Below are 115343 nucleotides of genomic sequence, written 5' to 3' on the forward strand. Positions count from 1 at the left end.
AAATGACCTTGACACTGACCTCTAAATAGCCGATGATATTTAACGGATTTGGCGCTTCCACAGCCAGGCCAACGTTAAGCCCAAGGCTGATCTTAACGAAGAGCACTTTGAGGTAAGCGGACCCACCCATTTCTATATAGCCACCTACCTGGAAGGGCCGGAAACTCAGCTGGCCGCCCAGGTTTACATGGGCTTCAAAGCCCCCGCTTACCGGACCAGCACCCAGCCTGAAAGAGAAACCTGCCCCTGCCCCTGCGCGGATGCCTTGCGAAGATATCATCAGGTAGGCATAACCCTGTAGTATCGATAGTATTTTGGCCTGGATACGAGCACTGTCCGGCTGATCTTTTCCGAGGTTGACATACCACCCGGAGGCATTGTTAAAGAAAAATGCGATATCAAGCTCTCCTTTTAAGGAAAAGATAAAGCCGTCGTCTGGTATTTTATAATCTACCCCGAGGTTGGCGGTAAAGGATTGATCGCCAATGGCGATCAGCGCGCTGAACGGCGGGTCTTTTTCATCATCCAGGTTCAGCCGCGAACGCAGGATACCCGCCTGCCCCTGCAACAGGAAAACATCCGGTAAACCCAGCATAATGAACAGCTTGCTGGAGAATACAAAACCATCATCAAAAGTGGTTGCGATGGTGGCTCCCGCACCTACCGCGAAGCCGGGCTGGTCTGCAAACTTATTGATCTGTACACCTTTCTTGCCTGTTAAAGGATCTGGTGCCTTGTAATAATCCCACCAGGTAGCATCATCGCCCAGGCCTGCAGCCTTTTTAGAGGGCACATAATGCTGCCCGATTAAACCGCGGATACCATAAACACCAAGGCCGCCAAATAGTGGCGCCGGTGAAGGCAGTTCAAGCCCGATATCGACCAGGAAAGACGGTATAGCCGGGTTAAGACGCATACCCGCGCTGCCCGATAGATGAAGTTTAGGCATACTGAAAGACACGGCACCTGCATATTCGGTGCCGGCAACAGACCCGTTTTTGGTTGGCTGCTGTACATTGAGCAAGCCATGCAGAATGAATTGCGCTTTTTCTTTGGGTACATTGCCAGGGATAGTCATATCAATGACGATGCCATCTATACTAAAGAATTGGTCAAAGGGACCGTCATCTACAGAAAAGTAATATTTGATACCATTACCGGCTGCATTAACACCCGCGCGGCCCGTATTCAGCATGCCGTCAAAACCTACGCAAATGTAATCCCGGTCTACGCCGTTATGAATACGCTGGTAAGGAGATAGCGTAAGGTGGTCTACTTCCAGTTTTACAGGCCCTACTTTCAGACTAAAGGATTTTGGCACCTGCAATACACCGCCAACAAATTCAAGGTGGCCGTTTTCCCATATGCGGAGCTTGGTGATCTCGATATTCTTGGGCAGAAAATCTCCCAAAAACTCGTTTACTGCTATAAAACTAAGTAAACCCGACACTTCGAAATAAAACAGGTCATTTTCTTCGCCAAATTTCAGGCTGCGGATCTGTAGCTCGAATACCTGCGGCCAAATGATCTTGGCAAAATCGCCGGCAGGACGTGCGGTAATTGAAAAATCGCCATTATCTTTAATGAACGCTTCTATGCCGATTAACGCGTCTGTACCGTCGCTGTTTTTAAGTTTGGAAAAACTCAGTTCTCCTTGAATATCGCAGTAAGTGATGGCGTTTTGCCGGAACGTAAGGTCGAATTTGTCGAGCTTCACAGAAAAATCGCCAAATTTACGGTGGAGCAAGCCCTGGTCTACCAGTTTGATAGCACCGCTTACGCCGCCTGTACCAATCAGCAGGTTATCCGCCGTAATAGCTGCGCTGGCATGGCCGGGATCATCCTTACCGAAACGACCGAAAGTAATACCTGCGTGCTGAACATACAGACCTACAAAATCCGGCGCGTAACCTGCCGCATCTACCTCGGGTATATTGGTGTTGCGACTCAAATCTAACTTAGCGTTGGTAAAACTGATGATGAGCCCTGTATTACCTATCTGGTTAAATTCGGGTATCAGCGAACCGGCAATTTCGGCGTTATAACCAATCCCGGCATCGCTATCGGCATATAAACTGGCTTCTGCAAAACGGAATACCGATTTGGTGTTAGGGATGGGCAGCCCGGCCGCGGTAACCGGCTGTAGTACGGTTAACGGAAACTCGATACTCGCTGAGAGTGTTAAGGTTGCTTTAACATGCGGTGTTATCAGGTTGTGGACATAATCTTCAATACCACCGGGAACAATCAGGTTATAAAATTGCTGCAGGCGGCTTTTGCTCACCGCGGGCTCGGCATCGGCTATATACAGGATGAACATTAGCCCGGGTATACTCACAGTTATACTGGAGTTTGTGCTGATTAGCGTTGCAATTAAATTAACCGTCGGGGTTTGCCCGGCGGGTATACTTAAATGGGCAGCAGGGTATAAATCATTAATATCATCTATCAGCTGCTGATAAACAGAGGTGCCGGTGTTAACAGGCTTAACAAAATAATTTAAAGTGTGCGCGATAACCTGCGCGTCTGAAATTTTGAACACCTGCAGGCCCAGGTCAAAAAAATCCTGGGGGCTAAAGGAAAAGCCCGGCAGGTTAAACGATCTTAAAAAAGCCAGTACTCCCCACTGGTATTGCAGCGACACGGGGAACGAGGAGATCGCGCTATCGCCCTCCACATCCGGATTAAGAACAAAACGCAATCCAAAAGGCAGATCGATGCCGATGTTGCGGGCAACAATGTCCAGACTATAAAACGCGCCATCGCCCCGGTAGCTTTTGGAGAACTGCAGGTTTTTATAATGGATTTTATCCAACAAGCTATCCAGCCCGGTTTCTGCGAAATGTAAAAACTCCGGCAGATCATCCACCGTTATCAGCTCGGATAACCGGGGATAGTATCTTTGAGTTATGGGGGCGTTTGTTGGCATGGATTTAATTATTATGTTTACTAACTGCTTCTAATTCTATATGTCTTATTAATCAATATATGCAAGCCACTCCTGTAGAAGTTCCTTTAAATCGGACATGGGGATAGATAAAACATCATTAATGTTTACATTGGGGTACTCGTAGCCTATCGTCATATACTCAACAGGGTCAGATAGGTAGCCATCGCTGACATTAATATGCCTGCTTATGCAAGCATCAAGATCATAAATTAGTGCTTCACCATCAATTTTGTCAATACTACCGAGAAATGAGAGAACAGCATAGTCTCCAGGCGATGATTGGCATAAATTGTACTTCCTCCCATTTACTATTTTTGAGTAAAAAGTAAGCTGATATTTATCTTTTTGTGACATAATACTATTTTTTAATTAATGGGGGCTTTTATAGCAAATAATGAAATATAATTTGATTTTAGGTTCCCTTCAATATCAATACCTTGCGAGGAAACTGTAATTTCGAGTTTGGTCCCATCATAAAAAACTGATTCATACCTTTTTATTATAATAGGTAATTTATTTCCTTGATATTTAATAAGAGATGGTACGGTTTCAATCTCTGTTTTTCTTGAAAAACCGAATGCCATTTCTTCAATTGCATCCTGTTTTGTCCAAACTTCATCTAGTACAAAATGCCTCGTCTTCCTTGAAATTTTCAATCCGTTTAGAGTTTCTACATTTTCAGATAAAGGATTATATCTCCACAAATTACGATAATATGTGTGATCGTTTACCTTTGTAACAGTAGTTCGTAATGCAGTTGGAATAGTAGTGTTTATATTGGGATCATTAGGGACGATTTTCCAAAGTATGGGATCATCAAAATCAGTTGTTACATAAATGTATCGATGCCCTCCATTTGTTCCGTGCAAAAACCATAGATGATTGAATTCATTTGGCTCAAGATATTTGAATCTTTGGTAAGCAATTAAAAAATCGATATTCCCTCTCTCCTCTTTCAATTTTCTTATTTCGCTCCAATCATCCACTAATGTCCTGAAAGCTGAGCCACCAGAAGTTCCGTCTGGATTGAATATTTGATATTCATAAATATCATTCAGCCTATCCCACACTACGTTGTCATTCAAACCGAGAAAATCATAATTAAAGCTTAGTTGTTCTTCTTGGGTAAATGCATCGAATCTTGCTAAAATTGTATTTGTATTCGTAAGCGGCAAATTCGAAATCTTTGTTCGCATGGCGGCAATAATTGTATCCACCTCGCCAAAAGCTTTTACAGCATTAATAGCATCTACGGAGAGATGCGTTTCTATTTCAGCAGCCATTAAAGCTTCATATTCCGCATTTACTTTAATTGCGGCAAAAGTTACTTTTTGTTTTGCTAAAGGATGATAACCAATAGAGCCCAATAATACTGCTCCTAAAAAAATATTTAAATATGAAGTAAAATTTTTGAGGCGTGGGTCGGTTGCGGTATCGTTAACATAAATGGAGATGGCTAGCGCATTGCCTGCTGTGAACTGAACGGCATTATTGACGCCCTCTTTAGCTGTCCAGGCGAGCAACTCCGTTGAAGCAGGTAAATTTATTAGTTCACCATATTTAGATATCTGCATTAAATAACCCAGATCAGTAACTTCTCCTATCCCGGTAAAATTCAACGCCAGGTTAAAAAGTAGTTCCAGAACGGCATCCGCATCTTTAACATCTTGATAATCGTTGGCGTAATACAGGAAAAACAAAGGGAAGTAATTTGCGTTGGGCATTACAAGATCCAGATCTGTTTTAAATCCGGTAACGGCTACTGGTTGGTATAAATCATAGGTACCATACAATACGTTGAAGGTTTCACTGCTCTGATGTTCGTCGTGAATCTTGATCACTTCTATTTTATAGGCAATAATTTTATCACGATTTATACTATAATCAAAAGAGGTTGTGTATGAGATTAAATCTGCCGTGGCTGTAGTTTCAAACACAAAAAGTACAGATGCTGTATCGGCGTTATAATGTTCAATACCTGAATTGCTCATGTAATAAGATTCAGGGAATACATGGTTTCCGTTAGCCGGTAAATTATATGTGGGTGATTCGTAATAAGGATTATAAATAGATGTTTGCCATATTTTGTAGGAGAATTTTATAAAGTTTTTTCGATCATCAGGATTACCAAATATTCCTCCTATAATTCTGCCCGCTTTATTATCACCAATAATATTACCTAACTGGTTATCACCTAAGAAATTATAAATTACTTCAAAAAGCGTTTCATCCTTACTGAGGCCCCAATCGCCTATGCTGTTTAATTGCGCCAAAAAACTATCACATTGAGTTTCAATAAATGTAACAGACTCCACTAAATTTAGTATAAGCTTAGGGCTTACCCTGGCTATCCAACCGGCATCGCTCTGCTGTAAGTTGGAACCTGCGACAGGTAATATTACACCCATTGCTACGTTAAGCAAAGCGAAGCTTTTACTTTGTAAAATAGCCTGCGTAATGATATAAACTTTATCGTAAACGGAAAATACAGATAACCCCTGAGGGCTTAAGCAATTGGCCAGCCAAAATAATTTTGTTTTTTCGGACCCGGCAGCAATAACCAACTGATTGGCATAGGCCGAATTGTAAAAATTTGTAAGGTTGGTGTAATAGTCTGCCAAATCCTGTAAAGACGGCTGATTAAATATAGTACCTGTTCGCCACTCCAGGTTTTGAGTAGTTATATAATTGGTTAACTCCGTTGATTGATAAAATAAAGGAAAAACATCATTATTTATCCTGTAAATCTGTAAAGCGATAAGACTTAAATAATAGGCGCCCTGATCTTTATTTTCAGTAAAATCGGCACTGGTAATTAAACTTATATTTTTAGCGTAAAAATCGTTAGGGACAGAAGACAGGGGCAATTTTTCTGTTATAAGCTGATAGCCCGGCTGGAGTATGATGGTAAAATGACGATCGTCTAAAACGTTGGCATTAGGGTCAAAGTTCCAGGTATATTTGTTTAGGGTACAAAAATCAGTATAGGGTGCTACAATATTCAATTGTTGCACCCTTACGGTATCGTTTTTTACAGCACTGGTTATAAGGTTTAGGCTTAACTTAGCAGCCGTTAAGCCATTTATAGAAACCCCATCTTTTGCCAGATATTTCAAGAACACGGACTCATCATAGTAACCGTTATTGGCATTCGTGGTATTTATACCATCACTAATAAATCTATCTTTTAATACATGCGTGTATTTTATTTTATTGAAAGTAAAATTTGTAACAAAACCAGTTTTGTTATTAAAAGTAATATTTGACAGATTTGTGGTCTGCCTTACTTTTCCGTCAAAAAATATCGCTGCTTCTGCCATAATTATAAGGAAATTTCAAGGTCTAAGAATACTGATGTGATAGGTTCGTCCTTAACATAAGCAGCATATCCTTTTGAGAAAAAGCATTTTTTGTCAATGGTATAAACAATTATTGCTTCACTGGTAGACATTAACTTTAATTCCCCGGAAACCGTTTCCCCTATTAATACTACCTGATATTTTTCATAGGCTACGTTTTCGGTCGAAATAAGCTTATCTGTAAATAAATTAATAAACAACGGCCGCGGATTAGTCAGGCTATTTGCACTGATCAAACCTTTTAACAAGTCATTTTCCGCCTTGGTTAAGCCTAAAGTAATTTTTCCGGGAACGGAATTGTCTGTAGTTTTCAATAATAGCCCATTTACAAGTTGTGTACTATCCGTAAACGGCAACAAGTCATAATAAAACGGATCTGGTAACTGATAGGCTTTATTACCCAATACCCTTCCGGAAATTGACGGGGAAGACTTGGTATCTGCGGTAACCGTTCCCGCAATTGCTACAACATTATTCAAAATGTCAACAGCGTCGGTTATATAAGTCACCCTGCTTATTGTTGGATTAGTTGTATCCCCTGTGTCAATAGTGTCATTAATAATAGAAGTTTGAACTGCCGAAACACCGTATTGGGTATCATTATAATAATGATTAATGAGTTTTACCTTTTGGGATGATAAAGCAGAATATTGCGTATCCTCAGCTGCCTTAAGCAGTGGTGTAGCAGTAAGCAAATCAAATATATCATCAAAAAAGCTGGGTTGTGCAAGCACGTTAATTGTTGATCCTTGTTCGTCCGCTACCTGTGCTGAAATATAATCATACACCACACCCTGGTATAAGAGTATGTTAAATGTGGCTATGTTCAGCTTAGCGCCGCCTGGTCCTGTGGCCGGGTTAGCCAATATAATAACTTTGGTTAAAGCGCTGGGCGTTCCATCAGGATTATCGGGGAGCTGCAGGTTATCGGCATTGCAAAAATTATTGCTTTGGGCATTTTTAATTACGGCCGCCTGCCCATACAACATCGTATTTACATTATTATCGGTAACAAATTGCAGGTAAACAGGATTGCTGGTATTATTATGTGCCTGGGCATGATTATCGATGATTAAAGGCCAACCCGCTGTATCATAAGTACGCGGCGTGAGCGAAGTTTCTGCATACCCCCATAATAATGAATTATCATCCGTATCACTCATCCCATAATTTTCATAAAAATTATAAGATCGTGTGCGGTCGCTTTGAATGTACAGGTATAAATTATTCCGGGTGTAAAAACCCTGTAGCAGATCGGTATACACTTGTTCGCCTTTTTTTGTCGCGGCGGTACTGCCTGTTCTTACCTTAACGGATCCGCCGTCGTTGCTGTGAAAGCCATAATAGGCGGCTATATCTAAAAATTGAAATATTTGTTCCTTTATTTGCTTTTTCTTAAAATCGTTGGTTTCGGCAGTTACATCAATTATCTTTTCAAGCGCGCGGGCATAAGCCAGGTCAAAAACAAATTCATCATTGGGCTGCGGCAACTGGTAATCGCCGTAACTCAAAACCACATCTATTCCGCACTCGCCGCTCGCGAAGCTGCCTAATGACGCACCCTGCTGCATCAAGGGAAGTTCAAAGGCATTATCGGTATTTTCTGTTTCGGTGCCTGCGTCACCGGTGTAGCTTGTCAGTTTAAAAAACAGGCTGTCTAACATTAATGTATCGGTCTGGTGTGCAGGGTCAAAACCTACGTACTTAGCTAAAAACGGCGGAACGGACTGACCGGGGAACACCGTGTTATAAAAAGCAGCAAAGTTTGCATTTACCTTATTAATAAAATCGGATGTGGTACCGGAAGCCGTTAAAACATTATCACCATTAAAAAAATCCGATTTGTTTAGTCCACGGTAAATGAAGTATTTGATGTTTACGCCTTGTATCGGTTGTTTAAATGGCCGTAATACCAGGTTTACCTTATCGGTACTACCAGATTGGGGCTGGATACAAACAACACCGCTACAAATGGCGTAAGCCATAGCCGCACCGGTTATGGTAAATTTACTGGTGATCCTGAAACCATTCTCATTTTCGGGCACCGGCCCGAATGCTTGCGTCGCGGACTGCGTAAAAGATTGACTATCAATAAAAAAATAAGAATCCGGAGCGAATTTTGCAATGAAGTTACCAGCGTTATCAGCCATAATAGTTTTATATATTTATGTAAATCACTGCGGTCTGTGTTGATATATTGTATTTAAGCGAGGCGACTTTATATGTGTTGGCCGGTGTATGCGTAACGTTGTTCAACCGCGTGCTTATGGGGTATGCATCCGAAAAAACTTTCTGCCCGCCGGTGTTGACAAAATCGACACCGTCAAGTGACATTGTTCCGCCTTTATAGGTTTCCAGCTGAAAAGTAAAGTTCCCGGTTAACGGTGGATTGAACCAGGCAGCGTATAAACCAACCTCCACTATGCCGGTTAACGAAGGGAAGTCATTTAAAAACTTCCTGATCCCGATCAGGGCCGCTTCATATCCGGAAGTATCGGTGCCGTCTAAGCACCACCAGAGGTAAGCGGCCGATTGGGGAACGGTATTGGCGGGAATGGTGGCATTTTCCTGTCCGAAGCCAACATAATGGTTATTAAATACGTTATCAATATTTTCAAAACCAGCCATAATGTCAAGATCCGTGCCTGCGCCGGAAGTCCATTGGTACCGGGCAGTCATAAAATCAAGATCACCCAGTTCTATCACACTACGCACCGTATAATGTATGGCACGGGTAGGCACATCGTACACCAGCCTAATAATAGCAGTCAAATCTGCTTCTGTATAGCTGCCATTGGCTCCCGCAACCAACTCGCTGCTGAAATTTACGACACTGCTGAAATTGCCGCCGCCGAGCGTACCGGGTATATAAGTGCCGGGGCTGCCGGAAAGTGTCATTTCTGCAGCTGAGGTTTTAAGTGAGAAAGCCCCGGAAAGCGTTTGTGCCGCATTTTCTCTTCCCTTGATATAAAAGACGAAAGAAGTGCTTGAAGGATTATCAGCCCGTAGTTTTTCGATGTTAAATTCAAAACGCCAGTTCAGCGTGCTTTGACCAATCAGATCGGAAGCAAGCACCAAAGCATCGGCAGGGCTCGATAGTGCCGGAACAATGTTGGCGCCGGTATAAGCGGCCACATGATTGTCTGCTACCTCCGGGTTATCGACAAAGGCGATAACATCAAGCGAACTATTATTGAACAGGTCAATTGTGAGCACACCGGGGGCGATAGCCGTGTCAAGGATGGTAATCGCCTTATTGATCGGCCCCGACCATCCGCTGGCGGTAATTACCGCCGGGCGGCTTCCCAGGCCTGTTCCATTGCTCCCGGGTGTAAAAACGGTACCTGAAAATGTTCCGTCCGGACTGGAAAAGCTGTATTCATTGGTCAGGTCCTGTACCGAACTATCCGGTAAAGTGGCAATCACGCTGTAGATTGCGCTACTACCCTCATTAACGATAGCCGGACCTGAGATCACTAAGGAAACAGCTTTGCAGGTCTCAAATACAAACTCTTTAAGTCCGCTCCAGCCGTCCGGCGTCAATATACGCGCGCCAACAGTGTGCGCGCCGCATGTTACTTTACCTTCGATCTCCGAATTTTCCTGATTGAGGATGATATTGCCATTTAAATACCATTCGTAAGCCTTTACGGTTTGCTGATCTTCAACGCTGTCGAAAGAAAGCTGAAAATCAAATTTACGGCTCGCAAATATTGCGTTTCCGGTGAGCGAAAAAGGAAGATTATACAGGCATGAGGTATTCGACATTCGGCTTTAGGTTGATGTGTTATTCACTAACGTAATAATGTCCAATATAATATTAAGGTTTACTTTCATGGCGGTTGTTGATCTGGACAAACCTCACGCTATGCAAAAGATCAATGATTATCAGCAACATATAAAACCTGTGGACTCTGAATTCAATTTTAAAAAAGATACATCAGCCATTTTAGCAAATCATCTATTTATCAACCAAAAAAGATCAAAAATATGGATCAATTCGCTTTGGACAAGCCTGAATTCGGGACACGATGATGATACTGCTATTGAGATAGGCAACAAAAAAGTTAGCTGGGATTGGCTGATTGAACATGGCGCAACTATTATTCAGACAGATAGGCCAAGGGAACTATTGAGCTACCTTAAGAAAAAGGGATTGCACAAGTAAATAATTTGATGACCGGTTAAATAAAACGACAAATTATTGCTATAATCTGTTCATTCAGGTATAGTTTAATAACTTAAACTTATCATTAAGGCAATTTGGATTATTGACCTTTGCGCTTTATTTATGGCACTTGCAAGAGTTCTTTATACATGAATAAGATCAGTTAATTTAAAACCAGGAAAGCAAGAACACCTGGGTAGAATAAGCAAATAATGAATTACTAAGTAGGGCGCTGGTCGGCAGCATATGAGAGGTTCGATCCCTTTCCCTACATCACTTTTGCGAATAGATGTTTCAGACTTCCTGTTTAATTGCAGTTAAAACGTTTAGCGTTCAGATTCCGCAATTTTAGGAATATTTTTAATCCTGATAAACCTCTTTGATAATTTCGCCATCTCTTATAGAAGCAGGATCATCAAGCTGCGATCTGAGTACCAAAGCATTATTTTAATGATAAAAAATTTTAATCCGTCGGATATTATATTTACCAGTTACATAACAGAAATAATGCGTTTTTGCATTAAACTGCTTTTTCCTGACTGAAAAAAACAAAGTTCAACTACGTTAATTTAGCCCGAGTTAGGATAATATTGGTCGAAAAAAATACCGTCATAAATAAACCCTTTACCTCAATAATTTTGCTTTTATTTTGATTTGAATTATACTGATTTAATCGTTATATTTGAGAAACAAACGTTCTTAAACAGCATCAAATTGATCTAAAGAATTCGGTATACTGTTCGGTATACGTCTTAAATTTGATGACCTAAAATATTGATAACAAGTGCTTTATCCCGTTAAAACAGAGTCCCAGCGGGATCACAAGACAAACAAAAACTAACAGTAGTTTGTCAATATTAATCAAAAGGGCGCTTTAAAAGCGCCCTTTTTTTGTTTTAACCTTTTCCTTTCAAAAAACAAACAGGTCAATTCAAAGCAAGGTAATTCGCCGTCAAATTGTATATTTTATAAGTTATAGCGTCAGTCTTTTTCGAGCTTAATGGTTCTCACAGTAATAAGCAGAGCACTTGTGCTTGATGATAGTAGATTTTTATACAGCAATAGCGTTAATATATAAGTACAAGTTATCAATATCATAAGTTTCCTGCCACTTATCATCGTTAATTTTGATTGCCAGTAAATTAACTTACCTATCTTCCGGCCTCATACAAAGTTTATATGAAACAATGCTACCTATTCACTATCCTTCTCCTTTTTTTTGCATCCACGTTGTTTGCCTTCCAGAGTACAGCTGCAGAAAATGGAGTAACCTCAACCAAAGAAATATCGCCGGGCAAAACCCAATCAGACACAGCGGCAAAAACAATTTACTATCCTGACAAGGTGTGGATGGTGCCCGATAGTAATGATTATTCCAATAACAACAGCCCCTTTAGCAACCAAAGGATGGTTGAATCGGTAGATATAGCCATGTTTTGGGCAAAAGAATATGGCGATAACCCGATGAACTACACCGAGCCTATCAGGCGATTTAATCCTGCAACTGCTGTTAACGAGCTCGAACGCTTTTATATTTGCTATCGCGATACCTTAAAGTTTGTTACAAAAGGAAGCTCACTAACAGATAAGTATAAAATGCTTACCTACGTTTTTCACAGCACTACCGACGGCACCGCATACGGCGGTGGCATAGAAGACAAGGTGGGTGCGTTGTGGACACCGGCGGTAAGGATAAGTAAAAGCCCATACGGAGCGCTGGCGCATGAACTTGGCCATTCGTTCCAATTTATGGTACATGCCGATGGTGCGTGGGGCTTTACTTCGGCACCCAAAGGTAGCCACGGCCAGGCCATATTTGAAATGACATCTCAATACATGCTGTTTCAGAATTACCCAAGCTGGATGACCTTTGAAAATTATCATCTGGTAAGCTTTATGAAACAAACCCATCTGGCTTTTTTACACGAGGATAACCAGTATCATTCGCCTTATGTGTTGGAATATTGGTCGGACAAACGCGGCCGCGATTTTATAGGCAAACTATGGCGCGGCGCAATCAAAGGCGAAGACCCGGTAATGGCCTACAAACGCTTAACGGGACTAAACCAAACTAAATTCAACGACGAGATATTTGACGCGTACAGAAAGTTCATAACCTGGGACATGGATCGTATAGCCCAGGCGGCAAAACCCTATGCTAATCAGCATATGAGCACGTTAAACAGCATCGATGATGGCTGGTATCGCATTGCCGAAAGTAATTGCCCTCAAAATTATGGCTATAATGGTATTAAATTAAACGTACCAGCTGCCAAAACAAAGGTCACCCTGAACTTTAAAGGCGTTGCCGGAACTAACGGTTATCGCTCCATAAATATTGATAAAGCCGGATGGCGATATGGCTTTTTGGCGGTAAAAGAAGACGGCAGCAGGGTTTACGGTAAAGTATATTCAAAAGCGGATGGCGAGGCAAAGTTCACCGTACCAGAAAATACTGCTTATCTATGGCTTGTTGTAAGTGGCGCCCCTACCGAGCATTGGGAACACTTAACCGATGGCAAGACGAATAACGACGAAGAATGGCCTTACCAGATCAAATTATCAGGCACTACGTTGCACAGCTCTGTTATTAAATAATAAAGTAGCCTTATATGAAGATTGTAGAAACATCTTCATATAAGGCTACAATTAAAAACATTTATGATTCTTAAAATGCTGTTACATTACCCTGCCTGCCGGCTACTAAAGGATATTGCTTGGCCGACCTATCCAACACCACATAAATAGAATCCTTAAACTCGTTAACGCCACTTAAAATAATACGATCAACAGATGGCCTGCTGTAATGCAGTACTTGTCGCTCGTTAGGATAGTGGATATTCTTGTTTTGCAAATAGAGGATATGTTTAACCGTATCGGCTTTGTAGAAAAAATAACGTCTTTCGCCGGCCATCCCTCCAACTTCCCAGCGGGTAACCCCCAGGTCGCGGTTCTTTTTTTTCTTCAACAAGTTATCAGCCGTTTGCGAGTTAGCTTCATTGAGTTTCTTGTTTTTATTTTGAGTTACCCTTAATGGCGAATAGCCTATCATCCTATCAGCAATGGCACCACGGTTGGTTTTATAGCTGAGGGACGACCAGCTCTCGAACGTTGCATCCTGCCATCTTAGAGAGTCTTTTGGGTTATACGGGATCAGTTTGTTATTTAAGCGAAACTCTGTAACCTCATAATAACCCTTTGTACCCTGCAAACCCGGTGTACTGGGGATGTTGTAATTATTACCGTAAAAAAAGCCGTATCCCCATAAAGCCACGGTTAGGGGTACAAACAGGAAGTTAAAAACCGTTTGCACACCCGTTCTAAGTCGTTGCTGCCATTTTTCGGTAAGCACGGGGTAGTATTTGTATGGCTGTATAACGTCTTTTTCGTTAACGATCAACTGCCATATCTTGGGCAGATCATACCAGGTAATGAATATACCAATGATGGCGAAGTAAGCCGCCGGTACAGCCACACCCGCATCATAAGCGTGGTTGGCTATACAAATATTAAAGGTTACCACCGCGGCCAGCGCAGCTCCTAAAACAGCAGTTTTACGATGCAGCAGCAATAATCCGGGTATAAATTCAGCGAAGCCTAAAAAAACCGTATAACCGAAGGAAACCCCTACGTGCGACCAATACAGCTTTTTCTCGGCCATATCAATGAACGGCGTATTGAGCATACCAACTGTGGGATATACCATTTGCATAGGGAAGATCTTTTTACAGCCCCACCCTATCATACCGTAAGCCAGGCGGTAACGCGCCAAAACCCTGATCCAGTAATATAATTTATCATAGGTAAGGGTTTTCCTGTCTATCAGTGTCCAGATGCCGGCACCAACAATTGACCCGGCGAAAAGCAGGATAAGGTTAATATAATTAAGTATCCCGAATACCCCCTCTTCCGATTCTATGGTTATTATCTGCGGAGGCCAAAAGGCTACTATGGTTTGAAAATCGTTATAGGTTATTTTTGAAAATTTAAGCCCAAAAACATGCTGGTAAAAAGCCGAATAAAGCGGGATGCAAAGGAATAGCATATATAAAAACCCAACTCTAAAGGCTACCTTCTGATAAAGCGTCCAGGGTTGTTTTATAACTGGCTTCGCGGGCTTGCTCTTACTTTCTATATCCTGCGTGGCAGGGTTGATGATCAGATCAGACATGATATTTATTTTTAATGGTAAATATTAGGTTAAAGGCTAACCACCTTGCGGCGGCCTTCCATCATCATGTATTTTTTGTTTATCCTATCCAGCACTATATGTACAGAATCGCGGTTTTCATTAATACCCGCCAAAACTATGGTTGAATCATTTGGCCGGCTGTAGGTAAGGAAAAGCCGCTCGTTACGCTGGTTGATATTTTTATTTTGCAAGGCCAGGGTGTGCTTCACCGTATCGGCCTTATAATAAAAATAATGGCGACCGGCATGACCTGCCAGTTCATAATTTCTGTCGATATCTTTTTCATGTACGCCTTCTCCGCTTGAAAAATCAATTTTTACCGGGCGATTTACTTTGATGCTCAGTGTGGACCATTTTTCAAATACCACATCCTGCCAGCGGTTATGATCTGTTCTTGAATAAGGGATGGTATCTTTATTGAGTATAAACTGCTTTACATTGTAATAACCATAGGCTTTATTGAGCCCTGGTGTATGCGGAATTTTGTAAGGGTCGTTGTGGAAATTATCAAAGGTTTTCCAGGCAAACAAAACAAAGAAGAGTAAAAAGACAGACCGCAGCGCCGTACGGGTTTTTCTTAATCTGGTTCTGGAAAATACAGGCACCAGTTTATTGGCGAAAGCAGGCACTTCGCGCACCAGCATATCGTAAAGCCGTGGTATATCGTTCACGAATAAGAAGGCAGCTATCAGCACAATATAAGTACTCAGCACTAACTCCCCTACATCATAAAAACCGTTAACAACTGCTACATTACCAATAAAGCCAAATATGAGCCCCACGCCAAACGTTACCGTTTTACGGTTGAACAATAAAAACGCGGCCAATACTTCTACAAATCCTAAAAATGATTCATAATGCGGCGAAATACCCAACGTTTGGAAATAGATTTTCCAGGCAAAAAAATCACCGTAATTAGTAAGCAGGTTACTTAACGATGGATAAGGCATTTGCAGCGGAAAAAGCTTTATTAAACCGTAAGCTACCAACACAACTGCCAGCCGATATCGTACAATAACCCGCAGCCAGTAATACAACACATTGTATTCCTTACGCTTACCATCAACCCTTGACCAGACTACCGCTCCTACGAGCGATAGTAAAACTGCTATACCCCAATTAGCAAAACTCCCGATGCCATATTTGGGAAGGTTTTCCTGGCTGATAAACTGCACCTGATATTTGGTAAGTTTAAGCAGGTCATAAAAATTGAGGTGCAGCCAGTTGATGCCAAATAACGTTCGGTAAAACTTCCAATCGAGCGGTACGCTCAGTATGATCAGGAATATAAAAACAAACCGAAACACATTTCGTTCCCAGGGCTTCCATTCTTTGAAAACCTGGCCCGGTTGTACGATGCTCTTTAAACTCTCTTTAACAGACCGCAGCCAATCCCGCACCGACGACGGGGTTTTGTTAGCTATAAGTTCGCTCATATTGTGATTTATTAATGATTGTAACCGTTATTTTGTACCAGCGCCGGGTTCGCCAAAATTTCTGCGCCCGGTATTGGGAATATGTATTTATTGGCGTCGCTAAGGTTTAGCACCGCTGGTGCCCTCCCCGTACGTACCAAATCAAACCAACGATGAGGTTCCAGGGCAAATTCAACCTGGCGTTCATTTTCAATGGCTAAAAGAATCTCGTTTGATGTAGCTGCAGTGCTTTTTACAAGACCAGAGCGTAGCCTTACCGCGTCAAGATCATCCAGTGCACCGTTCAGATCGGGCGATACTTTTTTGACCCGGGCTTCGGCCCTTATCAAATACAGTTCGGCAGTTCGGATAACATAACCGGCCGAAATATTTGTGGGCGATATCCCGCCATATATAGCCGTACCCGTTTTAGTTGCCAAAATCTTACGTCCACCGCCAACCAGCGGATCATTTAAAAGGTTATACAATGATGCTTTGGGTTCCAACGCACGGTTGTTTCCGTTCCATAATGAGAATGCACCGTTTACGTCGGTAGTATTATAAGAAAGTTCCAGTACAGATTCTGTTGTGCCGGCCGCCAGCGCAAATGGTGTTATTAGTTTATAGCTGCTGTTATTTGCCAAAATACTATTCACGTCATTCTCGGCTTCCTGATATTTTTGCAGGTACAGGTTAAGCCTGGCCCTGAGCGCATAAACCGTGTATTTTGTAGCGCGGTTGCGCACCACGGTAGTTGGCAGCAAAGCTTCGGCTTTATTTAAATCGTCCAAAACCTGCGCGTAAACCTGCGCTTGCGTACTTTTCGCTGTCCCAACTTTATCTGAAACCTTGTTGGTGGGCGTCAGGAATATCGGCACGTTGCCAAATAATCTGGCCAGATCAAAGTAAGAGAGTGCTCTGATGAAATAACCTTCGCCCAAAAGCTGATCCTTAAGGGATTGCGTGAGATTTATATCCGTAACCAGCGGCACCTTAGCTATAACCTGATTTGCCCTGTTAATGGTGTTATAATTATTGCTCCAAAGGGTAAGCAACAACGGAATATCCGACCGCAGATCGTAGTTGATCACGTTCAGATCGGTTTGGGCATTGTTGATAGACCGAACATCGCCGCCCGATTGCAAAACGATATTTTGAAAGGTGGCGCTGTAATTTAAGCTGGCCAACCCACGGTATGCACCGCGCACGGCAGTTTGCGCCGATGCAGCATCGAAAATAGTATTCCCGTCGGATACCTGGTTGTACGGTGGTACGTCCAGGTATTTTTTGCAGGATTGCAAAGCGATAGAAATGAATATAGTAAATAATAAAAGTAGCTTTTTCATGATGTGTAGTATTAAAAAGTAACGTTTGCACCAAACTGGATACCTACAGGCTGCGGCGGCGTGGCCGTATCAATACCCTGCAGGTTGGCCACCCCACTGCCTGAAGATTCCGGATCAGGGCCGGTGTAGTGGGTAAACAGCAACAGGTTAGTACCCTGCACATAAACCCGCAGTCGCTCTATATTAAGTTTGTTGGTAAACGATTTGGGCAAAGTGTATCCCAGCACCAGCGTTTTAAGGCGAATGAAAGATCCATCCTCCAGGTAGCGGCTGTTTTGTTCAATATTGTAGTTATTGCCGACACTGGTTACACGTGGTGTATTGGTGATTTGGCCCGGAGTAGTCCAGCGGTCAAGCTGGCTCGCGAGTAGGGAGCGCGAGGCATCACGGGTACCTCCACCTTCAAGGATATATTTATTAAAGTTGAAAACACTGTTACCATACTGGTAGGAGAAAAACCCGCTCAGGTCAAAATCGCGGAAGGTAAAGGTGTTGGTGATACCACCGTAAAACTTAGGAAACAAGGTACCCAGCAGCATCCTATCGGCAGACGTAACGGAAGTGCCAGTTGTACCATCAGCATGTTGAAAAACAGCATTACCTGTTTGCGGATCTACATAAAGCTGTTTGTACAGCCAAAAGCTTTCCAATGGTGCACCCTGCACATCGCGCAGGTATTCGCGTGCTTCAAAAGTGATTGGGCTGGCCAGTTTCTCGGCCCTGTTTACATTGCGGGCAAAGTTAAAGTTGGTGGTCCATTCAAATTTATCAACCTTAATATTGGTTGATGTAATGCCAAGTTCAATACCCTTATTGCTGATTTCGCCGCCATTTGCCAGCGTACTTAAATACCCGGTAGATGTTGGCACCGGCAGGTTAAGCAAGGCATTTTTGGTGTATTTATAATAGCCCGTAATATCAATCAATAAGCGGTTCTTGAAAAGACCTATATCAAAACCGGCATTGTAGGTAGTAGTAGTTTCCCATTTCAAATCGGGATTGGCTAATTGAGCCGGTGCAGTACCTGCTTTTGAACCGCTTGTTAAGTTATCTGGATATTGTGCCGCGCCAGACCATAGGCCTTGTGCCGCGTAATCATTTAAACCATTCTGGTTACCGGCCTGGCCAACACTCGCCCTGAATTTAAGATCAGATATCGTGTTCACATCTTTCAGGAATGATTCTTCCTTCAAGCGCCATGCCGCACCAACAGCAGGGAAGTAACCCCATTTATTGTTAGCACCAAATTTGGATGAACCATCGGCACGGATAGATCCTTCGATAAAATATTTATCGTTTAAGCTGTAATTTACACGACCAAAAAATGAAGCGATAGTTGAGCGTGATTTATTTTCTGACGACGTGCGCGTAGCTGCCGCAGATATTTCACGGTAAGAGTTATTCGGGAACCCGTATCCTGTTGCACCTGTTGCATCTAAGGTGGTGGTCTGGATACTGTTACCTATCAATACGTTGATATTTTGGTTAGGGGTAATGTCTTTAATATAGGATAATGTTTGCTCGTTTTGGAATATGGTGTAATTGGTAAGTACCGAGTTTTTATAACCGCCGGGATAAGTGATACCGCCGGTTATGGTTTGGTCGTTAAAATACTCACCTTCTTTATAGTTATCATAATCCAACCCTACCGAGGTTTTGAATTTTAGACCGGGCAGTATTTTCACCTCCACAAATTGGTTGCCGATGTAACGGGTGCTGGTTGTGGATATGTCGGTTATGTCGGTATTAATAAGGTTCTCTACGTTTTCATACAGCGAGCCGCGGGCAAGTGTTCCGTCGGGGTTAAAAATGGGCAGGTAAGTAGGCGAATGCAGCGCAGCCAGTAAATGCCCGGCGGCTTGGCCTGCACCGTCGCGCACCTGTTGCCTGAACGAATGGTAAACGCCATTGCTGGAGCTGAATGTTATGTCCTTACTTAGCTTAACATCAAAGTTGAACTTAACGCTTGATCGTTTAAAATCGGCAGGTTTAAGGATGGATTGCTGATCGGTATAACCTGTACCAATGTAGTAACGAATCTTCCCGTTACCACCGGTAACACTAAAATCGTAATTCTGAACATTGGCAGTCTTGAACACCTGGCTTAACTTATCATAAGTTTGCTGATCCTCAGGATTACCACGACCGGCCACACCATTGATCACTTCACTGGCGGGGCGAAATGGCCTGTTGGCAAAGTTTTGATTCAATGCCGGGTTATCAATACCTGAGTTGATCCATTGTTCGTTTACTATCTCGGCATGTTCGGGGCCGGTGGTTAGTTTCCACAGGCGGCTTTTATCGGCCCACTGCAAGCCGTTATATACATTTAAATTAAACTTAGGTTTTTCAGAACCGTATTCGCCGCGTTTGGTGGTAACTAACACTACCCCATTTGATGCCCTTGAGCCATAAATGGCAATAGCACTTGCATCTTTAAGCACTTCGATACTTTCAATATCTGCCGGGTTTATATCCGCCAGGGGCGATGTTTTTTTACCGCCCAGATCTATGGTTGACAAGGAATTGTCATTGGCCACAATCCCGTCGATAACAAACAAGGGATCGTTACTGGCGTTGATAGATGCCGTTCCGCGTACAATTATACGCACACCCTCGCCTGGCATACCAGACATGGTATTTACCTGCACCCCTGCCGCCTTGCCCTGTATCTGGGCATCGAAACTTGCCACCGGGGTATTTTTAATTTCAGTTGCAGCAATTTTACTTACCGAACCAACAAGGCTTTTACGGGTTTGCGTGCCATAGCCTACCACAACCACATCGTTTAGCTGGTTAAGGCTGGCTTTAAGCTTAATTTCTACCGGGCTGCCGGTTGCTGTAAGCTCCTGTTTTTCAAAACCGGTGAAAGTAATCACCAGTATATAAGGGAATTTTTGGCCTGTTACAAAGCTAAAACGACCATCGGCATCTGCTGCTACTGAGTGGGTAGTACCTTTAATAGTAATTACAGCGCCGGGTAAAGGTTCGGTAGTAACCGCGTCCACTACCCTTCCATTTAGTTTGGAATTGATAATGGGATCTGTTTGGGCTTGTAGTGTAGAAGGTATAAAATAGGCGAGAAAAAGAAGTAAAAAGGTAATGGGAATCCGCGAGGATTTGGCATGGATAAATATTTCCATATATTTAACATGGTTAAGTGAATGATGAATTTGTTTGCTGAACTGGAATGAAGATCAGTGAGTGATTGCCGTTACAGAGCTGATCTTTCATTTGCATAACCGGCAAGGCTTCCTTGCCGGTTTGTTTTTTTTGAGGATTATTTTAACACATATTTTTTTCGTGAATTGACAATTGGTGGCTTTGCCTGATACGAAGGCTGATTGTTATAGCAGGCCTGCGGCCAGCTGCTTCATTTACAGAAGCTTGAAGATTTTATTGACAACAACATGCCATACAGACCTGCATAATTTGCGCTCTGTTCGCCGATTCGGGAAAAGCGGCGTTAGGGTTTATTGTGATAGTTTTCATGTTGCGCAGCAAACATAGAAATAATTATTTAATCTACAAAATCCATAGACTAACTAACATTAAATTTATTATGGAATTAGATAACGCTCCACGTCCAATATTTCCGTGAACCTATTCGCATAAATGAGAAGGCGGACATAACAGGACAGACAGGGACAGTCTGTTAATGCCATGTTAATATCTTAGTTATACCAATATAATCCTTTAACAGTGGAATTGAGTGATCTGGAACTGATCCTGCTTTGGCAGCGAGGTGAAAACAAGGCTTTTGAAGTGATCTACAAGCGCTACGCAACAAGGTTACTGGGCATCGCCATGCAAAAAACCGGCGATCGTGAGCTTTCTGAAGAGATCATACAGGATGTTTTTATGTGTATGTATAAGCAAAAAAACACTGTTAGTCAGCTTTCTTCTGTGATGGCCTACTTATATGTGCTGTTGAAAAACAGGATATTGGATGCTTACCGTCACCAATTGGTTCAGCGTAAGTATGAAGATCATCTTGCCTATACAGCTACTGAAGTTGATTACTCCACCATTTCCACTATTGAAACCCGCGATCTGGAAAAACAGCTGTGTATTGAAATTGAAAAACTGCCGCCTCAATGCCGTACCGTGTTTAAATTAAGCCGGCAACAATACCTTCCCAACAAGGAGATCGCAGCTTTATTAAAAATTTCAGAAAATACCGTTGAACAGCACATGCGAAAAGCCCTGAGATTGCTGCGCGGTTCGTTATTGGATTACGAAAAAAGCCTCGCTATTTTACTGTTCCTACATCTCCGCAAATAAATTCCCTCCATTCTTTAAAAAAAATTCAATGCCGGATAACGGTTGCGCCTTTGTTAAACGTCATTTAGTTAAATGCCGACGATTGGGTTAACCTTCTTATCGCAGCCGGCCACAATTAAACCGTTATAACAAAGATCATGGATAATAACAGACTACGCTACCTTTTAGCCCGTTACCGCGATTCGGCATGCAGCTCAGATGAACTTGCCGAGCTTAATGATTGGTTTCATGCTTTAAATTATGGTTCAAAAAGCTTTGAATTATGGGTGGAAGAAGCGGGCGGGGATAAGCAAATAGCTGAATCATTGTTTTCAAATTTTCAGCATAAAATAAAGTCCGAACGTAAGGTGATCTCTATGAGGAACGCCTTGATTGGCGTAGCTGCCTCAGTTCTTATTGTTATGACTATCGGGGTTCTTATTTTAAAGAAACAGGCTATCAAAAGCCCCCAACTGGCGCATTTAAAATCACAAAACAAGATCATGCCCGGCAAGAACAAAGCCTACCTTACACTTGCCGACGGATCGAAAATTGTACTTGATGACGCTTCAAAAGGCAAATTGGCAACCCAGGCAGGAATAACCATCACCAAGAAGGCTAATGGCTTAATTGTTTATAGTAACCAGCATATTGCTAACACGCAAACCGGGCAGCACAATTTATATAATACTATAGAAACACCACGCGGCGGGCAGTATCAAGTGCAGTTACCAGATGGCAGCAGCGTTTTACTTAATGCCGGTTCAAAACTACGGTATCCACTTAGGTTTGGCGACAAAGAACGACTGGTTGAGCTTACCGGCGAGGCTTATTTTGAAGTAGCGCATAATAAACGCCTACCATTTAAAGTACACACCGGCGATCAGGAGGTAAAGGTACTGGGTACGCATTTCAACATAAACGGGTACAATGATGATCCGGGCGTGCTCACTACTTTGGTAGAGGGAAGCGTAATGCTTAGCAAGCTTTCATCGGGCGGGTCGGTATTGCTTTCGCCGGGGCAACAGGGCAGCCTGTTAAAAAACCAACAGCAGATAAGCGTAAAACAAGTTAACGTGAAGCAGGTATTGGCATGGAAAAACGGTTACTTCATTTTTGACAACCAGGATATCACTACCGTAATGAAAATGCTGAGCAGGTGGTACGATGTTGATATAGAGTACAAAGTGGTTGATAAGACAGAGCGGTTCGGCGGTTCGTTTTCAAGGTATTCAAATATATCGGATATCCTGAGCAGCCTTCAAATTGTAGGAAAGGTGCGCTTCAAAATTGAGAATCATAAGATCATCGTATCAGAATAAAAAACCGATAGATATAGTAACAATTTAAGAAACATAAAACAGGTGGCAAACCAATAAAGAAAGGAGGCCTATAGCATAAACTCGACAAGCCAACCACACATATTACCAAAAACCAAGGACGTTGGAACCGCCCTTGGCTTGCCAGCCAAAGGCTGAGTCAGGTAATGAATTAAAGCTAACCAATAGATTTAAAATTAACCTAACACTCAAATGTATAAAAAAATTACTGAATTACTTTTCAGGAGGGACTCCTATGTATATTCCAAATTTTTATTAAAGATGAAGCTCACATTTTTACTACTTATTGTCTTTGTCCAGCTTAGGGCAGAAACTTTTGCGCAAAAAGTAAGCTTAAATCTTAAGAACGCCACTTTATCTGAACTTATTTCAGATATTAAAACTCAAACCAGTTATGATTTTTTGTATAATAACTTAACCATCAGGGATTATAAGCCCATTACTATTGACGTTAAGGATTTGGATCTTTTAAAAGTGCTTGACCTTTGTTTTAAAGGCCAGCCTTATGAATACACCATAAAAAACAACCTCATACTCATTACCCCAAAAAGGTTAAAACCTGTTGCTAAAAAAGAAGAGCAGGTAGTTGCGGTTCAAAAAGTTACCGGCTCGGTTAAGGATAGCACAACTAACCAAACGCTGATTGGGGTAGCGGTTCGTATAGAAGGTACTACCCTTGGCACCACTACCGATAACGACGGTAATTTTACCTTGAACGCGCCCGATGCCAACGCGGTATTGGTCTTTACGTACATAGGCTACAAAACACAACGGGTACCTTTAAATTCACGTACAACCCTTGATATAAGGCTGGCACAAGCAGACGCTAAACTAAGTGAAGTAGTGGTGGTTGGTTATGGTACCCGCGCCAAGGGTGCAGTTACAGGTGCTATTTCAACAGTGCATAGCGAAGTATTTGAAAACAGGCCGCTTAACAACAGTTTCGATGCGTTACAGGGAACCATTCCGGGTTTAACCATTACACGATCAAGCGGACAGCCGGGCAGTGCCAGCTATGGAATACAGGTACGCGGTTACTCGTCAATTAACGGTAACGCGCCATTTGTTTTGGTTGATGGTATTCCCGGCGATATTAATTTAATAAACCCGAATGACATTGCCGAAGTATCGGTACTAAAAGATGCCGCGGCGGCTATTTACGGTGCCCGTGCTGCCGATGGGGTAATCATTGTAACCACCAAAAAAGGAAAAAAAGGTACCCCTACTGTTGATTACGCCTCAAACGTTGGTATAAAAACGCCCGATTATTTAAGGAAGATCCAGAACACGCTTCAATATGCACAGTTTATGGATGAGGGACTTCGCAATGCGGGAATAACTGGCTTTCCGCAGGAAGTTTTCGACAAAATAAAAGCAAATGCAGCACCCGACCTTAATGGCGGCTGGAACTACGGTATAACAAGCTATCCGGGCTTTTACGGCTCTACCAACTGGAATAAAGAGATCTACAAAAACTCAACCCAGCAATTGCACAATGTATCTGTTTCGGGCGGCGGCGATAACAATAATTATCTTGTATCATTGGGTTATAACCGCGATAACGGCTCCATCCGTTTTGGAGAAAACCACTCAGAGCGTTATAACCTGCGCCTTAATTACGATTTCCGTTTAAGCAACAGCCTTAGTTTTGAAACAAGGACAAGCTTTGAGAACCAGGCCGTAGTTACCCCCACCATGCTGGGCAATGCTTTAACTAATGTAACCAGGCAATTCCCATACCAGCCGGTTTACAACTCGCTGGGCGAGTTTTATGGGTATCAAGGTTATGAAAACCCGGCACAGTCACTGGCGGAGGGCGGAAGCGAGCACACCAACCTATCGCGTTTAAATACCAATTTCAAGTTGGATTATACCATTATCGATGGCTTAAAGCTTACCGCCCAGGCAGCGTTTAAATTAAATTACAATAACGATAATGCCAACACCCCAACATTTACCCGTTATAACTATGTTGGCGCTATCCAGGATATCAGGAACAATCCAAACTCTGCCTATTTCGAGAATGATAAATCGCTGAACAAATTATACCAGGTTTACCTTGATTATAATAAGCAGCTTGACAAGGACCATAAAATTAACTTCACCGGCGGCGCATCACTTGAGCAAACCCGGAACGAAGGGCAAACTACTTATGGTTATAATTTCCCCAACAACGATATATTTACCCTCAACCTTGCCGATCGTACCAAAACTGCGTTTGCAAATTTCACAGGCAACTTAAATAACCAGGCACTGGGCTCCTACTTTGGCAGGTTAAGCTATTCGTTTAAAAATAAACTGATATTGGATATAACCGCCCGTGCAGATGGCAGCTCAAAATTCGCACCTGAAAAACGCTGGAGCTCTGTGTTCCCATCGGCAGCATTGGCATATAACCTGTCAGAAGAAAGCTTTATAAAATCATTAAATACTTTCGATCAGTTAAAGCTGAGGGCATCATGGGGCAAGGCCGGTAACCAGGAAATTGGCGCTTTAGGCTTATATGACTATATCCCCTTAATCTCCATAGGTGGCAATTATCCGCTGGGATCACCTAACGCGGGTCTTACCGGTGCAAATTCAAACCCTGCATCTACCAACAGAACATGGGAAACCATCGAAAATAAAAACATCGGTATCGATATCTCCACCTTCAGATCGAGGTTAACCTTCTCATTTGATTACTATAACAAAACCAATAACGACATGCTGGTGGCTATAGCTGTACCGGCCACTTTTGGAGGCAACCCTCCTACCTCTAATCAGGGTAAATTGGTTACCAAAGGTTTTGAAACATCCTTAACCTGGAAAGATCAGATAAACGATTTCAGGTACAGCGTTTCATTACAGCTGAGCGATAGTAAAAACAAACTGGTTGAACTGAAAAACAGCGACAGCTTTAGCGAAGGGCTAAACTTTGCAAGGCAGGGATATCCAATTTACTCTTACTTCGGTTACGTTTACGATGGCATCATCAAAACACAGGCACAGCTTGATGCATACAAACAACTTCAAGGCGTTCCTTCACGGATAGCCATTGGCGATGTAATGTATAAAGATGTGGATGGCGATGGCAAATTAACGGCCTTCGGCGATAAAACCAAAGGCCTATCTGGCGATCAGAAATATTTAGGCAACCTGATACCCAGGTACACCTATTCATCAAACATAAATGTAGGCTACAAACAGTTTGATTTGGGCGTGTTTCTGCAAGGTGTGGGTAAAAGAAATGTTCAGTATGAAGGCGCTATCAGCACCCCAAATACATTCTTCTGGCCATCACTTGAATATTACTCAGGCAAAACCTACAGTACCAGCAATCCCAACGCGCAGTACCCGAGATACCTGCCAGGCTCTGTTGGTTATGATGATATAAGAGGTTACGATTACCACACCTCTTCATTAACCGTTCAAAACGTGGCTTATCTGAGGTTTAAGGTGATAACCCTGGGGTATACTTTACCATCGGCAATTGCTGCTAAACTCAAAATGAAATCCTTGAAAATATATGCAAGCGGGCAGGACCTATTTACCATATCAAAGGGAACATTGGGCGGCAATTTCGACCCGGAAGATGGTTACCGTAACGAAGGTACCTACCCTTTCAACAAGGTTTATTCACTGGGCTTAAATGTTAAATTTTAAAAGAAAACAGTATGAAACTAAAATATTTCAACCATAAGTCAAACTTTGCCATAGGCATGTTCTTGTGCATTGCATTATGGAGCGGCTGTAAAAAAGACCTTAACCTGGTTTCGCAGGACAGCATTACCGATGCTACTTTTTATAAAACCCCAAGCGATTTTAAACTGGCGGCCAATAATCTTTATAACGGACTGGATAGGTTTGGATTTGAAGATACCGAATCAGATATCGCATTTAATTTCCCAAATTCGGTAAGTAACGGTAACCTGCAGCCCTCCGAAACATCTGATCAATGGAACAGCAGCTACGGTTATATCCGGTCGGCTAATAACATATTGGAAAAAGGTGCTACAAATACAGATGCAGAAGTTAAAAAGTACCTGGCAGAAGCTAAGTTTTTCAGGGCATGGTATTACTGGAAACTGTTGCGGATATACGGCGGCGTTCCCATAATTACCAAAGTGCTCACTACGGATGATCCCGCATTGTTTACCCCAAGATCATCCCGCGGAGAAACGGTAGACTTTATTTTAAAGGATCTTGATGAAGCCAAGAACGACTTACCTGTACAGTCGGATCTGTCTTCACCAGACATTGGCAGGATAACAAAAGGGGCTGCACTTTCATTAACAGCAAGAGTTGCCCTGTTTGAAGGAACGTGGGAAAAATTCAGGGGAGATGCGAACGCTACAAAATACCTCGACGCGGCTGTTACGGCATCTTCACAGGTAATCAGCAGCGGCACCTATGATTTATACACCGGCAGCGGCGCCCAAAGCTACAGGTACTTATTTTTAGAACCCGGCGACGATTCAAAAGAATCTATTTTAGACAGAAGGTACGCCAGAAACATCCTTGGGCATGATATGCCTTACGAATATGACGGTACCGGCTACAACCCTACCCGCAAAATGGTTGATCTGTACCTGGACAAGAATGGTTTGCCTATAACCAAAGCAGGCTCTACCTTTCATGGATACAGCACATTTACGTCTGAGTTTCAGGACCGCGACCCGAGAATGACGATGACCATGATTATACCGGGCACCTTAACTAACCGGGTATTTTTCCCGGTAACCAAAGTAGCCAACTGGCCAGACAAGCCACAGCGTAACTTCAACACCGGCTATATTTTATATAAATATATGTCTGAAGATCCCTTAGCCAATAATTCCGGGCAGAACGGTGATGCCAGTTTGTTTGACTACGATCGCCATTTGATCCGTTATGCAGAGGTATTGCTGATTTATGCCGAAGCCGTTTTTGAAAAGAATGGTAGCATTAGCGATAACGACTTAAATATGTCTATCAATAAGCTTCGGGATAGGGTAACCATGCCCCACCTCACCAACGCCTTTGTAACCACTAATGGCCTTAACATGCGCGACGAAATAAGACGTGAACGCACGGTTGAGTTAACACTGGAAGGTTTCAGGTACGATGACATCCGCCGATGGAAAACCGCCGAAACCGAATTGCCGCAGGATATTAAAGGGATTAAAATCACCGGAACAGATTGGGCAACCAGGGCGCCATACAGCGACCCGAGCTATAACAATAAGGTTGATGTAAACGGTTTCCTGATAGCTGAAACCAGCAGAAAATTTAATCCCGATAAGGATTATCTGCAACCATTGCCTACCAAAGAAGTTGCTTTTTATGCCGCAAGTGGTCATAAATTAGAGCAAAACCCAGGGTGGTAAAATAACCATTAAAAGAACAGGCGGCATGCCCCGCCTGTTCTTCATTAAATAACTATTAAAATTTATTAACTATTTTTATTGTTGTACCTGTTTACGGCACCTTAGCCATACTAAAACTGCACTTATGCATCAATTAAAAAAACTTGCACTCGTTAGCTTCATCTTGTCTTTCACCTACTGTTCTCACGCCCAGGATATCGCTAAGGGAAAGAAGCTTACTTTAATGGGTAATCGTTTTCTTACTTTCAACACGGTTATTCGGGTAAACCAAATAGAGGTAGCCCGCGACAGAAATGTTGGGGAAGATGAACGTCAACAACATACTCCCGGGCGGATTGTCGCATTCAGAAACGCGATTGAAGAAGGTTTTCCCGGATCGAGGATCACATGGTCGTTAAGTTGGCTTGCACTGCATGACACTACCGATAATTACAAGAAAATAAGACAATTGGTGGTTAGCTATCATTACAAATATGGCGACGATGTTACCTTTATCCCGGGCGCATATTTTGCCAATGCTTACAACACAACAGATCAGGTAAATAAAGACCTGCACGACGCTTTAATAAAAGTTAGTGAGCTGGTTGGCGGCGGATACCGGCCGTTAAGCATTGTAGCCGGTTTCTTATCGTCAAAAAACCAGCAATACCTTGCCGAAAAAGAAGGCATCCACGTATGTCAGGGAAATATATGGAGCCAGTTTAGCATTGACAACCAGGACGGCGATGGATCTGTATGTTACCCCTACTACCCTTCAAAAGAGCATTTTTGCAAACCGGCTCAAAACAAAAGTGATTTTATTGACTGCGTTAATTTAGACGGCTGGACCGTAGATTTCCTGGCAGGCAGAAGGCAGGGGTTTGCCGGTGGCTTTAACAGCCGTATGGGTGTTGGTCCTATAGAAACGCTCGGCCGTTACGGTAACGAGATCGGTTTAAAAGAAATGATGCATTCAACAGCCATACACTTTGACAATGGCTTTAAATTAAATGGATTTGGCTGGGTAACCAATTGCTGGGAGATTTCCCTCCCAATAGATGTATCTGCTTTAAAAGATTGGTTGGCGAGCATAAAAAAAGAATGGCCCAACGTAAAATTTATAACCCAGGGAGAATTTGGCCTACTATGGCGGGCCCATTATAAAAGCAATAACTTTAATTACCGGTTTGTTGAAAAAGGCTCGGGCATTGGCGGATCTGATGCCAACCTTGAAATAAAATGGTTTATGAATAAGGATTTTCGTTTAGCGTTATTGCACGACTGGAAAACCAATTCCGCAGAGCAAGTAATAGATTTTACACGGTATGATCTGCATACACAAGAGCCGGCAGAAATGACTCGTAAGTGGAGCTTACTGGGCGATATTAATCAAAAACAATCGCGCCCGCAGGATAAGCCCGTAGACTTTTCTCTACTGCCGCAAAAATCAAAAATTATAATAGGCAAGCAATACCCCAAATTACTGAAATAAGATATGATGCGGCTTTATTTCAGCCTCTGTTGATGACAAAGGTTGTCCGTATTTTTGAGTTCTAATAAATTAACCGTTAATTTTAAAAGCGCACTTTGGTGCGCTTTTTTGTTTAATACCCTTGCTATAAATCTATTTTCCCTATTTGCATTAAATTTAAAAACGCGTGCATTTTTTGACATTTTTTATTAGTTATAATCATAGTATTATGCTAAAATCGCTCAGTTTATTTACGTAGAAATTTTTCACTTTTACCGTCATTTTATAATTCTTATTTAACCTGCCATCTTATGAAAAAACTGTTAACTGTGCCGCCAGCCTTTAAACATTTTGGAGAGGAATACTTTGCCGGAGATAATTATTTTTTTAGCACCGACCCCAAGGAAGGCAAAGTTGGCTCAGGCGGAGGAACAGTAAATTTACTATATGAGGCCAGTAAACTGGAAAACACAAATGAAAAAATAGGCGATTGGCTGCCAAAAGAAAAAAGGCTGATCATACACGCCGGGGGCCAAAGCAGGCGCTTACCTGCTTATGCAGCTGTTGGTAAAGTATTTACACCGATGCCAATTTTCCGCTGGAAAAGAGGACAGCGAATTGATCAAACACTCATTGATTTGCAATTACCGTTGTATGAAAAAATCTTAAACAGCGCGCCAAAAAACCTAAATCACCTGGTTGCCAGTGGTGATGTTTTAATTCGTACCGAAGCATCATTGCCCCAAATACCCGATGCCGATGTAATATGCTTCGTGCTATCTGAACAGGCTGAGAAGGCATCGAATTTTGGCGTATTTTTCTCATCAAAAGATTCACCGCAGGAACTTGATTTCACCCTGCAAAAACCATCGGCGCAAAAGCTGCAGGAACTACAACCCGATTATCTTTTTTATATCGATGTAGGCATATGGCTGTTAAGCCCGAAAGCATTGGAGGTTATGTTTGAACGCAGCGGGTGGAATAAGGAAAGCAATTCTTTTACCAACGGCATACCTTCATTTTATGATATGTACACCGAGTTTGGGCAGGCCCTGGGTAAAAACCCTACGTTAAAAGATGATGCTATTAACCATTTAAAGGTGGCTATTATTCCGCTTCCTAAAGGTGAGTTTTATCATTTCGGCAATACTGCCGAGTTGATAGAATCAACCAACAGGTTACAAAACCTGGTAAAAGATCAGGAGAAAATATGGCATAATAAAATAAAGCCAAGTCCGGATCTTTTTACCCAAAATTCAATTACCAAAAACGACTTTACTAACCAAAATAATTCTATCTGGATAGAAAACAGTCACATTCCATCAACATGGAAACTGCGCAGCAAACACATTATAACAGGCGTACCTGAAAATAACTGGATACTTGATTTGCCCGAAGAAACCTGCCTTGATTTTATACCCGTTGGCAACAACAATGAATGGTGCATACGGGTGTATAGTTTTTATGCGCCCCAGTTACCCAAACGAGGCATCGCAATCGACAATCAAAATACTTATACCGACTGGTTTAATGAGCCAGTGTACCCAGTATTTAATGCAAATGATTTAAATGAATCGCTTGTTCAATACATCATCGACAACCCTAATGACTACGCAAATAAAGGCAACCGCTTAATATGCGCGGCCGATATTGCGAACGATGTAAATCTTCATCGCCAATATGCACAGCGTAATACCTTCTTAAAAAGCAACGTGCAAAGCATGGCTGCCAATTGGAAGCAATCCGTTTTTTATCAGCTCGACCTTAAAAACGCAGCTGAAATTTATAAAAGAGATGATCTGGCTCTTCCTCCTGCCTTACCAGAAAATGCACCTTTGCTAACCAGGCTTCATGATCAAATGTTCCGGAGTGAAGTTTCGGCTCCGAATGCCGAGTTAGCTTCTGCATATGAGGCTAAAGCATTTGGTTTACTTAGAGAAACAATTGTTGAAACCGCAAAAACAGAACTTGTTGAACCCCGATTGGATGTAATGTCAGATCAGATAGTATGGGGCCGCAGTCCTATAAGGCTTGATTTAGCCGGCGGATGGACAGATACCCCTCCCAATTGCCTTATCAACGGCGGTAAAGTTTTAAACCTGGCTGTCGAGCTTAATGGCCAGCCCCCATTGCAGGTATTCATAAAACCGTCAACAGAATATTCAATCACTTTACGCTCTATTGATCTGGGTGTTAAAGAGGATGTAACTACATTTGAACAGCTTAACGACTATAATGCCATAGGCTCGGCGTTTTGCATTCCTAAAGCGGCTTTGTGCCTTGCGGGCTTTAGTCCGGAGTTTTCGGCAACAAAATTCAATTCACTTAAAGATCAGCTTAAGGCATTTGGTATGGGAATAGAAATCTCTTTACTGGCAGCTATACCTAAAGGCTCGGGTCTTGGCACCAGCTCAATACTGGCAAGTACAGTATTAGGGACCTTAAGCAATTTTTGCAATTTAAAGTGGGACAAGTATACCATTTGCGACCGCACGTTGGTTTTAGAGCAAATGCTTACCTCCGGCGGTGGCTGGCAGGATCAGTACGGTGGAGTTTTTGGCGGCATTAAACTGCTGGAAAGCAAACCTGGGCTTTTCCAAAAACCTACGGTACGTTGGGCACCCGAGTTTATTTTGAATGGTCCGGCTGCAGGGTCGGTGCTGTTATATTATACAGGTATTACGCGGGTAGCTAAAAACATATTGGCAGAAATAGTTAAGGGCATGTTTTTGAATGGCAATAAATACCTGAGCATCCTGGAAGAAATGAATGACCATGCCGTTAAAACGTATGAGGCATTTCAATACGGCGATTTGCAGCAGGTGGCTATTGCCACGGGAATCAGCTGGCAGCTTAATCAAAATCTGGATAGCGGTACAAACACGGCAGAAACACAAGCTATCATTAACCTCATAAGCGATTACATTATCAGTTGCAAACTATTAGGCGCAGGGGGCGGCGGCTATATGCTGATCTTTGCCAAAGATTTGGAGGCAGCAGCCCGTATACGCAGTACACTTAACAGCAAGCCCTTAAACAACAGGGCCCGGTTTGTAGATTGGAGTATCTCGCCTCATGGATTCAAAGTTTCCAGAAGTTAGTCGTTTTTTAATAATTATGCTGCTATTTTTTGATGCTAACCTCTGTTATAGCGGTTCGGCGGGTTGCAGTATAAACTATACCATTTACCATTTCATAACCGGTAGAAACACTTTGCGAGTACCGTTTTAAAATAATCCTGGTATTGTTATCAATTAAAATAGATCCGTTAACGCGGCTATTTAAATTACCACCTAAAACCGATGTTTTATAGGTTAAGGTAGTGGTCCGGCTGTTTATGGCATAAATAGCATAATTAGTTTCTGTTAATGGTGTTGTACTTATCCACGAATATCCTTTTTTCAGATTCGGGTTTACCGGAAAATCAACCATAAATTGTAACGTGCTGCCGGCCGATAAATTCTCTGGCTGTATGCCAGCAAATGATAACAGCGTATCGCTTATCGCTGCAGAATGTCGTACACGTAATACTTCCCCTTTTTTATTTACCGAAACCGTTGCCTGAGAATTTATCATTTTTTGCAAACCTGTTTGAATAATTGAATTTGGATCGGCTGCCTTACTTGAATTGTATACCAAATTTTGATCCATGGCATTTACTGTATCGATAAGTTTATCGGTAGTAATTAAAAAGACAGCCCCTTTTTCAGAGGCATCGGTAACCTTGTAGGTTTTAAAAACGGTTGAAAACGAAGTAACATGCAGTGTTTGGCTACCGCGCTGCAGCACGCAGTTTGATTTTGTTAGTACTTGCCGTTGATACTCATCTCCTTTTTTAAATTTCACCTGCGCAAGGACAACCCCACCCGCAAAAGTTAGCAGCAAAATTAACATATATTTAAAAATGGTGGGCGTAGCGTTCATTTTGGTATTTCTTGTTACAATGCCTTTAAAATGAATATTGACATTATTACTGTTTGTGCTCATGATAAAGCCGGTCTTAACTTAATAATTGGGTGTTGATTTCTTAGCGGCTCTTCCGCGAGGTTTTACAGCCTTGGCCTTTACCGGTGTTATAAGCTTAAAGCTTGTATGCTCCTCAAGATCTGGAATGGCCCAAACAGGGAAATCATTACCGGATGGTATTGAGGGTGATGGTAAACTAAGCACATCTGGTAATAGAGGAACACTCCCCTTTACAGTCGTTTTTTGTGCAGAAGGCGAAGGTTCCTTTGGAAACACCGGCAATTCCGGCTCCGTAGGAATTGGCAAATCGGTAACTGCCGGTGTTAGTGCATCCTGGTAATTTTGTTTTGGCAAGGGAGGCGCGTCGGGTGTTTCGGGCGATGGAATTTCTGGCAGGTTATTACCTGCATCTGATATTGCTGGCTGGCCGGGCGGGTTTATCAAGGGCGGTGTTGTTGCTATTGCGGCCAAAACGGGCAATTGTACAGGAGGTGCAACCGGTAAAGCCACACCTTTAATATCGCTAAGGGTAAGCAAAATTGATTTGCCATTTTTTCCGGTGGCATTACCTTTTGCCGTGTTTCCTGGCAGTACGGGCGGTGGTACATTCCAATCCGACAGGTTGTTTTTTTGAGCCAGGGCCTGATTAAACCAACCGGCAGTAACTATCAAAGTAAGCATAAAGACTCGCAGCGGTTTACTCCGATCTTTTACCCGCTTTGTTTTTTGTAGTGTGTAAGAGGATTCCATTCAATAATTATCTTTTTATAGAAAGTGGATAGCTTATAACAAATGCCGAATTTGGCTTGTCTGATGAATATCTTGTTAAATTAGTTATACCAACACCAATGGCTAATGGGCTATCAAACGGTTTGATGCCAAATGAACAGCCTAAATTCATCCCAGACCATTCGATATTAAAGTTAACCTTTTTTAATAACTCGTAGGATGCGCTTCCAAATACGGCCGTTCCGTGTGTACCTTTGCCTGTTTTGATATCATCGGGGCTTTTGTTGTAAAAGCGCCCGGTCCCTATTCCAATTGTATAACTAAGTTTTGAACTACCTTCGGTTTTGGAGGGTAGCAATTGTATAGCATGGCTAAAGGCAAAATAAAAGGTTGAACCTGGCGCATCTGATTTATGTGGGCTTGCAAATAGCTGCAAAGTGCCTGCAGAAATGCTGCTACCTGTAAAAATTTGTCGGCTTATTACCAAATTTCCCGAGAAGTCACTTACTTTAGATACATCGGTTACGTTTATACTAACGGCAACATTAACTGCTTTTTGGGGATCGCCCACGCAAAAACCTCCAAAACTTATCAAGTCGGCTTTTTTTGCGTATGGTTGTGCATAATCGCCTCCTATCCCACCAAATATATAACTACCATAGCCTCCCCAGCCAGACGGTGTGGTTAAGTTTTGTAGTACTGAGTTTGGTAAAAGTTCATCCCTCGCATCCCTGGCTTTAAGCGGGGCCAATAATGAATCCGTCCGCTTTTGCAATTCATTTTCAAATGAGGTTTGCGCAAATGCACAATCCGAATACAGGATTATAGTAAAAAAAATCACTCCCCATATTTTTAATATCCAGCTCATTCTTTTAATGACATTAAGGCTTAGGTTTAATTGTGACAGATCGCTCCAAATTAATTATTTTTTATTGAAGGGCATAAACCGAATAGCTTAAAAACTCCATCGTTTAATATGATTTAAATACCCTTTCCTTCCTAAGCCGAATTTTTCTGATTATTTGTAAATCTAAGCTTTATAAAAGCTCCAAAAAATACCAACTGCTTGGTATTGCGTAACCTATTGGCACTACCTAAAATTGTACTATTAAACCTTAAGCAACTTAAGGCAGTCTAAAAAACAAATATCTACTTTTTACTAATTGCGTTACGGCATGGTAACGCGCATTTTTACCTAAAATAAAAACGAATATGGACATTTTAACTTACCTGATTTATAGCATTCCACTTATCTTCATCCTGTTATCGTGCAGGTATATGCTTATGTTTAAAAAGTTAATGGGCACGGGCAAGGTTTCCTATATTATTGGCGCAAAACAAAGGCAAAACCTATTTTTATTTTTAGCTATAGTATCATCAATACTAATATTTGCCGTTACAGAGTTTTAGTTTTATAAACCGATAAACTACTGGTTGTCAAGCCATTTTTTTGCTAATAAAGTTGAAACTCTTATCTTTAATGGGGAGTATACACCCGGATATGAAGTACCTCTTTCATTTTTTATTTTTTTTAGTCGCAATACCCTGTTTTGGTCAAAATGCCGATAGCTTAAAAAAAATAATTTCCGGCAACTCCCCTCCCCAGCAACGGCTAAACGCCATTGAACAATTCACAAGCCTTTTCCCGGCAAAAGATCCGGATGAAATTTTAACCGTAGCAAAAACTGGATTAAACCTCGCTGCCAAGCTCAACAATAAAGAAGCCACTGGCTTACTACTTGTAAATATTGGCAAAGCTTATCATCAAAAAGCAAATTATGATTCTACCGCTTATTTCTATGACAAAGCAGCGGGTATTCTTAGCGCCTTAAACAAAGAGGCCGTTTTGGCAAATGGCTACATCGAGCTGGCAAACTCATACCTCAAACTCAAGAACTACACTAAGGCAATTGAATTTTATGATACAGCAATCAAATACGCTCCTAAATCCGGATCTCGCAGTACGTTAATTATCGCTTTAAACGGACTTGGTACACTATATGAAAGCAAACATAATTATCGCGAAGCTTTAAATTATTTCAGGCAATCCTTTGATATCAGCGACTCGTTGAACCTGGTTCAAAAAGCAAAAGAAAACACATCAGAAGCGTACAGCCGTAATTTCATGAAGGATGTTATGGGCAACATAAAACAGAAAACAGCATCGGTACAGAATATTTTAAAAACCCTCGACACCAAAAAATCCCTGAACGATACGCTGGCACTTACCATCAACTATTTTAACCTGGGCGTATTATACAAGGGTAAAAAAATGTATCCTCAATCGTTGGATGCCTTACAAAACTGTTTGCAGTATGCAAGCAAAATAAACTATACCGATATGCAAAGCAGCGCAGTAAATGAGATGGCTGATCTGTATGAACGAATAGGAGATTACAGACAATCACTTAATTATTTAAAAAAGCGCTCGGCAATAAATGTGGGAATTAACAAAAACTCCAAAACTATTGATGAACTGCAAACTAAATACGAGATAACACAGCGGGAAGACCAAGTATTAAAGCAGCAGTTTGAAATTACCAAACGTAATTACTGGATGACCGGCATATTTGTTTTAATACTGCTGATGCTTTTAATGGGCTTAATTTATTATAAGCAAACACAGTTAAAACAACGCAATATTGCCATGCAGGCCATAATTGAAACCGAAGAAAACGAACGGCGACGAATTGCCCGCGATTTGCATGATAGCGTAAGCCAAACCATGAGCGCTGCCAAAATTAATTTAACCGTTATTGGCGGCGAATTACCTTTTGTAAATGAGGAGCAACGAAAACGATTTGAGAAAGCTATTAACCTGGTTGACAATGGCTTTAGGGAGGTAAGAACAATATCACACAACATGATGCCCTGGGCGCTTCATGAAACCGGCCTTGCCCAGGTAATTAAACAATTCATAGGCAATATTGAAAATGATACCATTGCTATAAATTTCTTCAGCAAAGGATTTGATGCGCCATTTGATGACACTACAGAAATTATATTGTACAGGGTATTACAGGAAAGCGTACATAACGTAATGAAACACGCAAACGCCAGCAGGATTGACATTTCTCTCATTAAGGATGAGCAGAATATCAGCCTGACAATTGAAGATAACGGCGAAGGTTTTGATATTACTAACCCCGAAATCCATAAGGGAATGGGATTTAATAACTTACGATCGCGGATTAATTTTTTAAAAGGGAAGGTTGAACTTGACTCACAAATAGGGAAAGGCACACTTGTATCGGTTTACGTGCCCATTATCAATAAAGCGTTATAAGTTATATTGCAGTATAAACTTAGTAAGCTCTACCGGGTTTTTCAAATTGAGCTTTTGCATAATGTTTTTTCTATGGGTTTCAACCGTGTAGATGCTAAGATTAAGATGATTGGCCATTTGTTGATTCGTAAAATTCTGTTTGATGAATTGCAGCAACTCGGTTTCCCTTTTGGTTAGTTGAAATTGTTTTAAAAAAACATCCGACTCATCAAACGTTGAATTTACAACAGCCTGTTTGTACGGAAACCATGACTGGCCCTGGCCTACCAAACGCATTACACTTAATAATTCACTCTTTTCGGCATTTTTGAAGATATAGCCATTTGCCCCGCCGGCTTTCGCTTTTTCAATAAGATGTTCTTCATTATAGGTAGAAAGCATGATTACTTTAATTTTAGGGTAATAGGCTTTTACCTTTTTAAGTACGTCGAAACCGTTAATCCCGGGCATATTTATATCAAGCAATATCATATCGGGTGTATTGGTATGCAGTAATCCCAATATTTCTTTTCCGTTGGCAGCCATATTCATCACTTCTATGTCCGGTTCATTTTGTAATAGCATACAAAGCCCATTTATAAATAACGTATGATCATCAACTATAATCACTGATAATTTTTCAGTTGCCATTTCCATTGAATTATTTATAAATTTATGCGTTATTCCCGAACCTAAAAATACCAACAACTTTGTATTGTGCACCCCATCACAACTACATAAAATTGTGCTGTTATAAAACCTGAGCATAATTATTATTAAACTAAAAGCCAGCATAATAAATATACCATGCTTAACCAATATGTTTATAAACCTACTAACCAAAAAAAACATGGAAGATATTATAGGAACACTTGTAATAATGCTATTTTGTATAATAGCGCTCGCCAGGGAAAAAACATCAGAAAATGTGGTAGTTCTGTCGAGAGCTAAAACTAATCCACTAATACCTGTTGAATTACAGGTGGAATCATCGGTAATAAGCGTTGCCGATATTTCTAAATTTTGTAAACCTACCCGCTTACAGGTGCGTGTTGGTAGCCGTAGTATTGTAGCAGATGTTAAGAATAATCTTTTACGAAAAGCGCCGACACGATTGGGGGTAGCTAAAATCAGGCTCCGCCACAACTTTGGCGAAGCTTAACTTTTTACCCGGTTTATGAATACTATTTTCCTTTATCCCAGTCAATTTTAAAAACGTAGGATTCGGATACTTTACCGCCGCTCACATTAAGATCTGCAGAGCTATAAAAATAGGCTGGTTTGCCTTTTAATATAAGTACCGCAGGCCGTTCCAATTTCCCCGTTGGGTCGCGCTCAAAATGCCCCGGAGTGCTTAATAGTTTTTTATGATCTTCTGGTGTACCCCAATAATCTAACAGCGTCCCCATAGCAATTTTTGAGTCGGCCAATTTAAAGTTCAATCCGGTTTTTGATTCCCACAGGCTAATATCGCCGTAAATACCCGTGTTTCCGCCAAGATTGTCTGTAGTTAACAAATAATATTTTCCATTGGCTTTAAACGCTTGTGCATCCTCTAAGTACGATACATTATCGGTAATTGGTTTATCACACATGGTGTATGGTCCCTCCAGCTTATTTGAAACCGCATAGCCGTATTTTGATTCCATTTGGCCGGGAGTTCCGGATTTAAAATAGATATAGTATTTTTTATCTATTTTCATAAAAGCAGGGTTATCTGTACCTATGTCTCCGCGATAGGTCCAATGGTGTGAATCATTTGACTCCTGTACTACGATTCCGCCATTGTTGCCTACAAATTTCCAGGGACCATTTAAATTATCAGCAACCATCATTCCTATGCGTTGCTTTGTTTCTTTCGATGGGTTTTGACAGATGTAAAGCAGAATATATTTTCCATCAACGTACTCCAGCCTGGGGTTGTGTGGTCCCCACATAGTTCGTTGATCCGGGAACATGGAGGACTTCATAATGGTACCCACATATTTAAATGGCCCTTCTGGTTTATCGCTTACAAAATGCGCAATTTCGGCATTAAGCCCCGTCCAGCCTTCCATCCCTTCTGCTGCCGGCCAGCGGCTACCAAAAATATGTATTTTGCCATCTTTGCCTTCAATTGGCGAAACACACCAGTTATACCAGGCAGGATCGCCGATGGCAACTCCAATTAATTTGGCCGATAAAGCCATATGAGAATACGGAACTTTGGTTGGCTTCCCCTTTGCAGTAGGCAGTTGCTTAAGCGTTGCGGTATCTTTGGTTTGGGCGCGTAAATAAAAAGCGGATAAAAACACCATTAAAAATGTAGCTGTAATTTTTAATGTCTGTTCATTTTTAGTTGTCATAGATTGATTAGCCTGGTTATGAATAAGTGTTGACCGTAAGTTTACATTGGAACTGCAAATTAGAGATTAGTACTGCGATATAAAATGGATAAAGCCTATCAAATAATGGACTATTCAATATATAGCCTGGGTTATGAAAGTAATTAGGCCTAAAAAATTATAGGAGTTAGCAAATGCTATGGTATAAAAAAACTCCCGGATAAATCCGGGAGTTTCCACACATCATTAATAGATACTCAAAAACTTAACCTACTGATTAAACACATCATAAAATAAAGAAATCTGTGATATATTGGTATAACGGGTTTCGCCATTTACATTATGTAAAACCCTTACACGGATATAACGCACCGGAGGCAAGTTGTTATCCAGGTCCACTTTAAAAGGGGCCATGCCGTCATCAGTTCTTTTAACTTCTTTTAACAGTGTCCAACCTTTTGCAACAGCTTCAGCCTTCCATCCCGGATCATTTGATTTTAAATTAGTTGCTGCATTGGTTATGTCTGCAATTCCCCATATTTCAAAGTCATCCGGGTTGTTACAGCAATTACGGCCAATTTCTTCTACCTGCTTCAATGACTTATACACTTTACCCATATCAAAGGTTAATGTTCTTGGCAGAACGTCATTTCCGTCGGCATGAAACAAGTGAGGGAAACCTTGTGGAGTAGTACTGCCATTCCAAAGCTGGTCAACATCGGTATCACCTTCATACGGCCCCATATCATTAGGTAAAGCCGACTTTTTAAATAATGATTTATCACATTGTGCATAACCAAGTATTGTTGGAAACACATCTATTTTGGGCGCAGTAAAAATATCAATTGAATTACGATCTGGAATATAAGTTGAATTGTAAGTAACCTGTGAACCTGATTGTAAGTCATGAATAGTCAGAACACTATCCGCGCTACTAAGTGCCACGGTAACATTTTGCCCGCTCCTGTTGGTGTAATTTATTTTGGTGCTAATATTAATTGTATCTGCTGTTTTAAAATTAAGAGTTACATCACCTAATGGACTTACAACATAAGGTATTTTTGCGTTATAAGGCCTATTCAATAAGGTAGAAACATAAATCGGGCCGTATGCCTTAACATTATTTACTTCTGTTGGTATCGAGGAATTTCCTTTTGCATCATATGAATATATTACAAAGCTGTAAACAAATTCCTGAAGCCCGTTAATAACGGTTTTGATACTATCCGTTTTAGTAGTAATGTTCATTACCTGCGAATCGGCTTTGTTATTCCAGTAGATTACATATTTAACAATACTTGGATCGGAACTTGATTTCCATTTTAAACCAACCCGCAAGTTTCCTGGTTGCGTTATTACCTGCCCAACCGCGCCGGTGTAAATGATCTCTTTATCACCCTGAAACTTCTTAAAATCCGTTTGACTTTTATTGCAACTGTATATTACAAATAGTAATAAACAGCTCAGCGTTATATATATGATATTTTTCATATTCTTATTTTAACTTTTCGCGTTTATAAATTGAACTATTACTCAGGTTTACCATAAAATGATAACTCAAGCACGTGGCAAAGCGTACCGCCTTCCCATGTTCTGGCCACAGATAAACGTATATATTTAACCGAAGGCGCATTAAACGGAATATTAAAGCCAACACCCAGGTTAAAGAAATCTTTATCACTTTGGTTTGGTGAAGTTGGCGGTAAACCAGATGGCGGAGGTGGCCAGCTGAAATTACCCATATTTGTCCAATCGCCTATTACCGTACCTACTGCGGCAGTAACCGGCAAAACAGCATCAGCAGGCTGATCTTTATTTGATCCCCAAAAGCTGAAATCTCTTGGATTACCGTGGCCGTATTCATAACCCTTTCTTCCCCAAATATTAAAGCGGCTTAACTTATAGGTTTTACCAACACCAAATGTACAGGTAAAAGGAGGTGTTGAATTAGAGTTGGTGTGCCAGCCCGGATCTGTAAGGAGGCCATCCCAAAGCTTATCAACTGTCCATCCGCCACCTTCATAAAGCGCATCGTCACTCGCTAAAGTATAAGTAAAGAATTTGCTTTTATCCAGTAACTCTTCATATAATGGGTTTAAATTTGCCTTTAGTGTATCAGATATATTTCCCCACTCATCGGTAACATATACACCAAAATCCCTGGCATCTGTACTAAAACCCCTGATAGAAAAGTCGATAGTATCGGCATTTGTAAAATGTTGTTCTTCAACCTCCATTGCTTTTGTTACGTCGCTAAAGGCTGTTACTATAATACCTACGTTCTTTTTAAGCGGGTTTAAAGCTTTTACATTAACACCACCAAAATCGGGTGCTATAGTGGCGGTTGGCCTCACTAATTCATAAACAGGTGTTCCAGGATGTACGGTAACCGTAACCGGATCAGACATTACTTCTGCACGGCTAACTACATAAAGCGTAACCTGGTAATCCTGTGATTGTGCAAAGCCATTTACCACTACGGTATCTTTATAATACGATGATTTGGTTTCTCTTGAAACTTTATCTCTGATGCTGTATTTAGCTAACACATAAAGGATGTTATCAGAATTGGGCAGGTCATAGATAATGTTTGCACCACCGTTAAAGTTTTCAACCTTAACATTGGTAATAATACCCGGTTTTGTTTTGTCTGTAGAAACGGGCGTATTACTAAAGCCGTCGTTTCGCTTACATGAAAACATACTTATCATTACAAGACTCATAAAAAGCAGTAACGAATATTTATTTATAATTTTCATAATTTTTCAATTATCTATTTGAATCTTTAAGTTACCAGTTTGGGTTTTGCACCAAATTGTCATTAATTGTAAGGTTATTCGTTTGTATAGGCCATATATAATTCCTGTTATTGAAAACAGGAGTTATAATAGTGTGCGGGCGATAATAATTTACAAACGAATCCTGAAACACATCCCATCCTTGCAATGGCCTGGTCATTACCGCTTGCAGTTCTTTCCAGCGGCGCAGATCCCAGCCTGCCTGGCCTTCGAAGGCAAGCTCAATACGGCGTTCCTGGTGAATGATCTGACGTAAGCCATCCTGAGTTGTAAACTTACCCGGATTTTTTGAATAGTTTGTCCACGCCTCAACAACACCTGGTAAACCAGCCCTTATTCTAACTTTATCAATGTAAGGAACAACTTCTGTATATGATTTTCCCTGCTCATTTAATGCTTCGGCATACAACAAGTACATACCCGAAAGCCTGATCATTGGCAAATGGAAACTAGACCAGGTCATGTTTGCATCAATATAAATGGTTAAATAGTTAACCAGTTTTTTGGGCCAGTAGCCGGTTTCATTTAAACGGATGCGATCTTTAGGACCTGCATATGAACTTGGGCCTTTAGCCTGTACATATAGCGCATTTTCGCCGTTTCCTAAAGTACCGTTACCATACCACACACCACCATCAAAAGCCATATCGGCATAAAATCTTGGTTCGCGGTTAAAATGCGCCTTTACGGTTTGATAACCATTGTGAATGTAAAATCTGTTATCAGCATCACCTACTCTTGATCCGTAACGGCCCGTATAGTCCCATGTATTATCTTCGTTTATTGGTACTCCTTTATCAGTATAAAAAAGTTCCTGCTGGCTAATTGGGGCGGCAATGGTGCCTTCTGCAACTAAATTACCGGCAGCACCTGCTGTTAGCCTTGGCATATAATATTCCTGGTTACCATAACCAAATTGGTAATTTAAAGCCCATATAAGCTCAGGATTAGTTTCCCATTTATCGGTAATGGTAGTTTGCAGGTTTAATACCTCTCTTAATGAATCGGTAAGGTTTGCAGGGATAGTAGCCACTAAATCGGTTTTAGCATGCAGCCTATAGCCATTTGACTCTGCATCCTTTATAGCATCTAAACACGCTGCAGCTGCCCTGTCCCATTTTGTAGCATCATACGCTGTAGTGAAAAGCGCCTGCCCATCTTTATTTTTCAGGTTGGAAAAATCAGGGTTGCCATTAAATAAGGGACTTGCAGCCGTCATCAATACTTCGGCTTTTAAACTACGTGCAATAGTTTGTGTTACGCGGCCCAGTTCCTGTGCCTGGTTTTGGATAACCGGCGGCAAACCTGGTATTGCTTCGTCCAGTAATCTAACTATGTAGTTTACTACAGAATCTGCCGGTGCTCTTTTTACTTTTACTTCTTCTGTTGATGCAGTGATTGGCAGGTTTACATCAATAATAGGTATTGGGCCATACATCCTGAACAGGTAGTAGTTGTAAAAAGCTTTTAAAAATTTGGTTTCAGCAATCCATCTTTCCTTTTCGCCCGGGGTAAGGTCAATAGGCTTATCAATGTTTTCAAGCATGGTATTACATTTCCTGATGGCCTTAAACATAGGCTGGCCACCGTTATTTCCATCCCAATAATTAAGTGTTGGGTTTGACGCGTTTTGTGTTCCGCGTACAAGGTTAAAGCCCTGCGGATCTACGCTGGAATTATCCTGAAGGTCATTAGGAAAAATAGTTTCTCCCGATATTACAAAACCTGGGTTATACTGCATAGTACCCAAACTTTGCATGGCATTATAGCAACCAAAAAGATAATTCTCGGCCTCGTTCCTGTTCCTGAAAGCGTAATCTATTGTACCAACGTTATCAGGCACAACGTCGAGGTACTTTTTGCATGATACGCCCGTCATCGCTAAAGCTATCATGCATAAATATTTGTAATATGATTTCATATTTTTAAAAGTAATCATCAGTTAATTTTATAAAGAAACGTTTAGTCCAAGGTTAAATACCTTCTGTATAGGATAGGCAAATCCATTGCCGCCCAATTCCGGATCCCATAATTTAAACGGACTCCAGGTAATCAGATTTAACCCATTGAAATAAATACGGGTTTTTTTCACACCTAAACTTTTAGCGATCTTGTCTGGCAGGGAATAACCAAACTCCACCGATTTTAACCTCAGAAAGCTTCCATCGCGCATCCACCAGGTACTTTGCTGCCTGTTGTTTTCAATTATGGCACCGTTAATACCTAACCTTGGATATAAGGCATATAAATTTTGATTATCCTCTGACCAGTGGTTATCGGCATAGGCCTGCAGCAATTGCGTATTGCCATTAAATTGATTATCAGGACTTTGAATAAAAGGACTTGTTCTTGCCGGATCAATAAAGAATGAAACTTTTGCCTGGCCCTGGAAAAATGCAGAAAGGTCGAAATTATGCCACCCCCCGCTTACTCCAAAACCATATACAATTTGCGGGATATTTGGATCGCCTAAAAATGTTTGGTCGGCACCATCAATTTTACCATCGCCGTTTAAATCGCGGTATTTTATATCGCCGCCTTGTGGTGCAAACCCGCCTGTGCTAAAGATTTGTGTTGGTGAGTTTTTTGCTTCCTCGTCATCAACAAATAAACGATCTGCAATATAGCCATAGGCGCGGTTAAGCGGCTGGCCGGTTAAAAGGCGATATTTTTCTGCATAATCTGGCTCTTCATATTGCACATATTTATTGGCAGTGTAAGTAAAGTTTGCTCTTGCAGAGAAAAAGCCATCCCTGCCTATGCTTGTTTTACCATCAAGTGATAAATCAATACCCTTTGATTGAACTTTACCAATATTGGCCGATATAGGCGCTTCTAAACCCATTGTTGTTGGTATGTTGCTACGGTTTTGTAACACATCATACTTATCGTTCTTATAAACCTCGGCAATTACATTAAAGTTCTTAAGAAAGGTAAACTCCAAACCTAAGTTAAGCTGTTTTGATTTTTCCCAGGTTACATCATCATTTTCATAGTTATTAATGGCAACCCCACCATGTGAGTAGGCGTTATCTGTACCAAAAGAAGCGCCGCCGCCACCATTCAGATTTACGTCAGAAACGTAGAAAAAACGACGGTTGCTGATCTGGTCATTACCTACCAAACCGTAACTTGCCCTTACTTTTACACGACTAAATACGTCATACAGATCGCCCCAGAACTTCTCTTCAGACACGATCCATGAACCACCGATAGTTGGGAAGAAACCAAACCTGTGCTGATCAGAGAAACGCTCGGTACCGTTATAACCAAAGTTAAACTCTAAAAAATATCTGTTTTTGTAGGAATAGGTTGCACGACCTGCAACAGTTTCATTACGGTAAGGTAACGAGTATTGCAAGGTATACTGATTCAGATCAGGATCTTTATTATTAGAAAAAATTTGCTGCTGCGCAGTGGCAATTAAAGCAGCGCTTATGGTATGATTTTTTGCAAAAGTGCGACTATAATCTAATACACCCTGTAGGTAAGTCTGTGTTTGCAAATTGTCTGATCCAATATCCCTGTTATAACCAAGATATTCCTGCGCCTGGCCGGGTTGAGAGTTTATCCAATTTAAGGTGTATTGATTACTTGCCTTATCATATGTTTTTACATTATAGTAATAAGGGCCGTATGACATATCCGACTGAAAATATGCATAACGGTTGGTACTAAAAATACCATGAAAATTTAAACCCTGGGTTACGAAATCTAAATTTTGATTTAACTCCAATTGCGCAAGCAATCTTGATTCATTTGAGTTTTTATGCCCTTTTAATAAATCGGCATATGGGTTACGAGTTTGTACAGAGTTGGCACTTGATCCCAAAACGTTACCGAAAAGAATGTGCTTCACATTCAAATTGGCAGAATCCGGTGCAAAATAAGCCGGGAACAAAACAGGGCTTGTATGTGTTGCTTCGTTATAAAGGTCTGTCGAAAAACCACCATCGGCAGTTTGAGGACCATTATATCCGCTAAATGTACCTGATAAACGAACAACCAACTCGGTTTTTTCAGTCACATTAATATTTACGTTTGACCGTAACTGGTAATTTGTAAATTTAACGTTATTGTTATTGTTGTTCCTGATATCTGTTCTTAATATACCATTATCATTACTGTATGAACCGGCAACATAATAGCGGGCAACACCGCCACCACCTTGTAAGCTAATATCACCACGTTGTGTATCGGTATGATCTTTAAACAACAATTTCATCCAGTCAACGGCAGGATAAACGTAAGGGTTACTTCCCGGGTCGCCCCTTAGTGCAGCTTCGGTATTTGCTATCTTATTAGCAGTGAACGGCACCGCAAGCAATGGGTTACGTGTAACAGTTGCCTCATTATAAAGCTTCATGTAAGTAATAGGATCTGCAAGCTGAAGGCTTTTGGCAGACTGTGATCTTGCGTTTTCAACCCTTACACTAATTTGTGCTTTACCAGCCTTACCCTCTTTAGTTTTAACCAGGATAACGCCGTTACCACCACGGGCACCGTATAAAGCTGTGGCACTCGCATCCTTCAATATCGAAAAACTTTCAATATCATCCACGTTTAACCTGGCAAGGTCATTTGCCGTTAACTCAACGTTATCTATCAAAATCAACGGGCTTTGTTTGTAACCAAATGTAGTTACCCCTCTGATAAAGAATTGGGAATTATCCTGACCTGGCTGACCGCTTGGCGTATAAGCAATAATACCCGCAACCTGCCCTGCTAATGCATTGGTAAGGTTACTTGCAGGTATTTTTAAATTTGCGGGCTTTACAGTGGTAACAGAGCCTACTATAGCCTCACGCGTTTGCTTGCGACTATAAGCGGTTACCACTACCTCATCGGCCTGGCTTCTTGATTCGCTTAATATAATTTTTACTACTTTTTGGTTGGTTATAGTAATGTGTTTTTCAAGATAACCTACATAAGTAATTTTTAAAACTGTACCGGGTTCAACGTCAAGTATAAACTTACCATTACCGTCAGTAACAGTAGTTTGGCCTTTTTTCTCTAAAGGCGCCACGTTAGCTCCAATTATTGCTACGCCAAGCGAATCGGTAACGGTACCTACTACGGTTACCTTTCCTGAGCTTTGCGCATTTGCATGATTAGCAAACCCCAACAACAAAAAAACCAGCATACAAGCGATGGTTAACAAGTTGTAAGGGATTTTCAACACTAAAAAGCGTTGATACACATTGTAAAATTTTCTCATAATTAATTATTGGTTTAAACTGGTTTTAAAATATATAAGAGGATATAATTTCTGGTTTATAAATATCCATGGCAAAAAAAGAAAATACAGCTCCGCAACGTCCTGTTATAAGGTCGTGTTTTTATAAGGTTACAAATGTTGGCTTTTACCAGACCGGTAGTTAACAATACCAATTTGCTTATTAATAAAGCAATCGTGTTAACCTTTTCACGGTCAAGGCTTTTTAGAACCTATCGGTGAGATAAAGTAATTTTTTTCGCATAGTCTATAATTTGTTTAGTATTAATTGGTTTAGTAAATCTATTATAGATGGAGGCCTTTTAAAATGGATAAATCTTTTTTCTTGATGGATTATACTGTTTATTTGTACATTTTTTTCAAGCTATATATCACCTATATTTTAACAATTCACTCATTCAGATGCGATAATTGTAAAATTGACAGTACCTAAATTATTTTAGTAAAAAACAATCGGCTTGTTTTGATGCAATTCCGTTAATATGTGGTAACGATGTAATAATGTATCATTTTTAACGACCGCCAAATTGTTCGTACTTACAATCTACACGAATGAGCTTTTGAATTTGCCGTTTTAATAGGTAGGTACCAATGCCATTAATTGGTATGAAACACCTGTTCCATATTTTGCCATTGTTGTTTCTGAGCCTTGGCTTCAGGAAGCGGGGTCTGAGTTGGGTCGGTTTCTTTCCACCAGCGCTGGGTTGTAGTGTCGGCTGCCATTTTTGCCATATCGCCTTTAAAATCGGTACCTACATATTCAAAATAGCTAAATAAAAAGTATTTACCTTCTATTTTTTGAATGTAGATAGAGTAGTTACGAATATTGCTTTCCTTTATTTTTTTTAATACGCCCGGCCATGCATTGGCATGTAGTTTCTTATAATACTCCATCTTCTCGGGCTTTAAACCGGTTACCATGCCAAACCGTTGAACCTTAGAAGAATCAGCAATAGCAGTAGTAACTTTTTTGCTTTCTGGCGATTTGGTGTTACATGCAGCAAAGCCGATACAGCAGGCAGACATGATTACGAGAAGCATTTTTATTGGACGCATAATATTTAACTTTAAAATTATCTGAAAATCCAAAACAGTACAACCATTATAAAAATCAACAATACCGAAAGCACCTTATAATTACCCAACCCACTCCAAGCCTTACCACGTAATGGCTCCCAGGGTGATTTCCAGTACAAGGTTGCACTTTCTGCTGTGTGGTGTACCGGGTACAGGAACGACAGGCCGATCTGCATAATTAAACAAACAACAAAAAGGTAAAAAGCCATCATCATAAAAGGTATTTGCCCTATAAAACTTGCCGGGGCAACTTTGCCTATAACAAAAACAGCAACACCTATAGCCGAACCAACCCACAAAGTATATTTAGCAGATAAAGCCGACGCTTTTTCCCAAAACACCCCTAATAAAAACACGCAGGTAATGGGTGGTGCAATGTGGGCAATGATATCATTTAGCCCGTTAAATATACTTTCGTAATTATTAAGCAGCGGAAGCAGCAGTAAGGATACTACCAACGATACGCCGGCAGCTATTTTACCTACACTTACCAATTTTTTGTCGGTTGCCGCTGGTTTATACCTTTTGTAAATATCATAGCTTACAATAGTTGATATGGAATTTAATGCACCGGAGATCTGACTCATTAAACCCGATAACAGCGCTGCTACTAATACCCCTATTAATCCCGGCGGGATCAGTTGGGTGATCATCAGTGTATAAATACCTTTACTGTTTACTACTTCTTTACCATCAACAACGCTTTTTAAGGCCGATATATCTAAATGGCCGCTATGCGCCAAAGTATAGGCAAACAAGCCGGGCATCACAAAAATGAATACCGGTAATATTTTTATAAACCCGCAAAATAGCGGCCCGACCCTTGCATGGTTCTCATCCTTAGCACCCAACACCCGCTGTACAATGGTTTGATCGGCACACCAATACCAGATACCCAGTACCGGATAACCCAGAAACACCGCGTACCAGGGCATACCACTGGAATCGCCATGCGGCCGTAGCATGGATAGTTTATTTAGCTCACCGGTATTCTTTAATACCTCAACCATCGGTTCCCAGCCACCCATTTTATGGTAGGCAGCAAAACTCATGATAATAGCACCGCCCAAAAGCACTACAGTTTGAATAGATTCGGTAACAACTACAGCCGTTAACCCCCCTACTACAGTGTAAATAGTAGTAATTACCGATATTACAATAACACTGGTATACATATCAACCCCAAACAAGGTATGTAACACAATACCACCAGCCAGTAACGAAAATGCAATATGGATAAGCACAGCAGATACTACTGAGATAATGGCAAGCCAATCCCTGCTGGCACGGTCGTAACGTTTTTCCAGAAAGTCGGGCAGGGTTGATACGCCAGATTTGATATAGAATGGGGCGAAGAACAACGCCAGCAGAATTAACGTAAACGCTGCCATCCACTCAAAATCGCCGTTAAGCAAACCGGTGTCGAAACCGCTTTGTGCAAGGCTTACCAAATGCACACAGGAAATGTTTGTAGCAAACAAAGCCAGGCCTATCATTGGCCAGCGCAGCTTTTTTCCGGCTAAAAAATATTCACCAGCCTCGTTGTTATTGTTTTTTGTTTTACGCTGATGACGAATACCCGACCACAAACCGATAATAAAAATTACCGCTATGTACAAGGCACTAATGATCAGATCGGGTGTGTGTATCATTTATGTTGAAAATACTAAATGCTAAAACTTTAAATCCTAAATAATAAATTCTAGATCCTAATTCTAACCTCTAAATCCTGATTTTTAAATTCTAAAACCCTAAGTGTTGAATTCAAATACTCTTGATTTAAGGGAATATTCATGTTATATTATTTATTGCAATGCTTTCAAATCGCAGCTGCTGCCGGGTTCCTGGGGTGTTATATATACGCCATTGCTTATTTTAACCGGGTTTACAAAGTGCTTTTGCAGGTGCGGGATGTGTTCTAAAAATAACGCCTCATGCCCTACCGATATGTGGTTAAACAATACCAGGTGCTGATGCAGTTGCCCCATATCGCCTACATGCGGAACCACGGGTATACCATACTTTTTACATAGCAAGCTTACCGTTATAAATTCACTAACCCCGCCTACCCTTACAGCATCAACCTGGATAAATGATGCACTGCCTGTTTGCAGGTAATTTTTAAAGATGATTTTATTAGGTACATGCTCGCCCAATGCAAGCTTTAAGGGTGCTATAGCATCGGCCAGTGTTTTATGTGCCAGCACATCATCCGGATGAGTTGGTTCTTCTATCCAATAAGGGTTCATCTCTTTCAAATCCTTACAGATAGCTATGGCCTGCGGCAGGTTCCATTGCTGGTTAGCATCAAGCATTACCTTCACACTATCTCCCGCTACTTCCCGTACAATATGCGCCCGGCGGATATCTCTTTCGGGATCGGCAGAACCTACTTTTAGTTTCATAGCTGTAAACCCTTCAGCCAATGCTATCTTGCAGTTTTCGCGCACCTTCTCGTCAGAGTAATTGAACCAGCCTATTGAAGTATCGTAGCCAGGATACCCTTGTTGCAGGATTGCTTCGCGTTGTGTTTTTGTTGCTTGCTGTACACTTAGCATCTGTATAGCCTGACTATGGGTAAGCTCATCCTCCAAATAAGAAAGATCCAACGTTGCAACAACTTGTTCGGGTGATAGGTCATTCAGCAGTTTCCAAAGCGGAACGCCGCGTTTTTTTGCCCAAAGATCATAACAAGCATTGGTTACCGAGGCCAGGGCCAGGTGCACCACGCCCTTATGAGGCCCAAGCCACCTGAACTGCTGGTCGTTTGAGAGTTGTTTAAACAATTCGCCAAAGTTGGCCATCGTATCCTCAATATCTCTACCTCTTAACTTTTCGGCATAATATTGGGCGGCTTTGCAAACAAGGTCGTTACCTTCACCAAGGGTAAAGGCAAAACCAACACCTGTTATGCCGCAATCATCAAATAAACGGGTTACCGCATAAGAATAAACCGGATCGGTATGTATGGCATCGCTTCCGGCCGCGCCATCAAGGGCGTACCGCATATCATCAACTTGTATATTTTTTATCATCTTATATCAGATCTGACTTTTCCTGGATAGTTTGATTGATCACCCTGCGATAGCCAAGCTCGGCTCCACCGGTTACAGGCAAAATGCAACCAGTAATAAAGCGTGCTTGTTCAGATATCAGGAACAGACAGGCATCGGCTACCACATCTCCCTCGGGGCAGTAGCCCAGCGCATGAATATCATCCAGATAGTTTTCTATTGAGGCCGCATCCGGCTGTTGCTGGCTCCATACCCTAAGCATTGGCGTCCAAACACCTGCTGGTGCTACGGCATTAACTCTTATACCATAGGGGGCATAATCCAAAGCCATTGATTTTGTTAGCGCACTTATAGCTCCTTTTGTGGCACTGTAAGCTGCATGTATCTCCTGCCCTATATCGCCAACAAGGCTGCCTGTATTCAGGATATTTCCCCTTGTTTTCTTCAACTCCTCTATCCCAAAACGGGTAGTGTTGTATACGCCTTTTACGTTCACATCAAAAAGGGCATTCCACTCCTCTTCGGTAGTGTCATGCACCGCTTTTGATGGATTAGATATACCGGCATTATTGTGAATAACATCTATCCTTCCAAAAAAAGCAACCGTTTCTGCAATGGCTTGTTTTATATCGGCCGCTACAGATACATCGGCTTTTAAATAGAGGATACCATCCCCGTACAACTTTGATTGAGCATCATTTATACTTTGGGTCGAATTTGAAATTATAGAAATTTTTGCTCCTGCGGCGCTGTATATTTTGGCGCACTCCAAGCCAATACCCTCCGTACCGCCGGTTAAAAAGACAACTTTATCACTTAATAGCATATATTTTGTAGTTGAAGTAAGGCGCAAAACCCTATAGCGCTTAAACTTTGGGTTTATACTGCCACAGATTTCACTTTTTAAAAATTAAGAACCCGGTTACATTGGTTATTGCGAACAAACCAAATGTAAGCGCCAAATTCATATATTATAATAGGGGATACTTTTATTTAAATGGATTATTCGCCTATTTGAACAGCACTAATTTAGTGAAAGCCAAATAATGTATTATATCATTAGCTGCGCACCCAAAATCGTTGTTTTTACAAATAGTTTTACCTATAATAGCACCGCCAATAAACCAAAATACACTTTTTTAACACCTGAAATTTTGCATACCCATGAAAGATAATAGCAAAAGACGTGATGGATTTGTGGGAGAAAAACTGATTAGTATACCCCAAAAAGTTATTAAAACAGCAAAAACAACTTATCCCGCGCTGCTGCAAAATTATGTTACGCACATAGGTTATTTTCCCAAGGCCTCCTTTCATTACCGGGAACGCCGCAAAGGATGCGAGGATAATATTTTGATTTACTGCCTGCAGGGGAAGGGCAATTTTATTGTTGACCAAACCCATTTTGAAATAAAATCTAACCAGTTTATAATGGTGCCGGCCACTGATAAATATATGCGTTACTGGGCCGACAGGACTGATCCGTGGACCATCTACTGGATCCATTTTACCGGCGAAAACATTGCCGAGTTTAATAAATCGCTTAAATTAAGTATCAGCAAAGGCCCGGTACAGGTTCCGTTTAATGAAAAGGCAATTGCTGTTTGGCAAAACATATATGAAACATTTGAGATGGGTTACAGTAATGAAAATATGATTAATGCGAGTTTTTTGATCTATCCTTTGTTATCCAGTTTCCTGTTTTACAAAAACAATATGGAATCGGGTGAGCAAAGCCATAGCAGGAATATCATTAGCGAAACGATTGCTTATATGCGTCAGCACATTAATGAAAAACTAACTGTCGAAAATCTGGCTAACCTAAATTTGTTGTCAGCGTCCTATTTTTCTAAATTTTTCAGCAACGCTGTTGGTATGCCCCCGATTGATTATTTTATCCATTTAAAAATGCAAAGGGCATGCTATTTAATAAAAACAGAGAATACCAAGATTAAAATAGTAGCCAGGGAGCTGGGTTACGAAGACCAATTTTACTTTTCACGACTGTTTAAAAGTCACATCGGTATATCGCCAAACGAATATAGATTATCTACAAAAAATGATGATTTTAAATTGAATTGATATTAGCTTAAACGCAAAAAGGCCTCTTCAATGAAGAGGCCTTTTTGCGTTTAATTTATTGCTTACAACATTGGGCTGGTTGGCCTGGTTGCTGTAAGTGGAGTGATTTTTTTGAACATCTTTGCACCATCACCCGTTAAGCGCAGGTAATAATCTGACGAACATTTTGTCCCGTCTTCATCCAATGATACAAAGCCGGAGTTTTTGGGTACAAAATCCTGACTTTCGGCAGTTTTTGCAATCTGGTTGCTCTCATTATATTCATCAAACATAGATATATAGATACCTTGAGCCCCAAGACGGGTCATGTTATAAAACTGCCTCCACATAAAGTCACCATGGGCACGTTGGTGTGCGCCAAGATCGCCGGGGAGTATACAAGGCTGGTAATCAATACCGTTAGCATTGCAATAAGCCTGATCGGCTTTGTTTGTATTCACGAAAAAACCGTCTGACTGATTGGCATTGCCAATGCGGCCCACCATCCATGGCGATAACATATCAAACTGTTTATAGGCACTTAAAAATTGCGGGCGCGAATCACTTTCCTGTTTCAGCCAGTTTGTGGGTACGCCACCTATAACGTATAAACCTTTACCTTGAAACCACTTGATCACAGCAACACAATCGTCTGCAGAAAAAGCATGGTTACTGTCATTAAAACCAAAACCCCAGATACACACCACAGGCTTACCGTTTTGTTTAGCATAAGCAGATGAAGAAGTATATACCGACATTTTATTTGTCCAGTCGGCTTCCATTTCGGTTTTCATATTTGTCCAGCCGCTTACATCATACATAATGTAAAACTTTACGCCATTGGCTTCAGCTGCTGTTTTTACTTTGGCCGCCATTGCATCGCGTACCGGGCCTTCTAATCCACTCGGATTAAAACGTTGCAATGCGGCGCCATCAATGCCATAATCTTTCATCCACTTAAACTGTGTATTAATCGTTTGATCTGTAAATGACGAAAACACATTGGCTGGCTGACCATTATTTAAGTTTTCATAATCTGTAGGAAAGGTGGTGGTATAATCACGCACATCCGGCCAGGCATGTATAGCGGTATTTGTTGGCGATGGTTTTTGCTCCCAGGTATTTGACCAATGCCAATACCTGTTAATTGGCGAGCCATCACCAATTGCGGCAAACCATCCCTGGTAACCAACTACCACTTTACCAACCACATCACCTACCGGCGATGGCGTATGGTCTATACCATCGCCGGGGGTTACGGGTACAACTGGATCTGTGCCCCCTGCGCCTGTATCTTTCTTTTTTGAACAGCCAAAAGCTATCCCGAACATCGTTATTATTAACAGCGACTTAAACGTTTTCCTCATCATAATTTTAGTGTTATCTGGTTATGTAACTATCTAATTTGTGTTATTATTTATTCCCCATTGCTTGTTTGGTTTTGGTCCCATTTGTAGCTCCAACTCGCCACCGGCTATTAACTGTGCATGACTAAACCAAGGTGTATCAAGTACCTGACCATTAAGCTTAGCGCTTTGGATATACTTATTTTGTACCGAGCAATCTTTGGCAACAAGTTTAAATTGTTTACCATTTGGCAAATCGATGGTTGTTTTTTCAAACAGCGGACTACCAATTGTGTAAACCGGGTTACCGGGCGTAAGCGGATAAAAACCCATTGACGAGAATACAACGAAAGCCGTCATACCGCCGCCATCTTCATCGCCAGGAATACCGAAGATGTTGTCTTTGTACCATACATCAAGCAAAAAACGAACACGCTTTTGAGTTTTCCATGGCGAACCGGTGTAGTTGTACAGGTAAGGAATATGGAAACTTGGTTCGTTACCCATAGAAAACTGACCTACTATACCTGTAACATCCGGAAATTTAGCCTGAAATTCGTACTTGCTCCGGCCCAAACCTTCGCGGAATAATTGGTCAAGCCTGCCTTCAAATTTTTCCTTGCCTCCCATCAAATTAATAAGACCGGGTATATCGTGCTGCACCTGCCACATGTACGTCCAGCCGTTGTTTTCATCGTAATAATCACGCCCCCCCATGCCACCATCAAATTTAGGGTCGATGTTAATGAAATCACCTTTGGCATCCTTTGGCATAAAGAACATTGTTTTACTATCCCAAAGATTTTTATAGTTCTGGCTTCTTTTGCTGAATTTTTCGAAGTCGGCGGTTTTGCCCAGTTTTTTGGCAAATTGCGCAAGTGCCCAATCATCATAACTGGCACCTAACGTTACCGCAACTGCCTGGCGTTTTTCAAACGACTCTACATTAGGATCGGTTTCCTTTTCACCGGGATGAAGGGCAGGAAAATATCCTTTGTCATAATAAAAATCTTCCAACGGGCCTTTGGGGCCATTTTTCCAGGGCAGCATAGTTGCCTGTGTAGCGTTTTTAACCATGCCCTCATAAGCTTTTAAAGTATCAAAGCCACGAATGCCTTTATTATAACCATCCGTAAACATTACCGTGGAGTGGAAAGCGTTCATACAGGCATGATCACCAAACAGGACAGGGAATGTTGGGACCCAGCCCCCCTGCTCATACATAGTTACGTAGGAGTTAAGGATATCACTTTCTTTGGCAGGATCAAGAATAGTACGCAATGGGTGATGTGCCAGGTAAGTATCCCAGGTCCAATCATCTACATAAAATGTGCGCTTACTTTCATGTACCTTTTTGTCGAAACCGCTATAGTATTTACCATCTTCAGAAATATCAACCGGTCTTTCATAACAACGGTACAGGGCCGAGTAAAAGCTGCGTTTTTGCGCTTCGGTGCCGCCGGTAACGTTTATCTGGCTCATTACCTTATACCATGCATCCTCGCCGGCTTGTTTAAGCTGATTGAAGGTGGTGCCGCTTAATTCATTACTGAAATTCTTTTTAGCCTGCTCTGCACTAACAAATGAAACCGCGTATCTAAACTCGATATTTTTTGAAGCGGACGGACCAAAACTTATATAAGCTTTTGCTGATGGATTTGCACCAACATTTCCCTTTTCGCTAAATACACCGTACAGGTATATTTTAATATCATCGTGATAAATTTCGTACCCGCTTATTTCCTTATCTGATGTGAATTTGATTTGCGCATTTTCATCATTATAAAAGTTGAACAGGATATTTTTCTCTGCCTTTTCGGGAAATTCAAAACGATAGATTGCCGTTTTTTTACCGGGCGTGTACTCTACTGTAATATCATCATCAACAAGATAGGTGGAATAATACCAGGGGCGGGTAACTTCCAGGTCATGATCATAGGTCATTTTTTGCTGGAAACTTGCCTCTGCTATCTTTTTCACAGATGGTTTCATGGAGAAGGCTTCGCCCAAACGGTGCGAAACGATGAGCAGTGGAAAACTGGAGATCTGATCATCAAGGTAATCCTTCCGTACCGGATACATCCGCATCATTTGGTTAGGCAATTGTACCGTTGGGCGTGTAGGCTCCAGTAACTGCCCAACGTTGCCTATCAACGGATCGACATATTTTAGGTTACCCTTCCCTGCGTTTTGCTGCGCCATAACAGGGATATATATGCAGCATGTTAACAAAAACAACAATACCGGCACTCGGTTTTTACATAGTTTAATCATACATTTTTAAAATACATCAGCATTTGATACTGACTTGTTCATTTAATTTTTTTTGCCTTTTGCAACCCAATAGCAACGGCGGTACAAGATACAGCCGCTATTTTAATTCTCTACTTTTTTTGGCCGTTAAGGTCTGTCTGTATCACTTTTCTTATGCTGCCATCGGCATTATAATAAAGTTTATTCACGCAGATAGACCGCAGCCAATCATTACCAGAAAGCGAGCTGTTATGATAAAACGCGTACCATTGTCCCTTATATTCGGTTATTGAGCCATGGTCGGTAAAGCTATCGGTTGGGTCAATGTAAACGCCGCGGTATGTCCAGGGACCTAATGGGTTACTGCTGGTGGCATAACGCATGCGGTTATGTTTACCCGCCTCGTTAAAATTATCAGCGTATGAAAGGTAATAAACGCCATCTTTTTTATGCACCCAACTGGCCTCATGAAAATCGGTAAGGCCTTGCATGGTTTGCATGGTGCCGTCAATTTCCATCATATTATCCTTTAGCCTGCCGCCTTTGCAGATATTGCCGCCGCCGTAATACAAATAAGCCTTGCCGTCGTCGTCAACAAATACACATGGATCTATCAGTGATTCTAACCCTTGAATATACCCTTGCGATTTAAAACCACTTGCCGGACTTTTGCTGGTAGCTACGCCAATTTTCCAGGTGTTGCCCCAATCGGTGCCGCTGGGATGTGGGAAATAAAAATAGTAGGTGCCATTTTTGTAAGCACAATCTGGCGCCCACATAAAGCCCCCTTCTTGCCGCCCCCAGGATACATCACTGGCTTGCAATATCTGCCCATGATCTGTCCAGTGTACCATATCATCGGTTGAGTATACGTGGTATTTGTCCATCAGATCACAACCGCGCGGCGGGTCGATATCATGCGAGGCGTATACATACAAACGGCCATCTGCCCACACATGCGCCGAAGGATCGGCGGTGTACATCCCGGTAACAAACGGATTTTTAAATCCATCTCCCTTATCGTCAACCGGTGGCGGTGTTACGTTGTTACTGTTACTCCCTCCTTTTTTTGAACAGCTGCCTATTGAAATAAGCAGGGTTAACAAAAGCAGGGCGTTAATTATTTTCTTACTCATAATTGGCTGGTTTATACCCTCTGTATTATTTTTTTATAGCCCCCGTTGGTATTACTTTTTGAATTGTACCATCGGCATTATAATACAGCTTATCTACACAAATAGATCTTAACCAATCCTGGTGAGATAATGAACTGTTATGGTAAAAGGCATACCATTGGCCTTTAAATTTTACTATTGAACCATGGTTGGTATAGCTATCTGTAGGGTCCATGTAGATGCCTTTATACGTCCACGGGCCCAAGGGATTTTTGCTGGTGGCATAGCGCATTTGATTGTGCTTACCGTTTACATCATGATTGTCTGAGTAAGACAGGTAGTAAACGCCGTCTTTTTTGTGTACCCAGCTGGCTTCATGGAAATCTTCAAGGCCTTCCATCTTTTGCATTTCGCCGTCAATTTCAACCATATTATTTTTCAACTTTCCTCCTTTACAGGTGCCACCCCCGCCATAATAAAAGTAAGCCTGCCCGTCATCATCAACAAAAACACAGGGATCTATCATAGATTCAAGCCCTTTAATATATCCTTGAGATTTAAAGCCGCTTGCCGGTTTTTTGCTGGTAGCCACGCCTATTTTCCAGGTCTTGTTCCATTCGGTACCGCTTGGGTGAGGGAAGTAGAAATAGTAAGTACCATTTTTATAGGCACAATCTGGTGCCCACATAAAACCGCCTTCTGGTCTGCCCCATTCAACCTGGCTGGCACGCAGTATTTCGCCATGATCTTTCCAGTGTACCATATCATCGGTAGAGTATACATGGTACTGGTCCATGAGGTCACAGCCGCGTGGCGGGGCAACATCATGAGATGGATATACATACAAACGGCCATCCTTCCAAACATGGGCCGATGGATCTGCAGTGTATATATCAGTTACAAATGGCTTACCTACATTTGTGGTATCGGCAGTTTTTTCCTGTGCTATTGATTGGGTGGCGGTAAACATCCCTGCACATAATGAGAGTGCGGCTATCTTAACCCTGATTTTTAAAAACCTATGTTTATTCATTTTGTAGTCGGTTTATTAAATAAGCAAGAAGAGAGAAGCCTCTCTCCCTGCTATATTTGTGTTTAAATTATGGTATAGGGTTTGGGTTGTATTTATTTTGATATGAAACGCAGGTCATCGATACCTGTAACCAGATCGCTGTGAGCTTTATCTGCTGTAAAGAAGAAGAGACGGAAGTGATTAATAGCCGTATAATCTGCTCCTCCATCGCTGGTTTTAATAGATTTATCAAAATCAAGCGTAATCTTGTTCCACCCGTTTTTCAAGTTAGGTATAAGCGGGGTTACATCCCATGCCGACTCATGATCATCAGATTTTCCGGAACTGGTTATTTCGATAGAACCATCCTGTTTAAGCAATGAAACATCAGATACATACCACCAAAACTGGAACCTTCCGGTACTTTCCGTAAAGGTGGTGTTAACAGGTGTGGGCACATCTTTTATGTACTGCATAAAATCATTGCCATTGGTAATGGTATTCTGAATAAAGCCAGCACCTTCTTTTTGACCTGGTGTTATAATCTTTACATCACCAACAGTTTGCCATCCATCGGCTTTATCGCAGTTGTCAAAAACAACATCAGGTGGCGGCGGCAAAGCGGCAACTCTGATATCATCGATGCCAAAGTTTTGATCTGTTGCCGCGTTTGCAGCAGTCCAGAAGAAAATTTTCACAAAATTCATGGCCGATAAATCAGGACCACCATCTCCAGACAGATATCCGTCTGTAAATTTCAGTTCTAAATGGTTCCAGCCATTTTTAAGTGTTGGGATAATCTTATCCATTCCCCAACCTACACGTTTATTGTCCGGATCAGCGGCGCTGCTAAATTGTATCTGGCCATCTACTTTAAGTAAGGAAACATCGGGCACATAAAACCAGAATTTTAATTCGCCTGTAGTTAAGGTTACTTTTGTATTAACAGGGGCCGGCAGGGTTTTAATAAACTGCATAAAATTTTGCCCTGTTTTAATTGTTCCCTGAATATAACCGGCTCCTTCTTTTTGGCCGGTTGCTACTACAACAGGATCTCCGCCCGCTACCTGCCAACCGTCTGCCTTATCGCAATTATCAATTACAACAGATGTATCAATTACCGGCGGCGTTGTTGTATCAACAGGCGGCGGTGGTTTAAGCATCGATATATCCCGTGACTGGTACTTTTCCTTTTTGCAGCTTGCTATCGCAAGCCCTATTGCTAAGATGGAACATACCATCATTACTTTAGTTAATCTCATTTCCTTTAAGTTTTTAAAGTTTACTAATTGGTTTAGTGACAATATTTTATTTATCTAAAAACATCTTTTACCGTAGCTTACCTGTTTGGCTTTGTTCTGCTGTAACCACTTTCGCCGTGAAACCACTTGGTTCCCTGCCCGGTTAACCATAGGTAATAATCAGAGGCCAACTCATCTTCAATTCCCACGAATTTCAGCCCTGCATCCCCATTTAAAGGAACATCTGCCTGACGCGCGGTTTTGTAAATGGCCGTACCCTCATCAATTTCATCAAACATGGCTACATATAATGATTTGGCTCCAACGTTTTTTGCACCTGCAATTTGCTGCCATAAAAAGTCGCCTTTGAGGCGGGGAATAGCATTGTAAATGGTAGGATCCTTGTGCATGTTGCCCCAGGTAAAACCCGGAAACACGAGGGGAACGTAATCAACCTTATTGGCCTTGCACCATTGTATATCATCATACACATTTTGCGCGTTGTAGCTTTTGGAATCAAACCGACCAACAGCCCAGGGCATTATGATATCTGATTTTTTTATGAGCGCTGCCAGTAAAGGTGATTTTTCGGTATCGTTACCCAACGTTCGCCAATAGTATGGCACACCAAGCATTACCGAAAATTTGTTGTTTGTTCCTTTAAGCTTATCTACTAATTTGCTAACATCGTCAATAGTATAACGCCTGTTATCATTAAAACCCACACCCCATAAAGTTACGAGCGGCTTGCCGTTGTGGTATAAATAGGTGGGGTTCTCTTTATTATCAGCCAGTTTAAAGGTGGTAAGCAACTCGTTCCAATCTTGCTCAACAAAGGCCACATCGGCGCTTGAGCAACCGCTTAAATCATACATTACGCTAATTGCCCGGCCGTATTTTTTGGCTGCTTTAAGGGCGTTTGCAAGTACTTTATTAAAATGTCTTTTACCCGATGGGTTTTTGATCTCACCTACAAAACGCTGCATGTGAACGCCATCAATGCCATAATCTTTCATCCATTTAAAATGCAGGTCGACACTTTCCTCATCATACGGACTGTATAAGTAGGCATCATCTCCGTTGGCAAATTTGAATGGCGATTTATACTTTTTGGTATATTCGGTAATGTTGGGCCAAAAATCAACATTGGTATTGCCGGGATAAAAGCCCCCATTGCCCTGGTAATGGTACCAGCCGCGATCTGAGCCATCTCCTTCGGCAGCAAACCAACCCTGGTAGCCGGCCATAACCAAATTAGTGTAGGATTTATACTTTAACCCCGTGGTGTCATAAACCATTCCCGGGTTGGTTACCGGTGGCTTATCTGGCGGTATTACATCGCCAGGTGCATCGCTTTTGGCACATGACCATATAGATGCTGTTGTTAAAAAAGTAAAAAGTATTGTCCTAAACATTTTCATCAGTACATTTTTTTAGATTATGGAAGAAAGTACAGAGGTATTACCCTGATGGTATCGCCTATAATACTCTCTTCAAAAGACATTAGCAGGCATATAAATCGATTTTGAATATGCCTGCTGCTGTTTTATTATTTTGGAACGTCGACCTGTATGATATCAGAGAAGTTATAGCTTTTATAACTATCATTTAACCGAACGCCTACCCGTACAAAAAATGTTCGGCCGGGTAGCATACCGGTCACATCAATTGACATCGTTTTTTGAGCGTCTGTTAAATCGGTATACTCCTTGTTTATCGATACTTTAAACGCGTCAGAAAAGTCTCTGATAGAAGCACCGGCACCTACCAGCCTGGTAGTATTTACAAATGGCTGAGCTTCTGTAATAGTTGGCAAACCAGCTGCTATTGGAGCAAAAATGTCATACTTTAAGGTTAACGTAGTACCATTAAGCGTGGCAGTAAAGTTTTTGATAACGATGTATGGCGTAACCGTAAAGTCATGCTGGGTACCTTTATCAATTTTTACTGTTACCGTATCATAAATTGGCCAGAAAGCTCCGCCGGTAGGTATGATTTTATAACTGCCCTTAAACAGCTTGGTATCCTCAAACGTGCCATCAAATTTACTGGGGATGGTTTGCGGACTGGTCCAGCCAATTTGCTGAAGCCTTATTTGAGTGCTGCCGCCTGAGGTAAGCAAATTGCCACCTTCGGAAGAAACCAGATTGCCCTGAAACGAGGCATTAGGACCGTCATAGTTATCTATTTTTGTACATGCAGTACTTGCCAGTATAGCTATGCCTATTAAAATTCTACTAATACTAATCAGTTTTTTCATCTCTTAAATTTTAAATTCTTAATAATTAGGATTATTAGGGAGTAAGTTAGGGTTCTTGCCAATTTCGCCACCCGGAATACCTTCATAATAAAACTGTTTCTGGAAAGTGTATTCCCGGTTAAATAATTCAGGTTCGGCAAGGAAAATGTATTTATTTTCGTTAAACACGTAATATGGCATCAGTCCTTTGAAATGCGCGCGGTCAAGCACCACATCTGCGGTACGCCATCTTTTTAAATCCCAGTAGTACTGGTTTTCAAAAGCAAGCTCCATGCGCCTTTCCCTGCGTACCAAGTCAAGCGTTAAAGCACCTGTAATGGGTTTGGCACCGGCACGATCCCTGATTTGGCCGATGCAAACTGCAGCATCGCCGGTGTTACCTAATTCAAATGCTGCTTCGGCACGGTTCAGCAATACTTCGGCGTAGCGCATGTCTATCCAAGGCTGCTCGCTTCTGTTCAGGTCAACTGTTGCCTGTGGTTTGTTATAATCAACGTATTTACGTACATAAAAACCTGTACGGGTTAGCTCATCGCCACCTGTCCACGGACCAGTAAAGCCAATAATCTGTTTGCCTTGATAAAGCGTTTTTGTATCGCCCGCAAGTATATACGAACGTGAGTTTGGCTGTTTGGCAACCTCAGCCGCAGCTGTACCGCTGAACGAAGGGTAAATACCCCGCTGCATATCAAAGGTTAGCCCTCTTAAAGTTGCACCCGGGAAATAAATAGTAGCCAATAACCTTGGCTCAAGCCCGTTCATCAGATCGGCGCGATCATTAAAACGTTTAGGTGTGCCATCGCCGTTGGTTACCGGCAGATCGCCCCAAAGGCTTACCAGATCTAAAGTTGGGTATGAGCGTGAAAGCGCATTGGCTGTAAAATAACGCGGCGACATGGTAGCATCCCAGCTATGAGCAGTATTGTTAGCAATAGAATACTGTTTTACGAAGATATTTTCTTTACTGTCGGCTTTCAAAAACAGATCAACATAGTTCTGTACCTTATCCGGATTTGCGTTATACAGCTCATAATGACCCTCAAGCAGTTTGGCGGCATCATAAGCGGCCTGAAAATAGGTATTTGCCTTGCTTTCAGGAATACCTACCAAACCCAGCGAACGTGCCTGGCCATCAACAAAGTTTGTTGAACCATATTTGGCAACACATGCCGCGTATAACATCGCCCTTGATTTTAAAGCTGCCGCTACATATTTGTTAGCTCTGCCTTTGTCGTTGGTTTCTCCCATCATCTGGTAACCCAGGTCAAGCTCTGCTCCAATAAAATCCCATACAGCCTCTTCCTTGTCGCGGTGTACCTGCAACTCAGATAGTGGAGCGCCGGGATCCTGGGCAACTTGAATAATTGGCACACCGCCATAGCGTTTAGCCATTGCATAATAGTAATAGGCCCTTAAAAAGTGAGCTTCCCCCAAAAGCGCGTCTACCTTTGCCTGGGTTAATACGGCTGTGTGTTTAGGCAGTTCGGCAATCAGTGTGTTAACGTTCCTGATATCGCCATATGGCCAGTAACCAAAGCCCCCTGCAATATCCATACCGCCAAAAGGACCTACTTCTTCACCTATAACCCCAGCCTCGTTATAAAAATTTTCCCAGTCGTTGCCTCCATGTTTAAAACCCAGGGGATCACCATTTCCGTCTGGCCGGTACTTGAAATCCTCGATAGGTAAATTTTGATAAATAGTTGCTAAAACTGATTTAACACCGGCCTCACTACTGTATATAACATCTGCTGTAAATATATTTTTTGGCGCAATATCTAACTTTTGGCACGATGTTACCGACGCGCCAACAGTGATAGAAAGTGCTATAATTATTTTATGTATACTTTTCATATTTCGATAATTTAAAAGGAAACGTTAGCTCCCAGATTAAAAGTCCTGTTCATTGGGTAAGTGTATCCGCTTATGCCGTCATTACCGTTACGGGGGCTTGGGCCCTGGTGCTCAGGATCGTAATTCTTTAATCCGGTAAAAGTTAACAGGTTGTAGCTATTTACATATACCCTAAGCTTTTTAATACCTATATTTTTTAATACCGCAGGAGATAACGAATACCCAAATTCAAGCGATTTTACACGCAGGTAACTCGCACTTTGTATAGCCTTTGTACCTTGCGCATCTGGCGAACCCATTGCAGGGTAAAATCCGGGTACCCATTGTGTATTAGGATCAAAAACATTTGCAGCCGGGTCAACTGTATGCCAGCTGTCAAGGAAACGGGTTAAGGCACTTCTATCATACATAAGCGGCGAAGCAAATTGTTCTCCGTATTGTACGTAAACACCTGCTGCACCTTGCAAAACCATATTCATATCAAACCCTTTATAGCTTAATCCAAGGGTAAGGCCATAATTATATAGCGGAATATCAGAAGTAGCAATAGGGTGATCATCTTTACCATCTATCACACCGTCGTTATTCCAATCTTTATAATAATAATCGCCGGGGATAGTATTGTTGTTACCGCCGCCTGTGTTTACACCATAATTGTAAATTTGGTTGTAGGTTGTAAATTGGCCCGCGTACTCTTTACCCCACCAAATGTTCTGGTAGCGGTTGGTTTGGTTTTCTTTCCAGTTTGAATACTCATTACCTGAGTTGCCACGTAAAACCTTCAAATTCTCTAAACGGGTGGTACCTATATTACCGGCAATGCTTACACCCACATCTCCAAATGTATTTCTGTAAGAAATGTTGAAATCTAAACCTTGTACTCTTTGGCTATTATAGTTGATCTGCGGTACGTCTGCACCTACAGTTCCTGGCAATGCCGTACTTGGTGTTGCTGCCAGGCCGGTTTCGTCACTTCTGAAAACTTCTATAGTACCATCTACTTTTCCGCCAAATAAACCAAAGTCTAAAGCAAGGTTGCTTTTGGTTAATACAGACCAGGTTAAGCCAGGGTTACCAAGTTTTGGAGTCGAGCCGTTTACTGCACTTGGGCCAAAAATATAGCTATTTATGGGATAAGTATATCCGGCAACATAGTTAAAAGCATTTCCACCATCGTTTCCTGTTTGGCCGTAAGAGGCTCTCAGTTTCAGGTTAGAAATGATATTGTCAGATACCAGATCATGGAAGAATTTTTCCTTGGTGATAACCCAACCTACTGATCCGCCGGGGAAAAAGCCCCATTGATCCGGTCCGGGTTGATATTTATTTGAACCATCCCTGCGGAATACAAATTCAAGCAGGTATTTTCCTTTATAATCATAGTTGAACCTTCCAATTACACTTCTGTAACCTACGTCCTGCAAGCCATTAATGTCCATACCGCCAGACATGTTTGAGTTTGGCAACCCCCCAAATAAGTATTCTACAGGGATCTCCACATCGCGGTGGGCATTAAAATTATCAGCAGTTTGATGGCTTTGCTCATAAGTGAACATTGCAGCTACATTATGATCATTAAAGAATGTATGCGCGTAGTTTAAAGTTAACTGGCTTGATGTGTTTAAATGGGTATAATAAGCACGGCTCACACCTGCAGGCAAGTTTACCTGGTTGGGTAAATATATATTGTTTGCTGCGTCATAAGTGTATAAGAAATATGACTTTTTAAGTTCATTATTATCGGCAACACCGTAATCAATGTTAAACAAAGCCTTTGCGGTAAGCCCTTGTATACCTGGTATGTCATACGTTAAATTTAACTGGCTGGTAACGGCTTTGTTCCTGTACCTTTTTGAGCCAACTTTATCAGCATCTGTCATGATCGCCGGGTTTTGATTATCTCCCCCTGGTATAAGGTTTGGGTACAGCGGATTATCATTGGCGTAAATCTGGTTTACAGGTTTCTGGTTCCAGGTATACTTATAAACAGTCCATTCATCGGTATAAGGCTGGTTTTTTTCATCCATCCAGGCGGATGTTAATACCTGCGCTTGTAAGCCTTTTGTTATTTTTGCAGTAACGTTTGAACGAAAGTTATACTTGTTGTAGTTTAAATCGCCGGTTTTAAAAACACCATCCTGCTTTAGGTAACCAAAGTTAAAAAAGTAGTTTAGCTTATCATTTCCACCGTCTATATTTAAGTTATGATTTAATTGATTAGCTGTTTTTCTGAAAACGAGGCCTATCCAGTCTGCAGCTTGGCGCTTGCCGTCAATCCAGGGTTTCATATCATTATATGAATACACCGGTGTAATATTTGATACAAAGTTATTGGCAAAATCACGTTTCGCTTTCTCATTGGTCAGCATCATGAAATCAACAGCGCCAACACCTTCTGGCATCCCTAAAAACGTCTGTACCGCATCGTTAAATGAGTAATTGATGTTCACTTTTCCGTTTTTACTGCCTTTTTTGGTAGTAATTAAAATGGCACCGCCGGCAGCCCGTATACCATAAATGGATGCTGCAGCATCTTTCAGTACAGATATGCTTTCAATTTCGTTAGGGTCCATACGGCCAATGGTTGATTGGTCGCCGCCAATTACACCATCAATTACAACTAATGGGGCACTTGTATATCCCCTGATGTTCAGGACGTTTGAATAAGAACCGGGCTCGGCTGTTGTTTGCAAAATACGTACACCCGGTATTTTACCGGTAAGCATATTAATCACACTCTCATTCTTTGTAGTGGTGATCTCTTTATTTTGAAGTGTTGCAATAGATCCTGTAATAGTTGCCCTTTTTTGAACACCGTAACCTACCACTACAACTTCATCTAAGTTTGACTGTAAGGAGGTAAGGGATATATTGATCTCGGTACGACCACCTATTTTTTCGATTACAGGCTTCATACCTATAAATTTAAAGGTAAGCTCGGTAGCGTTTGCCGGCGCGGCTATCTTGTATTCGCCCGATGTATTGGTAACTGCGACTACAGCGCCAGCCGTTACGGTAACACCCGGCAACGGTAGCCCGTCGTTTGTATCAGTTACTTTACCGCTAATGTTTACAGTTTGCTGGGCTAATAAACTGAGCGGATAAAGAAAAATTATAATAAGTAAGTATTTGAATATTTTCATATTGCTTCTCTTTTATGTTTAAGGTTTGATTAATTGGGTACCTGGTTAGGGTAGTAAACAGCGCGTTGCAGCACATACTTACGGCGGGTTAGTTTCGTAATGGTACATAGTTTTAAAGTTTGATTTATACATTCACCTACTTTGCCTGGTTAATGCTAAAAGACGGTGTGTATTGCGTTTATAATTTGATACAAGTAAACGATCAGATGACTAATAAAAAATTAATAAAACATTAATTTCAGCTATAAAAACGTTAAAATCATCGCTTTTATGAATTTTTTTGCAATCGATTGCGTAAAATTCATGTTAATTGAAAAAAAGCAGGCTATACCCGGTATTTGCAGAACAGAATAATGAAATTATTTACTGGCTATAAAATTTTAATTTGCCGGCAGGCATTTTAATAAGAGTTATAAAAACACATTGATGAGATAATCCGGAGGTGACGTTATTTAGGCTATTACTGCATTAAAATCCTTCGCAAACTCTTCGCCATAAATGGTCTTGTATTCCTTGCAAAATGAATCGAAAGCATTTTTAGCCAGTGAGTGTTTACCCAGCGATATCAATGATTTACATTTAAGCGTCATAGCTTCCTCATTCACCGGATCGAAATAGAAGATGTAGTTGGCCAGTTTTATTAAAAACTCCGGATCATCGGTAATATTTATAGAAGCCGCGTAATGCAGATAGGTGTCAATAATTTCGTTTGATATCTCTGATTTAAAGGTATCAAGCCATTCGTATTCCACATCGGCCAAAAAGTTACCACGCTGTATGATACGGGCCATATCTGAGATCTTTTGCTTATCCAGTTTTCGCTTATCCTTAACAATATCAAGGTAATGCTGATAGTCAACCTTAACAAGCTGGGTGTCCATATCAATTTTCCAATGGCCACTCTCTTTCGAGATCTGGCATGACTGCATTTTGTCGAGCACATTCTTAAGCTTGGCTATATTAACCGAGCGGTTATTACGCGCGCTTTCTGCCGATTTATCAAACCAAAGGATCTCCTTCAATTTCTCAGAGGTGATACCTCTCCCCCGCCTTATGGTATACAAAATAATTATAAGGAACAGCTCTTTTGTAAGCGGCGTTAAGTGTTTGGTAATATCGTTACCCTCACTGTCAAACAACTGCAAATCGCCAAACAAGTATATTTTGTTTCTCAAGTCAATAACTTCTTCCTCTTCATCAGCTATACTTTGAGCAAGTTCCTCGGCAGTAACGGGCGTTATTGCTTTTCGATTGGGCTGGTTGGACACTTCAACAGGATTTTTTGCCGTTTTCTTTCTGTAAAAAGCAACAAATGTGCCCAATATAAGTACCAAACCTATACCTATATATACAAGTGGCGAAATCCCGCTTTTGCTGGTACCAGCGGTAGCCCTAATATTAGCAATCGGCGGACTGTTAAGCGTATATATGTTCACCTTTGTCTGCCCTTTTTCATCCAGGAAAAGCGTTATGGCGATGAATTTTTTACTTTCGGGGCAATAGAACAGATCAGCAAATGAACTTATATCATGAAAGGTATACGGTATCTCATTGCCGAGTATCTTAAACTTAGGCTCTGTTAATGATCCTGAGATGAGCTGCAGGTTTGAATTGTATTTATGCTTTGGAAATATGAGTGCGTAGTACGAATTACTTTTTTTATCAATCACCATTGAATTAGCAAACACAAAATCTTCGCCCTTGATGTTAAGCTCATATATTTTTTTGAACGTGTGCGACGTTACATCAAAATAAATAAGATCATACAGATTTTTGGGATTAAGGATCTGCTGCCCGCTTGAGCTGCCGTAACCACCCATAATATAAGCGCCACCATCAGTAGCTCCCAGCGCAGCCAAGTAACGGGGTGTTAGGGCTTCGCCGCCAACTTTTACTTTTTGCCAACTTTTTGACTTGATATTGTATCGCTGTACATCGTTCCTGAACATGAACTGCCCGTATCCACCAATGATATACAGTGATGAATCTGCCGGGGAATAGAATTTATTGGTATGCCAGTAATTGGTTTCAAAGGCGCTGTTCTTGTGTTTTATATCCCATGCCTGCGTGCTAAAATCATAAGTGGCCACCTGCTTTTGTTCTACATTAATATTGAACAATTTTTTGAGGTTACTATTGTAGTAAGATTGGTTACCCCGAATAAGAAACTGATCGCCTGATTTGTAGCGGAACGAGGTAACCTTTGATAATGGTACCGAATAGCTTACCAACGAATCGGTACCTGTTATGTATATGGTTTCGCTTTCGGGGTTAAAGGCCACACTCGCCGCGCCATCAACTGTTAGGGTTTGCAAAGGCTGCCAATTGCAATGCAGCTTTTTTACCCAAAGCGGATTGACTACCGCTGCCATACTCCCATTTATCTCATCACGGATTTGGCTGCCATCTACTTCGTTTAGCTGCCATTTGTAACTGAGCTTTTGTCCCTCGGTAATTTCAATATTCCTGAGTTTCATTGGCGGCACGTCATTGGTTTTAAAATCCAGATAATCGTTTGAGCCAAACAGCATTTTAAAGCAATTATTTTTAGTCAGCTGCACATGCTGGCTGTAAACCACACCATCTACAGTAAGTGTAAGCAACTGGCTTTGCATATCAAACTTTATACGCAATCGCGTCCATCCGCTTACCAGTTTCTTTTCGTCAATGTTGAAGGAGATGTTGGAGAACTTTTCGCCGATGATGAATTTGAAATGTTTACCCTCCAGGCGCCGGTCGTACAGTAAATCAATATTTTGCTTATCGTTATTGATAAGCCTTACTATGTAACCAAAGTGATTTTCATGGTTTGGCAAAAAAGCGAAATCAAAAGAGAGCTCAAAGTTATCCTTAAAACATAAAGGCCCATCCGGACTAAGATCAAGCCCCGTACGTTTATCCTGCACCGTTTCATGCGACAGGAAACCTAACCCATATGATTGCGCGAATAAGCGTTGCGATGTAAAACAACTTAAAAGCAGTAAAAATATATAAAGCAGATTTTTCCTTGATCTCATTAGTAAGATGAACGGTTACCAAATTTGTGTGCATAAACGTTTGCCGATAACTTTATAGGGGTATTAACCCAAAAATTAACCGCTGTTTACGCAACGTATAGTTTATAATTGAAACAAATTTAGTGTAATGTAAGGTATCTAAGGCAATATATGTTATGCAGGCTGGTATTTTTTTGTCGTTTTTAACAAAAAAATACCAGCCCACGTGTTGTGGGTAACATAAAGCTTTAAATGTGCAGCGGCTAAATCCTTACAGCCTATTTTGTGAGTAGCGTATAGGTAACACCCCGCTGTGTAGGCAGGTCATAAACAAGTGTCTGTTTTATACCGGGTTGCTTTAGTATAGCCTGCGGCGATATAATGGGTTTGGCCACCGCTTCTATTTGATAAAACGGATTAGGATTACTGCCGTTGGAAGCTTTCAATTGAGCGCCTCCAGCCTGTTTTAATTGGTTAGGCACCCTTAAACGGCAGTTACCACCCAAGGTAGATTTGATAGAAACGCTTACAATTTTGCCATTTTCCCATACAAGTTTTACTATTTCAAAACCGCCGCGGGCTCGTAATCCGCTGATACTGCCATTTGCCCAAACGTCTGGCAATGCGGGCAGCAAATTCAGCGCGCCGTCATGACTTTGCATCAGCATTTCGGCAATACCTGCAGTACAGCCAAAGTTACCATCTATTTGAAAAGGTGGGTGTGCGTCGAAAAGGTTAATGTATGTTCCGCCGCCGCCTTCATTTACGCCCAAGGGCGAAAGCTGTTTTTTAATGAGTTCATAAGCATGATTACCATCTAAAAAGCGCGCCCATAAATTCACCTTCCAACCCATACTCCAGCCGGTTGATACATCGCCACGGTAAATAAGCGAGGTGCGGGCGGCATCAAACAATTCAGGTGTGTGGTATGGCGAAATCTGCTTGCCTGGGAACAACCCGAACAAATGTGATACGTGGCGGTGTTTATCTTTCGGATCATCCAGGTCTTCCAGCCATTCCTGTAACTGGTTATACTTACCAATTTGCATAGGCGGTAAGCGGTTACGGGTTGCCTTTAGCTTATCAATAAAAGCTTTATTCTCCCCAAGCGTTTCGGCGGCGCGAATTGTGTTGGATAACAGATCAAAAACTATCTGGTTATCCATAGTAGCGCCATAAGTAAACGAAGAGCCCTCATGTGATTTTGGCGAGTTCTCTGGCGACATCCCCGGCGATACAACCAGCCAATGATGTACCGGCTCCTCAATTAAAAAATCAAGATAAAACTGCGACGCTCCTTTTAATATGGGATATACCGATGTTAAGTATTGCTTATCGCCACCGTACATGTATTTTTCCCATAAATGCTGACTAAGCCATGCACCGCCCATTGGCCACATGCCGTAAAATATATCGTCAACCGGGCCGGTTATTCGCCATAGATCGGTATTGTGGTGAGTCATCCAGCCCCCGGCGCCGTACATCACTTTGGCAGTTTTGGCACCTGTTTGTGATAGTTCCCGCACCATTTGTATCAGCGGTAAATGCGTTTCTGGCAGGTTGGTATTCTCGGCCGGCCAGTAGTTCATTTCGGTATTAATGTTGATGGTGTATTTGCTATCCCAGGGCGGGTCCATCAAATCGTTCCAAATTCCTTGCAGGTTGGCCGGCTGTCCGCCCGGTTCTGATGCTGAAATAAGCAGGTAACGTCCGTAAGCAAAATATAGCGATACTAATTGTGGGTCGTTACCAGTTGCAAATGCTTTAAGTCGTTCATCGGTAGGCTTATCTGCCATTGCCGTACGACCTAAATTAAGCTTAACCCGATTGAAATATTTTTGATAAGCCGCTTTATGGGCCTGTAATAACGTAACATAAGGAATTTTCAACGCGTTTTGCAGGTAAGCATCCGCACGTTTAAAAGCATCTGCGCTGATATCGTGATAATTAACAAAATTGGTAGCTATAGAAATATATAGCGTTGCCGACGTAGCATTTTTTACAACTATACTGGTATCAGTCTTGATTACTGAACCGCCATCGGTTTTCAATTTCACCAGCGATTCAAAGTTCACCATTCCCTTTACGCCCTCATGATCTGTAGTAGTGCCCGAGAGTTGCAGCACATTACCCTCATTGGCCTTAATAACCGTTTTTTGTGGCGAGCCCATAGATGCCGAAAAGTTAAGCATAGCTGCTTTACTGGCCGTAAGCCGCACAATTATTACCTGGTTAGGGATGGACGAAAAAACTTCGCGGGTATACTTTACGCCATCGATTGTGTAAATGGTACGGGCAATGGCATCGTCAAGGTTTAGCTCACGATAGTAGTTCTCTGGCTGGGTGTGCCCCGGAAAATCAAGGTATAAATTACCCACCGGCTCATACATCATCCCATTGTTTTGTTTAGCCTGGATCTTTTTTGAAGCCAACGCCTGCGCAGCTTTATATTTGCCCTCAAAAAGCAGTTGCCTTACCTGCGGCAAGGCCTCCAAGGCATCTGGATTATTATTATCAGACGGACTGCCGCTCCAAACCGAGGTTTCGTTAAGCTTAATAACCTCACGACCGGGATTACCATAAACCATAGCCCCTAAGCGCCCGTTGCCTACAGGCAGGGCATTTGCCCAGGTATTGCCTGCCGGTTGGGTATACCAAAGCTTATTGTCAGTTTTGCTTTGAGCGTTTGCAATTACGGCAGGCGATATTAATAACAATAAAAATATGAGTTTGTAAAATTTGGTCATGTATTGGTTTGATAACTGGTTTTTCAAAAGGCAAGCAGCCTCTTGGGGTTTATGTAAGGTAAAGAAAATAAATTCCAATTAATAAACCATTAATAATGGATTAACCGATAACCTTTTTGCTTTAATTTAACGCAATCTATTAGTTTTACACCAAAAAAACCTGCTATGACCTTTGTAAAAACAATATTACTATCGGGAGTTGTGCTGTTGCTGGGCATTAGCTTTAATTATAAACCGGCAATACCTAAACATGACCCTGAACATGCACCCGAACTTGTGAAAGGTAATTTTGTTGATGATTACGGCATACGGTATACCATTAACGATACCTTGTGGATCCAACTACCGCACACCAAATTTCATATTATAAAGTGGAACACCAAAGAGCAGTATCTGCTGGCCCGCAACGACAATAAAAATCCCGGCGAAGGCGGCCTTTATACCCGTATAGATTATATGGCCTTCAATAAAATGAAACCCTGGTTATGGGGCTATTGCCTCAGCGTATACGATGCCAAAACCGATTCCATTGCCGAAGCCACCGCCAAGGCCAATCGCACGCATCCAAAAGAAGGGTGTAATGGGTATCCTTTTTCGAGGATGAAAAGAAGGTAAAAAAAACATGTGAACAACACACCTCTGCCATAACACAATGCGTTGCGTGCCCGATCAAAAACAATAGTCCATCAATTGAAATATGGGTAGCCCCTATGGGGCATAAACGATTTGATGTCTTTTTCTACAAACAGGTAGTCCCTCCAGGACATAAAAACTACCGTTTCTTATCAATATTAGATACACTTCTCTGTCCCGGAGGGACTACCTGTTTGTAGGATAATAGAAAAAAAGAATTTGTCCCCAGCGGGGACTACCCCTGTTCTTTTATTCTACAATGTATTTCAATAAGCTATTGTTCTCTCTCAAAGTGCGAAGGGGGGGGGGGTATTTTCTCCTACTAAACATTAGCCACCGGCAGTGCGAAGCCAAATTTACTACCCTCGCCAATGGCGCTTTCAACCCAGATGCGGCCGTTTTGGGCTTCAATAAAATCTTTGGAAATAGCAAGGCCCAGACCCGAGCCGGATTTGTTTTGCCCGTCCGTAGGTACCTGAAAATAACGGTCGAACAGGCGTTTTTGATATTGCTCATCTATACCCTTACCAAAATCCTTCACAGAAAATTCCACTTCGCCCCCGGCATTACTGATGCTGATGATCACCTTTGATTTTTCTGAACTGTACCGCAGCGCGTTCGACAGGAAGTTGACCAGCACCCAGGCTGTTTTCTCCACGTCGGCATTTACCACCGGCAAGCCTTCACTTTTCACAACCTCAAGCTTCACCCCTTTTTGCTTGGCCTGAAAACTTACCGATTCAATAGCATAATCGATGATCTGCTCTGGTTTAACAGGAATAAAATTGAGTTGGATATTCCCGGTTTCCACCTGCGATAGCTCAAGCAGCTCGCTTGTGATCTTTAGCAGGCGGTCGCTATCATCTTTTATATGTTCAAGCAGTTGCTGTTGCTCGGTGTTGATATGGCCCACACGCTCATCGCGCATTAATTTCAGGCTCATCTTTATAGATGATATAGGCGTTTTTAACTCATGCGATATGGTGGCTATAAAATTGGTCTTTGCTTCGTCGCGCTCTTTAAATTCGGTGATGTTGCGCAGAATATAAACCTTACCTGCCGGAATCCTGGCTTTATTTAAAGGCTGATCTGCATCTGTTACCAGGTTGGGTACGGCTATTTCCCTTGCCTCTAACTGAAAATGCGAATCTCTGCCGTCTACCACTATCTTAAATGGCTTGCCGGCCATTTCATCGGCAATTATTGATTTAAACAGATCGTTACCTTTAGCCATATCCTCTACCGAACGGCCTTCCATTTTATCATGACCAAGGTTAAGGATATTTTTGGCGGTTGTGTTAATAAATAACACCTCCCGGTTTTCATTTATACCGATAATGGCATCGTGCATTTGCTCAATAATGGTTTCGATCCGCAGTTTTTCCGACATGATTTTGGACAGGTTGCTATTTTCCCATTCATTAAGCCGGATGGCCATATCATTGAAGGCACCTGCAACTTCGGCAAACTCGTCGTTCTTATCAAAATGAATGCGTTGGCTGTAGTTCTTTTGACCAATTGCCCTAATCCCCGTTAATAACGTGTTAAGCGGATTTAAAATAAACCCGGGAAAGTTCACGCTAAAGCTAAACAACACCAAAAAAGTAAACGTACCCGCAAAACCTAAAAACAAGGTAGATTCATCAACGGAAGTATTTGCCCTGTCGTTTTTATGAACAATGGCCTTCATATTTATCGTTTCAACCTGGCGCAGGTACCGGCGGGTGGTGCGTTCGGCTATGGCCAGGTCGGCTAAACTGGCGGTTTTGTTTTGCAGCAAATTAAATGAAGCTTTAATACCTGCAACACCCGCCGCTTCACCCGGTTCTGTAATATTATGCTCTTCCTTGGCAAGCTGACCGTTAAACTTTTCAATAGCGGCGTTGCTTAATGGCAAACTGTTTTCATCAAGAATAGTACGCATTTCGCGGCAATAGCTTAGCGTTTCGTAGTTATCCTTTAAAATGATCTTAGCACTGTTTGAGATCTGGTTGATGTAGAATATGGATATCGCGCCGAAGAACAGCACCACGACAAACAGGAATCCAAATCCTAAGCGGAGTTTATTTTTTACTTTCATGACAGTATTACTAAATCAGTTTCTTTGGCCGCAATGTTCTTTAACAGTTCATTAAATACTGCGGTGCGTACAATCACCTGAAACAAACTCAGGTGGGGTTTGCCAATGCAAATAGTTGTTATCTCGCGCTCATCGGCAACCTGCATAATGGCTTGGGTTACGTTGTCGCTTTTTATCTTTATTACTTCGGCGCCCAGTTCGGTAGCCAGTTTAAAGTTATTAATTAAATACCGTTGCTTATCCAGTTTTATGCGGTCGAGGCTTTCACTGCTGCTTTGCACATACAGCACTATCCACGGCGAACGATAGTAGGATGCCAGCCTTGCCGTTTTGCGAATCACTATCTTGGCAGTTTCGGCATTGGATGATATACAGGCTAAAAAACGTTCGGGCCTCAGCTTTATTTGCTTGGGAACTTCTATATCTATCTTTCGCTCTAAATGGTGGGCAACCTCCTTGAGCGCTATCTCGCGCAGCTGAAGTATCTTATCGCTCTGGAAAAAGTTTTGCAGCGCCCGTTCTATTTTACTTTGGTCGTAAATTTTGCCCTCTTTTAAGCGGTCAATCAATTCATCGGCGGTAAGGTCGATATTCACGATCTCGTCGGCCAGTTCCAGTATCTTATCGGGGATGCGTTCGGTTATGGGTACACCGGTTATTTGTTCAATTTCTTCATTAAGGCTTTCCAGGTGCTGAATGTTCACCGCGGTAATTACGCTGATGCCAGCCTCCAGCAGATCAACCACATCCTGCCAGCGCTTACCATTTTTACTGCCTTCGATATTGCTATGGGCCAGTTCATCAACAATAACTACTTCGGGATGCCGGTTAAGGATGGTTTGAAGGTCCATCTCTTCCAATTCCTTGCCCTTGTAAAATATTTTACGACGATTGATAATGGGCAAGCCAGCCAGCAAGGCATGTGTTTCGGCACGATTATGGGTTTCAATATACCCTATTTGAATACCGATGCCATTGCGCTGCAGGGCATGGGCTTCCAACAGCATCCGGTAGCTTTTGCCCACACCGGCGCTCATCCCAATATAAATTTTGAGCTTACCCCGCCTGGACCGTTTTACAAGGTCGATAAAGGTTTTTACGGTACCGTCTTTACTATCGCTTTCCATGATCTTTTTAAACCCCTCTCCCTTTGAGGAGAAGGGTAATCTTAAGCTTCTATTACTTCAACGCGTCGAGCGCTACATTAAGTTTCAGTACATTAACTTTTGATGGACCAAACATACCCAACCAAGGTTTTTCTGTTTGACTTGCTACCAATGCTTCCACCTTTTGCTCATCTAACTTGCGGAATTGGGCAACCCTTTTTACCTGTATTTTGGCAGCTTCCGGCGAAATATCCGGATCAAGACCACTACCAGAGGCAGTTACCAAATCGGCAGGAATATCTGCACGTTTTAAGCCAGGGTGATATTTTAACAGCGTATCTATACGGCTGTTTACATCCTTCAAATAGTCGGGGTTGCTTGGGCCTTTGTTTGAGCCTGCAGAACCGGCTGCATTATAACCCACTGCTGATGGACGTCCCCAGAAATATTGCGGCTTATCAAACTTTTGACCTATGGCCGCATAACCAACCACTTTACCATTAACGATGATCTTTTCGCCATCGCCCTGGCCCTTTGAAAGCTTACCTGCAAAGGTAATAAGCACTGGATAGATAACGCATAATAAAACGGTGAGCACAACTGTCAATCTGATAGATTGAATGATATATTTTTTCATTTTCTTGAATTTTAAACTAAAACTGAAATAAGCAGGTCGATGATCTTTATGCCGATGAACGGCGCTATAACACCACCTAAACCATAAATAAGCAAGTTACGGCGTAATAAGGCGCTTGCTCCAATCGGCTTATATTCAACACCTTTTAAAGCGAGCGGGATAAGCATTGGAATAATGATGGCGTTAAATATTACTGCCGATAAAATAGCACTCTCGGGACTATGCAGGTGCATAATATTAATACTCTGCAATGCCGGGATAGATGCGATGAACAAGGCAGGAACAATGGCGAAATACTTAGCCACATCATTAGCTATTGAGAAGGTGGTAAGTGTACCGCGGGTTATCAGCAGTTGTTTACCTATCTCCACTATCTCAATAAGCTTGGTTGGGTCGTTATCCAGATCCACCATGTTACCGGCTTCTTTGGCTGCCTGGGTACCGCTGTTCATGGCTACGCCTACATCGGCCTGGGCAAGTGCAGGCGCATCATTTGTACCATCGCCCATCATAGCTACCAGTTTGCCAGCTGCCTGTTCGTTTTTGATGTATTTCATTTTATCCTCGGGGCGTGCCTCGGCAATAAAATCATCAACACCGGCCTTTTCGGCTATAAATTTGGCAGTAAGCGGGTTATCGCCGGTTACCATTACTGTTTTGATACCCATTTTACGCAGGCGTTCAAAACGTTCGGCAATACCGGGTTTAATGATGTCCTGTAACTCAACTACACCTAAAACCTGTTCGTTTTGGGCTACCACCAACGGCGTACCACCGTTTGATGCAATGATTTTCACCCTATCTTCTACCTCGCTGCTAAACTTGTTGCCAGCAGTAAGCGTCATATTCCGGATGGCATCAAAAGCACCTTTACGGATGCGGTTACCATCGGGTGTGTTGATACCGCTTGAACGGGTTTCGGCAGAGAATTTTATAAATGCCGATCCCTGCGGCGGAGTTAACGACAACCTTGTGCTCCCCTGCTGTGCTAACTCTATGATGGATTTACCTTCGGGGGTTTCATCCGCCAGCGAAGCTAATACGCAGGCCTTTACCAAGTCATCATCCTGTACACCAGGGGCAGCCCAAAACTGGGTGGCTTTACGGTTACCAATGGTAATGGTACCTGTTTTATCTAACAGCAATACGTCAATATCGCCGGCAGTTTCAACCGCTTTACCAGACTTTGTAATTACGTTTGCACGCAAGGCCCTGTCCATACCGGCAATGCCAATGGCGGATAACAGACCACCTATTGTAGTAGGTATTAAACAAACAAACAGGGAGATCAACGCTGCAATGGTTATAGGTGTGTGCGCATAATCAGCAAATGGCTTCAAGGTTACGCATACAATAATGAATACCAGGGTAAAGCTGGCCAATAGAATGGTCAAGGCTATCTCGTTTGGTGTTTTTTGGCGCGATGCACCTTCAACCAGCGCTATCATCTTATCCAGAAAGCTTTCGCCGGGCTGGGTGGTTACTACAACCTTTATCTGGTCTGACAGTACTTTTGTACCGCCCGTTACCGATGATTTATCGCCGCCCGCCTCACGGATAACCGGTGCAGATTCACCTGTGATGGCCGATTCATCTATAGTGGCCAAGCCTTCAATGATCTCTCCATCAGTAGGGATGGTATCGCCGGCCTCGCAGGTAAACACATCACCTTTAAGGAGCTGATTAGAAGACCGGGTAACAATCGAACCGTCTTCCAGCACAACTTTTGCCGGCGTATCCTCCCTTGTTTTGCGTAAGCTATCGGCCTGCGCCTTACCCCTTGCTTCGGCTATGGCCTCAGCAAAATTGGCAAACAGCAGGGTTAACAGCAGAACGATAAATATGGTAAGGTTATAACCAAATGAGCCCTGGCCGCTATGCAATAAACTGTAAAAAGTAACATATAACATTACCGCTGTGCCAACTTCTACCGTAAACATTACGGGGTTGCGCATCATGGTTTTAGGGTTAAGTTTAATGAACGACTCTTTTAGGGCTGTTTGCACTAAAGCAGGTTCAAATAATTTATTAGATCGAGTTTTCATTTTTTTATTTTAAAGCCCTCCCTTTTGGGGAGGGTTGGTTGGGGCTTTATTTAAGCATTGAAAAATACTCTGCTATAGGACCAAGGGCCAGTGCAGGGAAATATGATAACGCGTTAAGTACAAGGATAACGGCAAAGGTCATCATGCTGAAGGTCACGGTGTCAACTTTAAGTGTACCTGCCGACTCGGGGATGTACTTCTTTTGAGCAAGCAAACCTGCTATGGCAACCGGGCCAATTATGGGTAAAAACCTGCCTAAAATGATCACCAAACCGGTGAGTACATTCCAGAAGATGTTACCATCGCCAAGTCCCTCAAAGCCGGAGCCGTTGTTGGCGTTGGATGATGTATTTTCATACAGCATTTCGCTAAAGCCATGAAAACCGGGGTTGTTTAGCCATGTTGATGGTTTAACAGCCCAATCGGCATTGCCAAAATTGGTGAACACATAGCTTGCTATTGCTGTACCCGCCAATATTAAAAACGGACTAAGCAACGTAATTAAAGCGGCTATCTTCACTTCCCTTGCCTCTACCTTGTGGCCCAAAAATTCGGGGGTACGACCAACCATCAACCCGGATATAAATACGGCAATGATCACATAAATAAGGTAGTTCAACACACCTACACCGCATCCGCCGAAGAAGGAGTTTATCATCATGGCCAACAGCTGCCATAAGCCGGTAAGTGGCATGGTACTATCATGCATTCCGTTTACAGACCCGGTTGATACTACGGTGGTAAGCGTGCTCCAGTAAGCGGTAGCCATTGGACCTATCCTTACTTCCTTGCCTTCCATAGCGCCTGTGGTTTGGGCAATACCCATTTTGGCAATAGCCGGGTTACCGCCAAGTTCGCTGCTGATGGTTGGTATCATCAGCATCAGTGTACCCAATGCCATTACGCCAAATATCATCCAGCCTAATTTTTTGCGGCGGATAAAGTAACCGAATGCCAGTACCATTGCTATAGGGATGATCATTTGTGATACGATCTCGACAACGTTGGTAAGGTAATTAGGATTCTCAAGCGGGTGGGCCGAGTTGGCGCCAAACCAGCCGCCACCATTGGTACCCAGGTGCTTTATGGCTATCATTTGCGCTGCCGGTCCGCGGGAAACGTTTACGGTATCGCCTTGCAGGGATATGAATTTGTCTTTACCTGCATAACTGGCCGGTGTGCCATTAAAGGTTAATATAAGTGCTATAACTATTGCCAATGGCAACAGCAAACGGGTGATACCTTTTACAAAGTATGCCCAAAAGTTACCCAGATCGGTAGTGGTTTTATCACGGAAGGCTTTAAATACCGCTATTGCACAGGCTATACCTGTTGCTGCACTGCAAAAGTGCAGAAACATGAATATAAAATGCTGAATAAGGTAAGTAGCACCACTTTCGCCGCTATAGTGCTGCAGGTTACAATTGGCTACAAAGCTTAAGATAGTATTAAACGCCAAGTCAGCGCTCATGCCGGGATTGCCATCGGGGTTAAGCGGCAATTTATCCTGGTGCATTAATACAAAAAAGCCATATACAAGCCAAAAGGCGTTAATGGTCATCATTGCTTTTAAAAACTGTTTCCAGTTCATGGGTTCATTAGGGTTGATGCCCGATAGTTTATAAATGCCGCTTTCCAGCGGTTTCATAAAATCGGTCCATACCTTTTCGCCTGCAAACATTTTAGCCAGGTACTTGCCCAGCGGAATGCCGATGAGCAGCGTAATGATGAAGGAGGCTAAAATTCCAAATAGTTCCGTGTTCATTGCTTTTAATTAAAATTGTTCGGGTTTAAGCAGCACGTATATCATGTATACAAATACCGCGATTGAGATAATAAATAGTGCGATCATGATTTGTTAGATTTTTTCGAACCAGTCGATTGATTTAAAGAATACCCAGCAGCATATCAGAATGGCCAGGAATAAAACTATTGTTATCATTTTTATTTTGTTTTGACTACAATAGGCAAACGCAATACCATCGAAACAAACAACAAATTAAATACCTGATAAACAAATACTTACAATTAAAAACAGCATGCCAAAACTATCTATAAACAAAAAACCCTTCCAAAATGGAAGGGTCGGTTTTCAAAAGAACATTATCCGGCATAACTTACCGGGGGAACCTTTTTAAGGTGGAAGTTGTTTACCGGCGTTACCACCATCGGAATTTTCTCTATCCGGGTTTCGCTGGTATCTAACCCAAAGGCTTTGGCATCTGACTGGGCCAACCGTTTTATAGCGAAATAACTATTGAGGATAAAACCCTCTTTGGCGCTGAACTCATTTTCATACGAAAGGAACTTTTCTAATATCACAAACTGAAAATCGGCAGCAAGGTTATATTTTTTTAATGACGGGTAGCGGCTTGTAATATTCAGCTCGTCGTTAGCAACCATTTCCTGAACTACTTTTCTGAATAGCACATTAATACGCGGCTGAATACGGAAACCGAGCCTGAACTCTACTCTTATTACCTTATCATCTTCCAGTTCCTCCACGCTGTACTCCATGGTAAAAGGTTCATCGGTACGTTCAATATGGATAAACCAATAAACATTGGCCCGCTTGGGCTTCCGGCTAAATATGGAATAGATGATCTTCTGCTCTATCTGCCTGCTATTGTTGGCTTTAGTTAAGTAGATAAGGTGCGTTGCGAATTTTGATACCGATGTATCTTCGCTCAAGGCATTCAACACGGGTATCTGTTCTCTAAGATCAACAAAGTTGAGGAAGCGGTTATTGATCTTACGCGCCCTAAACCAGATATACATGGTAAATATCAGCCCAACTTCAAACCCAAGGAAAAACAAACGTTTAAGGATCTTAACAGCGTTGGCCACAAAGAAAGAAAACTCTACGCTGAGAAACATACACAGTATGATAGTCACCAGCCACAACGGCCAATGCTTTACATAGCGCATAAAATAGTACATGAGTATGGTGGTCATGAGCATGGCTATAGTAATAGAAAAACCATAAGCGGCCGTCATGGCTTCGGAAGTTTTAAAGTAAAGGCTCACGGCTATACAACCGAAACACAAGATCCAGTTAATGCTGGGGATATAAATTTGCCCCCGGATGTTGGACGGATATTTTATGGTGATACGCGGCCAGAAGTTCATGCTCACCGCCTCACTTATAAGCGTAAACGACCCGCTGATCAATGCCTGACTGGCAATAATAGTAGCCAGCGTGGCTATAATTACTACAGGGATAACAAAGCCATGTGGCACAATAGCAAAAAACGGGTTGATATCCTTAACGCTTAAAGGATTAGTTTGGCGCAATACCCATGCACCCTGCCCAAGGTAATTGAGCAGCAAGGTAGTTTTTACAAACATCCAGCTTACCTGGATATTTTTACGGCCGCAATGGCCCAGATCTGAATACAAAGCTTCGGCACCCGTAGTACAAAGGAAAACAGCGCCTAACAGCCAGAAACCTTTAGGATGGTCCATTAATAAATGGTAGCCGTACATAGGGTTGAATGCTTTAAAGATAACCGGGTAATGTGCTATTTGAATGCTGCCTAATACGCCCAGCATAATAAACCAAACCAGCATAACCGGCCCAAATGCCGCACCAACCACGTTTGTACCAAACTGCTGAATAAAGAACAACAGTAGCATAATAGCTATCACAATTATCAATACAACATCGTTACCGGGAGTGATGATCTTTGACAGTGCAGGTACCAGGTTTAAACCCTCAATGGCCGATGTTACAGAAATTGGCGGGGTTATTATACCATCGGCCAGCAATGTGCCTGCACCAATAATAGCCGGGATAGCCAGCCACTTACCATAACGCCGAACTAACGCGAATAGGGAGAAGATGCCTCCTTCGCCGCGGTTATCTGCCTGCAGAGTAATAAAAATGTACTTGAAGGTAGTTTGTAGGGTAAGTGTCCAAAAAACGCAGGATATGGCGCCAAGCACCATAAACTGGTCGGTGCGGCCACCTTCTTTTAATAGTGTTTGTAAGGTGTACAATGGCGATGTACCTATATCGCCAAAAATAATTCCGAGGGTGATCAACAAGCCACCCGCAGAAACTTTGCGAAGGTGGGGATTCATGATACGAAAGAAAAGTTTGTGATTTGTAAGCGGATGGGGTTAACCGTGTTAAGTGCCCGGCGGCACATTAAGCAAAAAGGGGTATAATTCATACCCCGCCGCCTGCAAACTCAATACCACAAAGCAAAAACGGCCTTAAACGACCGTAAAGGCACTTTTTAAATTATCACACTTTGAAAACCATGCCAAAATGAAAGGGTGGACTATCAAAATGGAAGGGCGTTTCTCAAAATGGTATGGTTTTTAGCCCAATTTATACTCATCGAGCTTGCGGTAAAGCGTGGTAAGACCGATGCCCAGCAAGCGGGCGGTTTCTGTTTTATTACCTTGCGCATGAATAAGTACCTTTTGAATATGCTGCCGTTCGATAGTTGCCAGATCAAGCGCGCTATGGTCAACGCTGCCTTGCCTGAACTCCAGGGGCAGCAGGTCTGCATCAAGGGTATCATCGTCGGCCAGGATCACCACGCGTTCAATAACATTTTTAAGTTCGCGGATGTTCCCTTTCCAATGATGGCGGTTAAGGAGGTTTAAAAATTCCGGCGTTAGCTTAGCCATACGCCTGCCGGCCTTGGCGGTAAACTCTTTAAGATAATAATTAGCCAGCAGCTCAACATCACCCTTACGATCATTAAGCGAAGGCAATGAAATACTGAATACCGATAAACGATAATAAAGATCAAGCCGGAAATGACCTGCTTCGGCCTCCTGCTGCAAATCGCGGTTAGTAGCAGCCAGTATGCGGATATTTACCTTGGTGGTTTGGGTATCACCTACTTTTATAAATGTTTTATTTTCCAGCACACGCAGCAGTTTGGCTTGCAGTTCGTGGCTCATCTCACCTATCTCATCTAAAAATATAGTGCCATGCTGGGCTTCTTCAAACAGTCCTTTTTTATCTTTTAAAGCCCCTGTAAACGCACCGGCTTTATAGCCAAATAGCTCGCTTTCCAATAACTCGGCAGAAAAGCTGCTGCAGTTTACCGCCACAAAGGGCATCAGCCTGCGCTGGCTTTCATAATGTATAGCCGAAGCAAAAACTTCTTTTCCTGTACCCGTTTCGCCTAAAAGCAATACGGTGGTATCTGTAGCGGCAACCTTGCGGGCAAGGGATACAGCCTCCAATATCGGTTTGGATGTGCCTATAATGCGGGCGAAACTATATTTATTGGTCACCTTTTTTTCCAACTCAAAAACACGCAGCTGTAAGGCGGCCTTTTCCATAGCCTGGCTTATCAGCGGGATGATCTTGTCGTTATCATCACCTTTAATGATATAGTTAAAAGCACCGTTTTTGATGGCCTTTACGCCATCGGCAATGGTGCCATAGGCGGTAAGGTTAATTACCTCTACATAAGGTTTCTTTTCTTTTATGGCGGTTACCAGGTCTACACCGTTTACATCGGGCAGCTTTACATCGCTTATCACCAACAGTACATCTTCCTGAATCAGCACCTTCAGCCCCTCCTTGCCGGTGGCGGCTTCCAGCACATTATAGCCCTCTAACCCAATAATGCGGGCAAGCAGACCGCTCAGTTTTTTTTCGTCGTCGATAATTAAAATGGTGTTCTGCATACTTAGCGGGATAAAATGCCGGGCATCTTTTATGCAATATTAGCGCTTATTTCTATCATAAGATAAAAAACAAAAGGCCGCTCATAAATTTTGAGCGGCCTTTCCTACAAACTTAAGTTTTACTTAGTTCTTGTGAATATCCAATTCGCTGATCAGGTTATTGGCACCTCCTAAAATATCCATACACCACAACACGTAGCGAATATCTACGCAGATGGTTCTTTTGTACTTTTTATCAAAGGCAATATCGCCGCTCATGGCTTCCCAGTTGCCGTCAAAGGCCAGGCCTATCAACTCGCCGTTACCATTTATAACCGGCGAACCTGAGTTGCCGCCCGTAATATCATCATTGGTAATAAAACAAACGGGTACTGTTCCGTTCATGCCGTACTGGCCAAATTGCTTATTGTTGTAGGCTGTGATCAAAGATTTAGGCAGATCGAACTCGTCATCGCCAGGCTTGTATTTCTTCATTACTTCGTCAAGGGTGGTTTGTACTTCAAAATGCTTCCCCTCTTTGGAGGTATAATCCTGCACGTTGCCATAGCTGATACGCATGGTTGAGTTAGCATCGGGATACATTAATTTATCCTGATTTTTCTCCAGCAGGGCTTTAAGATAGATCCTGTCCAGGCTGTCTTTACCTGCTTCAAAGTCACTTACTTTTTTGCCGAAAACTTTTTCAGAATACAGCCTCGGATGTACATTCCTGGCATACAAAAACGCCGGATCATTAAACATCGCATCGGCCGATGGGTTTTGCATAAAGGTTTTTAGCTTGGTAGAATCTATGATAGCGCTATTAGCCCAAAGATCATCGGCCAGTTTAGAGAACGTGCCCTCTACCGTTGGCGCCGGGTATTTGGCAATAATATCCTCAACAAACTGCGGGTGCTGATCCTTAGGCACATCGGCATAATAAGCGGCCATTATTTGCACAAAGATCTTTTTATCGGCAGATACGTTGTATGTTTTCAGGTAATTGTCAGTAGCTTCTTTAAGCTCTTTTTGGATCTGCTCTACAGCTTTGGGGTCGTTTTTATTTTGCTCCAACGCTCTTAAACCGCCAAAGGTGATCAGCGTATTAACTACAAAACCCGGGGCTAATAAGCCCTCTTCAATATAGGTGTTGTGCACAGCATAAGGATCATAGGCAGCATATAGCTTTTTATAGCCATCCATTAAACCTGCGTAGGCGGGCTTGTTTGCTGCCCACTTGGTAAATGCGGCCTCTTCTTTTTGCTTTTGATCGTAAATACCCAATTGCTTTAATTGCTCTGTTTGGCCGATGAAATATTTCCAGTAATTGGCTATTTCGGCATATTTTGAAGATAGTTTAAGGCGTGTATCTACACTTTTATTCATTTCTTCTTTCCATGCTTTAAGGCGGATATCGCGCAGCTTTACAATAACCGGGTTGGTTTCTTCGGTTGCTACTTTAACCCCGTTTGAGGTAAGGAACCTGTCAGTTTTACCAGGGTAACCGTATACCATAGCAAAATCACCATTTTTAACGCCTTTGATAGATACCGGCAAAAACTTTTTAGGCGTAAGCGGAACATTATCTGCCGAGTAAGCGGCGGGCTTTCCGTCTTTACCGCTATAAATACGGAAGATAGAGAAATCGCCGGTATGGCGTGGCCATTCCCAGTTGTCGGTATCGCCACCAAATTTACCTATTGATTGCGGCGGAGCGCCCACCAACCTTACATCGTTGTAAGTTTCATACAGGTATAAAAAGTATTGGTTACCATTAAAAAAATCCTTTACAGCACCTTCATAGGCGCCTCCGGCTGTTGCTTTCGCTATAATGGCATCGCTGGCTTCCTTTATTTTTTCGGCACGGTTGGCGTCGGTAGCACCTTTTAAGGCAGCGGTTATTTGAGGGGTAACATCCTCCATCCGCACCAAAAATTGCACAAAAAGTCCTGGGATAGCTTTTTCTTCCTGGTAGCTTTTAGCATAAAAACCGTTATCAAGAATATCATTTTGTGGGGTTGAATTTGCCGAGATAGACTCGTAACCGCAATGGTGATTGGTAAAAACCAGGCCTTTATTGGATACTACTTCCCCGGTACAAAATCCGCCTCCCAAGGAAACAATGGCATCTTTTATACTGGCTTTATTGATGTTGTACAAGTCTTCTGGGGTTAGTTTGAAGCCTTGTTTCTTCATCTGATCATAATTTTTGCCGATAAGCATCGGAATCCACATTCCCTCATCGGCCTTAACCGCCTCTGCAAACAGCAGCGGCAGCAACAGCATCACAAAAACCAATTTAAGTTTAGTCATATATTTATTTTATAATTTCGATAGTATGAAATACCCTGGGATATTTCGGTACAACAATACAATTTTTCATTGTAAGTTAATATGCCAAAAGTTTGTAAATAAACGGCGACTTTAATTATATGTTATACCTGCCGGCGGCATTACTTTGTACTAAGGTGGTTAAACTTATAAGTAAGCGTTAGCAGGAAATACCTTTTAAGCGTGTTATTTTGAATATCGTAAATGCTGTTATCGCCCGTGTAGCGGTATACGCTTACATTCTGATCAAAAATATCATAGGCGGTCAGTTTAACTTCGCCCCTGTCTTTTTTAAGCATTTGCAGGGCTACCGAACTGCTGATAACATTTATACTTTTTTGAATACCGCTGCTTACCTGCGAGTTATAAATAAAATCCTGCTTGGTTTCCCAGATGATTTTTGCCGGCCAGCGGATCACAATGTTGTTGTTAAGGTTAAAATTGCTGGTGTTTATCCGTTTATGATCGCCATAATCATAAAAAGTATGGGAAAGGTTATAGCCTCCACCTATATTAAGTTCAACCTTATCGTTCCAGTTAACACCTGCACCCTGGTTAAAATTATAGGAGGTGCTTTTTTGCCAGCCTTCTACACCGTTTAAAATATTCAAATTGCGGTTGTTGTTAATCCCCAAACGGGTATTGGCGTTTATTTGCCACTTGCCACGCTTCTTAAATTGCTTGTTTATACCAAGGGACCCGTAAAGCCTTTGTTGGCCATCGCGGTTAACAAAATTGGTTGACTGCGCCCCGTTGCCGGCTGCGGTTAATACCCGGGTAATACTGTTCTGTTCTGACGAGAAATTGCCATAGGCATAGATGTACAGCTGCGGGGCCTCGAAGTATTTATTAAAGTTTAAATCGAAATTATTGGTTGTTGATGGTTTTAACAGCGGGTTACCCGTTTGACTGTACAAGGGGCTGTAAACAATTGTTGTAGGCTGCAATGCCGATAGATAAGGCAAATTGGTATACCGGCTGAAGCTTGCAGAAACCGGGCCGGCCTCCACCCTGAAAGATGGCATATAAAACAGGTAGTTACTGTAAAGATTACCTGTAGTAAACTTATTTTCAACCTGTTGCCAGTTAAAACTCAATCCAGCAACAACCTGTATCTCTTTTGTGAATTTGTAGGTAATACCTGGTTTAACATCTTCTATCCACTGATTCCTTTTTAAATCGGTGCTTTGTGTGGGCAAAAATATATCATACAGGTTATTTACCTTATTTTTATCAAAAGTAAGGTTGCGCTCAACCGATTGATTGTAAGTACCAGATGTGGTGATATCCAGCGTTAGTTTTTTAGTGACAGGGTAACGGAAACTACCGCTTAAATTGCCCGAAAAACTTTTGTTATCGCTGCGCGAATACCGCCTTAATGTGTCTGATTTAAGGTTTGCCACATAGGAGTGCAGGTCATTATTACTATAACCCTCGCCCTGATTAGGGTTTACATCAAGACTATGACTAATGTTTAATGATTCGTCTTTTTTATTTTTAAACCGCTTGTTGAAATAAAAATCCTGGTGAATTTGTGCCGATGTACCGCTATTGCTTGAGGTATTGGTATTATCGCTAAGGTGTTGACCTAAGCCGTTAAAGCTATCTCCCGATGAACTGTTTGTGCCGTTATTTCTGTTGAAAACTATCCTGGGCGAGTAATGGAAAGTGCGCAAAGTATCCGGGTTCCAATCTACCAAACCAGTTATGGAGTGCGAATAGGTATTGGATTCGTTGGTATTTTTTCCTGAGTTTATTAAGGTGGTATCCTTTAAAAACTGCCGTCCTATTTGCGAGCTTTGGGAAAAGTTATTTTTTTGACTGTAGAAATAAAGCAGGTTAACTTTTAGTTTTTTGCCATAATCGGTATTTAAATTAAAACCGCCCGATGTGATCTTTTCTATCCCGCCACCCCAGTTTTGGCCACCTACAGATACTGTACCGTTGTATAAATTATCGCCCCCGCTACGGTTGAAACCACCCTGCGAATACAGTTCATTATTTGAAAACGCAGTACGGTTAAGGTTGTTACTAAGCCCGATTATACTTACCTGCAGGGTATCCCTAAACAGATTAAATAAACCACCGCTTTCATACCTCCCGCGTGTACCACCACCAGCAAATACCTTCCCGAAAACACTTTTCTTAATAGCCTTTTTTAGTTTAAGATTAATGATCTTGCCAACTTTTGAATCACTTATGAGGTGGTCGGGGTCATTTTCGCGGTCGTCATAAACCTGTACCGATGATACTATAGCGGCATCAAGGTTTTTGCTGGCAATTTTCATATCGCTGCCAAAAAACTGTTTGCCGTCAATTAACAACTTACTTACAGCCTTGCCGTTCATGGTTATGGAGCCATCACCGTTTACTTGTATACCGGGTATTTTCTTCAGCAGTTCCTCTACCACAGCATTTGGTCTGGTTTTAAATGCCTCGGCGGCAAACTCAATGGTATCCTTTTTCATGGTGATGGGCGGCCTATCGGCCCTGATAATCACCTCATCAAGCATTTTTTTACCCATCTCAACCTCGCCAAGGTCAACTATTTCATTTTTTTTGAGGGTGAATGTTTTAACAATGGGGCGGTAAGATGCAAAGGAAATAACCAGCTTTATTTTACGATCGGCAGGTAAGTTATTGAGTTCAAAGCTGCCCGTTTTTTTTGTTAAGGTATAGGCGATGAGCGCTGTATCTTTAACATTAACAAGCGCAACGGTGCCAAGCTCTAAAGGCTTTTTATCGGCAGAATCGATAAGCTTTCCTTTAATTATAGCGTGATTTTGGGCAAAAGAAAAGGTTACACTGAATAATAGTGAAATGAAAATAAGAATAAATTTCATGCAGGGTATAAGGGTGTGTGATAAAGGTATATATTAAGGTTTTCAGGCAGGGTTAACCTGGCAGGCTATGTCATAAATACAGGGTGATTTTCAGGCGTGGTTTGTTAATAAACTGTTTAGGCACAGGTATTATAATGAGATCAGCCAGTCATAGCCATCTCAAAAATATGTTCAATAATAATCTGCATCAATGGACAATATGGGTATCATAATGGATAATTTAACTAACATATAAACAAACATGATTATTAATAGATAAAGTTAACTAACGATTGGCGTATTATACCGTTAAATAATGTTAAATTATATGTGTATTGTCCATCAAATATTCACAATAATCCATTTCAAGTAGGCCTTTAAATACATAGTTTTAAAATTGTTTGGCCCTCGCGGGCGTTGATGTTCACCTGCACTTTAAACCAGTCGCCGGGTTTTAGTTTCAGGAATGGATTTTGTATCCATGATAGCCAGGGAAACAGCATCCCGATTGCCATTTTTAAAAGTTTTTTCTGTTTCATTATTTTGTTATTTGAAACAAAGGAGCAGAAATGGCGCGGTAGTATCAATGGTCATTGAGCAAGCGGCGGTTATCATTTATTATTTGGTAAAACAGGCCATTAGTACTAAGTCTTTAAAAACAAAACTTTTACGTTGAGTTAATTAACATTAAAAGTAAAACCAATTACTAACTGCAACATAACCTGTAAGTTGTATATTTATTGCCTCCCGAACCATGATTTTTTTTCGCTTATGGGTTATTTTTTGTTTAACCATGTTTACTGCCCTTACCGTACAGGCGCAGGTGGGCGATCCTATTTTTAAGGAAGATTTCGGATCGGGCACAGCGCAGATAGGACCTGAAATAAGCGACCCCAACTTTTATACCACCTATACCTACGTACCAACAACCCCGCAGGATGGCAGTTATACTATTGCCAACTCAACCAGCGGCATGTATACCGGTGCCTGGCTGGTAACCGGCGACCATACCGGCAACCCGGGCGGCTATATGATGGTTGCCGGGGCAAATGGCTCACCCGATGTATTTTACAAACGAACAGTAACAGGTTTATGCCCTAATACACAATACCAGTTTAGCGCCTATTTATTAAATTTAATGCAGTTTGATGGTATTAAGCCCAATGTAACTTTTACAGTAACTACCAGCCTCGGTACATTCACTAAAAACACCGGGTTTATAGATAATGGCCTGGGCTGGCAGCCGTATAGCATTACCTTTACCACCCCGCCAACCGGCGGCAATATTACGCTGCAAATGACTAACAGTTCAAGCAGTGGTTATGGAAATGATATAGCACTGGATGATATTACCTTTAGCCCTTATGGGCCTACCTTAAAACCGGGCATCAATAACTCGTCAGCACCCGTCAGTAGCTGCTCAGCCGCCGACAATACGTATCAGCTCGGCGTCACCATTGATCCGTCGGGCTTTCATTACACAGATCCGGCATACCAATGGCAGGTGGGTAACAGTACCGGATGGGCAGATATTCCCGGTGCTATAAATTCCACATACCAATTGCATCAGCCTACCGCAGCAGGGGTTTATCAATATAGATTGGTAAGTGCCGAAGCCGCAAACATAACCTCGGCACAATGCAGGGTTGCGTCGGCACCGGTTACGTTAACTATCAAATCTACCCCGATAGCACAGGCATCAGTTTCAGGGTTATCAACCATTTGCTATGGCGACAATATAAACCTCATGGCATCTGGTGGCGACACTTACAATTGGACGGGGCCAAATGAATTTACCACCAGCCAACAAAATCCAATCATCGGCAATGCCACCGAGGCCATGACCGGACAGTATAGGGTAATGGTAACCACGGCAGGCTGCCCCGCGTGGGCCACAGTGACGTTGCACATAAATCCAAAAGTAACGGTTGCAGCGGGGCCCAACAGACAAATCCTCCATGGGCAAAGTGTTCAGCTTAACGGCATGGCTACCGGCGAAGGCATTACTTACCACTGGACTCCCTCCCGGTACCTGAGCAACCCGGATATCCTCAACCCTATTGCTACTCCCGAAGCTGATATCACCTATACCCTCCACGTAATATCGGCAGCGCCATGCGCAATGGAAATAGATAGTATGGTTACCATAAGCGTATACGATAAAATTGTTGTCCCCAATACTTTCAGCCCCAATAATGATGGTGTTAACGATACCTGGAAAATTGCCGCGCTGGATACTTTTCCAAATTCCATAACGCAGGTATTTAGCAGGTACGGCACATTGGTTTTCGAAAGCAAGGGGTACCCCCGCCCCTGGGACGGTACCAGTAAGAATGGCAAACTTTCCACCGGAACCTATTTTTACCGCATCGACCTCAAAAACGGCAAGGTGTATTCGGGTTGGGTATTGCTGGTGGATTAGGCGCTATTAATTTGCTCTGCGTGGTCGTGACGACTACTCACCCCGCCGGCACTGCGTGCGACGGCCCTCTCTTCGCCTTCGCTGGAAAGAGGGCGGGGACATTTTTTATCCAACTTAAAAATCTCAAACCAAAGTCTTTCCCTCTTTCCGGCGAAGCCGAAGAGGGTGGCCGAGCGTAGCGATGGTCGGGTGAGTCCTCTGCGGCAAGCTACAATCGCACCTCAACAATGAACAGCAAATTCATCACTGAACAAACAGCACTATCTATAAAAACATGAACAAAAACGGCGTTGGGGTTTAAATTATATTTAGCTGGTAAAAACATCTAAATATATAAAACTCATGTATGCGATCTTTTCATTTGGTTGATTGGTTTAAGGATATACCCATTGCAAGAAAGTTGTATTTTACCATTGGCATAATGGCTTTTTTAATTGTGGTTGAGTTGTTTACGCTCAGCTTCGCGGTAAATTCCCTTTCGGCCATACGTACGCTGGTTGGTGGCGAGGGACTTTGGTCAAAGGCTCAAAAGGATGCTTTCTCTAATTTGCGACTGTATGCTTACTCGCATAACAATAAGGACTACCAGGCCTTTTTGCAGCACATAAAAGTACCTATGGGCGATGGAGTAGCCCGCAAGGCAATGGAACAGGAGCCATTCTATTATGACCAGGCCCGTAAAGGTTTCCTGGAAGGTCGTATCCACCCTGATGATATTGATGGCGTTATTAAATTGCTGCGCCGGTTTAACAAAATATCATACCTGCAAAACACCATTTATTATTGGAAAGAGGCCGAACGGATAATGATGAAGCTGATGCCGGTAAGCCAGCAATTACACGATAGGATAAACGACGGTGATATATCGGCAGAAGAAACTCAGTTTTACCTGGATTATATTGAGCAACTAAACACCCGGCTATCGCCCATTGAAGATAATTTTTCCTATAGCCTTGGCGAAGGTTCGCGCTGGTTTGAGCACCTTGTACTGGGTATGCTGATAACCCTTGCATTTACTATAGAACTAACCGGCATATTGATAACTATTTACGTTAGTCGTAATATGGAAAAAGGGGTAAATGCCATCATTAAAGGTGCCAGCATGGTATCAAAGGAAGCATTTGACACCCGGGTAACCGTATATTCGCGCGATGAGATCGGCATGTTGGCAATGGCTTTTAATCAAATGACCGATAAGCTGGAACAGACCATAAATGACCTAAAAGCGGCCGAAGTTAAGGCCAAAAGTGAACGCGACCGTGCCGAGGCATCTGAAAAAATAAAACAGACCTTCATTGCCAATATGAGCCATGAAGTTTTAACGCCCATGAACGCCATTATGGGCTTCGCATTGCTTATGGATGAATCGAAACTGAACGCCGAACAGCAGGAGTACAACAAGGCCATTATTAAATCGGGAGAGTTTTTGCAGATCCTGATCAACAATATCCTCGATCTCTCGAAAATTGAGGCCGGTAAAGTTGTCCTGGAAAAAAAGCCGATAAATATTCCCGAACTGGTACAAACCACAGCATCACTTATTAAGCCCGAAGCGGGCAAAAAATCGCTCGCCATAAGCTATCACACGGATAATAATATCCCCGACATGGTTTTGGGCGATGGGATACGTTTAAGCCAGATATTACTAAACCTTACCACCAATGCCGTTAAATACACCCAATGCGGCTCGGTACATATTGAGGCAAAAATCACCGATGAAACCGACGCGATAATTTGGATAGAATTTAGCATTAAAGATACCGGACCCGGCATCCCTATGCAAAAGCAGGAAAAGATCTTTGAAAGTTTTGACAGGATTGAGCAAAGTCACCGTTTAGGTGGTATTGGGCTTGGCTTAAGCATGGCCAAACATCTGGTTGATTTACAGGGTGGAAAAATTTTCATACAAACAAGTGACGCTTGCGGGTCCGACTTCAGGGTTTTACTGCCTTTTGATAAACATGCCACCATTGCCCCCAATAAGCCCCTGTTAATAGCGGGCGACATTAATATAAATGATTTAAAAAACACCCGCATTTTAGTGGCCGATGATAATCCGCTTAACCAGATGCTGGTGAGCAAGGTTTTGCAAAAGCGCGGCTACATGGTTGAACTGGCCGATAATGGTCAGATTGCTGTAGACAAGCTGATAGGTGCCAGCTTCGACGTTATTCTGATGGATTTGGATATGCCCGAACTTAACGGCTACGAGGCCACAACCGTTATTCGTAACCTTGATAATGACAAGCGCACCATTCCCATTATTGCCATAACAGCCCACGCCACACAAGAGGTTATGGAGAACTGTTTTGCCTGTGGCATGAATGATTTTATTGCCAAGCCTTTTGATGCCCAGGTATTGCACAAAAAAATAATGGCATTTTTAAGCCCGCAATCGGTGTCGTAGAGATGCAATATTTCATGTTTCTGCGGAGAACGACTTTATATCTCCTGTTTCTCAAATAATTCCACAACAGCACCTTCAATCATTAACCTGGAATGCTCATAGTGCAATTTTTTGTAGAATGCCCCCTTTTCTATCATGGCTACCAGGTTGCTTTTTTTAAGCAACAGCGTTACAATGTAAAATTTAGAGAGTTTGAATTTATGAGCATAAGCTATCTGATCAAAATAGTTAAATTCAATATCAATCTCTTCATATTGGTGGTTGGCCAGCAACATTTTGATTTTTAACCCATGGAACAGGGCACGCATAAAAGGGGTATAAACCTGGTTGCGGGCATGATATATTTTTAATACCGACCGGTAACAAGCCAGCATCTTAACCTTATCGTCCATAATAAAACAAGCGTCGGCAGCGGCTAAATTTAAAAAGAAGCTGTAGCTGCCCATTTGTCTTGTAAAATCCTTATAATTTCTTTTAAGCAGGTTAATAAAACGTAGTTGCTTAATAGGGTTACGACTTAACTGCAGCGTAAACGTGGCCAAAATGTAGGTGATATCATTAGTTACCGTATCGTTAAACCACTCGCCCGGGCCCGGTGGATCAAAGCAAAAACGGGTGATTTCGGCAAAGGCATCCTTTTTCACAATACCATATTTAAGGTAATTAAATATGGTATTGATAGACTTAACCGGATTTATCGGAAATTTAAAAATATCAATCTGCGAAATATTTTTGAGGCTCAGCAGGTGGGTTTCCAATGATTTCATATCCAGCCGGGTAATGGCTATTATGGATAAGCTGCAAAGTACCAGCATTTTTTTATCGTTGGGTAAATCAAACTTAAGCAAGGCAAGCAACGCCTTTTCGTAGGTTATATCAATATATTCCAGCCCGAAAAAGTAATAGAAAAGCTGATTATCAATATTTAACTTAAAATACTGGCGCGTAATAACTTTGTTATCGGCAGCGGCAAGTTCGCGGTCAAAAATATCGCCTATAAAGGTAATCAACTCTACCTTTTGATTAAGGGACAGATCTGTTTTGGTTATATAATTAAGACTATGCTGCTGCTCGGTTTTAAGCGAATACATCACTATCCACTTTATTACATTGAGTTTTACATCGCTGTTTGATATGAGGTTTACCTGTACCACCAAATTACTATTAAGGCGATTATTATTATCTGAAAGCAGCTTTTGGGCAAGCATATAATCTAAAAACTCGGGGCGCCCAAATTCAATACAGGTATTGTAAAGCAGTTCGTCGCTTTTGTTAAGTTCCGTTAAAAACCCCAGGCTTATCAACTCCTGATACACAACAGGATACTTATTAATTATAGCATTGGCATTTAAACGATTAACCTGGTATTGGCCTGTTTTTGAACTCATAACCTGTATTAACTCAAAAATGAGTGCAAGCCGCTCAACAGCATATTTATCAAGATAAATTTTATCAAGCACCAAGGCAGCAATCATATCATATTTTAAAAGGGCATCAACGTGGCTCAATAATTCGTCGCCTTTGCTTAGCTTATAATAAATTTGATAATATAAGGGATTGCTCATCATATCTATCAGCGCCGGGTGGATAAATGGCCTTTGTTCGTGGTTTATTTTATTGTGTAGCTCCTGAATTTCGTGCAGGTAAAAAAGCGGCACATTGATACCATTTTCAGGATCGCTTATGAAGCCGGTAAACCACTTTTGCGTGCCCGCATAAAAATGGTGCTTGTTGTTGAGCCATGTAGCCGAGGTCATGCTGAGCACCAACCGAAAGGAGTTGCTTAGCTCGTAAACAGACAAAATATCTACCAACTGGTTCACAATCAACTGAAACTGATCTGCCTTAAAAGCATGATCATCAAAACCATCAATAATTAAAAAGAATTTGCCTTCATCGTTCTCTTTATTGGTGAGCAAGGTTACGAGATCGTCTGTGCGGTCGAAACCTAACAGAGCCAACAGCCAAACGTAAATATCTTGCCCGCCAAGAAGTACCGATTGCAGCGTAGCTGTGCTAAACAGCAATATAATATCTTGCCGACCCGTTAACACGTTAAGTTCATGCCGTTCCTCAATCCAATGCAGCAGGGCAATTGTTTTGCCATAACCGGATGGCGCCATTATAGCCGTGGCAATATCATCTGAAGCAAGAAAGCCATCCATGTGGTCATTTATAAACTTACGTTTGATGGTTTTAATATATGGGATACCAGATCGCCCTTTTAAAGCGCGTAAGCTTAAGTGAGTTAATTTATAGGCATGTTCATTAAGGGTAAGCCAGCTCAATGTTTTGTCCGATTCGGCTTTGCTGTCATGATCTTTTATAAAATTGTCCCAGTTGCTATAACCGCAATACTGCAAAAGTGTATCAAGTGTAAACTGCGATGGCTTAAAATCGCTGTTGGCAAAGCCATAAACCCGTTTCAGAGTGGTTTCGCTCAGGCGGTTACGGGTTTTCTGAAAAATAAGTTCGCATAGCACTTTGCAGTCCGAAGGGCTCACGTGCTTTAAATTAGACGTGGTGAGCACCAATTTTTTCAATAACTGAAAATGATGTGACAGCATGCAGGATCGTTAAAAATCATAGGTTTAAGAAATGAACATTTCATTTAGGGGTAACCACACATCAATACATATATTATAATATTGACACCGGGTTGTAAACCAAATTTAAATGATATGGCATACAAATATTTACTATGAACAAAAGTGAACAGCACATGAAATTGTGAATAGGCCCCGCCAGGATACTTTTACAGCTAAAAAATGAATTTCAAACGAATGCAAACCTCCTATCCATTTCATTCAAAACAACGGGGCTAAGTCATTTTGTTCTGCCAACCAGCATCCAGCAAACCCATATTTATATTTATTAAATTGATTACCAATAAATTAACTATAAAACAAAGCTATATGTACATTTATGCAAAAACGCGGTCGACTTACAACGAAACCAAGTACCACCTATTCCTACGCAGATAAAACACGCTACCAAATTGGGGGTCTGTAACAAAAATGATTGATGCCAAAATGAATAAATGCCGTATAATTGGGGATAACAATTTTTTAATTACAAATTGCAATGAAAATTTTCCCCTATCATTTTATCCTGAGCTTATTTATTGCCCTTACCTGTGCCGGCAACATTAAAGCCGATACGCCGCCTGTAAAAAAAGCAAACAGTCACAAGGCCGATAAACCAGGCTTTACCAAAGCCGATGCTGATTTGGCCTACAAGGCGTTTAACCAGTATTTTTATAATCCTAAAACACGCATATATTGCAGCACCACCAAAAAAGACGGCGTAGCAGCCATTTGGGTGCAGGCCATTTACTGGGATATGGCTATGAACGTGTACGAGCGTACAAAAAAACCAGCCCAAATGGACTTCATAAAAGATATTTACCAGGGTAATTTTGAGCATTACGATAACTATAACTGGACCAACAAAAAGGTGTGGTTTATTTATGACGATATGATGTGGTGGATCATGTCATTAGCACGCGCGCATCAGCTTACGGGCAACAAGGTTTATCTTGAAAAGGCCATAGCCGGTTTTAACCACGTTTGGGAAGGCTCGCATGATCCAAAAGATGGCGGTATGTTTTGGGATTTTCAGCACAGCGGTAAAAACTCCTGCATCACCTACCCTACTATTATAGCCGCCGTACGCCTTTATAACATTACCGGCGATACTTCATACCTTAACAAAGCAAAATCTGTTTATGAATATGGCCGTAAAAACCTGTTTGATGCCAGCAGCGGCCGTTTGGCTGATAATAAGATAGGCGCACACCCCGGCTATTCAGATTATACTTATAACCAGGGCACAGCAATTGGAGCAGCCTACGCGCTTTATAAAGCTACTAAAGATGCCTCTTATCTTAACGATGCCAAACTTGCTGCCGATTATACCATGAACCACATGTGCAAAAACGGTATCCTGCCAACAGAAGGTGATTTCAATGAACAAGGCATTCTGAAAGCCATATTTGCCCAGTACATTATGGAACTGGTGAAAGACGGTAAACAAACCCAATACCTGCCCTGGATTCAGCAAAACGTAAACACCGGCTGGCAAAACCGCGATACTGCGCGCAACCTTACCTTCCGCAATTACGCAATCCCCTGCCCAACCGGCGATATACAATCATACGAGGGCAGCAGCATAGTTTATTTTATGCAGATAGTGCCGCCAACCAAAAAGTAAAAAAACTATTCTACATAAAAAAAGACCTGCTATTTAAAAATGGCAGGTCTTTTTTTGTGATTGTATTTTGCTTTTCTATTTCCTCAACAGGCTGTTTATGCTATCAATCGTTTCGTCATCGCCCGGCCGGCCGGCGTTGGCTTTTGCTACGGTTCCGTCTTTATTAACAAGTAAATAATAAGGGATGCCGGTTATCTTAAAGCTTTTTAACACGGCTTGCGATTGACTGTAATTCAGAAAGTAATTCTCCCCTTCGATATTTTTAGTACCAATAAGGCTTTTCCAGGTTTTATCATCCGGCGAACTGATGCACAAGTAAACAAATACAACATCCTTACCGGCCAATTTCTCGCGCAGCTTTTGCGAGTTTTCCATTTCGCCAAGGCAGGGCATACACCAGGTGGCCCACACATCTACATAAACTACTTTCCCTTTATATTTGGCTATCGCCCTTTTAAAAGGATCGGTACCCGTTAATTGCTTAGGGCTGTAAAGCACCGCTTTCGCTGGTAGCGTACTATTGTTTATTTTATCAATTTCCTGCTGATAGTAAGCTAAAAAATCATCTTTGATATAGCCGCTCCGTACGTTTTTAAGATAAGCGGATAGGTTGGGCTTAATAAAACCAATGTTGCCGTTAATTTGCTGATATAAAACCCTTGTTGCGTACAAATCCCTCAAAAACGGATCTTTAATGGTAAGCGCATAATCAAAACCGGGCAGGTTATGCGGCCTGTTTGCCATGTATTCATTTACATAGCGGGTGGCCACCTGATTTAGAAACCTGTTAATTTCATCTTCGGTGGGTTTATTAATGGTATCCAGTATCTTTTTGGCAAGCGCCTTGTCATCATCCTCCAGCTCGGGATGGTTTTGTACAATAAAGGTGGCAATATCCTTATTAAGAATGATAACGTCTGGTGCCTTTTTATCGGCAGCCCTACCCATTACCATAAAATAATGGTGCAAAAAGTCTTTATAAATATCGGTACCATACATGGCAGGATCATTAAGCTTAACCTTAAATTCCTTTAAATAATCATTTAGCCGCGGATCATTTACATTGTTAACGACCATAGCCCGCATAATAGCGTTGGCGGCGCTGTACCGCAAATTAAGCTCGGCCTGCTTTTTAACCATATTGCCTTCCACGGTATTAAACTTTCCTTTTCCAAGGGCTTTATCATTAGGGTTCTTGCCTGTTTTATCGTCAGGGCCAAAATATTTATTGTTAAACTCCAGGGCTAAAACCAATTGCTCGTTCAGGTACTTTTTCAGGTATGGGATTCCTTTTTTAATCAGCTCATCCGATTGATTACGCAAAGAATCATCCACACCGGAACGTTGGAGGCTGTTGTAATAGGCCAGCATCTGGTTATTAAATAAGGCCCCGTCTTTGGTAAAAATTATCTTCCGGTCCGAGTAATCGGCAGACATGTAGAAACTAAAATTTAGATGCTGGCCCGGGCTCACGTAAAAATCAAACTGGGTAACGCCCGCCTCCAGGTTTATTCCTTTTGGCAATTTTGCAGCCTGGCGTAACGATATTTCCTGGTAACCATTTATCGCGAAAACCACTTTAAAGTTACCCTGCGCATCCTTATTTATGGGGATAATCATGTCCTTATCTGTTGCCATATCGCTGTACTTAAACGAATACACGTCAATTAAGCCCGGGTTTTGCACCAGGTTATTAATGTTACCGGTAATGGTTACTTCTTTTTTTTGGGCAAAAGCATTAAGGCCAGGCAGTAATAAAATTAAAAACAGGAATGCAGAAGGTAATTTAAATTTAAGGTAGCAGGTTGTCATCAGGTTATAATAGGATGGCCAAATATAATATTGCCTCTTAATATTTCACTATAATTTATCTAACAAAAAACCGGCCTTAACTTTCGTTGAGGCCGGTTGTAATGCAGGGATATGGATAAAGGTTAAAAAGCAGGTTTGTCTTTTGTTAAAACGGAGATGCCGGCATCAATATACTGCCCTCCTTTTGTTTGCTTACAGTGTATGGCAATTACATTTTTTCCGTTGGCAACAAGGGCCTTCTGGCTTTCAGGACTCATGGCTATTACGCCATAGCCAGATGTAAAATCATCGCGCACCACGGCCTTTACGCCGTTGATATACACCTCGCAGTTTTCATCATGGTGCATGTACAGCACAAGATCGGTACGATTTATTTTGCTCAGGTCGCCCAGCGTAAATTCCTGGCGAATCCAAATGTTATTGGTGTTCCATACCGTTTTAACATTGGCGCCTGGCGTAAAGCTGGTACCAAAACCACCCTGGCCTGTTTTCCACGCGGCATCGTCAAACTTACCGTTAAACCAACCATTGGCAGGTTTATCAAAGGTATACTTCCAGTCGCGACCTTCTTTTTGAGACGATGGTAAAAGCTCTTTTAAATAAATGTGATCATTGATTGCCGCCACGTTTGATGCCCTGATCTTTTCAACCGCGCCTTTAACAATCTCGCGGTCGTAAGTAAGCAAGCCGTTCAGCTCTACCTCAACATCGGTGGTTTCGGTGTAAACTGCGGCACTTAAACCGTTGTTGGTTTTATACATAACCAGGTCTTTAGCGTAAGAATCATACAGGTTGGTGTAGTCCTTTTCGTTATCGATCATGATATAAGTAGGGCCCGATTTCCAGATGTGCTTAGGGAAAATATAGCCTATACCACCGTATTCGCCGCAGGCTAAAACCTGTGTGCTGCTGTTAGGTACACCCGGAGGCGGGTAACTGTGAATGTCAAGAAAATCGCCCACACCAAAGTGACCGCCGCCACTGGCCTGGTTAATTAAACGGCTGGGATCAAGCCTGTGTACCATATCAACCAAACCCGGCGTGTTGTGTTGTGCCTGCCCTTCGTTAAATACCACCCAGGTAACAATACTTGGCGTGTTATAATGTGTTTTTATCATACGCGTAAGCTCTGATGCAAAAGCGGCGGTATCAACAGGTGGCGTATGCTCGGTATACGAGTTTGGCGATGGCATATCCTGCCAAACCATAAGGCCCAGTTTATCGGCCCAGTAATACCAACGGTATGGCTCAACTTTGATGTGTTTGCGCACCATGTTAAAGCCAAAGTTTTTGATCATTTGCAAATCGTTTTTGATGGCAGCATCCGTTGGTGCGGTGTAGATACCATCTGGCCAAAAACCCTGGTCAAGCGGACCAATCTGGAAAAGGAACTTATTGTTCAGGTACAGCTTTTTGTAGCCATCCTCAACCCCAACAGAAATTTTGCGCATACCAAAATAGCTGGTTACCGCATCTACATTTTTACCATTTTTAGTAAGGGCGATATCCAGGTCATACAAAAAAGGTGAATCTGGCGACCATAATTTGGCATCCGGAACGGGCACCGTTATTTCTTCGTTGGCATTGCCAGTTGCGGTTTGCACAACCTTGCTGCCGTCTTTTACTTTAATAGTTACGGCATAACCGGCAGCATTGGCACCGGCATTTATTTTGATGTTAACTACCGATTTATCAATATCGGGCGTAATGGTAAAATCATTAATGTTGGTTACCGGAACGGGTTCCAGCCAAACGGTTTGCCAGATCCCTGTTGTTGAGGTATACATAATACCCTGCGGATGCAGGCTTTGCTTACCCCTCGGGAAGCCGGCATCGTCGGTTGGGTCAAATACCCTTACGGTAATTTCCTGCTCACCCGCGCCTTTTATGGCCGGTGTAATATCAAAGCTAAAAGGGTCATAACCGCCGGTATGTGTGCCCAGGCTTTTTCCGTTAACAAAAACTTCGGTTTCGTAATCAACCGCGCCAAAGTGCAGTAATACCTGCTGGCCTTTCCACGCCGCCGGAACAGTAAATTTACGGCGATACCAAAGCCTGTCGTGCTGTTCCATAACGCCCGACAATGCAGACTCAACCGGGAACGGAACCAGGATTGTTTTTGCCAGCTTGCCGGCAGGTACAGCCTCGCCCTTAGTGCCCGGCTGGTATTGCCAAACACCATTAAGGTTAAGCCAGTTGGCACGTACCATTTGCGGCCTCGGATACTCGGGCAATACGCTTTTGGGGTTAACATCCTTTGCAAAACGGGTCATTAAAACTGCCTTTTTGGGTTGCCATTCCTGGGCAAATAACAGAGAGGGTACAGCCACTAAGGCTATAGTGATGAGTTTTTTAAAATTCATAGTTCAGATAATACACCCCGGTTAGCAAATACAAGTCTGCGTGCTAACAAAGGATCATTGGTTTAACGCGAAATAAAAGTAATTTAAAATGCGATACCCTTTTTACCACCCTTAACAATTGATTTGTTTTGAAGAAAGGTTGATACGATTTGTTGAAGCACAATTAACACGGGCATGCAAACTAAACTTTAAATCAAAGTACTTATATTGCCCATGCCCAACTATTAAACATAGCCCGGCAAAATATCATGCTAAAAAAAGGAGAACATATTGAAGGCACACCGGCAGAATTGCAGGTGCTGTTAAATGACGACGCAGAAGCCAATGCTTTTTTTGAAAGCCTGTCCAGATCATACAAACAGGGTTACTGCGATTGGGTAGGATCTGCCAAGCAGGAAGATACCCGCAAGGTACGCGCGGATAAGGCGATGATCATGCTGCGCAACAAACAGAAAACCTTAAAAACATAAAAGTTCTGTTGATCAAGGTCATTAATCTGGACTGTTAAAAACGTCAGAATTGATGCGACATTATAGCATCATAGGAAACAAAAAATGCCTTCAATTATAATTAAAGGCATTTTTTGTTTTTAAGATATTAAATAATCCTCTTTAGCGTTCCCTCACATGGACTCGAACCACAATTGTCTGAACCAGAATCAGAAGTGCTACCATTACACCATAAGGGAATGAAGTGCAGCCTTACAATTGTTTAGCTGCGGGGCAAATATATCACCAATGATAATATCTTGCAACAATAAGTTGTCAGTTATTGGTTATATTATGGCAATGCAGCAACCGTTTGTTCCCTTATGGCGTCAAATATGCCTGGTTAAGCGTTTGCTTCGGCATGTTTTTTAAAGTTATTGAGAATGGCCTGCCAGCCGCCCTGCTGCATTTCAATAGGGTTTGTGGTTTCAGGGTCGAAGGTTTCGGTTATCTCCGTAACATCGCCATTGGCAACAAAATCAATCTTTACTTCGCGGCCATCGCCAAGTGCATATTCAATTACCTCGTTGTCCCGCACGTTGGTGTAAACACCTTCAAAATCAAAGCTGAAGCTGCCGTCTTTAGCGGCCATAGTTGTTTTAAATTTGCCGCCTGTACGCGGGTCGTTATCGGCAAAGGGTGCATGCCAATCGTCAGATGCGTTGCACCATTGGGTAATGTGTTCGGGCTTGGTCCAAAATTCCCAAACCTTTGCAATTGGTGCATTTACTGTGGCTTGTACTGTTATGGGTGTTTTACCTGCAGTTTCCATATTTGTTTTATTTAGTGATTTTCTTTTTGATAAAAGTAGGGCAATATTTTTAAACCACTAATGGCCAAATGCGACATTTTTAGGGCGAAAAGACCTACAACAAAAAAGCCTCCCCAATAAATCGGGAAGGCTTTTCAATAACGGAGTGTTTGCTTAGTCCTCGTTAACAAATGAGCGCAGCATCCAGGTATTTTTTTCATTGAATTGCATAAAGCGGTTCACCATATCGTTGGTACCATCGTCACCGGCTTCGGCGGTAATGTCCAGTATTTCCCTTTCTTTAGCAATAAGTGCGGCAAGGTCTGCAATAATAGCTTTCACCATCAGCGTATCTTTTAAACCAATAGTTTGTATCTCTTTTATCTCTGAAGTTTCAATATAATCTTTAAAAGTGCTGTACGGCGGTTTACCTAACGACAGGATCCTTTCGGCAAGCTCATCAATGGTAAGCAGTGCGGCGGTATATAATTCTTCAAACTTAAGGTGCAGGGTAAAAAAGCTTGGGCCTTTTACATTCCAGTGGCAGCCGCGTAGTTTTTGGTAATGAATGTGGTAGTTTGCAAGCAAGTCGTTAAGGTGGTCAACAACTGGTCTTACTTTGCCTTCTTCAAGGCTTATTTCTTTAGCGTTCATAGTAATAGTGATTTTAGTTTTTTAACAAATGCCTTGCAGCAATGTTTGGTAAATTTAAGCAGTCTTTAACTTAAATGAGCATATTTGCACACTTTATGACACAATTGCTACCTTTAATAACCGTACCTTTTCAGTGGCCCGTTTGGCGCATGGAAATTGACGATTTAAGCAATACCCTGCTCCTTGAAATAAGAAGTACTGAAGAAAAACAAGCCGCCTTTGGTTCGATAAACCTTACCGATGGAACGGTCAATTTTACCAACCTCACCACGCCCGAACGCTGGCTTACCGGTATAGAAACCACTTACAACGGCGTACTGCTTATACACAATTACCAATCAGCAAGCGGCCCTAATCATAAAGGCCTTATCGCTGTCGACAGTGCTACCGGCCAGCTGTTGTGGAGCGATTATACCCTTGCGTTCGACCACCTTACCATTAACGGTCCGGTGGTTTATAATGCGCAGCTTCAGCCTAAAAAATTATTGCTGGCCGATATTAAAACCGGGCAAACCATCAGAAGCTACCAACCCGTGCTTGATACCGAGGCAAGCAACAGCATCCTTGTTCCCGAGTTGCTGCCAGCGCAACTTTTAACCGGTATTATCCTACCCTACGAGCCTTATGCAAATACGGTGCATTACATGAACCACAATAATTTCAGAATTGTATCTTTGCACACGTTTTTAAAACAGGAGCTAAAACAACACTTGTATATATTTAACAACGATGGCGCAATTGTTTATCATGATTTGTTGAACACCGGTATACAAAAATTGCAGCCCGAAGCGTTTGTTATACATAAAAGCAACCTGATCTACCTCAAAAACAGATCAGAATTAATAGTATTGAACTTATAAATTACTGTATTATAGTTTATTATGAAATTAAAGATCGCATTATTGGTCACCCCCCTACTTACACTTTCCATATCCGTTTTTGCAACATCAGTTTCCAGGGACTCTATCGGAGTCGAAAACCAGAACGGCAAAAAAGTTATTCTTCACAAACTCGATCCAAAGGATAATTATTATTCAATCGGTCGCCGTTATAAAGTAAGCCCAAAGGATATCATCGCATTTAATAACAACGCCGCGCTAAAAATAGGCGGGATTATTAAAGTGCCAACCCAACTATCATTTGACGGACAGGCAGCACAAACAACAACACCCGTTACACAAACAAAACCGCAAGTACAGCCGCCGGTTACCCAACCCGTTACAAAGGCACCCGTGCAGGCACCGCCGGTACAAACCCCGGTTACACAGCCAAAACCACAGGTAGCAACGCCGGTTGTACAAGCACCACCGGTACAGCAACAACAGCCGACAACCAATACACCTGCTGCACCGGATAATATCACCAACGTACAGCAATACAAAGTATCGGCCGGCGAAACCCTTTTTTCGATAGCCAAACGCTTTAATACATCTGTTGATGATATTATTAAATTGAATGGTCTTACTACAAATGATCTTAAACCTGATCAGATCATTAAGGTACGCACCGGTATGCCGCCCGAAGACAGGCCGGTTGCCAAACAGGATGTGCTTAAACCAGACTCATCTGCAATGGCTGTTGACAGTGCCGACGCCAAATTTAAAGCCAACCGCTTTGGCTTATACGAAAAGAACGAAAAAGGGGTAGCCACCTGGATTGATGATACCAGCCTCGACCCTAAAAAAGAACTTGTTTTACACCGCACAGCGCCAATTGGCACGGTTATAAAAATAACCAACCCCATGAACAACCATACCACCTACGCCAAGGTTGTAGGCCGGTTTACGGATAGTGAAGCCACCAAGGATGTACTTATTGTAATGACTAAAAATACCGCCGACGCATTGGGCGCATTAGACAAACGTATCCACGTAATTATCAGCTACGGTAGTCCGAATGAATAAACCTTATATTATTGGTATTGCCGGAGGTAGCGGATCTGGCAAAACTTTTTTTTTGAAGTGTTTTCTGGAGCATTTTACTGCCGAAGAAGTTTGCCTTGTATCGCAGGATGATTACTACATTCCCGTGGCCCATAACATGACGCCAGAGGAAAATAAACTGTATAATTTCGATTTGCCATCTACTATTGATAACCTGCATTTTCAAGAGGATATTGGCAAACTGCTAAATAAAGAAACCATTCTTAAACCCGAATACACATTTAATAATCCTACAGCTATTCCCAAGATCCTGGAGATAAAACCCGCCCCTATTATGATAGTGGAAGGTTTGTTTATCCTGCATTTTAAGGAGATCTCCAAACTGCTGGATATGAAGGTATTTATTGATGCCGATGAAGATATTGCCCTGCAGCGACGCATTAAACGCGACCTGATAGAGCGCGGATATTCGTACGATGACGTGATGTACAAGTGGATAAACCATGTTGTACCTGCCTACAAAGAATTTCTACTGCCCTACAAAGATGAGTGCGACAAGGTTATCACCAACAACACCCACGTTGCAGATGATATCATAAGAGTAACAGAAGAAATTTCGACTGAATTGAGAAAGAAGCTTTTTTAATTTGAAAATTTGATGATGATTTCAAATTCAAATGATTTTTTGATTAGGATGATTAATTACCATGTTTAAATTCAAAATCTCTACTCATCTTCAAATTTTCAAATCACCAAATCTTCAAATTGAACTATTTTTCAAATCAAAATCTCCGGTATCTCTCCTTCAACTATCAGCTTACCAGCAGTTGCTTTAATTATTTCTTCTACAGATACGCCGGGGGCACGTTCCAGCAGTTTAAATCCGCCCTGAGGTAATACGTCAAATACACCAAGTTCGGTTACTATTTTTTTAACACAGTGAACGCCGGTTAGCGGTAACGAACATTGGGGCAGTAGTTTTGATTCGCCGGCCTTGTTAACGTGCTGCATGGCTACTATGATGTTTTCGGCAGATGCCACCAGGTCCATGGCGCCGCCCATGCCTTTAACCATTTTTCCGGGGATTTTCCAATTAGCTATGTCGCCGTTTTCAGATACTTCCATGGCGCCCAGGATAGTGAGGTTAACCTTACGCGCCCTGATCATCCCAAAACTCATAGCCGAGTCAAATATGGCCGAGCCGGGGAGCATGGTAATGGTTTGTTTGCCTGCGTTTATCACATCCGCATCCTCCTCCCCTTCAAACGGGAAAGGTCCCATACCAAGCAGTCCGTTTTCTGACTGCAGCACCACATCCATTGTTTCGGGAATGTAATTGGCCACCAGCGTAGGGATTCCTATCCCCAGGTTAACATAGTAACCATCCTTTATTTCCTTAGCTATTCGCTTTGCTATTCCTTGTTTGTCTAACATAACTTCTTTCGATTTAATAACGCCGACTATTCACTATGTCATTGCGAGCGATAGCGTGGCAATCCCATTTGCTAAGTGTACGCCCATCCTATGAGATTGCTTCGTACCTCGCAATGACAAATCTCTTATCTTTGTTCTTTTATCCTTGTTCCCTAATCCGTACCGTCCGCTGCTCAATCCTTTTTTCATAATTCTCGCCCTGAAAAATACGATGAACGTAGATGCCGGGGGTGTGAATATGGTCTGGGTCAAGTTCGCCGGGTTGTACCAATTCTTCTACTTCGGCAATGGTAATTTTACCAGCCATGGCCATTACCGGGTTAAAATTGCGGGCGGTTGATCGGTAAACAAGGTTACCCATAGTGTCGCCTTTCCAGGCTTTAACTATCGCGAAGTCGGCATCAAAAGCCATCTCCATTAAATAATCTTTACCGCTAAAATTGCGGATCTCTTTGCCTATAGCTACTTCGGTACCTACACCGGCGGGGGTAAATATGGCGGGCATTCCGTACCCCGCGGCCATGCAAAGGGTTGCCAACGTACCTTGGGGAATAAGCTCTACCTCCAGCTCGCCGCTAAGCAACTGGCGTTCAAACTCGGCATTTTCGCCCACGTATGAAGAGATCATTTTTTTAACCTGCCGCTGTTTCAGCATCAGGCCAATGCCAAAGTCGTCAACCCCGGCATTATTGGAGATACAGGTAAGCTCCTTTACGCCTTTTTTTACAAGGGCGGCAATACATTTTTCGGGTAAACCGCATAGTCCAAAGCCACCCAACATCAAGGTCATACCATCGGCAATATCGCGGATGGCCTCATCGGCACCACTAACTACTTTGTTCATGTTAAATAATTGGTTGATGTAAAATTAGTCAATTTTGGATTAAGGATGGGGAGGAAAGAGCAAGGATTGAAAGATAAAAGACAAGGGATGAAAGATTAAAGACAAAGAGCTAAAAGCACCGGACATTCACCCCCCCATCGCAAATTATCCTTTAAGTTAAATATTCAAAACAATTAGAAAAATTCATACTTATAATTTATACATCAATAATAATACATCTATGAAACTTGAAGATAATGAATTGCGTAACGATCAACATGATCAGCAGCAACCAGAGAACAATAAACCAACCGGCTACCGCGTAGACGACGACAATCTGGAAGAAAAAGACCTGCAACATGGCTTCCCAACTTCAAAAGATGATATGAAAGATCAAAACGCGCCGGGTATGGAAGGCCACCCTATGGGCGGCCATAATTTCGGCGAGAATAACCTTACCCCATCAGGGGATGACCCTGCAAATCCATCACAAACAGCGGGTTACACCAATGAGTATTTCCGACGTACACAGCCATCCGAAGAACACCCGGAGAACAATAATTTTAAAGATCCTAACCAACAAGGCCAATCAAACTATAGCGCCGCAACAGGCGCGGCACAAACAGGTAGATCTGACGAAAACAGCGGACAGGATACCGACAGCGAGGGCAACAAAACGCCCAACCCGCAAAACCAGCAACCCTACCAGGAAGGCACTGCCGATGACGACGGAAATAATAACAAAAAGCAGGAAAATATCCCCGGCCCAAACGAGGTGCCGGACCAGCAGAAAGTGGGGGAATAATTATTTGATGTGCAGATATGCAGATTACAAATGTGCAGATAAATAAAAAGAGCAGATGATGATTGATTTTTAGATCAACCTTCATCTGTTCTTTTATATAAATCAGGGTAATCCTGTATTCCTAAGAATAAAGGTTCAGACAATCTGCATATCTGAAATCTGCATATCGGCACATCAAGCGCTTACCAGCGTACCGTTTTATCCATAAACCCAATCAGATCATCGGCCATGGCTTGTTGCTCTTTGGTGCTGGGGTGACCATTAGTATTTTTGTAGGGGATCATGTGCGTGTAGATGGTTTTATCATTTAAACCCGCAACGGCTTTTTCAATATATCCCGGCCATGGCGAACCTGCTTTGGTGGCGTCCATAGCACCCAAGATACAAAGGATCTGAGCTTTGGGGTATTTTTTTCGGATGGTTTTTACAAAATCACGATACGCTTTAACTATCTGTTCTTCATCGGGTTTTTTAGTACCAAAGCGCTCCTTAAACTGCGGGTTATCGGTCATGTTCACTATCCACGAATCATTTTGAAACAGGTTGATAACAACCACATCGGGCGTGTATTTGCTAAAATCCCAAATACTGGTTGGGTCAGTAGCATCCAGCCGGTTGTACATTTCGGGCATAATAAGCGGAAACCAGCTTACCATAACACCTATGCCGCTTTTCGCGGTACAAACATAATCGGCATTGTAATGGCGGGCGGTAATGGCAGCATAGCTGATATAGCCATTTTCGTAAGGTGCGCTACCCCTGTCCTGTCCGGTGGTGTCTTCAACAGCATAGCCACAGGTAATGGAATTTCCAAAAAACTCAATCTTCCGTTTTTTTGCCGGCGAGGCCGGCAACACGGTAGCATCCTTTGCCAAAACAAACTGAAAAAAGGTGGTCTTGCCCATTTCCCACTCGGTACGTTTAAACAGCTCGATGCTATGCGGAGCGGCGGGTAAACCCTGGGCAAGCGTATAGTTTTTTTTCATATTCTCCAGATGGAGGGTGTTTATTACCTGGCCGTCCAATATCACGGTAAAATAATTATCGCCACGCTCATCCTGTAACACAGCCGATACACCGCTGCCATTAAAATTGAACTTTATCGATGAACCTGTCCAATACATTTCCGCAGCCTCATCTGTCATATTAATACGCCCCGTATAGCGGATGCGCGTATCCTTGCTTTTTAATACAAAACCCTGAGCGCAGCTATTTAATGATACAACTACAAAAAATAAAAACAGACCAAAGGAGTATAATTTACACATGTTTAAACAGGTTATCCCGATAAATTTATAAAACTTATACGGCTTTTTGAGAATTATAAGAAGGAAACTATTTTTCAGGATGCATGCTATGTGGAATTGCATACGGTTCGACTCACCCCGGCTCCGCTTCGCTGGCCGACCCTCTCTCCGGCTTCGCCGCAAAGAGGGTGAAAACTTTTTTTTCTACTACTTTTCTAATGATATCTTCTAAATAATACCAAACTATCCAGTACCCTCTTTGCGGCTTGCCGCAGAGAGGGTGGCCGAGCGCAGCGATGGTCGGGTGAGTAATCTGCGGCAAGTTTCCTAAAAGCAAATACCGCCCCACCTAATCCACCGGGGTACCAAACTGCAGCAGATACCCATTATAATCAAACACGGCAAACTCACGCATTCCGTAATCAAAAGTTTCAATAGGGTAGCAAATTACGGCGTGTTCCTTCAGTTCGTTCCAAAGCTCGTCAACCTTATCGGTACGGATGTAGAATGAACCCGTAAACTTGGGTACGGTAAAAGTGGTATGGTCATTAGGTAAGGCAAACATAATTTCAATATCGTCCCGGCTTACGGTAGCCCATCCCCAGTTTTCATCAAAGCCAACACAAGTAAAACCTAAGTTGTTTATGTAAAAATCAACGCTTTCCCGTACTTGACGGGTATATAACATGGGGGTGATACTCTTTAGGGTCATTTTATGCAATAATTTGGTTATTTCAAATATACATAAGTTATCCCATCTCCGCCCCTGTCGGCATGCTCATCTTCCATACGGTCTACCTGTTCATATTTTTTGAGGTATTGTCTTATCATTTTACGCAGGATGCCGTCGCCCTTGCCATGCAGAATTTTAAGGCTGTTGAAACCCATCATCAGCGCACGGTCAAAAAGCTTTTCTATCGAATGTAGGGCATCTTCAGTGCGCATACCACGTACGTCAATCTCCGGACTAAAGCTGGCAAAATCACTGGTGTGCGAATTCATGGTGCGCCGTATCTCTTTTGGCACTGCCGATTTACTAACCTTTACAACCCGTTTCTTTTTAGCTACCGTACGTAAATCGCCAATGGCAATCACCACGTTATCCTTTATCAGCTCAATTACCTGCCCTGTAGTTTCCGAATCAACCAGTTTTACCCAGTCGCCGGGTTTCAGCTCTTCATCGGCTGCTGCGGTTGGTTTTACCGGCTCGGGCTTAACAGTGTTCTTTTTAAGTTCAATGTTAAGATTTTCGCGCAGGTTGCGGGTAGTTTCCTTATCGGCATTGCTGCTTTTTATTTCAGATATGGTATTTTCCACCAGTTTATTGGCATTCAGGATAATATTTTTAGCCTGATCCTTAGCTTCGCGAATGAGTACTTTTTTGTTTTCCTCCAGGTAGCTTTTCAGCTTCTCGTTTTCGGCCTGCAGCTCGTTAACGCGGCGCTGCTGCTTATCCAGCTTTTGTTTGGTTTCAAAAATTTCACGTTTCTCGCGTTCCAGGTCAACCAGCAGGGTATCTACCTTTTTTTGTCCTTCGCTTATTTTATTTCTGGCGAGGTTAAGCACATTTTGAGGCAAGCCTATCTTTTGCGCTATTTCAAAAGCATAGGAGCTGCCCGGCTTACCAATTTCCAGCCGGTAAAGCGGTTTCATCTCCACGTTATTGAACAGCATAGAAGCGTTCTCTATCCCATCGGTATTACTGGCGAAGATCTTGAGGTTGGAGTAGTGCGTGGTAACCATCCCCTTCACCTTTTTATGGTTAAGCGATTCCAGCACGGCCTCGGCTATTGGTCCGCCAAACTGCGGATCGGTACCGGTACCAAATTCATCTATCAGTATCAGCGTTTTGCCGTTGGCATCTTCCACAAAAGCCTTCATTTTTGACAAGTGCGCGCTGTATGTACTCAAATCGCTTTCAATCGACTGGTCATCGCCAATATCAACAAAAACCTGTTTAAATACGCCAACCACACTGGCCTCCGCAGCGGGGATCAGCAAACCGGCCTGCACCATCATTTGCAGCAGGCCAACTGTTTTCATACAAACAGATTTACCGCCCGCATTTGGCCCCGATACCACGATAATACGCGTACCCTCATCAATATGTACATTCAATGGCACCACTGTTTTTTGCTCCTTTTTAAAATTGAGGAACAACAGCGGGTGCCGGGCATTAAATAGTTTAAGCTTTGGCTCATTAACCACCTGCGGCATTTCAGCCTCTACATCTATGGCAAACAGGGCTTTGGCGCGCACAAAATCCAGTTTGGTAAGCAGACTATGGTACGACAGTAAAAGCGGTGTGTATGGCCGCAGTTCATTAGTTAGGGCGGTTAATATTTTTACTATCTCGCGGCGGCGTTCAAACTCAAGGTCGCGTACGCGGTTGTTGAGGGTAAACACTTCCTCGGGCTCCATATAAACGGTTTGGCCCGATGCCGACTCGTCATGAATAAAGCCTTTAAGTTTACGTTTATTCT

The 115343-nt window shown here is 42.1% G+C and carries 75 protein-coding genes (2 of these 75 running past the window's edge); 20 read left to right on the plus strand and 55 right to left on the minus strand.

What is annotated here, in order from left to right:
• The 5 genes in view from BLS59_RS17705 to BLS59_RS17725 are tightly spaced (at most 48 nt apart) and all read right to left on the minus strand, a layout consistent with a single transcriptional unit that may run on beyond the window.
• On the minus strand, nucleotides 1–2929 hold the 5' end (the start) of the coding sequence (locus tag BLS59_RS17705) for a hypothetical protein (protein WP_091151062.1). It extends 3353 nt beyond the left edge of the window; the window shows 2929 of its 6282 coding nt (coding positions 1–2929); the start codon lies at nucleotides 2927–2929; the stop codon falls past the left edge of the window.
• 48 nt (nucleotides 2930–2977) lie between these two features.
• Nucleotides 2978–3304 carry a hypothetical protein gene (locus tag BLS59_RS17710; RefSeq protein ID WP_091151064.1) on the minus strand — a complete coding sequence of 109 codons (327 nt, stop codon included), beginning with the start codon at nucleotides 3302–3304 and terminating at the stop codon, nucleotides 2978–2980.
• Between the two features lie 11 nt (nucleotides 3305–3315).
• Nucleotides 3316–6270, minus strand: coding sequence for a hypothetical protein (locus tag BLS59_RS17715; RefSeq protein ID WP_091151066.1), 2955 nt, complete (start codon nucleotides 6268–6270; stop codon nucleotides 3316–3318).
• Nucleotides 6271–6272: 2 nt separating this feature from the next.
• On the minus strand, nucleotides 6273–8459 hold the full coding sequence (locus BLS59_RS17720) for a hypothetical protein (RefSeq protein ID WP_091151068.1): 2187 nt from the start codon (nucleotides 8457–8459) through the stop codon (nucleotides 6273–6275).
• Nucleotides 8460–8466: 7 nt separating this feature from the next.
• A complete protein-coding gene (locus tag BLS59_RS17725) occupies nucleotides 8467–10077 on the minus strand; it encodes a hypothetical protein (protein WP_091151070.1) in 1611 nt (536 codons plus the stop codon).
• A 37-nt stretch (nucleotides 10078–10114) separates the two neighbouring features.
• Here BLS59_RS17725 and BLS59_RS17730 point away from each other — a divergent pair, with 37 nt between their 5' ends.
• Both BLS59_RS17730 and BLS59_RS17735 read left to right on the plus strand, forming a co-directional pair.
• A complete protein-coding gene (locus tag BLS59_RS17730; protein WP_091151072.1) occupies nucleotides 10115–10477 on the plus strand; it encodes a DUF4996 domain-containing protein in 363 nt (120 codons plus the stop codon).
• Nucleotides 10478–11656: 1179 nt separating this feature from the next.
• A complete protein-coding gene (locus tag BLS59_RS17735; protein WP_205411296.1) occupies nucleotides 11657–13075 on the plus strand; it encodes a DUF6055 domain-containing protein in 1419 nt (472 codons plus the stop codon).
• A 70-nt stretch (nucleotides 13076–13145) separates the two neighbouring features.
• On the opposite strand, the gene BLS59_RS17740 is transcribed toward BLS59_RS17735, so the two are convergent.
• Genes BLS59_RS17740 through BLS59_RS17755 form a run of 4 tightly spaced genes read right to left on the minus strand, consistent with a single transcriptional unit; the run spans nucleotide 13146 to nucleotide 20573 of the window.
• Nucleotides 13146–14648, minus strand: a complete 1503-nt coding sequence (locus BLS59_RS17740) for a hypothetical protein (RefSeq protein WP_091151074.1) — start codon at nucleotides 14646–14648, stop codon at nucleotides 13146–13148.
• Nucleotides 14649–14677: 29 nt separating this feature from the next.
• Nucleotides 14678–16105, minus strand: a complete 1428-nt coding sequence (locus BLS59_RS17745) for a DoxX family protein (RefSeq protein WP_240315263.1) — start codon at nucleotides 16103–16105, stop codon at nucleotides 14678–14680.
• 11 nt (nucleotides 16106–16116) lie between these two features.
• Nucleotides 16117–17430 carry a RagB/SusD family nutrient uptake outer membrane protein gene (locus BLS59_RS17750; RefSeq protein ID WP_091151076.1) on the minus strand — a complete coding sequence of 438 codons (1314 nt, stop codon included), beginning with the start codon at nucleotides 17428–17430 and terminating at the stop codon, nucleotides 16117–16119.
• An 11-nt stretch (nucleotides 17431–17441) separates the two neighbouring features.
• Nucleotides 17442–20573 (minus strand): SusC/RagA family TonB-linked outer membrane protein, encoded by a 3132-nt coding sequence (locus BLS59_RS17755; RefSeq protein ID WP_091151078.1) that lies wholly within the window; start codon nucleotides 20571–20573, stop codon nucleotides 17442–17444.
• Nucleotides 20574–21132: 559 nt separating this feature from the next.
• Here BLS59_RS17755 and BLS59_RS17760 point away from each other — a divergent pair.
• The 5 genes from BLS59_RS17760 to BLS59_RS17780 all read left to right on the plus strand — a co-directional run bounded on the left by BLS59_RS17760 (nucleotide 21133) and on the right by BLS59_RS17780 (nucleotide 29852).
• Nucleotides 21133–21714 (plus strand): RNA polymerase sigma-70 factor, encoded by a 582-nt coding sequence (locus BLS59_RS17760; RefSeq protein WP_091151080.1) that lies wholly within the window; start codon nucleotides 21133–21135, stop codon nucleotides 21712–21714.
• A gap of 137 nt (nucleotides 21715–21851) precedes the next feature.
• The gene (locus BLS59_RS17765) at nucleotides 21852–23015 is read left to right on the plus strand and encodes a FecR family protein (protein ID WP_091151082.1); all 1164 of its coding nucleotides are present in this window, start codon (nucleotides 21852–21854) and stop codon (nucleotides 23013–23015) included.
• A 279-nt stretch (nucleotides 23016–23294) separates the two neighbouring features.
• Complete coding sequence (locus BLS59_RS17770) at nucleotides 23295–26678, plus strand: SusC/RagA family TonB-linked outer membrane protein (protein ID WP_162842678.1); 3384 nt, start codon at nucleotides 23295–23297, stop codon at nucleotides 26676–26678.
• Nucleotides 26679–26689: 11 nt separating this feature from the next.
• Nucleotides 26690–28381: a RagB/SusD family nutrient uptake outer membrane protein gene (locus BLS59_RS17775; protein WP_091151086.1), complete on the plus strand. Its 1692-nt coding sequence runs from the start codon at nucleotides 26690–26692 to the stop codon at nucleotides 28379–28381.
• A gap of 124 nt (nucleotides 28382–28505) precedes the next feature.
• Entirely contained in the window at nucleotides 28506–29852 is a 1347-nt protein-coding gene (locus BLS59_RS17780; protein WP_091151088.1) for a DUF3863 domain-containing protein, read from the plus strand.
• 14 nt (nucleotides 29853–29866) lie between these two features.
• On the opposite strand, the gene BLS59_RS32035 is transcribed toward BLS59_RS17780, so the two are convergent.
• The gene (locus BLS59_RS32035) at nucleotides 29867–30034 is read right to left on the minus strand and encodes a hypothetical protein (protein WP_205411297.1); all 168 of its coding nucleotides are present in this window, start codon (nucleotides 30032–30034) and stop codon (nucleotides 29867–29869) included.
• Between the two features lie 108 nt (nucleotides 30035–30142).
• On the opposite strand from BLS59_RS32035, the gene BLS59_RS17785 reads away from it, so the two are divergent.
• Complete coding sequence (locus BLS59_RS17785) at nucleotides 30143–32932, plus strand: bifunctional fucokinase/fucose-1-phosphate guanylyltransferase (RefSeq protein WP_091151090.1); 2790 nt, start codon at nucleotides 30143–30145, stop codon at nucleotides 32930–32932.
• 22 nt (nucleotides 32933–32954) lie between these two features.
• Here BLS59_RS17785 and BLS59_RS17790 read toward each other — a convergent pair whose 3' ends face one another.
• The 3 genes from BLS59_RS17790 to BLS59_RS17800 all read right to left on the minus strand — a co-directional run bounded on the left by BLS59_RS17790 (nucleotide 32955) and on the right by BLS59_RS17800 (nucleotide 35394).
• The gene (locus BLS59_RS17790) at nucleotides 32955–33818 is read right to left on the minus strand and encodes a hypothetical protein (RefSeq protein ID WP_091151091.1); all 864 of its coding nucleotides are present in this window, start codon (nucleotides 33816–33818) and stop codon (nucleotides 32955–32957) included.
• Nucleotides 33819–33836: 18 nt separating this feature from the next.
• Entirely contained in the window at nucleotides 33837–34478 is a 642-nt protein-coding gene (locus BLS59_RS17795) for a hypothetical protein (RefSeq protein WP_143014157.1), read from the minus strand.
• 76 nt (nucleotides 34479–34554) lie between these two features.
• Nucleotides 34555–35394 carry a hypothetical protein gene (locus BLS59_RS17800; protein WP_091151096.1) on the minus strand — a complete coding sequence of 280 codons (840 nt, stop codon included), beginning with the start codon at nucleotides 35392–35394 and terminating at the stop codon, nucleotides 34555–34557.
• A 633-nt stretch (nucleotides 35395–36027) separates the two neighbouring features.
• On the opposite strand from BLS59_RS17800, the gene BLS59_RS17810 reads away from it, so the two are divergent.
• A complete protein-coding gene (locus BLS59_RS17810) occupies nucleotides 36028–37812 on the plus strand; it encodes a tetratricopeptide repeat-containing sensor histidine kinase (RefSeq protein WP_162842679.1) in 1785 nt (594 codons plus the stop codon).
• Here BLS59_RS17810 and BLS59_RS17815 read toward each other — a convergent pair.
• Nucleotides 37807–38448, minus strand: coding sequence for a response regulator (locus BLS59_RS17815; RefSeq protein ID WP_205411298.1), 642 nt, complete (start codon nucleotides 38446–38448; stop codon nucleotides 37807–37809). The genes BLS59_RS17810 and BLS59_RS17815 overlap by 6 nt on opposite strands.
• A 193-nt stretch (nucleotides 38449–38641) precedes the next feature.
• Here BLS59_RS17815 and BLS59_RS17820 point away from each other — a divergent pair, with 193 nt between their 5' ends.
• Nucleotides 38642–38953 carry a hypothetical protein gene (locus tag BLS59_RS17820; RefSeq protein WP_091151103.1) on the plus strand — a complete coding sequence of 104 codons (312 nt, stop codon included), beginning with the start codon at nucleotides 38642–38644 and terminating at the stop codon, nucleotides 38951–38953.
• A gap of 22 nt (nucleotides 38954–38975) precedes the next feature.
• Here BLS59_RS17820 and BLS59_RS17825 read toward each other — a convergent pair whose 3' ends face one another.
• From BLS59_RS17825 to BLS59_RS17865, 9 genes are all read right to left on the minus strand, one after another.
• Nucleotides 38976–40136, minus strand: a complete 1161-nt coding sequence (locus BLS59_RS17825; RefSeq protein ID WP_091151105.1) for a glycoside hydrolase family protein — start codon at nucleotides 40134–40136, stop codon at nucleotides 38976–38978.
• 249 nt (nucleotides 40137–40385) lie between these two features.
• Nucleotides 40386–41606 carry a DUF4998 domain-containing protein gene (locus tag BLS59_RS17830; protein WP_091151107.1) on the minus strand — a complete coding sequence of 407 codons (1221 nt, stop codon included), beginning with the start codon at nucleotides 41604–41606 and terminating at the stop codon, nucleotides 40386–40388.
• Nucleotides 41607–41644: 38 nt separating this feature from the next.
• A complete protein-coding gene (locus BLS59_RS17835) occupies nucleotides 41645–42874 on the minus strand; it encodes a DUF4959 domain-containing protein (RefSeq protein ID WP_091151109.1) in 1230 nt (409 codons plus the stop codon).
• Nucleotides 42875–42905: 31 nt separating this feature from the next.
• The gene (locus BLS59_RS17840; RefSeq protein WP_240315264.1) at nucleotides 42906–44807 is read right to left on the minus strand and encodes a RagB/SusD family nutrient uptake outer membrane protein; all 1902 of its coding nucleotides are present in this window, start codon (nucleotides 44805–44807) and stop codon (nucleotides 42906–42908) included.
• Between the two features lie 54 nt (nucleotides 44808–44861).
• Entirely contained in the window at nucleotides 44862–48131 is a 3270-nt protein-coding gene (locus BLS59_RS17845; RefSeq protein WP_205411299.1) for a SusC/RagA family TonB-linked outer membrane protein, read from the minus strand.
• A 615-nt stretch (nucleotides 48132–48746) separates the two neighbouring features.
• Nucleotides 48747–49190 (minus strand): L-rhamnose mutarotase, encoded by a 444-nt coding sequence (locus tag BLS59_RS17850; protein ID WP_240315265.1) that lies wholly within the window; start codon nucleotides 49188–49190, stop codon nucleotides 48747–48749.
• Nucleotides 49191–49222: 32 nt separating this feature from the next.
• Nucleotides 49223–50878, minus strand: a complete 1656-nt coding sequence (locus BLS59_RS17855; RefSeq protein ID WP_091151111.1) for a sodium:solute symporter — start codon at nucleotides 50876–50878, stop codon at nucleotides 49223–49225.
• Between the two features lie 153 nt (nucleotides 50879–51031).
• The gene (locus BLS59_RS17860; RefSeq protein WP_091151113.1) at nucleotides 51032–52261 is read right to left on the minus strand and encodes an enolase C-terminal domain-like protein; all 1230 of its coding nucleotides are present in this window, start codon (nucleotides 52259–52261) and stop codon (nucleotides 51032–51034) included.
• A gap of 1 nt (nucleotide 52262) precedes the next feature.
• Nucleotides 52263–53066 (minus strand): SDR family NAD(P)-dependent oxidoreductase, encoded by an 804-nt coding sequence (locus tag BLS59_RS17865; protein ID WP_091151115.1) that lies wholly within the window; start codon nucleotides 53064–53066, stop codon nucleotides 52263–52265.
• Between the two features lie 338 nt (nucleotides 53067–53404).
• Here BLS59_RS17865 and BLS59_RS17870 point away from each other — a divergent pair, with 338 nt between their 5' ends.
• Nucleotides 53405–54322: an AraC family transcriptional regulator gene (locus tag BLS59_RS17870; RefSeq protein ID WP_091151116.1), complete on the plus strand. Its 918-nt coding sequence runs from the start codon at nucleotides 53405–53407 to the stop codon at nucleotides 54320–54322.
• Between the two features lie 62 nt (nucleotides 54323–54384).
• Here BLS59_RS17870 and BLS59_RS17875 read toward each other — a convergent pair whose 3' ends face one another.
• From BLS59_RS17875 to BLS59_RS17925, 11 genes are all read right to left on the minus strand, one after another.
• Nucleotides 54385–55671 carry a glycoside hydrolase family 99 protein gene (locus BLS59_RS17875; RefSeq protein ID WP_205411300.1) on the minus strand — a complete coding sequence of 429 codons (1287 nt, stop codon included), beginning with the start codon at nucleotides 55669–55671 and terminating at the stop codon, nucleotides 54385–54387.
• 30 nt (nucleotides 55672–55701) lie between these two features.
• Nucleotides 55702–57921, minus strand: a complete 2220-nt coding sequence (locus tag BLS59_RS17880; RefSeq protein ID WP_091151118.1) for a GH92 family glycosyl hydrolase — start codon at nucleotides 57919–57921, stop codon at nucleotides 55702–55704.
• 110 nt (nucleotides 57922–58031) lie between these two features.
• Nucleotides 58032–59036, minus strand: coding sequence for a family 43 glycosylhydrolase (locus BLS59_RS17885; RefSeq protein WP_091151120.1), 1005 nt, complete (start codon nucleotides 59034–59036; stop codon nucleotides 58032–58034).
• Between the two features lie 25 nt (nucleotides 59037–59061).
• Nucleotides 59062–60048, minus strand: a complete 987-nt coding sequence (locus BLS59_RS17890) for a family 43 glycosylhydrolase (RefSeq protein ID WP_205411301.1) — start codon at nucleotides 60046–60048, stop codon at nucleotides 59062–59064.
• Nucleotides 60049–60140: 92 nt separating this feature from the next.
• On the minus strand, nucleotides 60141–61289 hold the full coding sequence (locus BLS59_RS17895) for a hypothetical protein (RefSeq protein ID WP_143014158.1): 1149 nt from the start codon (nucleotides 61287–61289) through the stop codon (nucleotides 60141–60143).
• A gap of 77 nt (nucleotides 61290–61366) precedes the next feature.
• Entirely contained in the window at nucleotides 61367–62689 is a 1323-nt protein-coding gene (locus tag BLS59_RS17900) for a glycoside hydrolase family 99 protein (protein WP_091151124.1), read from the minus strand.
• Between the two features lie 128 nt (nucleotides 62690–62817).
• The gene (locus BLS59_RS17905) at nucleotides 62818–63528 is read right to left on the minus strand and encodes a DUF3823 domain-containing protein (RefSeq protein WP_091151126.1); all 711 of its coding nucleotides are present in this window, start codon (nucleotides 63526–63528) and stop codon (nucleotides 62818–62820) included.
• A gap of 18 nt (nucleotides 63529–63546) precedes the next feature.
• The gene (locus BLS59_RS17910) at nucleotides 63547–65382 is read right to left on the minus strand and encodes a RagB/SusD family nutrient uptake outer membrane protein (protein WP_091151127.1); all 1836 of its coding nucleotides are present in this window, start codon (nucleotides 65380–65382) and stop codon (nucleotides 63547–63549) included.
• Nucleotides 65383–65393: 11 nt separating this feature from the next.
• On the minus strand, nucleotides 65394–68525 hold the full coding sequence (locus BLS59_RS17915; protein ID WP_091151129.1) for a SusC/RagA family TonB-linked outer membrane protein: 3132 nt from the start codon (nucleotides 68523–68525) through the stop codon (nucleotides 65394–65396).
• A gap of 452 nt (nucleotides 68526–68977) precedes the next feature.
• Complete coding sequence (locus tag BLS59_RS17920) at nucleotides 68978–71542, minus strand: FBX42 beta-propeller domain-containing protein (RefSeq protein WP_091151131.1); 2565 nt, start codon at nucleotides 71540–71542, stop codon at nucleotides 68978–68980.
• Nucleotides 71543–71799: 257 nt separating this feature from the next.
• Complete coding sequence (locus tag BLS59_RS17925) at nucleotides 71800–74268, minus strand: glycoside hydrolase family 95 protein (RefSeq protein WP_091151133.1); 2469 nt, start codon at nucleotides 74266–74268, stop codon at nucleotides 71800–71802.
• Between the two features lie 165 nt (nucleotides 74269–74433).
• On the opposite strand from BLS59_RS17925, the gene BLS59_RS17930 reads away from it, so the two are divergent.
• A complete protein-coding gene (locus BLS59_RS17930) occupies nucleotides 74434–74883 on the plus strand; it encodes a hypothetical protein (protein ID WP_091151134.1) in 450 nt (149 codons plus the stop codon).
• A 340-nt stretch (nucleotides 74884–75223) separates the two neighbouring features.
• On the opposite strand, the gene BLS59_RS17935 is transcribed toward BLS59_RS17930, so the two are convergent.
• From BLS59_RS17935 to BLS59_RS31660, 11 genes are all read right to left on the minus strand, one after another.
• The gene (locus BLS59_RS17935; protein ID WP_091151136.1) at nucleotides 75224–76981 is read right to left on the minus strand and encodes a HAMP domain-containing sensor histidine kinase; all 1758 of its coding nucleotides are present in this window, start codon (nucleotides 76979–76981) and stop codon (nucleotides 75224–75226) included.
• Nucleotides 76978–78108 carry a sensor protein KdpD gene (locus BLS59_RS17940; protein WP_091151138.1) on the minus strand — a complete coding sequence of 377 codons (1131 nt, stop codon included), beginning with the start codon at nucleotides 78106–78108 and terminating at the stop codon, nucleotides 76978–76980. The genes BLS59_RS17935 and BLS59_RS17940 overlap by 4 nt, the downstream gene beginning before the upstream one ends.
• 52 nt (nucleotides 78109–78160) lie before the next feature.
• Nucleotides 78161–78724, minus strand: a complete 564-nt coding sequence (locus BLS59_RS17945; protein ID WP_091151140.1) for a K(+)-transporting ATPase subunit C — start codon at nucleotides 78722–78724, stop codon at nucleotides 78161–78163.
• A gap of 11 nt (nucleotides 78725–78735) precedes the next feature.
• Nucleotides 78736–80769 carry a potassium-transporting ATPase subunit KdpB gene (gene kdpB, locus BLS59_RS17950; protein ID WP_091151142.1) on the minus strand — a complete coding sequence of 678 codons (2034 nt, stop codon included), beginning with the start codon at nucleotides 80767–80769 and terminating at the stop codon, nucleotides 78736–78738.
• 46 nt (nucleotides 80770–80815) lie between these two features.
• A complete protein-coding gene (gene kdpA, locus BLS59_RS17955) occupies nucleotides 80816–82534 on the minus strand; it encodes a potassium-transporting ATPase subunit KdpA (RefSeq protein WP_091151144.1) in 1719 nt (572 codons plus the stop codon).
• A 9-nt stretch (nucleotides 82535–82543) separates the two neighbouring features.
• Nucleotides 82544–82621 (minus strand): potassium-transporting ATPase subunit F, encoded by a 78-nt coding sequence (locus BLS59_RS32705; protein WP_091151259.1) that lies wholly within the window; start codon nucleotides 82619–82621, stop codon nucleotides 82544–82546.
• 251 nt (nucleotides 82622–82872) lie between these two features.
• Complete coding sequence (locus tag BLS59_RS17965; protein WP_091151147.1) at nucleotides 82873–84852, minus strand: KUP/HAK/KT family potassium transporter; 1980 nt, start codon at nucleotides 84850–84852, stop codon at nucleotides 82873–82875.
• A gap of 243 nt (nucleotides 84853–85095) precedes the next feature.
• Nucleotides 85096–86427 (minus strand): sigma-54-dependent transcriptional regulator, encoded by a 1332-nt coding sequence (locus BLS59_RS17970; protein ID WP_091151149.1) that lies wholly within the window; start codon nucleotides 86425–86427, stop codon nucleotides 85096–85098.
• Nucleotides 86428–86550: 123 nt separating this feature from the next.
• Entirely contained in the window at nucleotides 86551–88719 is a 2169-nt protein-coding gene (locus BLS59_RS17975; protein WP_091151151.1) for a S46 family peptidase, read from the minus strand.
• Between the two features lie 140 nt (nucleotides 88720–88859).
• Complete coding sequence (locus BLS59_RS17980; protein WP_091151153.1) at nucleotides 88860–91580, minus strand: outer membrane beta-barrel protein; 2721 nt, start codon at nucleotides 91578–91580, stop codon at nucleotides 88860–88862.
• Nucleotides 91581–91936: 356 nt separating this feature from the next.
• Nucleotides 91937–92098, minus strand: a complete 162-nt coding sequence (locus tag BLS59_RS31660; RefSeq protein ID WP_162842681.1) for a hypothetical protein — start codon at nucleotides 92096–92098, stop codon at nucleotides 91937–91939.
• Between the two features lie 254 nt (nucleotides 92099–92352).
• Here BLS59_RS31660 and BLS59_RS17985 point away from each other — a divergent pair, with 254 nt between their 5' ends.
• On the plus strand, nucleotides 92353–93981 hold the full coding sequence (locus BLS59_RS17985; protein WP_162842682.1) for a T9SS type B sorting domain-containing protein: 1629 nt from the start codon (nucleotides 92353–92355) through the stop codon (nucleotides 93979–93981).
• Nucleotides 93982–94327: 346 nt separating this feature from the next.
• A complete protein-coding gene (locus BLS59_RS17995) occupies nucleotides 94328–96388 on the plus strand; it encodes a HAMP domain-containing hybrid sensor histidine kinase/response regulator (protein WP_091151156.1) in 2061 nt (686 codons plus the stop codon).
• A 35-nt stretch (nucleotides 96389–96423) separates the two neighbouring features.
• Here the strand turns inward: BLS59_RS17995 and BLS59_RS18000 are convergent, their stop codons facing one another.
• Nucleotides 96424–98892: a hypothetical protein gene (locus BLS59_RS18000; protein WP_143014159.1), complete on the minus strand. Its 2469-nt coding sequence runs from the start codon at nucleotides 98890–98892 to the stop codon at nucleotides 96424–96426.
• Nucleotides 98893–99472: 580 nt separating this feature from the next.
• Here BLS59_RS18000 and BLS59_RS18005 point away from each other — a divergent pair.
• Complete coding sequence (locus BLS59_RS18005; protein ID WP_091151158.1) at nucleotides 99473–100600, plus strand: glycoside hydrolase family 76 protein; 1128 nt, start codon at nucleotides 99473–99475, stop codon at nucleotides 100598–100600.
• 75 nt (nucleotides 100601–100675) lie between these two features.
• Here BLS59_RS18005 and BLS59_RS18010 read toward each other — a convergent pair whose 3' ends face one another.
• Both BLS59_RS18010 and BLS59_RS18015 read right to left on the minus strand, forming a co-directional pair.
• Nucleotides 100676–102412 carry a TlpA family protein disulfide reductase gene (locus tag BLS59_RS18010; RefSeq protein WP_091151160.1) on the minus strand — a complete coding sequence of 579 codons (1737 nt, stop codon included), beginning with the start codon at nucleotides 102410–102412 and terminating at the stop codon, nucleotides 100676–100678.
• Nucleotides 102413–102534: 122 nt separating this feature from the next.
• Entirely contained in the window at nucleotides 102535–104775 is a 2241-nt protein-coding gene (locus BLS59_RS18015) for a glycoside hydrolase family 2 protein (RefSeq protein ID WP_091151161.1), read from the minus strand.
• Nucleotides 104776–105023: 248 nt separating this feature from the next.
• Here BLS59_RS18015 and BLS59_RS18020 point away from each other — a divergent pair, with 248 nt between their 5' ends.
• Complete coding sequence (locus BLS59_RS18020; RefSeq protein ID WP_091151163.1) at nucleotides 105024–105245, plus strand: YdeI/OmpD-associated family protein; 222 nt, start codon at nucleotides 105024–105026, stop codon at nucleotides 105243–105245.
• Nucleotides 105246–105606: 361 nt separating this feature from the next.
• On the opposite strand, the gene BLS59_RS18030 is transcribed toward BLS59_RS18020, so the two are convergent.
• The gene (locus tag BLS59_RS18030; RefSeq protein ID WP_091151164.1) at nucleotides 105607–106035 is read right to left on the minus strand and encodes an SRPBCC family protein; all 429 of its coding nucleotides are present in this window, start codon (nucleotides 106033–106035) and stop codon (nucleotides 105607–105609) included.
• A gap of 153 nt (nucleotides 106036–106188) precedes the next feature.
• Complete coding sequence (locus tag BLS59_RS18035; RefSeq protein WP_091151166.1) at nucleotides 106189–106668, minus strand: Dps family protein; 480 nt, start codon at nucleotides 106666–106668, stop codon at nucleotides 106189–106191.
• Nucleotides 106669–106742: 74 nt separating this feature from the next.
• Here BLS59_RS18035 and BLS59_RS18040 point away from each other — a divergent pair, with 74 nt between their 5' ends.
• From BLS59_RS18040 to BLS59_RS18050, 3 genes are read left to right on the plus strand one after another with little or no spacing between them, the layout of a single operon-like run.
• Nucleotides 106743–107528 (plus strand): DUF4905 domain-containing protein, encoded by a 786-nt coding sequence (locus BLS59_RS18040; RefSeq protein WP_091151168.1) that lies wholly within the window; start codon nucleotides 106743–106745, stop codon nucleotides 107526–107528.
• 21 nt (nucleotides 107529–107549) lie between these two features.
• Nucleotides 107550–108572 carry a LysM peptidoglycan-binding domain-containing protein gene (locus BLS59_RS18045; RefSeq protein ID WP_091151170.1) on the plus strand — a complete coding sequence of 341 codons (1023 nt, stop codon included), beginning with the start codon at nucleotides 107550–107552 and terminating at the stop codon, nucleotides 108570–108572.
• Entirely contained in the window at nucleotides 108565–109197 is a 633-nt protein-coding gene (locus BLS59_RS18050) for a uridine kinase family protein (RefSeq protein ID WP_091151172.1), read from the plus strand. Before BLS59_RS18045 ends, BLS59_RS18050 begins: the two co-directional genes overlap by 8 nt.
• Nucleotides 109198–109328: 131 nt before the next feature.
• On the opposite strand, the gene BLS59_RS18055 is transcribed toward BLS59_RS18050, so the two are convergent.
• The gene (locus tag BLS59_RS18055) at nucleotides 109329–109985 is read right to left on the minus strand and encodes a 3-oxoacid CoA-transferase subunit B (protein ID WP_091151174.1); all 657 of its coding nucleotides are present in this window, start codon (nucleotides 109983–109985) and stop codon (nucleotides 109329–109331) included.
• 139 nt (nucleotides 109986–110124) lie between these two features.
• The gene (locus BLS59_RS18060; protein ID WP_091151175.1) at nucleotides 110125–110829 is read right to left on the minus strand and encodes a CoA transferase subunit A; all 705 of its coding nucleotides are present in this window, start codon (nucleotides 110827–110829) and stop codon (nucleotides 110125–110127) included.
• Between the two features lie 220 nt (nucleotides 110830–111049).
• Here BLS59_RS18060 and BLS59_RS18065 point away from each other — a divergent pair, with 220 nt between their 5' ends.
• The gene (locus BLS59_RS18065) at nucleotides 111050–111613 is read left to right on the plus strand and encodes a hypothetical protein (protein WP_091151177.1); all 564 of its coding nucleotides are present in this window, start codon (nucleotides 111050–111052) and stop codon (nucleotides 111611–111613) included.
• Nucleotides 111614–111795: 182 nt separating this feature from the next.
• On the opposite strand, the gene BLS59_RS18070 is transcribed toward BLS59_RS18065, so the two are convergent.
• The 3 genes from BLS59_RS18070 to BLS59_RS18085 form a co-directional block, all read right to left on the minus strand.
• Nucleotides 111796–112881 (minus strand): SGNH/GDSL hydrolase family protein, encoded by a 1086-nt coding sequence (locus BLS59_RS18070; RefSeq protein WP_091151179.1) that lies wholly within the window; start codon nucleotides 112879–112881, stop codon nucleotides 111796–111798.
• 328 nt (nucleotides 112882–113209) lie between these two features.
• Nucleotides 113210–113572, minus strand: a complete 363-nt coding sequence (locus BLS59_RS18080; protein ID WP_205411302.1) for a VOC family protein — start codon at nucleotides 113570–113572, stop codon at nucleotides 113210–113212.
• Nucleotides 113573–113589: 17 nt separating this feature from the next.
• Nucleotides 113590–115343, minus strand: partial view of an endonuclease MutS2 gene (locus tag BLS59_RS18085; RefSeq protein ID WP_091151184.1) — the 3' portion only. 610 nt of this gene lie beyond the right edge of the window; the window shows 1754 of its 2364 coding nt (coding positions 611–2364); its start codon lies off the right edge, out of view; it ends in the stop codon at nucleotides 113590–113592.

The sequence above is a fragment of the Mucilaginibacter pineti genome (genome assembly GCF_900101875.1).
Classification (GTDB): domain Bacteria; phylum Bacteroidota; class Bacteroidia; order Sphingobacteriales; family Sphingobacteriaceae; genus Mucilaginibacter; species Mucilaginibacter pineti.

Coding starts and splice junctions, on each gene's coding strand:
- BLS59_RS17710 (WP_091151064.1), bottom strand. CDS start 3,304: ATGTCACAAAAAGATAAATATCAGCTTACTTTTTACTCAAAAATAGTA.
- BLS59_RS17715 (WP_091151066.1), bottom strand. CDS start 6,270: ATGGCAGAAGCAGCGATATTTTTTGACGGAAAAGTAAGGCAGACCACA.
- BLS59_RS17720 (WP_091151068.1), bottom strand. CDS start 8,459: ATGGCTGATAACGCTGGTAACTTCATTGCAAAATTCGCTCCGGATTCT.
- BLS59_RS17725 (WP_091151070.1), bottom strand. CDS start 10,077: ATGTCGAATACCTCATGCCTGTATAATCTTCCTTTTTCGCTCACCGGA.
- BLS59_RS17730 (WP_091151072.1), top strand. CDS start 10,115: ATGTCCAATATAATATTAAGGTTTACTTTCATGGCGGTTGTTGATCTG.
- BLS59_RS17735 (WP_205411296.1), top strand. CDS start 11,657: ATGAAACAATGCTACCTATTCACTATCCTTCTCCTTTTTTTTGCATCC.
- BLS59_RS17740 (WP_091151074.1), bottom strand. CDS start 14,648: ATGTCTGATCTGATCATCAACCCTGCCACGCAGGATATAGAAAGTAAG.
- BLS59_RS17745 (WP_240315263.1), bottom strand. CDS start 16,105: ATGAGCGAACTTATAGCTAACAAAACCCCGTCGTCGGTGCGGGATTGG.
- BLS59_RS17750 (WP_091151076.1), bottom strand. CDS start 17,430: ATGAAAAAGCTACTTTTATTATTTACTATATTCATTTCTATCGCTTTG.
- BLS59_RS17755 (WP_091151078.1), bottom strand. CDS start 20,573: ATGGAAATATTTATCCATGCCAAATCCTCGCGGATTCCCATTACCTTT.
- BLS59_RS17765 (WP_091151082.1), top strand. CDS start 21,852: ATGGATAATAACAGACTACGCTACCTTTTAGCCCGTTACCGCGATTCG.
- BLS59_RS17770 (WP_162842678.1), top strand. CDS start 23,295: ATGAAGCTCACATTTTTACTACTTATTGTCTTTGTCCAGCTTAGGGCA.
- BLS59_RS17775 (WP_091151086.1), top strand. CDS start 26,690: ATGAAACTAAAATATTTCAACCATAAGTCAAACTTTGCCATAGGCATG.
- BLS59_RS17780 (WP_091151088.1), top strand. CDS start 28,506: ATGCATCAATTAAAAAAACTTGCACTCGTTAGCTTCATCTTGTCTTTC.
- BLS59_RS32035 (WP_205411297.1), bottom strand. CDS start 30,034: ATGTCAAAAAATGCACGCGTTTTTAAATTTAATGCAAATAGGGAAAAT.
- BLS59_RS17785 (WP_091151090.1), top strand. CDS start 30,143: ATGAAAAAACTGTTAACTGTGCCGCCAGCCTTTAAACATTTTGGAGAG.
- BLS59_RS17790 (WP_091151091.1), bottom strand. CDS start 33,818: ATGAGCACAAACAGTAATAATGTCAATATTCATTTTAAAGGCATTGTA.
- BLS59_RS17795 (WP_143014157.1), bottom strand. CDS start 34,478: ATGCTTACTTTGATAGTTACTGCCGGTTGGTTTAATCAGGCCCTGGCT.
- BLS59_RS17800 (WP_091151096.1), bottom strand. CDS start 35,394: ATGAGCTGGATATTAAAAATATGGGGAGTGATTTTTTTTACTATAATC.
- BLS59_RS17810 (WP_162842679.1), top strand. CDS start 36,028: ATGAAGTACCTCTTTCATTTTTTATTTTTTTTAGTCGCAATACCCTGT.
- BLS59_RS17815 (WP_205411298.1), bottom strand. CDS start 38,448: ATGGAAATGGCAACTGAAAAATTATCAGTGATTATAGTTGATGATCAT.
- BLS59_RS17820 (WP_091151103.1), top strand. CDS start 38,642: ATGGAAGATATTATAGGAACACTTGTAATAATGCTATTTTGTATAATA.
- BLS59_RS17825 (WP_091151105.1), bottom strand. CDS start 40,136: ATGACAACTAAAAATGAACAGACATTAAAAATTACAGCTACATTTTTA.
- BLS59_RS17830 (WP_091151107.1), bottom strand. CDS start 41,606: ATGAAAAATATCATATATATAACGCTGAGCTGTTTATTACTATTTGTA.
- BLS59_RS17835 (WP_091151109.1), bottom strand. CDS start 42,874: ATGAAAATTATAAATAAATATTCGTTACTGCTTTTTATGAGTCTTGTA.
- BLS59_RS17840 (WP_240315264.1), bottom strand. CDS start 44,807: ATGATAGCTTTAGCGATGACGGGCGTATCATGCAAAAAGTACCTCGAC.
- BLS59_RS17845 (WP_205411299.1), bottom strand. CDS start 48,131: ATGAGAAAATTTTACAATGTGTATCAACGCTTTTTAGTGTTGAAAATC.
- BLS59_RS17850 (WP_240315265.1), bottom strand. CDS start 49,190: ATGCTTCTCGTAATCATGTCTGCCTGCTGTATCGGCTTTGCTGCATGT.
- BLS59_RS17855 (WP_091151111.1), bottom strand. CDS start 50,878: ATGATACACACACCCGATCTGATCATTAGTGCCTTGTACATAGCGGTA.
- BLS59_RS17860 (WP_091151113.1), bottom strand. CDS start 52,261: ATGATAAAAAATATACAAGTTGATGATATGCGGTACGCCCTTGATGGC.
- BLS59_RS17865 (WP_091151115.1), bottom strand. CDS start 53,066: ATGCTATTAAGTGATAAAGTTGTCTTTTTAACCGGCGGTACGGAGGGT.
- BLS59_RS17870 (WP_091151116.1), top strand. CDS start 53,405: ATGAAAGATAATAGCAAAAGACGTGATGGATTTGTGGGAGAAAAACTG.
- BLS59_RS17875 (WP_205411300.1), bottom strand. CDS start 55,671: ATGATGAGGAAAACGTTTAAGTCGCTGTTAATAATAACGATGTTCGGG.
- BLS59_RS17880 (WP_091151118.1), bottom strand. CDS start 57,921: ATGATTAAACTATGTAAAAACCGAGTGCCGGTATTGTTGTTTTTGTTA.
- BLS59_RS17885 (WP_091151120.1), bottom strand. CDS start 59,036: ATGAGTAAGAAAATAATTAACGCCCTGCTTTTGTTAACCCTGCTTATT.
- BLS59_RS17890 (WP_205411301.1), bottom strand. CDS start 60,048: ATGAATAAACATAGGTTTTTAAAAATCAGGGTTAAGATAGCCGCACTC.
- BLS59_RS17895 (WP_143014158.1), bottom strand. CDS start 61,289: ATGAGATTAACTAAAGTAATGATGGTATGTTCCATCTTAGCAATAGGG.
- BLS59_RS17900 (WP_091151124.1), bottom strand. CDS start 62,689: ATGAAAATGTTTAGGACAATACTTTTTACTTTTTTAACAACAGCATCT.
- BLS59_RS17905 (WP_091151126.1), bottom strand. CDS start 63,528: ATGAAAAAACTGATTAGTATTAGTAGAATTTTAATAGGCATAGCTATA.
- BLS59_RS17910 (WP_091151127.1), bottom strand. CDS start 65,382: ATGAAAAGTATACATAAAATAATTATAGCACTTTCTATCACTGTTGGC.
- BLS59_RS17915 (WP_091151129.1), bottom strand. CDS start 68,525: ATGAAAATATTCAAATACTTACTTATTATAATTTTTCTTTATCCGCTC.
- BLS59_RS17920 (WP_091151131.1), bottom strand. CDS start 71,542: ATGAGATCAAGGAAAAATCTGCTTTATATATTTTTACTGCTTTTAAGT.
- BLS59_RS17925 (WP_091151133.1), bottom strand. CDS start 74,268: ATGACCAAATTTTACAAACTCATATTTTTATTGTTATTAATATCGCCT.
- BLS59_RS17930 (WP_091151134.1), top strand. CDS start 74,434: ATGACCTTTGTAAAAACAATATTACTATCGGGAGTTGTGCTGTTGCTG.
- BLS59_RS17935 (WP_091151136.1), bottom strand. CDS start 76,981: ATGAAAGTAAAAAATAAACTCCGCTTAGGATTTGGATTCCTGTTTGTC.
- BLS59_RS17940 (WP_091151138.1), bottom strand. CDS start 78,108: ATGGAAAGCGATAGTAAAGACGGTACCGTAAAAACCTTTATCGACCTT.
- BLS59_RS17945 (WP_091151140.1), bottom strand. CDS start 78,724: ATGAAAAAATATATCATTCAATCTATCAGATTGACAGTTGTGCTCACC.
- kdpB (WP_091151142.1), bottom strand. CDS start 80,769: ATGAAAACTCGATCTAATAAATTATTTGAACCTGCTTTAGTGCAAACA.
- kdpA (WP_091151144.1), bottom strand. CDS start 82,534: ATGAACACGGAACTATTTGGAATTTTAGCCTCCTTCATCATTACGCTG.
- BLS59_RS32705 (WP_091151259.1), bottom strand. CDS start 82,621: ATGATCGCACTATTTATTATCTCAATCGCGGTATTTGTATACATGATA.
- BLS59_RS17965 (WP_091151147.1), bottom strand. CDS start 84,852: ATGAATCCCCACCTTCGCAAAGTTTCTGCGGGTGGCTTGTTGATCACC.
- BLS59_RS17970 (WP_091151149.1), bottom strand. CDS start 86,427: ATGCAGAACACCATTTTAATTATCGACGACGAAAAAAAACTGAGCGGT.
- BLS59_RS17975 (WP_091151151.1), bottom strand. CDS start 88,719: ATGACTAAACTTAAATTGGTTTTTGTGATGCTGTTGCTGCCGCTGCTG.
- BLS59_RS17980 (WP_091151153.1), bottom strand. CDS start 91,580: ATGAAATTTATTCTTATTTTCATTTCACTATTATTCAGTGTAACCTTT.
- BLS59_RS31660 (WP_162842681.1), bottom strand. CDS start 92,098: ATGAAACAGAAAAAACTTTTAAAAATGGCAATCGGGATGCTGTTTCCC.
- BLS59_RS17985 (WP_162842682.1), top strand. CDS start 92,353: ATGTTTACTGCCCTTACCGTACAGGCGCAGGTGGGCGATCCTATTTTT.
- BLS59_RS17995 (WP_091151156.1), top strand. CDS start 94,328: ATGCGATCTTTTCATTTGGTTGATTGGTTTAAGGATATACCCATTGCA.
- BLS59_RS18005 (WP_091151158.1), top strand. CDS start 99,473: ATGAAAATTTTCCCCTATCATTTTATCCTGAGCTTATTTATTGCCCTT.
- BLS59_RS18010 (WP_091151160.1), bottom strand. CDS start 102,412: ATGACAACCTGCTACCTTAAATTTAAATTACCTTCTGCATTCCTGTTT.
- BLS59_RS18015 (WP_091151161.1), bottom strand. CDS start 104,775: ATGAATTTTAAAAAACTCATCACTATAGCCTTAGTGGCTGTACCCTCT.
- BLS59_RS18020 (WP_091151163.1), top strand. CDS start 105,024: ATGCTAAAAAAAGGAGAACATATTGAAGGCACACCGGCAGAATTGCAG.
- BLS59_RS18030 (WP_091151164.1), bottom strand. CDS start 106,035: ATGGAAACTGCAGGTAAAACACCCATAACAGTACAAGCCACAGTAAAT.
- BLS59_RS18035 (WP_091151166.1), bottom strand. CDS start 106,668: ATGAACGCTAAAGAAATAAGCCTTGAAGAAGGCAAAGTAAGACCAGTT.
- BLS59_RS18040 (WP_091151168.1), top strand. CDS start 106,743: ATGAGCATATTTGCACACTTTATGACACAATTGCTACCTTTAATAACC.
- BLS59_RS18045 (WP_091151170.1), top strand. CDS start 107,550: ATGAAATTAAAGATCGCATTATTGGTCACCCCCCTACTTACACTTTCC.
- BLS59_RS18050 (WP_091151172.1), top strand. CDS start 108,565: ATGAATAAACCTTATATTATTGGTATTGCCGGAGGTAGCGGATCTGGC.
- BLS59_RS18055 (WP_091151174.1), bottom strand. CDS start 109,985: ATGTTAGACAAACAAGGAATAGCAAAGCGAATAGCTAAGGAAATAAAG.
- BLS59_RS18060 (WP_091151175.1), bottom strand. CDS start 110,829: ATGAACAAAGTAGTTAGTGGTGCCGATGAGGCCATCCGCGATATTGCC.
- BLS59_RS18065 (WP_091151177.1), top strand. CDS start 111,050: ATGAAACTTGAAGATAATGAATTGCGTAACGATCAACATGATCAGCAG.
- BLS59_RS18070 (WP_091151179.1), bottom strand. CDS start 112,881: ATGTGTAAATTATACTCCTTTGGTCTGTTTTTATTTTTTGTAGTTGTA.
- BLS59_RS18080 (WP_205411302.1), bottom strand. CDS start 113,572: ATGACCCTAAAGAGTATCACCCCCATGTTATATACCCGTCAAGTACGG.